We start from the raw sequence: 114,542 nt of genomic DNA, 5'->3' as shown, positions 1-114,542 counted from the left end.
GGAGTTATCTACCACCATCATTTATAACCCATTGAATTTACTAGATCCTTACTGTTCCCGTCAGACTTGAATTTGGACTGAGTCCAAGTTAGCTTGTGGGCTGTGAGCCAACGTCCCACCAAACCGCTCTACCCTCTTGAGCACGTGCAGGAACTTGTGCGGGCAGGCAACTTCCATTTTGAGCGGAAGCGTTGTGAGGAGACGGTCATTCCGGTCGTCGGCGATTACTCAAAAGCCCGTGAACTCATCCGGCGCGGGTTGCTGGAACTCACAGGGGACGATTTTGCGCACAAAGATGTACTGCCAGATGGTTTTGAGTACGACGTCTACGGGCTCACGGTCTCCAGTCCTCTCGCCAAGTCCATGGGACTCAGGCATCGAAGAACTTGGTACGCGAAACTCATGATCCGGGAAGAAGAGGATGGTCGCTTGGTCTTCTGCGTCTCGTTTCACCGCCTTGAGAAGGAACTTGAGCGCAATGGCGGACTGCTCAAACCTTGCTGGTAGGAGGATCCCATGAAAAACTTCAAGTGTGCACAGTGCGGGCGAGGGCAGGTCAAGCCGGTGGCAAAACCGGGCCGTCGTGCTGCGTTCAAGAACATTCCGGATCTTGAACTCCCCGCGACCCTGGAGATTCCGACGTGTGAAGCTTGTGGCGCAGAGTGGCTCGACGAGGAATCGACCCACACACTCGATGCCGCACTCGCAGAGGCGTACCGGCGTGAACTCTCTAAGAGGGCCAATTCTGCACTCCGGAAATTGAAGGCGGCAAAGCTGCGCCAGTGGGATTTGGAACCCCTGCTTGGACTCTCTGCTGGCTATTTATCAAAGATTAAGACCGGTAAGGATGTGAGCCCAATACTTACGGCCGCGCTCATTCTGCTCGCGGAAGCCCCCGAGCGAGTCGAAGAGTTGCGCAATGCATGGCGCTGCGTTGCTCCAGCAGAGGTCAAGACTTCAGCTTGTAGCCAAGTACACGTCGAACTATCCGAGCACTCATGGTCTTGGACTAGCCATACGCATTTGCAGCTGTTCCTTTCGGTTCCCAATACGAACGAGGCGCCGGCGCAAACCACCCACCTGACTCTCGATTCAAAGCTCGAGTACGCTCCCATTCCAGCATCTTTCTTGGAGGCTGCGGCATGAATCAAGTCCAGCGCGAAACCCTAGCGAGAATGGCGAATATTTTCGTCCTTCAAGAACTAAGACCGACTCACTTGGAGGCTGAGTTCGTACAGCCTCCTTCTGAAAACGGAGTAGAAATCACTCCAGAAATGGACGTGGTAGTCCAGCTCTCAAGGAACCCGTCGTCTGCTCAATCAGAGTTTGCTGCCATCTTTCGTTTCGACGTCAAGTTGCGTACCAAGGGAGATCCACCCGTCATCGCGGCGCGTATGCGCTATCACGCGATCGCGATGTACTCAATCGTTCAAGGTTCTGAATTTTCGGATGATGATCTTCAACTGTTTGCACAAACAAACGGAATGATCCATGTTTGGCCGTATCTCCGAACCTTTGTTCAGAACTCATGTGCGCAGCTTGGCGCTCCGGTTGTCACACTCCCTCCATTCCGCATTGGGCAAACACTCGCCCAGCCATGGCAACAAGTTAAAGCTCCCGAGGCGCCTGCCAATACATGAAAACACGGTCATAGATTAAGCAAGAATTGGTGCTCGGAGCGGCAGGCGCATTGGGCGCTGACTGGGTGTATGCGCGCATCAATGCTCAGTAATAGTGTGAAGGGAGCCGGTGGACTTCATGACTCTGGCGCTTGAATCTCGACTTCGAGCACTCGCAGCGCAGGAACTCGAGCAGCTCGGCCGTGAACCCTGGGCGCCCAGTGATCCAGTGGCGGAGCTGCAGCGGCTTGAATCGCAGGCCCGAGCGATGTTCCTCATGGAGGAGCGCGATCTCGCCGAGGTGCAACAGCTTCTCGCGAGCCACTTCCACGCGTGGCTCGCGCTCATTCGCTCCGATGCGCCAGCGGCTCTCTGGTCCGGCAGTGATCGCCCACAAGCCGGCGAATACCTCATGGTTCTCTGCGATCTCTTGCTGGGTGGCCTGCTGGAAGCGATCGTAGCCAACGACAATGCAGCAGTGGCCGAGTTCCGCTTGCGCTTCCTCGATCGCGAACCTCCAGGGATCGAACTCTCCGCCGCGACAATGATTCTTGCCCGGCATCTTTGCCTCTTGTACGGCCGAGAGTTCGAACGCGCGGCCGACGAACTAGAAGATTCGTGGGCCGAGTGGATCGAATGGGGTCTTGTTCATCCGAGGGATGATGTGTGGAACGGTGTGCGGGGGATCGCGAACAAAGACGCCGAGCTCGTTCATGCTTCGCTCCACGCTCTGTCGAGTAGACGGTTCGCTGCCTTGCGCCATGCGGTCGAGAGCGGACTGATGCTGCGAAGCACGCTGCCCGTGCGGTTGACGCTTCAAACGGACAGCAGTGCGCTATTGAGATTGGCTCGGATGAGGGGGATGGAGATCTCCCTCGAATCTGAAGAGATCCTGACGCGGCGAGCGGCATTGCTCTGGCGACCAAGCTAAGGAAGTCCCATGCCCGCGGAGGACGGCGGCCACGTGTCTGGGTCGATGGCGTCGCGCTCGACGTGCAAGCCAACGCAGGGCAAGGCCGCCGCCTGGAGGGTGGTCCGCGCCCGGAAGGTGTCAGACGACTCGTAGGTGCCCGTGGTCCGCTCCCGTCGGGCCCGTCAGCGCATCGAGCGGGAGCGCGACCGTGCGAAACCAGCCAGCGAGAGCAGCAACCACCCGAAGAGCGTCGCCCCACCAGTCGGGAGATCGCTCTGGCATCCACACCCGGTCGGGGGGTCCACGACGGGTCCGCTTCCCGCGTCCGGCGCTCCCGCGTCCGGCACTCCCGCGTCCGGAATGGCGGTGCCGATACCGCTCAGCGCCACCTGGGACGGCTCGGGGGAGACACTGCCGCGCACCTCGAGGAGCCCGGAAGGTGCGTGTGGCACCTGCATGCGTGGCGGGGGCGCAACGTGGTGTCCAACCCGTGTGCCGCAAGTGCCGCTATGCCACCTCGTGTGGCGAAGGCTGCGCGGTGCTGGCCGAAGGGGCCACCGGCACGCTCTACAAGAACTTCTGTGATGGCTATGCCCAGCGCTTCCAGGCGAAGATGGCCCAGGCCTACCAGGAGCACGTGAGTGGCTCCGGGCCGGGCCTCGCGGTCTCTCGCCTGTGCGAGACCCGAGCGGCACCTCGGTGGGTCACGCGCCCGCGCTCCCGGCGTCCTCTACGAATTGCCTGACACCTTCGCCGCCTGACACCTTCGCCGCCGGCCGTGTGGGCCGCACTGCGCCTCTCCACGCAGGCGGTCACTGTCCCGGCAGGCGAGCGGCCCTGTCGCTAGTCGTCGTAAAAATACCCTCCGCGGCCACCCCGGCCACCTCGTCCACCCGGCCACCTCGTCCACCCGGCCACCTCGTCCACCCCGGCCACCTCGTCCACCCCCCCAAGAGCCGCCGACGACTTGTTTCAGGGCCTCATCCGAAAGGCTCTGGATGGTCTCCTTGTTCGGGTCTAGCTTCTTCGGGTCCATCTCGTTCTCGTTCATGATCCTGCTCCTTCTTTCCGAGGACGCAGCCGAAATTGGCTGCACTTCAGATCTAGAAACTGCGAACAAGACAATCCAGTGAGGGGCCAACTGGTAAGGGCTTGTTCGAGGGGGAAACCGGGATGGGTGCGAGGAGGGGGAAGGGGTGAAGCGCGCAGGGGGAAGGGGTGAAGCGGGGCAAGAACGCCTACGAGTTGTCTGACACTTCTCCCGCCAGGAGCGGTCCGACGAGCAACCCCTCCGCTGTCTGGGGTTCGCCGAAGCTCCGGCTCCGCCCGGTTCCGATGCTGCCCGCGCCAATGCGGCGCTCGAGATGCGCGAGGGGGGGCGTCGAGCAGCTCGTCCCAGGAGGCGCGGGGCGGGTGGTCCCGGGGAAAATAGGTTCTTGGATGGTCGCCCGTCGGGTCGAGGGGCAGCCCGAACGGGAGCACGGAGCCATGCTTGCGAAGCAGGAACAGTCCCGCTTCCCTGGCCACGTGCAGTGCCTTCTCCATCAAGTGGAACGGAAGTGGAGGTGCAACCGATGAACCCAAGGGAAGAGTTCAACAAGCACGCAGAAGAATTGAAGTTCAATTGGGAACGGCTTCGGGGCAGGGTCCTGATGAAGGAGGAATCCGGCCCCTACCTTGAGCTGTTCATGGCACGGCCGTGGCACCGGGTGGCGAGAGTTCCTCCAGGGCCGCGCGCCCGCCGCGGAACACCGGCCAACCATCGCCCACCAGCACCGCGTCGATGCGCGGCCCTCGTGCGAGCAGCTCGCGCACCGAAGCGCGGGCCTGGACGGGGTCCTTCAGCTTCGCCTCCGGCAGGAGGTTGAGCCGTCCGCCCACGTGGCCACGAATCAGGTCCCCCGTCACCAGCGTCGTGTCCTCGAGGAGCAGGGCCAGCTCGCCGGGCGTCTTGGAGCCGTGCAGCTCCACCGCCACCAGCCCGGGAACGAGCTCCTCGCCCGTGGAGAGCCACTGGTCGCATCGGAGAGGAAAGCTCTCCGCCTCGGCGCGGGGGCCGGCCACTTTCGCGCCGAAGGCGGAGACCAGCTCGCGGGTGGTGCGGACATGGTCCGAGTTGGTCACCACCACCCAGGCCACGCCTCCGAGCGAGCGCAGGTGCGCGGCATCGTGCGTGGACAGCGGGAGCGGATCGATGACCACGTTGCCCTCGGGGCGCACCCACAGGACGCTGTGGAAGTCCAGGTTGCGCGCCTCGTCGAAGACGGACCAGCCGTAGAGCTCTTTGCGGTGCAGGGCTTTCATGGCGCTCGACTCTACTCGGATGCGAGCCCTCCGCTGGACTATAACGATGAATTCAAGCAAAACAAGTATAAAATGATTTACATGCTGGAGCGTCGGTTGTAAGGGAGTGCTTTGCCTTGGGAGGCCCGGTATGCATCACTCGCGACTTCTTCGTGGCGGTTGGAGCTTGAGCCCCTGGATGGCGGCGGCCCTGTGTCTCGTCACGAGCGGAGGTTGTGGTGGGTCTCCACGGCCCGAGACCGAGGCCCACCCCGGCGGCGCTTCGCTCCTGATGGCCGATGGAGAGCCGCCGGTGCTCGGCTCGGCTGATGCGCCCCCCGGCTACAGCCTGGTGTGGGGTGATGAGTTTGAAAACAGCACGGTGGACTCGTCCAAGTGGAACACGTTCGAGAACTCCAACTACGGCAGCGGCAACAACGAAGATCAGTGCTACTTCGCTCGCAACGTGAGCGTCGGGGGTGGCACCCTGAAGATCACCGCGCGCCGCGAGACGGTGACCTGCGGCGCGGCCAACCCCGATACGGGGACCCGGACCTACTACTTCACGTCCGGCTTCCTCACGACCCGCAACCAGGGCGGACCGCTGAAGTTCAAGTTCCGGTATGGGTACACCGAGGCGCGCATCAAGATGCCCAAGGGAAACCCCTACTGGGGGGCTTTCTGGCTGGTCGGACCCGGCGATGGCTCCACACCGGGGACCTGGCCCGCCTACGGTGAGTTCGACGTCACCGAGCTGCTCGGCGCGCGCCCCGACCTGACACATGGGACCTTCCACTACGCGTGCACCGGTCGAGCGTCATGCAACACCTCGTCCGCCGCGATGTACAACGTGCGGACGGGAGACTCCTACCAGGGCTCGAGCAACTTCGGCCCTCAGCTGACTCCGAGCAACTTCGTGGACGGTGAGACCAGCACGCGGTTCGTGCGCTACGGCTTCCTCTGGCAGCCCGAGCGAATCACCTGGTACGTCGATGGAAAGCCCATGCGCTACCTGGATGCCGACGGGAATCTCTATCGCTACCGCCCGGATGGCTCCAAGGTGTTCGATCGGAGCTTGACCAGCATCTTCCCGAACAACCCGCCCACGAGCCCGCTCTCGACTGTCTTCGCCTACGAGCACTCGATTCATCTCAACCTGGCCTTCGGCGGTGGTTTCCCTCGCTACTCCACGTATGGGTACACGGGCCTTGAGACGGCGACCGGCTACAGCGATGGCAACCTGGCCGCGACGATTCCCGCGGCCATGGAGGTGGACTACGTACGTGTGTTCCGGCTCCCAGGGCAGTGACGCGCGGCCCGGCCCCCAGGGTTTCAGCGAGCTCCAGCATCCGCCGAGACGCGCTTCCACAGGCCGATGAATTGGAACGTGTTGAACACCCGCAGCACGCCCCGCTCGCAGGCGGCGGGATGGATGAACTTCTGGAGCGCGAACCCCGCCCGGGCCAGGACGGGTATCCAGTCCCACTCGCGCTGGTAGCGGTAGCGCGAGGGCACCGCGAAGCGCCGGTTGCCCAGTTCATCCAGCAGGCACAGCGTCAGGTAGCCGGCCTGGCTCCGGTAGGTGTGGTCCTTGAGCAGGAAGTATTCGCCCGTGCAGCGCAGCACCTCCTCGAGCGTCCCGAGAGGGTCAGGTGCGTGGTGGAGTACGTCGATGCTGTAGACCAGGGGGAAGGCGCGGTCCGCGAAGGGGAGTGTCCGTCCATCGTAGAGCATGGGCTCGACGAGCACCCGCTCGCGGCGCTGGACGTCCACGGGCACCACCTCCCGGGCCCATCCCCGCTCCGAGACGGCATGGGCGAACCAGCCATCGCCGGAGCCGAAGTCGAGCGCGCGCTCGAACCGGGGCAATCCGGAGAGGGTCTGCTCCATCAATTCGAGAACGTTCTGGCGGTAGCGACTCATGTGTTGTCCGACGCCTTCCGGGCTCGCCCTCCAACCCGCCGTAGAGCACTTCGCGGTGCGGGGCTTTCATGGCGCCCCAGTCTACTCTCATGTCAGCACTACGTCGCTGGCCGGGGAAGGGGCGCCGGTGTGGCCGTCGCCGCGTGCGCCGCGGGCCGCAGGCGCTCCCACGCGAAGGCGAGCAGCAGGAACATCGCCCCCACCGCGCAGACGCCGCGCCACGCGAAGTGCTCCCATGCGGCCGTGCCGAGCCAGGAGCCGCACGCGCCGCCGGCGAAATAATAGCCTTTGTAGATGGTATTGAGCCGTGTCTGCGCTTCCGGGTGGATGCGGTAGAGGTCGGTCTGGTTCGAGACCGTCGCCGCCTGCGCGCCGAGATCCAACAGGAGCACGCCGGTGATGAGCCCTGCCCACGTGGCGCCCAGGCCCGCGAACACCATCCAGGCCAACAGCATCAGCAGGATGCATCCCTGCACGATCCGCCGGGCACCGATGCGCTCCACGTTGCGGCCGGTCAGGTTGGCGGCGAGCGCCCCGGCCGCGCCGATCAGTCCGAACATGCCCGCCGTCTCCGGGCCCATCCGGAAGGCATCGCTTTCCAGATAGAAGGCGAGCGAGGCCCAGAAGGCCGAGAGCGCCGCGTAGATCAGCGCGCCGGTCAGGGCGATCGCACGCAGCTCGGGCAGGCCGCGAAACAGCTCCCACACCGAGTGGAGCAGCCGCGGATACGACAGGCGCGTGGGTGACTCGTAGCGTGGCAGTGCGAGCCGCAGCAGCACCGCGAGCGCGAACATGGCACTGGAGGCCACGAAGAACACGCCGCGCCAACCCAGATGCGCGCCCACGAAGCCCGAGAGGGTGCGCGAAACGAGCAGGCCGATCAGCAAGGCGTCACTCGGGCCGCCACGGTACGAGCCCGAGACCTGACCGTCCGGTGGCGTTCCTCACCCTCTATGGGGCCAGGAGCGGTTCAACGAGCAACCCCTCCGCCGTCTGGGGCTCCCCGAGACTCCGGTTCTGCCCGGTTCCGGTGTAGGGGTACACGAGGAACAGCGCGGAGGCGCGTGTCTCGACCTGGACGCCCATGCCGGACTGGCTTCCGGATTCGAGCGTGGTGACGAGCGCGATCGCCCCGATGCCGCCCGCGCCGATGCTGCGCTCGAGATGCGCGAGGGTGGCCTCGAGCAGCTCGTCCCAGGAGGCGCGTGGCAGTTGGTCCCGGGGAAAATAGGTCCGTGGGTTGTCGCCCGCCGGGTCGAGGGTCAGTCCGAACGGGAGCACCGAGCCCTGCTTGCGAAGCAGGAGCATCCCCGCTTCCCTGGCCACGTACAGCGTCTTCTCCAGCAACTCGTCGTCGTTCATCTTCCAGGAAGCATGCCTTCGGGCCGCGCCGGAGCGCCATCCAGAAACACCCCCGTTACGGCTTCTGACGTGTCAGCCCGTGTCAACTGTCGTGTCAGGTGACATGTCAGTCGCGCGGCGTGGGGGACGCTGGCGCCGTGGTGCTCGTGATGAGGCGGTGCGGACACCGGCATGGGGCCTGCACCAGGGCGGACGCCATGAGCGTGGAATACAAGATCAAGGTGCGGACGGGCGCTCGTCTGGGGTCAGGGACGGATGCCGACATCAGTGTTGTCCTGGTGGGCTCGTTGGGAGAGAGCGAGCCGCATGTCCTGGACAAGCGCTTCCACAACGACTTCGAGGCGGGAGCGGAGGATGTCTATACGCTCGAGACCCGGGATGTCGGTGAGCTGCTCCTGCTGCGCTTCACCAACTCCGCGGCGCTGGCGGGTGACTGGCTCCTCGACTTCGCCCATGTCACCTCGGGTGATGGAAGCTGGCACTTCCCGTACTACCGCTGGATCCTGGGCAACTCGACGGCCGAGGTCCTCGAGGGTTCGGCCGGGCTGCAGCGGAACGTGCGTCACGCGCGCGCGCTGGAAGCCCGCCGCGCGCAGCTCGAGAACCGCAAGAAGATGTACCCCTGGCGCCCCGCCGAGGCGACCGCCCAGCTGCCCGGCGCGCTCGACATCAGCGAGGAGCGTCCGCTGCCCAAGGACGAGCTCTACCGGGGTCTGACCGAGGGCAGCTACGAGGGCGTCATCGCCAAGACGATGGCCACCATCCGGCTGCACCTGCCCCTGCTGGTCAACGCCTGGAATGGGTTGGTGGATACGCTCGGCATTCTCAGATACGTGGAGCTGCCCAAGCTCGCCGAGCGGTGGCAGGACGACCACGAGTTCGCGCGGCAGGCCGTCCAGGGCGTCAATCCGCTCTACATCACCAGCATCACCGCCCTGCCCGAGGGCATGCCGCTCACGGATCACGAGGTCCGGGGGCTCCTGTCGCCGGGGACCTCGCTGGCGGGGGCGCTCGAGGCCCGGCGGGTGTTCTTGATCGACTTCGAGGTGCTCGAGGGCATTCCCATGTTCCGCAAGGTGGACAAGCACGGGGTCGAGGAGCGGCGCTGGGCGCCCCCGTCCCGGTGCCTGCTCTACCTCGAGGATTCCCAACGGCTGCGTCCGCTCGCGATCCAACTGGGCCGGGATCCGGCGAAGGATCCCGTGTTCACCCCGAACGATTCCGAGGCGGATTGGCTCGCCGCGAAGATCTACCTGCGCTGCAGCGAGGGCAATGCCCACCAGATGGTCGTGCACGCGTTGCGCACGCACTTCGTGGTGGAGCCGTTCGTCATGGCGACGATGCGCAACCTGCCGGATCCCCACCCCGTCTACAAGCTGATGCGCCGCCACTTCCGCTACACCCTCGCCATCAACAATGGAGCGCGCAAGGGTCTGCTCGACGAGGGCGGCGTGTTCGACGACATCATCGCCACCGGTGGTCCGGACAAGGGACACATCAAGCTGGGCCAGAAGGGCTTCCAGCGCTGGAAGCTGACGGACAACAAGCCGCGCCTGGACTTCGAGCGCCGGGGCGTGCTCGACCCGGCGGTCCTGCCCGACTACCCGTACCGGGACGATGCCCTGCCGCTGTGGGACGCGCTCGAGGAGTACGTGGGCGGCGTGCTCGCCCCCTTCTACCCGTCCGACGCCGACCTCGTGAACGATACCGAGATGCAGGCCTGGTGGGCCGATCTCATCGAGCACGGCATCCCCGTCGACAAGCTGCCCTGTGCGAGGCTCGAGCGTGTCGCGGACCTCGTCGACATCCTGACCATCGTGCTCTACACGGGCAGTGTCCACCACGCGGCGGTGAACTACCTCCAGTACGAGCACTACGCCTTCGTCCCCAACGCGCCGCTGTGCATGCGCAGGCCTCCCCCGGCACAGAAGGGGGAACTGCGCATGGAAGACATCCCCGAGATGATTCCGACCCAATCCCAGACGCTCTGGCAGATCGCCATCGGACGCGCGCTCGCCAGCTTCGGCGAGGACGAGGAGTTCCTGCTCAACGAGGGAGGGTGGCGCGAGACCTACTTCCAGGAGCCCGGGTTCCTCGCCGTCCGGGAGCGGCTCTACGAGCGGTTGCGTGCCCAGCTCGACGCGGTGAAGGCCCGCAACGCAAAGCGCGACGTGCCCTACACCGTTCTTCAAGCCGACAAGATTCCTTGCGGCATCACTGTCTGAGAAAGGAGCCCACCCGTGCCCAACGTCTTGTCGCGAGGCCTCTTCAATCTGTTCTTTGGTGCCCGGCGCAAGGGCCTGGAGTCCCTGCCCGGCCCTCAGCCTGGAATCATCGGCACGGCGGGAGACTTCCTCGGCTCCATGCCCTGGAATGTCTGCGCCCGGTATGGCCGTGAATATGGCGGTGTCACCCTGATCTGGCTGGGCGGCACTCCGGCCCTGGTGCTCAACGATCCCGAGCTCATCGAGCAGGTGCTCGGCTCGCGCCAGACGGAGTTCGAGAAGGGCTCGCTTCGCCAGGAGCTCACGCCGACCACGACGGAGCACTCGGTCTTCATCGCGGAGCATCGGGGGGACTGGGCCCTCAAACGACGGCAGGATCCCTTCGTCCAGGGCTGGTCTCCGGACTGGCTGGCCGCCCAGGTCGCCCCCATGCAGGCGGCGGTCGCGCGGGCCGTGGATGCGCTCATCGCCAGGGGGGAGACGGTCGATCTCGCGCCCGTGCTGCGCCGGCTGACGTTCGACGTCTTCGCCGTCGCCGGCATGGGCGAGGTGCCACCGGACTCGGTGTACGAGGACTTCATGATGCTCGCCAGGGGAGCGGACGCTCGCATCCAGGCCAAGATTCCCTTGCGGTTCGTCTCGCTGCCCAAGGGCTTCGAGCAGGCCCAGGAGCGATTCTACCGGTTCTTCGAGGAGCGCCTCACCGCCTTACGCGAGTCACCCAGGCCGGGTGCCGTGGATTTGATGTCGTGGATGCTGCGAGAGATGCCCGGCTTCGACGACAAGTGGCTGTCGCGTCACGTCGCGCTGATGTTCTACGGCGGGGTCTTCTCGTCGAGCACCAGTCTGGTGGGCGTGTTCCACCAGCTCCAGAAGCACCCCGAGGCCGAGGCGCGTCTGGCGGCCGAGGCGGCCGACTTCGCCTCGGGGCCGCCCACGCTGGAGCGTTTGAACGCCGCGCGCTGGGTCGAGGCCGTCACCCTCGAGGCGCTGCGGCTGCTGCCCGCCGTGCGTGTCTTCACCCGCAGCCCGGCCGCGGAGATGAAGTTCGCCGGCGCCACGCTGCCCGCGGGGACGACGATCATGATCTCCAACCAGTACCTGCATCGGGATCCCCGGCACTGGTCCAACCCGGACAGCTTCGAACCCACGCGATGGCTGGACGGGGGCCTGGCGCGTGACCCCATTGGCAGCGGCCACTTCTTTCCGTTCGGCAGAGGCCCTCGTATGTGCGTGGCCACCGACTTCGCCATGGTGTTCCTGCGCACGGCCGTGGCGACGATCGCGGCGCGCGCCAGGGTCCAGGTCCAGTCGACGGAGCCCTTCGAGGAAGGCTTCTTCTTCGGCGTGGTGCTGCCCAAGGGTGTCCAGACGCGGTTCGTCGCGCGCTGAAGGATCGACATGAGCTCCACCCCTCGTGACCCCCTGCGCCGCCTGCTGTCCTTCCTGGGCCTCGGGAAGCGGGCCAGCGAATCAGAGCTCCTCGCGCCCGCCGAGCTGGCCCGGTGGTACGCGGGCCTGGGCCCCGAGGAGCGCGCCGCGGTCAGCCGCGAGCTGGCCCCGCGCGTTCGCCCCCGGGCCGTCCGCGACCCCGCCACGCTGCCCGCCGTCGCCACCGGACGCCTCGTCTTCGAGCAGGACGGCCCCCAGGGCCCCATTCCCTTGCACCACCTGAAGGTCGAGCTGTGGGACCGGGATCCGGGCGCTCCGGATGACTTCCTGGGCGAGGGGTTCACGGACGCCGAGGGGTACTTCTCGATCCGCTACGATCCCGCCGACGCGGGGGCAGGGGACCTGCCGGATCTGGAACTGCGCTTCTTCGAGCCCCAGCACACCTTCCGCAAGGACGGGCGGGTGGTGGAGAGCTGGCGGCGCATCGGCTCGGAGCGAGGCCCCGACAACCACGGCGGGCTGCACCACGACTTCGGCACGCTCCGGTTGCCCTACTGGGAATACGATCCGATGACGCCCCTGGCCCGGCTGCTCATCAACGAGGAGGGCACTCCTCCGACGGCCTACGCCCCGGGGCGTGCCCTGGCGATGCTCAAGGCCGTCAATCCCATCGAGCTCATCAAGCGCCAGCACCTGCTTCAGATCCGCCTGGGGCGGGTTCCCAGCCTGGAGTCGCTGCAGGCCGACTACCCCGAGTCGATGACCGTCCGCATGGAGCGCCAGGCTCCGGGCTCCTCGCGCGGGGATGCCTTCTTCGGCGAACGCCTGCTCAATGGCATGTTCGCGACGATCCTGGACCGGGATCCCGAGCTCCCCGACGATCCTCATTCCTTCCGGATCTACTTCCCCTGGAATGCCTACGAGCAGGACGGCGTCCACTGCCTGCCCGACGTCGACGTGCGGTTGCGGCTGGAGGAGGGCAGGGTGCTGCCCGTGCGCATCCTCCTGGGGCTGCGGGAGCCGGGAGCGACGGCGCCCGGGTCGCCGCTCACACGCCGTGTCTTCACGCCCGCGGATGGCGCGGACTGGGAGGCCGCCAAGCGCATCGCACGGGTGAGCGCGACGCTGGACACCGAGCTGGGCAACCACCTCGGGCAGTGCCACTTCAACGTCGAGCAGTACGCCATCGCCGCGCACCGCAACCTCAGGCGCAATCCCTTGCGTTGGTTGCTCCTGCCCCACCTGCGGGAGGTGGTGCTGATCAACCAGTCCGCCAACAGCTTCCTGGTCGGGCCGAGTGGCTACGTGACCCGTGCCAGCGCGTTGACGGAGAAGGGCATCGAGACGCGGCTGCTGCACCTGATGGGCAGCTACGACTGGCGGGGCTTCGCGCCCGCGACGCCGGTGTGCGAGGGGCACCGCTACGCCCACGCGGCGCAACTCTTCTGGAAGCTGCTCGGCGAGCACGTCGACGCCTTCTTCGCCGAGCACGGTGACGCGGTCGTGGCGCAGTGGAGGGAGGTACGCCGCTTCTCGGACGAGCTCGTGGCCCACGCGGTGCCGGCCTTCGTGTGCCGCTACCTGCGAGCGCGGGTGGTGGGGAAGGACGCTCCATGGTTCGTGCGCTCCGAGCGCATGGACCTGGAGGACAAGGCCGCCCAGCCGCCGCCCCGGGCCGTGAGCGCGGTGACGCATACCGATACCCCTCAGCCTGGAGAGGTGGAGGCGCTCAAGCAGCTCTGCCGCTACGTCATCTACTTCGCGACCTTCCGGCATGCCTGGGCCAACAACCTCCAGTGGGACGACGCCGGCGAGGTCCAGTACTCCTGCCTGGGGCTGCGCTGGGGGAAGAACGGGAGCCTGCCGGCCGTGGACGACCCGGACACGGCCCCACCTCCGGACGAGGCCACCGAGATGCTGTGGATCTCCTGGATGCTGTCGAAGACGAACTACGGCTTGCTCCTGGCCAACGAGGAGGACGACGTGCACCCGCGGCTGGTGCAATTGCTGCGCGCCCACTCCTCCGAGTTCTCCGCGCTGGGCCTGGACATCCGGACGGTCAGCTCCCGTATCAACATCTAGGCCCGGCCTGGAGGAACGTACTTCCGTGGAATCTCTCGACACCCTTCGTCTGCTTCTCTCCGTCCCGCTGTTCGGGCTGGGCCTGCTGGGACTCTTCAAGGCCCCCGTGGCGGCCCTCTGGAAGCCCGCCGTGGCCGCGACCGAGTGGGGCCATGTGCTGGCCGTCCTTCCACTCGCCTTGTTGCTGCTGCCGGGCGGCGCGGGCCTCGGCGCGCGGATCGCATGGGGCCTGGCCGCGCTCGCCGCGCTCCTGCTGCTCTCCTCCCTGGGCCGGGCGCTCGGGTACGTGAAGGGACTGGAGGCGCGCTTCGCGCGGTCCTTCGGCTCAGTCCAACCCCCCGCGTTCCCCGGGGCTCCGGCCCGGACCGCGCCCCTCGTCCTGAGGGATCTGCTCTCGGTCTCCACGCCCAAGGTGGTGCCCACCCGGCACACCTACCGGGAAGTCGAGGGCCATGTGCTGCAACTGGACCTGTACCGAGGCCCCGGCATGCCCCAGCCCCAGCCGCTCGTGGTGGTGGTCCACGGCGGCTCCTGGAACAGCGGTGACAGCACCCAGCTCGACTGGCTGAACAGCTATCTCGCCGCCCGGGGCATCGCCGTCGCGGCGATCAACTACCGGCTCGCGCCCCGGCACACCTTCCCGACCCAGCGGGATGACGTGCTCGCGGCCCTGGCGTGGCTGCGGGAGAACGCCTCCCGGCTGGGGCTCGATGCCTCTCGCATCGCCTTGCTCGGGCGCTCCGCTGGCGGTCAGCTCGCCCTGCTGGCTGCCTATACCGCTCAGGAGCCCGCGATCCGCGCGGTCGTCGCGCTGTATGCGCCCTCGGACCTCAACTGGGGCTGGGCTCATCCCACCAACCCGCTGGTGATGGACAGCCCCAAGACATTGAGTGACTACCTCGGGGGAACGCCCGCCCAGGTGCAGGAGCGCTTCGACGCGGCTTCGCCCATTGGCTTCGTGCTCCCCAACTCGCCGCCCACGCTGTTGGTCCATGGGACCCGGGACGAGCTGGTCTTCGCCGAGCAGAGCCGGCGCCTCGCCCGGCGCCTGACGGAGGCCCGGGTGCCCCACCTCGAGTTGGAGCTGCCCTGGGCCACCCACGGCTGCGATGCGAACCCCGCGGGCCCGGGAGGACAGATCACCACCTGGGCCGTGGAGCGCTTCCTCGCCGCCGCCTTTCAGGAGCGCACCCTCGAGTCCTCATGACCCCCAGAAGTGGACGAGGACGTGAGCGGCTCCGGGCCGGAGTTACGGAAAGCCCCATCTGCGATCACGCGGACGGACGCGCGAGTTCGCCCGGGAGCACGATGGTGAATTCCGCGTACTGTCCCTCCTCGGATTCCATCCTCAGTTTTCCACCGAGTGTGACGACGATGATGTCATGGCTGAGTGACAGGCCCAGTCCCGTTCCCTCACCGGTGGGCTTGGTGGTGAAGAAGGGCGTGAAAAGCTTGTCGCGCACCGCCGCGGGGACGCCATTGCCATTGTCGCGCACCCGGATCTCTACCTCGCTCCCGCTCCAGTGCGTGGACACCTTCAGCCGGGGTGGCTCGAGCGCCTCGGGCCGCTGGGCCTTCTCATGGGCCGCGTAGCAGGCGTTATCCAACAGGTTGAGGATGACGCGGCGGAAGTCCTCGGGCACCAGGCGCAGTTGAGGCAGGGCCTCATCGAATGAGATGTCCACGGACAGGTGGCGCGAAGGACTCCTGGCGCGCAGTCCCTGCTGAACGAGCCGGATGGCCTCCTCCACCAATGCGTTGATGGAGGTGGGTTGCGGTTCTCCCCGGTTGTTGCGCGCGTGCCGCAACATCCCATTGATGATGCGGCTGGCTCGTTGCTCGTGCTCGCGCACCTTCGAGATGTTCTGCTTCAATTCGTTGAACAGGGTGTCGATTTCCTCCCGCTTCGTGGTGGCCTGGGCTCGCTGCACCACCTCGGACAGCTCGGGTAACAACTCGAGCGAGAGTTCGGAGAAGTTCTTCACGAAGTTCAGGGGATTCTTCAACTCGTGGGCGATGCCGGCGGTGAGCGAGCCCAGGGAGGCGAGCTTCTCCTGGGTGATGATCTGCGCCTGCATGGTCTTGAGGCGCTCCAGGGCGCGCTGGAGTTCGGCGTTCTTGTGGTGCAACTCCTCCGTGCGCTCCTGGACTCGGTGCTCGAGCGTGCGGTTGGACTCCTCGAGCTTGCGGTAGAGCCCGGCGTTCTCCAGGGAAATGGCGGCCTGGGCCGAGAGCATGCCGAGCACCCGGAGGCGGTTGGCGTTGAAGGCGCCCGTGATGAGGTTGTTCTCCAGGTAGAAGAGGCCGAGGATCTGCTTGCGGTGGAGGATGGGTGCGCAGAGCACCGAGCGGACGTTGCGCCGTACGATGTAGGGATCGTCGCGGTAGGGCTCCTGGGCGGAGGCATCGTCGACGAGGAGGGGGCTGCCGGTGTGCAGCACCAGCTCGGCGATGCTCTGGCTGAGCATGTCACTGTGCGCCAGGCGCTGCACGGGAGCGAGGGGACCGCTGCCGATGCCGAGCTCGCCTGAGGCCTCGACGAAGAAGTCTTCCTCCCGCTGGAGCACCAGCACGCCGCGCTGGGCCCCCGTGCTTTCCATGAGGATGTCGATGAGATTGGCGGCGAGCTGCGGAAAGTGCAGCTCGCTGGAGATGGCCTGGGCGGCCTTCATCATCGAGGACACGTCGAGCGCCTCGGGGAGCGACTCGGTGCTGGACAGGTCGGAGGAGGAGGGGCCCTCCGGGTACTCGCCACCCAGGGGGTGCGCCACCGAGAGGCCTGGTCGCTGGAGCTTGTGATCCCAAGCCCCAAGACCACCGCTGTAGGAGCGCAGGAGCTGAGCCTGTTCGGCCACCAGGAGATGGACCTTGCCCGCGGCGCCCCAGCGCTCGTAGGCGTTGAGGGATTCGATCAGATAGGCGATGGCCAGGGGCTGACGATTCAGGTCCGCCTGGAACCGGAAGGCCTGTTCGCACGCGATGGCCTCCACGCTGGTGAAGCCACTGGAGCGGGCGGTGGCGATGGCCTCCTCGTACAGGGTGTGCGCCTCGATGTGTTGTCCCCTCATGCGGGCGAGTTCCGCGCGGACCAGCAGATGGTAGTGCGAGAAGTTCTCCGGCGCGCGGTGGGCGCACTTCTCCAGATACGCACGCTGCTGCTCCATGAGTGCGAGCAACTCCTGCTTCCGACTCTCGCTGGCCGACGGGTACACCGCAGCCGCGCTCAGTGCATAATAGAAGGCGTGCGTGGTCAGCTGGAAGAACCCGGGGATGGCGCTCCTCAGTGCGGCAACCTCCTCCGCCATGGTCAACGCCAGCTCGGGTTGCTGGAGCAGGTAGTGCTGTTCGAGCTGCCCCAGTGCGACGTAGGCCTTGGTTGCTGGTGTCAGGAGAGGGGGGGGCTGGATTGTCTGTCGCGGCTCTTCCGGGGCGCCCGTCAGCCGCAACAACACTTGCTGGAGCGCCCATTGCGTATAGAGGGTGCCGGGACCCTTGTGGACCCCAAGAGAGTCGATGAACTGCTGGTTATCTGCCAGGAGTTCCTGCAGGGGCTCTCCCAGGGCGAGGCGTCGCGCGGCGAAGAAGGTGAAGCAGATTCCCGCGTGTTGCCAGTTCCCACACTCCAGCATGAGCTTGTAGGCCTCGGCGAACTGGGAGAGGCCGGCACGTGCGCTCTGTGTCCAATGATCGATGAAGCTCGCATGGGCGAAGAGCGCTCGTGCGTGCCGCATCGGGTCCCGGGTGCGTATGGCGAGTTCGATGGCGAGCTGGCTGAACCGTCGGCCAGCGGCGGGGTCGTCGAGAACGGTCGAGAGGACGAGGCCATAGTGGGCGTAGCCGGAGGGGGAGAAGGGGCTGTTTCCGTGTTGCAGACTCAGCCGGACGTGCCGGAGCGCCAGGAGGACGAAGACCTTCAGAGACACCAGGTAGGCGGAGGTCACGATGGTGCTGAGCATCTCTGAGGCGAGGCGTGCGTTCGGCTCGCTCATCAGGGGCAGGTCGAGCAGCTCCGTGGGGTCGCGGCCTTCCAGCGCGGACGCCACCTCCCGCAGCTCAAAGGCGACGGTGGTGTCATCGGGTGTGTCGGGAATGTCGATTCCGAGCAGGCGCAGTCCCTCGAGACCGAGCACCAGCGATTCGGCGTACCGGGCGCCGAGATTCCCCAGGATGACCTGCAGGACGAGGACGCTGGCGCGCTGTATCGGGGTGCGAGCGTAGGCGCACAGGGCGGAGAAGCCTGAAGTCGCCGCCTCGATATCGCCGGCCAGATAGAGGGATTCCGTGAGCTCCTTCTGGAGCGCGAAGGTCCGCTCGTGCTCCTGGTCCCGGATGGTTGGAGGGATGAGCACACCGCCCGTTTGGAAGAGCGCACAGGCGGTGCGGTACGCGCCCGAACTCTTCGCCCGGCGTCCCGCTGCGAGGTGGAGGTCTGCCAGTTCGAGCCGCAGCGAGTCCGGGCCGATGCGCTCCGGTGCGTGGCCCAGGTGCGGCAGGATGGCGAACACCCGCTCATCGAGCGTCTTCGTGGCGCGGGCATCCTCGTACAGGCGCAGGCCCACCTCCAGATGCCGCGCGGCGCGCTCGTCCTCGGGAAGGAGCGAATAGGAGACCTGCTGGACGCGGTCATGCACGAAGCGGAAGGAGACATCCAGGTCCGTGGGCTCCGCCGCGCCGCCCTGGGGGTCGAGCAGCACGTAGTCCCTGTCGAGTGGCAGCACGAGCTTCAGCTCGATGGCGGTCCACAGGGCGCGCGCCGTCTCCCCGGCCGTGGCCCCATGCGCCACCATGAGGTCGCGGAAGCCAAACGTCACGCCCAGGCAGGCCGCGCGCTGGAGCAGGTCGCGGGTCTCCGGAGGTAGCCGGCGGCTATCGGCCTCCATCAGCGTGACGATGTCGTCGGGAAGCGCCTGGGACTCCAGGCGGGCGAGTTCCCACTCCCACTGATGGTTCCGCATGTCGAAGCGGAGCAGTCCCTGCCCATGGAGGATGCGGAGGAACGCCTTGACGGCGAAGGGGTTACCTCCCGTTCTCGAGAGGATGAAGCGGGCAAGCTCCAGCTCGCGTCCGGCGTCCGCGGCGATGGCCTCGTGCACCATCCGGGCGACATCCTCGAGGCCCAGGGGGACCAGGTGGAGCTGCGTCCAGGAGGTGCCGGTGGCACGCAGCTCGTCGAGTGTCAGGGGGAGGGGGTGGGTCGAGGAGACTTCCGTATCGCGGTAGGCGCCGACGAGCAGCAGGTGCCGGGTGGAGGGATCCCGGGCGAGTGCCTGGAGCAGCAGGAGCGTGGCGCTGTCGGTCCACTGCAGGTCATCCAGGAAGAGGACGAGCGGACGCTCGGGGGTCGCGAAGGCCTGGATCGTGCGTGTGAGCACCAGGGTGAGGCGGTTCCTGGACTCGGAGGCGGGGAGCGGGGCGGGCGGAGGTTGCTCGTCCACCAGCGCGCGGGTGTCGGGGACGGCCTCGACGAGGACGGCGGTGTTCGTCCCGAGTTCGCCCTGGAGGCGCTCGCGCATATCGGCCATCTCCGCCTCGCCCTCCTCGAGCGTGCGCCGCACCAGATGTCGCAGCGCCTGGCGGACGGCATCGAAGGGCTCGCTGTTGAGGAACTGGTCACACTTGCCGATAGCCACTCTCCCCCGGCTGGCGGCCGTCACCCGGTACAGCTCGTTGACGAGCGAGGACTTACCTATGCCCGCTGGGCCGCGGATGAGCAGGAGCTGGCCGCGATCGGCCGCGGCGCGCGCATACGTCCCGGTCAGCAGGGCGATGTCCGCGTCGCGTCCGTAGAGTCCCTGGGGGGCGTGGAACTGGTGGGTATGGTCCTCGGTGCCGAGGGGGAAGGATCCGGCCGTGCCCCCTTCGCGCAGCTGGCGCTGGCACTCCCGCAGGTCGGCGATGAGCCCCCAGGCGCTCTGGTAGCGCTCCTCCGGGGCCTTGGCCAGCAGCTTGAGGATGATGGCCGCGAGGCACTCCGGCACCTCGGGGACGAGGGTTCTCGGTGAGCGCGGTGGCTGAGCCACGTGCGCGTGGAGCAGCTCCAGCGGCGCGTTCGTGGTGAAGACGTGGCGATCGGTGAGCAGCTCGAAGAAGGTGGCGCCCAGGGCGTAGAAGTCCGCGCGGTAGTCCACTCCCCGGTTCATGCGGCCGGTCTGCTCGGGCGCCATGTAGGCCAGCGTGCCCGTCAGGTGCGTGGGGAGTTCGGGGGGGACGACCTCCAGCGACAGTCCCACCGAGAGGGAGAAGTCCGTGATCTTCAGCACCCCGGTGGCGGGATTGACGATGATGTTCTGGGGCTTGATGTCCTTGTGGATGACGCCGTGGTGATGGATGTGCCCCAGCGCCGCGCTGATGCGCACGGCGAAGTCGAGGAAGGTGCTCACGTCCAGGGGCCCGCGCTCGTTGAGCAGATGGCGCAGGGACGTGCCACCGAAGTCCTCCAGGACGAGCGCCATCCGGTCGGGGAACTCCTCCAGACCGAGGACTTGGACGATCCCCTCGCCCTGGACGCGGCGGGCGATGGCGTGCTCCCGGCGGATCTCGAGGGTGCGGCGCCGGTCGAGGTAATCGCTGGCGGTCAGCTTGAGGATGACCGGGCACTGGTCGCGCAGCCGGGTGGCCCGGAAGATCGTCGAACGCGCGCTGGCATGGAGCTGCTGGTGAAGGGTGTACCCCGCCCGATGTGCCACGGCTCCTCCTCGGTGCACCAGCCTCTACCCATTCGCTGGACGGCCAGTCCAATGTTGCATGACCCAAACTTCGCGGCACAGCCTCGCATGACACTTGCTGGGCTGCTGTGACTCACCTCACACCCCGGGCGGGGAGATGCGTCACGGGTCATGATGGGAGCGGGGCACACGCGGGAGTTGGGCTCCCGCGGCTCCGTGCGGCGCGCACTAGCCCTTGTGCCTGGTGCTCTTGGCGGCGTGGTGAGCGGGCGGGGGGGTGGTGCCCGCCTCGGTGCCCTCCGCCGGCTTGGTCTCGCTCTTGGGGGCCTTCTTGGCATGCTCGGCGTGCTTGGCTGGCTGCGCGGCGGGAGCATCCGCGGCCATCACCGCGCTGCCCATCATCAACGTCCCCACCACCATCAGCTTCGAGATCGCGTTCTTCATGGCTGCTTCCTCCGTCCCAGCGAAGTTGCCGGGGTGATGCCCGGAGACAGAGCATCGGACATGCCAACGCTCTTCTCTCGGAGGAGGATGGGGCGGGAGGCGCGGAGGGGGGGCGAGATGCCCTATCGCGGGGCGGAATGCCTCCATCCTCCCGGCGTGCTATGCCTATCCGAATGGCCCAGGGGTCCGACACCTTCTCCGAGCTCTCGCAGTACACCCTCGACCGCCACTCCATGCGGCTGCTCCCGGAGCCGTTCTGCCGCCGCCATTCCGTGGTGGTGTTGGGGAAGATCGACGCGCAGGCGTCCGACACGCCCGTCACCATCGGCATGACGGATCCGGACAACCAGTCCCTGCGCTTCCGGATCTCCGACTTCCTGCAGCGGGCCATCCAGCCGGTGAAGCTCAACCGCTACGAGATCGACACGGCCCTCCGCACGGGCTTCGGTGCCGGGCCCCAGACGAAGTCGGATCTCGTCATCCGCCAGCGCCCGCCCTCGCGGCAGCCGCCCTCGTCCGTCGAGCTGGTGGATGACATCCTCGCCGGGGCCATCGAGCGTGGGGCCTCGGACATCCACATCGAGAGCTACCGCGACGACGTGGACCTGCGCTACCGCATCGACGGCATCCTGCATCAGGCCTACACGGACATGGATCCGGAGTCCGTGCAGGAGGTGATCAGCCGCATCAAGATCCTCGCCGGAATGGACATCACCGAGCGCCGCCGGCCCCAGGACGGCCGCATCCGCGCCGTCATCATTCAGGGCGAGGAGCACAAGGTCGTCGACTACCGCGTGAGCGTGGTGCCGAGTCCGGGCGGTGAGGACGTGGTCATCCGCGTGCTCGACTCGAGCGAGGGGCTCGTCCCCGTGAGCAAGCTGGGGATGAGCCCGGACACGGAGCGGGTCTTCCTCAACCTGCTCTCCAACCCCGAGGGCCTCATCCTCGTCACCGGCCCCACGGGCAGCGGGAAGACGACCACCCTCTATGGGGCGCTCGCGCAGCTCAACGATGGGCGCAAGAAGATCATCACCGCCGAGGACCCCATCGAGTACTACGTCCCCAAGGTGAACCAGAAGGAGGTCACCCCGCAGATGTCGCACGCGCAGCTGCTGCGCGCGCTGCTGCGGCAGGACCCCAACGTGATGCTCGTGGGGGAGATCCGCGACCTGGAGACGGGCAGCATGGCGCTCAACGCCGCGGCCACCGGGCACGTGGTGCTCGGCACGCTCCACACCGCCGATGCGGTGGGCGCCGTGGGCCGGCTGCGCGGCCTGGAGCTGGATGACGCCGACATCGCGGACTCGCTGCTCGCGGTGCTGGCCCAGCGGCTCGTGCGCCGCATCTGCCCCAGATGTGTGGCACCCGCCGAACCCACCCGGAAGCAGAAGGAGCTGCTCGGTCCGCTGCTGGACGGCATCCAGCCCCAGACGGGCGTCGGGTGCGAGGAGTGCCGCCACACCGGCTACCGCGGGCGCACCGGCATCTACGAGCTCCTGGTGGTGGACTCGGGGCTGCAGGAGCTGATCGCCCAGGGGGCCCACAGCGCCCAGCTCCGCCGCCACGCGCGGGCGCACGGCTTCCGCACGCTCGTGGAGAACGCGCTGGAGAAGCTCGCCTCCGGGCAGACCACGCTCGCGGAGCTGGTGCGCGTCATTCCCTACCGGCAGCTCATGATCGCCCGCGAGGAGCATCCGAAAAAGGTGTCGGACGAATCGTAGGGAGCGACATGGAGGCGCGGTGCGCGGAATCCTCGCACGCGCTCTACGCTCTCGACCCCTTGCTCTTCGGCACCGAGTGCGTGGTGTTGTAATCCACCGCCGCGCGCAGCAACGCCTTGAGTGCTGTCGTGTCGAGCTTGTCTCCCTCGCGAAGGTCGATCGCCCGCCACTTGCCCCCCTTGAGATCCGCGTTGAAGAGCTTCTTGGGGTCAGGGAGCTGGGCTCCGTGGAAGAACGTCATCTTCACCTTGTCCTTGAAGGGGTTGGCGAGAACGTACATCCCGTCGTGCGACCACACGGGAGTACCCATCCATTTCCAGTCTTCGACCACCTCGGGATCGACCTCGTGGATGAGCTTGCGAATCTCGGCCAACCGCTCTCCTCGCCAATCGCCCAGGCTCGCGAGCTTCTGGTCGATCCGCTCGGATGCGCTACTCGGGTCCGATGACCTGGCGGCGGCCTTGCCCGGCCTGGCCGCCTTCGTGGCGACACGCCTGGCGGCGGGCTTCTTCGCGACCGTCGCGGTCTTCTCTTTCGCGGTCGTCTTCCTCGCCGCGGCTTTCGTCGTCGTCTTGCCAGGCATCGCCTTCATTCCAGGTGTGCTCGTGGGTGCTAATCGTTCCTGGCCGCCGGTGCGTTGGCCCTGCGCCACCTGGTCACATACGGCAGCGCGAACAAATACAGACCGGTGAACAGGAGCACGATGAGTGGGAACAGCGCCAGCAGGCCCACCAGCATGGCGGACTGGGTTTGTCCCGCCGCCTCCGAGCCGGGCTTCTGGGTGAACAGGGCGACGATGTTGGCAATGACCGCCACCGTGAAGGCAATGGACAGCCAACGATGAGTTTCTCGAATCAATTTGTTCCAGTTCATGAGAGCCTCGCGAGCAGGTCGACGAGCTTCCCGCCCATCATCTTCCAGCCGTAGCGCGCACCGCCGAAGTTCTGCTTCTGGTCAGGCCTGAAGCCCGACTGCTCCAGGAACAACCGGGTGCCCGACGCCGTTGGCGTCAGGGTGAAGGTCACGACGGTGTCGATGAAGTCGCCGACGACCCACGCGTAGCTGAGTTTCTTGTGCTTTTCGATCTCGAGGAACCGGCAGTTCACGGTCCCGTCCCAGCCGGGTTGCGGCTGCGCCTTGAAGGCGAATGCGGCCCCTGGTTCGAGCTTGAGTTCGACGATGGGGAGAAGCCACTCGTTGAGCAACTCGGGGATGGTCAGCGCTCGCCACACCTTCTCCGGCGGGTGATGCAAATCGAACTCGAATGAGATGGACGCGGTTTGTGATGGGCTGGTCTTGTCGGTGGGATTCATTGGTCCATTTTGTCGAGCAGTTGTTCGAGGCGATCCACGCGCTCCGTCCAGAAGGCGCGGTAGTGTGAAATCCAGTCGATGAGTGGCTTCATCCCGTGCGGCTCCACCCGGTAGTAGACGCAGCGCCCCTCGCGTCGGCCGTTCACCAGACCGGCGTCTTTCAGAGTGGCGAGGTGCTGTGAGACCGCCGGCTGCGAGATGTCGAAACGCGCCTTGAGGTCCTTCACCGTGGCTTCGCCACGCGTGAGCGACTCGAAGATCGCCCGGCGGCTGGGGTCCGCCAACGCATGGAAGATCTTGTTCTCGAGTTCGGCCGCGCTCTGCATGCCCAACAAATAAGCCAACGCTTATGGGTCGTCAAGTCCCAGGTGGGACCCAGGGGGCTCCTGGCTCGTGCCGGAGGAGGGCGGAATGCGCTTCGAGGCGTTGGCCGTTGCCCACGCAAGGAGAGGTGGAGCGACTGCCGAGGACCTGAGGACGCGCGGCAAGCCTGGCTGGCGCACTCACTACGGCCGCGGCTACGTGTCCCGAATCCAGGCTGGCCTACGTTGAATGTCCCGCAAGCCACAGACAGGGCAGGGCGATCAGTTACTTTCAGCCTCGAGCCGCTTCAGTAGCTTGCGCACCTGATTGAGGGAGAAGTGATGTGCCCCGCGCGCCTCGCCCAGCTTGTCCCCGAGGGTGAAGGAGAAGCCCCGCGCGTGAAACAGCCCCCGTCGGATCTCTTTGACCTCGTCGAGGCGTAAGGGGAGGGAGAACAGGAGCGGGAGCTTCGCGGCGAGCGCGTCGAGGTCACGCGCGTCCAGCTCGTTCTCGCTGGCATCGCGGATGACGCGCCAGCCATCTTCGAGCGATGGGCAGATCTCCACCTGAGTCCATGCGGGTGGTGGCGTGCCCGCTTCCTCTATCCGTGCTCGCACCCAGGCCGGGTCGTCGTCTTCGTCGGCTGGCACGCGCACGAGTGCCCACTCAATGCCGGCCCGCGCGAGCGCTTGGCGCCAGGTCTGTGGCACCTCTGTCCCCCATGGGACCTGCACCACCTGGACGCCCATCCTCCGCGCCGCCTGGGGCTCCAGCAGCGAAGCCTCGCCGAGCAACTCCACGCACAGCCGAGTTCGCTTGAGGCATGCCGCGATCGCGTGTGCGTCGTCCCTAGCGATGACCCTACCCGTCGCGCGCTCGCCCACGACGACCCCTATCAGGTCTACACCGAGCGACTCGAGCTGCTCCGCCTCCTCGGGCGAGGCGACGCCGTGTACATGAATAACGAGCCCGCGCTTCATCTAACGTCCACCTCCTCCGCTGCCAGCACGGAGTTCCTCGAGGGTGTTCTCCCTCTGTGTTGTCGCCCACGGCTTCCTCGCGCTCCGCCGGGCGCTTTTCCCCCTGAGCCGAACGCGGTGGACGTTGCCTCAGGTGCGTATGCGCTTGCAGCACCTGCTGCTGTGTCGCATCGGCCACTGCCCCCTCTGCATGCTCCCTATCTCCGCTCGCGCTCCCCCCTCTCGGCCTATCCCGCATCTGACCGGGTAGTACTAGGGCGAAGCCACGGCGTAGGGCTTCGCACTACAAGATGACTTGCGTGCCAAGTCGCTCATGGGTGAGCGCCACAAGTTCAGAGACGGCATCCAAGGTATTTATGGACCAGCGATCGAAGTCTGCCTTGGTCCTAGCACTATCCTCGAATTGATGGTTTGAGCTGGCGAGCCGCCGCAAGGTACGAGCGAAGCGGGAGAGACTTGGGTCGGCGCTAACAACCGCTACCTCCAGATACGCGGCGAGCATGTTCAGACCTTCGATCGCTATCGGAAGCCCATCAGGGTTGTATTCCTTTGCCGTCGCCTCCAGGTCTGCGAGGGTTTGCGCCCAGCCGCGAACAGCCTCTCGCTGCAACTCGCTCTCCAGTTGCTTGTTCACGAGAGCATTCGCGAGGAGATGCAGGCGCTCCGGAGCCTGGTCTAACCACCGGTCGATAATGGGCATAGCGACCTGAGTTGGGGTGCGGGAGTGCGTTCGCGCATCTGCCGCGATGGTGGTGATACGACCTGGTGTAAAGCTGAGCTCTTCACAGATCTTCCATTGCAGAAATCGTAGCTCAGCGATGTTTATCGGCCACCAGCGCGCGAATTCCTGGGCCCTATAGAACGCGATCGCGTCAACTGCACGACGTGAGCCGCCGAGTTCACGTCGCTTGAACTCCACGAGGCAGAAGGATGCAAACTCTTCGTCTGTTCCGTCTTGCGTGAAATCGCGAAATGGATCGATGAGCACAGCCAGCGCCCGCGTGCTCGCTTTTTCCCTCAGGAGACTGATGATGCGTTTGATCTGATCGATCTTGCCGCCATATCGGCGCAACCTGCTCCCATGTACGAACGGCATGCGATGCTCAAGCCCTGAGGTCTCGAGTTGCCACCACTGGACGAGCTCCTTGAGCCAGCGTTGCCGCTCGTCAGCCTTCATCGGCTTGGGCAACGGGTAACTGGAAGGCAGCGGCAGTTCACCCTTCACCTCGGACGTGAGATCGAGGTGAACAATCAGGGTGCCGTTCTCCGCGTCTGCGCCCGCGACTTCACAGGCGCGCTCGTAGACCGCGTCCAAGTCCGACCCTTGGATGACGACCGGACCTCCCGGGACGTCGTCACTTGCCCACAGCCTTCGATTGAGTGTCGGAGCCCCACGGACGTCCACTCCGCCGCGCGCGACGGCGATCGGTTCGATGTGAACGGACGGGCTGTTCGGCATGCCCTTGATTGTCAGGAGCCGAACGCCGTCCGCCTCATGACCAGGCTCGAAGGTTGCTCCTGATAAGACCAAGGTTCGGTGAGCGCGCTCACCGTCATGATCATAGATGTGTTCGAACTGAGCTGCGTGCTCATGCTTGTGCCCATGCACCAGCATCGCGATGTCCCGCTCGCGGAGGAAGGCGCGCAGCTGGGCTAAGTTGGAATAATCCGCAAAAGGCTTCAGCTCTTCACGAAGGCTCGGCGCCCGAAGGTGGTGGTGAACGACAGCAATCCGGAGCTGACGCCCCGACCTTGGCTGACGCGTTGCTTCGATCAGGCCCCGCAGGATCTCAAGTTGGGCGCCTGAAATGCGCGCCATATCGTAGCGGGCTAAACCATCGAGCTGACTACGCAGCTTCTCTGCAACCTTGCTGTCGCCTGCGGCGGCGAGCTCGTGGAGGTTCGCCCAAACATCCGCCAGAGGCTGAGGTAGAGTAATGGAGACATGGGACCAGTTGCACGAGTTGAGCGGGAAGATCGCCCAGGTCCCATCGTCTGCTGCCAATCTATGAGCACCGCCGTCGGCGGGCTTGGCATCCAAGCCATCGAGCCAGGGTGTCACGCAACCTGCGGTGCGCCAAACCTTGGCGAACGGATCATAGCGCGCTGGCGAGCTCGGTGGGCTTGCCCGGGGCACGTCATGATTTCCGGGAACAGCGACGATGTTGGCCGGTGACACCCCGAAATTGCTGAGATGCTTCAAGAGGAGCTTAAGCAGAAGCTCGTGTCCTCCTGGGCGGCCGCGATCTTGCGCGTCTCCAGAGAAGATTACGCCATCGAGAGTTCGCTTCTCCTGTCGAAGCCGCTCCGCCACGCGGCCAAGCGTCAGGTCAAGAACTTCCTCTCGCGTTTCCTGCCGGATCTCTGGGATGTCGACTTTGTGATCAGCGCGGGCGAACTCCACGCCGTCCGAGGCCAAGTGAACGTCGGTGAGATGTAGAAAGGTTGCGGAACTGGGCATGTGTAGGTTCGGAAGATGCTCGGGTAGCGATCCGTCACTCCGAGCCGCCCCGTAGCCGGATTATTCCCAAGTCCGCCCGCCGGATCAATTCGGGCGGTTAAACGCTCCTAGCTCAACCACTGTGGTATCAGTGATCGTTTGGATCGACGGTGGCCAACAACCTCCGTACCCGGTGGCGCTGGCGAAGTCCCGCTCCACATACCGGGGCATGCCGCGCCCCACCTCGCTCGCCTCCGCAAGCAGCGTGGAGCGGTTGTCCCTCACCGCCTCGTTATAGTGCCGCCCCCTCCGGTTGCCTCCGCCGTACGCCCCCCCGCGCTCCTCCACCTGCCCCTCCCCGGCCATACTGTCGCCAGGGCACATGCTACCGTCAGCCTGCCACGGGCCTCCGTGGAGCCCCTGCCTGCTTGTGGGGTTCGGGGCCTACGAGAGCAGGATGGCGTAACGGCCGGACTCGGCTACACCCACATGTAAGGGGGAGTGGTCGACTGATCCAGTACCGCAAGTGCCGATCACAGGTACTACCTGTGCTCTGCGGGTAGTGCCGTGACTCGGGGAGGCTCCGCGGGGCTTGATGAAGAAGGGGCCTTGCGCCGCCGGCTCCGTACGATTATCTTACGACCCGTAAGCACGGGCCAGCACGGCCTGTTCTGTACGATTACCTTACCATAGGTAAGGGGGGAGGTTCGGCACATGGACATCACCGACATCGAGAATACGCTGATCCAGGTCCATCAGGAGATTCAGGACAAGAAACCTGACTCCACGAAGGTCCAGGCCAGCACATGCCCACTGCGAGACCTGCCCGGCTTCGACAGCCTACTCGTCCCGGTGGCGTTTCGTCGGCTGGCGCTCAAGCTTGGAATCCAGCTCCCGCCCGACTACCGAGTCCCGAACCTCTATGTTAACCCGACCACTCACCAGCGGCTCACGATCGCGGAGATCGCCGGCGAGTTCTATCAGCGCTTCGGCGCCAAGGCGGCATAGACATGAGCGCAAATGACAGCAAGAAGATGATCATCGCCAGCCGTATCCGCGCAGCTCGTGAGATGGCCGGTCTCTCTCAGGGGCAGGTCGCCAAGATGCTCGGCCTTCATCGCCCGTCGATCTCAGAGGCGGAAGCGGGGAATCGCAACGTGTCGGCCGAGGAAATCGGGCGCATGGCTGAAATCTACGAGGTGTCTGTTGCTTGGCTCATGGGTGAAGGGGCGGAGCGACTCGACCCCCACCAGGACAAAATCCAACTTGCGGCGCGCGAGCTGAGTAAGCTGAAGCCCGAGGACCAGGACCGACTGTTCACACTGCTGGCCGCCACGCGCCAGCCGGAGAAGAAGAGATGAGCGCGCAGCGTGGCGAACTCGTGAGGAGGGCACTTAACAAGGCGTTGGAGATTCGGGAGGTAGGGGGGCTCGACGACGAGAGCCCAATCTGCGTCTACAAGCTGTGTGAGAAGCTGAGTCTGCGAGTGCAGTTCAAGGCGATCGCGAGCATGGAGGGAATGTACGTAGCGGGTGAGCCACCCCAAATCTACCTATCGTCTCTGCGGCCGCTCGGAAGGCGCGCGTTCACCTGCGGGCACGAACTGGGCCACCACGTCTTCGGACATGGGTCCGCGATTGACGAACTACGCAAGGAAGATGAGACCCACCCGGTCTTCAAGCCGGATGAATTCCTGGTGAACGCCTTCTCGGGATTTCTTCTGATGCCGCAACTGGGCGTGCGCAATGCGTTTCGTGTACGCGGTTGGGACCTGGGGTCCGCGTCACCGGAGCAGGTCTTCACGGTGGCCTGCCACTTCGGCGTGGGCTACGAGACGCTCGCGAACCACCTGGGTTACAGCATCAAAGAAATCTCCCCCACCCGGGTCAAGGAGCTGGAAAGGACGAAGCTTCCGGCCATCCGCCGGTCGCTCCTTGGTCATCCATCGGATAATCCACTCATCGTCGTGGACAGGCACTACCAGCATCCGACGCTGGACGTAGAAGTCGGGACACAGATCCTCATGCCAGCGGGAGTAGTCCCAGACAAGTCGAACTTGAGCTTCGTTGAAGACCTTCCCGGGGGAAGCCTCTATCAGGCCGAGAAGCCTGGCTTGGTCCAAGTTCATGACCCGAAGAGCGCATGGGCTATCATCGTCAGGATCGCGCGCTTTCAGTACGAAGGACTCGCCAAGTACCGACACGTCGAAGAGGAGGATGAGGATGAGTAAGATACCTGTCATCGAGGAGGATAATCTCTCGCTCGTGTGGGCCCGCATGTTCCTGTGCCTCGCCACGCGCTCGGACGAGGAGCTCGCACCGCTCGTAGTGAGCGTCACCGGGTTCAAGGACGGCGAGGCGATAGAGGACGAGACGGTCCGAAACGCGCTTGACGCTTGTCTGGAAGCGACCAATCGCCAGTGCGTTAACACCGTCGCGAACACCATCTTCCCGCAGTCTTTGTGGCTGATGACCAAGGGCGACCGGAAGGCGTTCTACGCAACGTACCTCGAGAACCTGCCTAGTTACGTTGACATGGCATTGAGCAAAAACCGTCTCGGGCTCTACTTCGCACGGCTCATTGCCTTCTACACCAATCCCAAGACCGGGGAGAGGAGTTCCTATATCCCACCGGACAGCGAGGTTGCTGACGGGAACCAACTTGAATTTATCATCGAGAACTGTCGTCCCAAAACGCGGCGGACGATGTTCCAGGCCTCCATCTTTGATCCCCTGCGCGACCACACTCGCGCCAACCAGCTTGGCTTTCCGTGCCTCCAGCACGTGAGTTTCGTTCCGGACTTCGCAGCGAAGACGCTCAAGCTGAACGCGTTCTACGCCAGCCAGCAGGGTCTTGATCGCGCATACGGCAATTTCCTCGGGCTCTGCCGCCTTGGAGCCTTCGTCGCACATGAGACCGGCCTGACTTTCGAGCGAATGACCTGCTTTGCTGGGGTCGAGAAAATGGACAAGCGGCCCAATCAGAACGTACCAGAGTGGGTGGCTCTCAAGGCCGCCGCAAAAAACCTCGTCGACGCTGCGAAATCGCAGACCGCGACCTAGCGACCAGAGCAGATACCCATCATGTCCAGGAACACGCCTACGGGTCGGCTCATTGTTTTCGAAGGGCCCGACGGAGTCGGCAAATCCACCATTTCCGTAGAACTCGTCCGTGAGCTCAGTGCCCAGGGCCAACGGGCAGAACTCCTGACGTTCCCCGGCAGAGAAGTCGGAACTCTCGGCCATCTGGTCTACGGAATCCATCACGAGGCCGAGCGATTTGGGGTGCGTAGCGTAACCGCTGCTGCCACGCAGACTCTGCACATTGCGGCGCACCTCGATGCGATTGAGCGCCGGATTATCCCGACTCTGCGCAAGGGGACGACCGTCGTTCTTGATCGCTTCTGGTGGTCGACTTTGGTGTACGGGCTCGTCGGCGGCGTGGACCGGAAGGTCCTGGAGGCGCTCATTGGCGTTGAGCGGCTCCTCTGGGGCCCTGTCCTCGCTGATGTGGTGTTCTTGCTGCGCCGCGATGCCCCCATCGAGCGCGACGAGCCACTGCCTCGGTGGCTGCGCTTACGAGACGAGTACGACGGTCTCGCGAAGCAGGAGCGGCGTGGCTACCCGGTTGCGGTGATCGAGAATGTTGGTTCGCTATCGGAGACTCTCGCCCAAGTCCGTCATGTCCTTGAGACGTCTAGCGGCCGTGCGGCTGTGTCGGCGGGAGCACGTACAGAGGCTCAGCTCAGCATCGGTTTCGCTGCTCCTCAACGCTCGTCGCAGGCTGTGCCGGCGACCTCCGTGCGACACCTTTACCCCGTAAAGCCGACTGCCGCGTATGACACTTACTGGCGCTTCGCCGTCGAGCGCCAGAACATATTCTTCAAGAGATTCCGCGGTGAGCCTCCCCCCTGGACCAGCGATAGGATTCTTACCGAGCACAAGTTCACGAACGCGTATCGCGCGTCCGACCGGGTGAGCCAGTACCTCATCCGCCACGTCATCTACCGTGATGACCTTCCGAAGACTGCCCCGGAGATATTCTTCCGGATCATCCTCTTCAAGATCTTCAATAAGATAGAAACGTGGGAACGGCTGGAGAAGGCTCTAGGGACGATCACGCTCGAGGACTACTCGTTCGCCCGCTTCGACAAGATACTCACAGCCGCCCAAGCAGAGGGCGCGAGGATCTATTCTGCCGCCTACATCATGCCGTCGGGTAGCAGCTCGCTCGGTCACGCGAAGAAGCATCGCAACCACCTGCAACTCATCGAGCGCATGATCGCGGACGATCTGCCCCAACGGCTGACCGACGCGCGAACCATGCAGGTAGGATTCGAGCTGTTGAGAGCGTATCCGACCATTGGCAACTTCCTGGCCTATCAGTACATCACGGACATCAACTACAGCGAGTTGACCGCCTTCAGCGAAATGGAGTTCGTGGTTCCAGGTCCCGGTGCGCTCGATGGCATTCGCAAGTGCTTTGCAGATCTCGGTGGTCTGAATGAGTCCGAGATCATCAAGTTCATCGCGGAGCGGCAGGAGCAGGAGTTCAAGCGACTGGATCTTAAGTTCGAGTCCCTCTGGGGACGACGCCTCCAGCTCATCGACTGCCAGAACCTCTTCTGTGAAGTCGACAAGTACGCCCGTGTGCACCACCCGGAGTTAGTGGGCCTCACGGGGCGAACCCGAATCAAGCAGCGATTCACCGCGAACCAGGCACCTCTCGAGCTTTGGTACCCCCCCAAGTGGAAGATCAACGAGTTACTCACCCGAGACGCAAAGGCAGACAGGCCCAACCACCTACAGGCGGCGATTCGGCGCAGCAAGTAGTGAGGAGCTAACAATGGAGTTTCGTGAGTACCAACTGTCCGCATTGCGCACTGACCAGATGCCGGCCGAGAGGACGGTCGGCGATCCACCCACTGGGCCTGAGATTATGATGTCACTGCTCGGGCTCGCCGGAGAGGCCGGCGAATTGCTCAGCGAATTCAAGAAGTGCTTGCGCGACGGCCCATCCTACAAGCTGTTCAACGAGCGCATCGGAGAGGAACTGGGAGACCTGCTCTGGTACCTCTCGAATGTCGCTAGCAAGCTCGGCCTCGATTTGGACAAGATCGCCAGCGACAACTTGGCGAAGTGCCGTAGCCGGTGGGATGAGCACGGCGGAAGGCAACTGGCCCTCCTGAACGGCGGCCACTCCTTCGACGAGGGATACCCGCCCGAGCAGCGGCTACCGCGGAAGATGGAACTCGTGATTCGTCCTCTTGAGGGACAGGGCAGGCCGAAGATCCAGGTGCTCATCGAAGGGAATCAGGTCGGTGACGGGCTAACGGACAATGCGTACACGGATGATGGCTATCGTTTCCACGATATCTTCCACTTTGTCTATGCAGCCGTCCTTGGCTGGTCGCCCGTTCTTAGAAGCGGGAAGCTTCTCGACCGAAAGCGCAAGCGCAAGGCTGACCCGTTAGTCGATGAGGTAGAGGATGGCGCGCGGGCCGCTGCGCTGGAGGAGGGAATCTCGGCGATGATCTTCGGCTACGCGGAGGAGAACGACTTCTTGAAGGGCGCCAAGGGAGTCCGATCCGATCTTCTTCGCACGATCAAGATGATGACGGCCCACCTCGAGGTCAGCAGGTGCTCCGCTGGAGACTGGGAGAAAGCGATCCTGATGGGGTTCGACGTGTGGAATCAGATTCGGGACCAGAACGGTGGCACGGTCTTGGTCGATCTGGATGCGAGAACCGTCACAGTCAAGCCTGAAGTGGCGGGGTGAGAACCCCTTCAACTGTCGTCCTGGAGGGCGAGTGCAGACGCGATGGCGAGATGCTCCGTGTCGCTGATGCTGAGCAACCAGCGCCTGATGCCGAGTTGCTTCGCGACGGCCAACGCACCACCAGAGAGTACGACGACGGGTGCTCCTGACTCCTGGGCCTGAATCTCAACGTCAATCGGGGCAATGTCCTGTGTCAGCCCCGTTCCAAGTGCCTTGAGCACAGCCTCCTTCGCCGCATGACGCCTCGCATAGAAAGCGGCGGGATCCGGGTGCTGACGGGCGGCTTCCTGTTCGACAGAGGTGAACCAGGCCGGTTCGAAGTCTTCTCTGGAGGTGGCGAGTAGATCGCGGATCCTCCCGACCTCGACGATATCAATGCCATGGCCAACAAGTCTCATGGTGACCTCGGCGCGGGGCTGTGTGGTCCGCGCTGTGCGTGTGAGCATAGAGGAAAAGGTCGTCCGCAGGCCGGGAACGAAGGCAGCGGTTGTCGCTGATGTTCAGTCGTTCATGAGGGAGTCGGCTGCGGCCTCCAGGTACTGCGTACGTCCTCGCCGCGCCCCATCTTACGCTGAGCTCCGGACTGTGAGACGGTGGGGAGCAGAGCCGAAGCCGGAAGATGCGAGCGGGCCAGTTTGCGGCGCACCTGGGACTGTCCACCTCGAAGGGCGAGAGTGGCTAAAGCGCAGGGGCTAGCCCAGCGCGCGCGGTGTTGAGCCCCAAGCCGTAACGGTGCCAAAGAAGCCCGCTCCCCTTGCCGCCCCTCTGCTGGGTGGGCCGCTCGGGCCGACGTGTGCCCGAAGAGGGCTGTACCGCCTCTCCATCGGCCCGGCGCACAGCCCTGGCGGCAGCCATCAAGCGGTCTTGCTCGCCTCCTCCGCTCCAGCCCTCACCCTCAACAGGGTCTCCATCCCGCCTATTACGCCTCCGGATTTGGTCCAAATTTTGTCCGATAAGAACCAATTTGGTCCCCTGATGCGAGCCGCGCCTCCTTGTTAGGAGTGGGTTTAACTCAAGGCGGCGGGCAACCTCTACTGGGAGCGGCGGGAATTGAACCCGCCGCTCGGGAGCCTCCGGCAAAAAGGTACGGCACTTCCAGCGCGGGCCTGGTGCGCTTGCCCTCCCTTCCCCGGCGCCTACAACAGCTTGTCGATCGTGATGGGCAGGTCCCGCACGCGCTTGCCCGTGGCGTGGAAGATGGCGTTGGCGATCGCCGCCGCTACTCCGACGATGCCAATCTCTCCCAGACCCTTGGCGCCCAGGGGGTTGACGATGGTGTCCTCCTCGTCGACGAAGATGACGTCGATGTCGTGCACATCGGCGTTCACCGGCACATGGTACTCGGCGAGGTCGTGGTTCATGAAGCGGCCGAGCTTCTGGTCCAGAAGCGTCTCCTCCTCCAGCGCCATGCCGATGCCCCAGACGATGCCGCCGATGATCTGACTGCGCGCCGTCTTGGGGTTGAGCACGCGCCCACCGGCGATCGCGCTCACCACGCGGGTGACCTTCACCACGCCCAGCTCCTCGTCCACCTTCACCTCGGCGAACACGGCCGAGTGCGAGGCGCGCGTGTATTGCATCTGCTTGGGATTGGGCAGCCCCATGGCCTGCTCCTCCACGTGGAGCACCCCCGCGTGGCGCATGGCCTCGGTGAGCGACACCGCGCGCGAGGCATCGGACTTGAGCCGGATGTGGCCCCCGCTGAACGTCACCTCGTCCAGCTCCGCCTTGGCCAGGGGCGAGTGGTGCACCTTGCGCGCGAACGCGAACACCTGCTCGCGCACCTTCTCGCAGACCTCCTTCACCGCCGTGCCCACCGAGGACACCGTCCACGAGCCGCCCTCGATGGGAGACTTGGGCAGCGAGGAGTCACCCAGCTTGAAGGTCACCTTGTCCAGGGGCAGGCCGAGAGTCTCCGCGGCGATCTGCGTCATCACCGTATAGGTGCCGGTGCCGATGTCCGCGGTGGCGCTGCTCACGGTGAGCGTGCCATCGATGCTCAGCACCGCCTTGGCGGCGGCCTGCTGCTGCATCGCCTCCCAGATGCCCGTGGCCACGCCCCAGCCGATGAGCTGCTTGCCCTCGCGCATCGAGCGCGGCGCGGGGCTCCTCTTGCCCCAGCCGAAGCGCTCGGCGCCCTGGTAGTAGCACGCCTTGAGCTCCTTGCTGGAGAAGGGCTTGTCCTGGTTCTGGTCGCGCTCCGCGTAGTTCTTGAAGCGCAACTCGAGCGGATCCACCCCCGCCTTGTACGCGAGCTCGTCCATCGCGCACTCCAGCGCGTAGACGCCGAGCACCGCGCCGGGGGCGCGCATGTCGATGGGTGTGTACTGGTCCACCGGGGCCACCTTGTAGTCGAGCCGCACGTTGTCGCACTGGTAGAGCAGGCCCGACCAGTTGACGACGACCTCGCAGTAGTCCTCGAAGCGCGACGTCTCGCTGAGCGTCTCGTGGATGACGGACAGGAGCGTGCCGTCCGGGGCCGCGCCGAGCGCCACGTGTTGGTGCGTCTCGGGGCGGTGGCCGAAGGTGAACATCTGCTGGCGCGTGAGCGTCACGCGCACCGAGCGCTTGAGCTCGCGCGCCGCCATGACGGCGAGGAACAACTGGTATTGTGGCCGAAGCCCCGAGCCGAACGCGCCGCCGACGAAGGGCGAGCGCACGCGCACCTGCTCCTTGTCGAGCTTGAAGACGCGCGAGACGTAGTCGTAGCTGTTCTGCACGCCTTGAATCTTGTCGTAGATGCTGAGCGTGCCGTCGTCCTCGTAGACGACGGTGGAGACGTGGGTCTCCATGGGGTTGTGGTGCTCGACGGGCGTGGAGTACTCGGCGTCCACCTGGATGGGCGCGCTCTTGAACGCCTTGTCCGGGTTTCCTCGGGGCTTGGGAGGGGGCTCATAGCCGCCCTTTCCGGGGGCGGGCGAGTGGGCCTTGTGGCGCTGCTCGGCGAGGTCCGTCTCGTGCTCCTTTGTCTTGTACTCCACGCGGATGAGGGAAGCGGCGTGGCGGGCGAGCTCGAAGGTCTCGGCGACGACGAGCGCGATGGGCTGGCCGCTGTAGACGATGTCCGCGCCATCCAGCGGCCGGAAGGGAGAGCCGGCGGGGGCGTCCTCGTCCTTGTAGTTGCGGTCGAACCAGGCGGTGCCCGGCCGGTTCTCGTGCGTGAAGACGTGCAGCACGCCCGGCAGCGCGAGCGCCGCGCTGGTGTCGATCTTCTTGATGTGGCCCCGGGCGATGGTGCTCGACAGGACATGGCCGTAGGTGAGGCCCGGGACGTTGAACTCCCCGGCGTACTTCGCCTGGCCGGTCACCTTGAGGGGCCCGTCCACGCGGCTGATGGGTTGTCCGAGCAGAGAGGAGGGCGTCGTCATGAGGAGTGCTCCAGTCCGGCGGCCTGCGAGAGGGCACGCACGATGGCGCGCCGGGCCAGTTCGATCTTGAAGGTGTTGTGACCAAAGCCTCGCGCGCCCTGGAGCAGCGCGTCCGCCACGGGCTGGAAGTTCTCCCTCGTGGCGGGCTTGCCCTGGAGCAGGGCCTCGGCGCTGGGGACTCGCCAGGGTTTGTGGGCCACGCCGCCGAGCGCGACGCGGGCCTCGCGGATGGTGCCGCCGTCCAGCTCGAGCGCGGCGGCGACGGACACGAGCGCGAAGGCATAGGACTGGCGATCGCGCAGCTTCAGGTAGGTGCAGTGCGAGGCGAAGCCCTGGGGAGGCAGCTCCACGGCGGTGATGAGCTCACCGGGCTCAAGGTTGGAGTCGCGCTCGGGCGTGTCGCCGGGCAGCCGGTGGAAGTCGGCGAAGGCGATGGCGCGCTCGCCCCGGGGCCCGGTGACGTGCACGGTGGCGGCGAGCGCCGCGAGCGCCACGCACATGTCCGAGGGGTGGGTGGCGATGCACTGGTCGCTGGTGCCGAGGATGGCGTGGATGCGGTTGATGCCCTCGCGCGCGCCGCAGCCGCTGCCGGGCTCGCGTTTGTTGCAGGGCGTGCCCGGGTCGTAGAAGTAGTAGCAGCGCGTGCGTTGCAGGAGGTTGCCGCCCGTGGTGGCCATGTTGCGCAGCTGCGCCGAGGCGCCCGCGAGGATGGCCCGGGCGAGCAGCGGATAGCGCCGTTCCACCAGCGGGTGGTAGGCGGTGTCCGCGTTGGTCACGAGCGCGCCGATGCGCAGGCCGCCCTCCTTCGTCTCCTCGAGGGTGTCGAGCGGCAGGCGCGACAGGCCGATGAGCCGCTCGGGGCGCACGACGTTGGCCTTGAGCAGGTCCACGAGGTTGGTGCCGCCGGCGATGAACTGGGACGAGGGCGTCTGGCTCGCCGCGCTCACGGCCCCGGCGACGGTGTCCGCGCGTTCGTAGGAGAAGCGGTTCATGGCGTCTGGCCTCCGTTGCCCTGGCGCCGCGCCTGATCGATGGCGGCGAGGATGTTGGGATAGGCGCCGCAGCGGCAGAGGTTGCCGCTCATGAGCTCGCGGATGTCGTCCAGGCTCTGGGCGCGGCCCTCGCGCAGCAGCCCCACCGCGGAGCAGATCTGCCCCGGGGTGCAGTAGCCGCACTGGAAGGCGTCCTTCTCGACGAAGGCGGCCTGCACGGGGTGCAGCGTCTCGCCCGAGGCGAGCCCCTCGATGGTGGTGACCTCCGCGCCATCCTGGGTGACGGCGAGGGAGAGGCAGGAGTTGATGCGCTTGCCATTGACGAGCACGGTGCAGGCGCCGCACTGGCCGTGGTCACAGCCCTTCTTGGTGCCGGTCAGGTCGAGCGTGTCGCGCAGCAGATCGAGCAGGGTGGTCCACGGGGCGATGTCCAGTTGCTTGGGCGCGCCGTTGACCCGGAGGGTGATGGGATGGGTGGAGGGGGCTGCCGGGGGCGGCCGGCTGGCGCCCGGATCTCCAGCGGAGGAACTCATGTCGAACACGCTCCTGGGTTGAGCACAGCGGGCGTGCAATCTCCGTCCGGCCCCGCGGGCGGGCGCGGGTTTCCCCCGGGAATGAGTGGCTCTATCGGGTAGTCGATAAGAGGCGCGGCACGCGGGACCGCGATGTGTGGACTAGCGAAAAACCAGCCGCTCGAGACGCCTCGTTGGAGGGCGGCCGGACGTGCCTTGCCCTCGTGGGGTGCCTTGGCGAGCCCTCATGCGATGAACGGGCGGCGTTCCTAGTTTGAGGGTATGCGCCGCCGGACGAGCCTCGTGCTCCTCAACACCTTCTCCCTGTCCCGTCTGCCGCTGGCCGCCGCCTTCGTGCTGTGGGAGGCGTCGCTCGTGCGCGTGGGGCTGGTGGTGGCCGCGGCCCTGACGGACTTCCTGGATGGGTGGATCGCCCGGCGCAAGCACCTGGAGTCGTATTGGGGCGCGCTCATCGATCCACTCGCGGACCGCGGCTTCGTGATGGTGGCGCTGCTGACGTACGTGCTGGAGGGCAAGCTGTCGTTGGCGGCGTTCTGCGTGCTCGTGGTGCGCGACCTGGCGACGGGGCTGGGCTTCCTCGTGGCCCGGGTGGTGCCGAGGCTCCGGCCGGTGAAGTTCCAGGCGCGGATGCTGGGCAAGGTGGTGACGACGCTCCAGCTCGGGGCGCTGCTCGCCGTGCTGGTGGTGCCGGTGCTCGTGCCGCTGCTGGTGGCGGCGGTGGGCCTGACGGCGCTCGCCTCGGTGGTGGACTACACGGTGTTCATGTGGCGGTCGGCGGCTCGTCATGCCGCCGGGGTGGAGCACCTGCCCGAGTCCTCGCGCCAGCGCGTGGCCTAGGGCAGGCGGGCCTCAGTCGAACGCCGAGGGACGGCAGCCCCACTGGGTCAGGTCCTCGGAGACGGTGGCGCACATCCAGCCCTCGCCGCACGAGTCGAGCTGCTTGGGATCGCACTGACGGAAGCAGGCGCTGGTGGTGCCGCCCGCCCAGCCGCAGACGTGTCCCGCGCCACAGCTTCCGGGACGGAAGGGCTCACACTCGCGGGCACACCAGAACGAGCCCCGGCCGCGTCCCCCGTCCATGAGACAGCGCTCGCCTTGCGCGCAGGGCGTCTCCGGACAGGAGCCCGTCACCCGGGCCAGACACCGGTTGCCGCCGTTCGGCAGGCGTTTGCATTGCTCACCCGGGGCACAGCCGAGCTGTTCGCAGTCGGGCACGCAGCCCGCGCCATCCGAGTCGTCCGTGCAGGTGTGGCCCCGGGGGCAGCTCGTGGGCTCTCCGGGCTGACAGGGCTGGGTACAGACCTGGTTGAGACACCGCAGGCCCTCGCGGCAGGCCCCGGAGCGGGAGATGTAGTCGGGATCGCAGCTCTCGCCCACGTCGCGCTCGCCCACGGGCATGCACCGGCGGATGGCGGCGTTGCTGGTGCCCGTCTTGAGCTCACGGCAGGTGGTGCCGGGAAAGCAGTGCTCGTCTTGCTCGCACTCGGACGCCATGCATTCCAGGCGGCGCGTCTCGCGGTTGATGAGGCAGCCCTGGTCCTGGGGGCAGTCCGCGCTGCTCTGGCAGCTTCCGCACTTGAGCACGTCGCCTTCCCAATGGCAGCGCGTGGCGGCGGCGGGCAGTCCATCGGACGAGATGTCCTTGGAGGCCAGGGGCAGGAGCGAGGCGTCCATCGAGGCGCTCGGGGTGGTACGGGTGAGCAGTTGTTCGGGGGCGGGTGGAGCGGTGGACCAGGAGGTGGAAGGGGGAGCCGTGGACCGCGGCGCCACCGCTTCCCGGGAAGTGTCCTGGGGAAGCGGTGGAGCGGGCGGGAGGACGTGACGGGCGGAAGGCATGCCCGTGACGGCCGACTCGCAGGGCTCATCGAGGAACTCACCGATTGCATCCGGGATGGAGGGGGAGAGCCAGAGCAGGAGCCCCAGCCCGAGTATCATCACCGCCGATACCCTCCAGCCCGCATGGGAATGGTCACGCCACATGCGCACGTTCTCCCGGCGTTGGGCTCAGCAGTACTCGGAGCAATAGACGTAGCTGCCGTCCATGTCACATCCACATGCGAAGACCCGGATGCATCTGGGTTCGGCGGATGCCACTTCGCCCATGAGTAGAGTCGTGGTCCCCGCGAGGCTCAACCACCGCAGCCATCTCTTCTGACCAATGCTCATGATATCCCCCCCTTGCGTGTCGTGAATCGTCAGGGAGGATGGACCTACTCAGGGAGTTCGGTCTACTGTCCACGGGAACAGACGGGGGCGCTTGTCGGCTCTCAAACGAGCCGCTCCCGTGGAGTGTCCGCCCGTCATGACGCATCGAGATATGCGCGATAGGCGTCGAAGCCGTGGGGCCGTCCGAGGAAGTCTTCCACCAACTGTGCGGCGGGCTTGGAGCCACCGGGCTCGAGCACCGTGCGGCGGTACTTCATCGTCGTGGCCGGGTCGAGGTAGCCCTGCTTCTGGAACTCGGTCTCCAGGTCCTTGGCGATGACGAGTGACCAGAGATACGTGTAGTACGCGGCCGAGTAGCCCTCCAGGTGGCCGAAGGACAGTTGGAAGTGCGTTCCCTCGCGGTACTCGTGGCGGAAGGGGCTGTATTGCTCTTGCAGCCGCGCGAACTCCTGGGTGGTGTCGAAGCCCGGCGGCCGTGAGTAGTACTCGAGCGACACCGCGGACAGGAAGAGCTGGCGGCGCGTCCACAAGCCCTTGCCGGACTCCCGCGCCGCGCGGAGCTTCTCCACGAGCGCGGTGGGGATGGGCTCTCCCGTCTGGTGATGGCGGGCGAACTCCTGGAGGATGGCGGGCTGGCTGGCCCACTGCTGCAACAGCATGGAGGGCGTCTCCACGAAGTCCCACTCGGTGGAGATGCCGCTGATGCCCTTCCACTTCTGCCGGCCCGCGAAGACGTGGTGCAGCAGGTGGCCGAACTCGTGGAAGAACGTCTCCACCTCGTCCGGGGTCATCAGCTCGCCGGGGCGCGGGAAGTTGCACACGAGCGCGCCCTCCGCAAGGCGCTTGCCGGCCTGGCCCGTGACGACGTCGAACTGGGCGGCGTGTTTGTATTTGTCCTCGCGTGGGTGCATGTCGAGGAAGATGCGGCCGAGCCGCTCGCCATGGTCGGTGACGTCATAGGCTTCCACGTCGGCATGCCACACGGCGGCGTCCTTCACGGGCTCGAAGGCGATGCCCCACATGCGCGAGGTGATGTCCATCACCCCCTTCTTCACGCGCGCGTACTCGAGGTAGGGCCGCAGGGCTTGCGAGTCGAAGCCGAAGCGCTCCGTGCGCAGCTGGTCCTCGTAGTAGTCCTGATCCCAGGGCTCCATGCGGGGAGCCGCCGGTTCATCCCGCCGCTTGCGCGCGAGCAGCCGCTCCGCTTCCTCCTGGGCGCGCGCCTTGGACGTGCCCTCCACCCGGGCGAGGAAGTCCGCCGCCGCCTGGGGGGTGCGCGTCATCTTGGTCTCGGTGACGTAGGCGGCCCAGGAGGCATAGCCGAGCAGCGTGGCCAGCTCGTGACGCCGGGCGATGAGCTGGGCGAGCACCTGCTCGTTCTGCGGGAAGGCGCGCTGGTGGTAGACGCGCCAGAGCTTCTCGCGCGCCTTCGCGTCGCGCGCGTACGTCATGAAGGGGAAGTAGTCCGGGTAGTTGGTGGTGAGCACCACGCGGCCGTTGGCTCCCGGCGGGTGGGCGCGCACGAAATCCTCGGGCAGGCCCGCCAGCTCCCGCGGCTCCAGCTCCACCCGGCGCACGTCCTCGGCGATGTTCTGGTTGAACGTCTGGCCGAGCTTGAGGATGGCCTCGTTGAGCGCCTTCACCCGCTCGCGCGTGGGGCCGTCCCGGTCCACGCCGGCGCGGCGGAAGTCGAGCAGCGTGCGCTTCATCCAGTAGTGCGTGGCGGCATCCGCCTGGGCCAGGTCCACCGCGCTCAGCGCGTCGTACACGGCCCGGTCCTGGGAGATGGAGACCTGGAGCGCATCGGCCCGCTGCTCGCTCTCGCGCGCGGCGTCGCGGAAGGCGGCCTGGGGATGGACCTCGCGCGCCAGCCCCGCCAGGCTGGTGCAGCCCCCGAGCGCCGCCATGGCCTCGTCATAGGCCTCGAGCACCGCGGGGCCCTCGCGCGAGGGCGAGAGTGTCTTGAGGTGGGCGATCCGCTCGCGCGCCCGGTCGAGCCCGGTGGTGCACGCCCGGGTGAAGTCCTCGAGCGAGCCGGCCAGGGGCCGGGCGCCCTCGGGCGGGGCCACGGGCGCGGAGGCGAGGGGGGTGGGTGCGGACTTCCACGAGGGGGAGTGGGCGCAGCCCACCGAGGCGAGCACGGCCGCGAGGCCACATGCCGCGAGATTGAGGACAACCGCCGGCCTGGGATTCATGGCGCCGGACTCTAGCGCGCACCCCGCGAGCGCGGTCTCTCTCCTGCTCGGCCAGGTACCGTCACTTTTTTGACGTTTTCCGTGGTTCCCGGAGAACACCGTTCATTCTAGAGTACAGGGTGCTTACGTTCAGCAACAGGGAGGGGCTTGAACGGCTGGCGAATCGGGGGGACGACCACTCCAGCCTACGTGTGGGTTGTTCGTGCGCTACCGTTGAAGAATTCTCTCCAGGGTCTTCAAGGGAAGGCATGGGCTCCTCGTGGGGGCGCCATGCGAGGTGCCTCGATGCAACAACGCACCCGCAAGTCCGGTCCTGGCGTGGCGCTCCCTCAGGAGGCCGCGTGCGTGGAGGGGCCGAGTTTGTCTCTGCTGCGCATTCCCGCGGCGCTGCCGTGCGAGCCGAGTCTGTACACGGCGATGATGGAGCGTGGCACCCGGGGGCGGGTGTTGGATCTGGAGCTGCTGCGGCGCGAGCCGGCGCGGGTGCGGCGCTACGACGCGAGCCAGTTCGGCCTGCTCACGGCGCACGTCTACCCGCGGGGCACGAGGGAGCGGCTGGAGCTGTGCAATGACTGGCACGTGTGGTTGTTCCTCTTCGACGACGAGGTCGACGAGCTGGCGGAGGTGGGCCAGCGGCCGGCGTACTTGAAGGCGTACGTGGACGCGTGCCTCGAGGTGTTGCGCGGTGGCGCGTTGAGGGCCCGGGCCACGCCGCTCGAGCGCTTCACGTGGGATTGGCGTCAGCGCATGAGCCGCCTGGCGAGCGAGCTGTGGATGGAGCGCTTCGTGCGCGACGTGGAGGACTACCTCCACCGGGGCACGCTCCCGGCGGCGCGCCACTGGACGGAGGGCACGGTGCCGGACCTCGAGTCCTATATCGAGCAGCGTGCCCTGGACTCGGGGGTGTACACGGCGCAGGACCTGGTGGAGTTCGCCGAGCCGGGACAGGAGCTGCCCGAGGAGCTGCTCCGCCTGCCGCTGGTGCGGCGGCTGCGGCTGCTGTGCACGCGGGTGGTGGCGTTGACCAACGATCTCTTCTCCTTCGAGAAGGAGGTCCTCTGGCACCGCAACCCGAACAACTTCATCCACGTCCTGCGGGTGAACCGGGGGCTGGAGCTGCGCGAGGCCATTTCCACGGCGATCGACATCATCAACGCGGACACGGACGCGTTCGTCGCGTGCGAGGAGCTGCTCCAGGCGTCCCGGTTGGCGGACCCTCGGCTTCTCGGGTACGTGGAGGGCCTGAAGGCGTGGATCCGCGGCAACATGCACTGGTCGCTGGTGACGGGGCGCTACAGCTCGCCCACCTCACCCTTTCCGGAGCTGCGCCGCCAGGCGTCCCCGTGAGCCGGGGGAGGCTCAGGCCGGGGGCAGGTGGTCGCGGATGACGCCGAGCCAGTACTCGCGCCCGTAGTACTGGCTCATCTTTCCGATCCGCTCGCCGTCGCGGAACAGGAGGAAGGTGGGGATGCCATACAGGCCGAAGCGCCGCGCGAGCTCCTCGTGCTCGTACGCGTTCACCTTGACCACGCGCATACGTGCGCCCTCCAGCTCGGACAGGAGCGAGGGCTCGGCGGCGGCGTAGATGTCGCAGTTGGGGCAGCCGGGCCCCCAGAAGTCCACCACGACCAGCTCGTCCCGGGGCTCCAGCACCAGGGCATCGAAGGTCTGCGGCGTCGCGTCGTAGCTCACGGGATGTGCCATGCCGGCTCCGTCTAACGGCACCGGGCCGGTGATTCAACCGCGCGCGGGGGGGAAGCCGGGGGGGCCCACGCGGAAAGGCTGTCCGTTGGGAAGCGGGGCCGTGCACAATACGGGGCGAGGCGTACTGCATCGCGAGACTGGGCGCCATAAGTTGGGTCCATCGACGTGGAGGGCACATGCACGAGTGGCTGGAGGGACTTCAGAAGTCGGCGGTACGGACGTCGGCGGGAGTGGGGCAGGAGGACGTCCAGCGGGCCGAGACCGAGTACGGGGTTCCCTTCCCCGAGGATCTCGCCACGCTGTTCCGCGCGTTCAACGGAGGGGAGTTCCAGGGGGACGTCACCATCTTCGCGCTGCACGGTCCCGAGGGTGCTCCGAGCGTGCTGGAGAAGACGCGGCTGATGGTGGAGGGGCTGCCGGCCGCGGGGCTCTGGCGCATCGGCCACAAGGGCGCGCACCGTCATCTGTTCACCGCACGTAAGTCGGCGCTGCAGGAGCAGGCCGAGAGCCCCTTGCCGGGCTGGGCGGAGTCGCTGTCGGGCGACGACTGGGTCTACGGCACCTGGGACACGGAGGCGCGCGAGCTGCGGCTGTACCGCTCGCTCCAGTCCATGCTCGAGGTGCTCGTTCCCCCCAAGGAGGTGGAGGAGTTCGGCGACCGGACCTACGCCCGTGCGCTCTCCGCGGTGCAGGGTGCCTTGAGCGACCTCTCGGTGGAGTACGAGGAGGGCGAGGTGCCCAAGGCCCAGGCCGAGGAGGAAGAGGGCGAGGAAGAAGAGGCCGAGGAGGAAGAAGCCGCGGCCGAGGAGGGCGACGAGGAGGAGGCGGAAGAAGCCGAGGAGGGTGCGGCCGAGGAGGAAGAAGCCGCGGCCGAGGAGGGCGAGGAGGAGGAAGAGGCCGAGGAGGAGGCGGAAGAAGCCGCGGCCGAGGAGGGCGAGGAGGAGGAAGAGGCCGAAACGGCCGAGGAGAAGGCCGTCGAGGAGGAAGCCGAGCCCACCGGCGCGGACGAGTCCGACGAGGAGTTGCAGCAGCCCGTGGTGGCCGCCGCCCGGCGTCGCATGGGGAAGATCCGGAAGGAGGCTGCCCAGGAACGCTCCGCGCCCGTGACGCCTCTGCGTGAAGTGGAGCCGAAGGCGCCGTCCAGGCCGAGCGCCAGGCGCGAAGCGACGCGTCCCGCGAAGGCGGACACCGCGGCTCCGGCGCGGACGTCGGCCGCGAAGAAGGCAGCAGTCGAGACCAAGGCCCCGGTGAACAAGGCTCCGGTGAAGAAGACGGCCGAGACGAAGGCCGCCGCGAAGAAGGCCCCGGTGAGCAAGGCTCCGGCGAAGAAGGCCGCCGCGAAGAAGGCCCCGGCGAGCAAGGCTCCGGCGAAGAAGGCCGCCGCGAAGAAGGCCCCGGCGAGCAAGGCTCCGGCGAAGAAGGCCGCCGCGAAGAAGGCGGCTGGGACGAAGACCGCCGCGAAGAAGGCTCCGGCGAAGAAGGCCGCCGCGAAGAAGGCCCCGGCGAGCAAGGCTCCGGCGAAGAAGGCCGCCGCGAAGAAGGCCCCGGCGAGCAAGGCTCCGGCGAAGAAGGCCGCCGCGAAGAAGGCTCCGGCGAAGAAGGCTCCGGCGAAGAAGTCCGCGGGTGGGCGTGGCCGGCGCTGAGCCACGGCCTCTCGTTCCGGCTTCCTAGTGGTTCATGGGAGTCGGCGCTGGACGGGGGCCTTCACGAGGCCCTGGCGGCGGGGAGGGGAGGATGAGGCGGCTCTTGCCGTCTTCCTCCCGCTGGTGGCGCCACTGCTCGTTGAGCCGCGTCAGCCGGTCCTGCAACCACACCTGGATCGCGCCCGCGATGGGCAGACTCAACAGGGCTCCGATGAGGCCCGCCAGGCCCGTGCCCACCAACATCACCAGGGCGATGATGAGGGGGTTCATCTTGAGCGTGCGGCGCTGGACGAGTGGCTGGAGCAGGTTGCCCTCCACCTGCTGGTAGACGAGGAAGAGGCCCAGGGCGATGAGTCCCTGGCGTCCTCCCACCGAGGCGGCCGTGGTCCCGGCCACCAACAGTCCTCCGAGGAAGGAGCCCACGAACGGGACGAGTCCCAGCACCGCCATGGCCAGGCCCAGGGGCAGGAAGTAGGGCACGCCGAGCAGCAGGGTCATCACCGACGTGAAGACGCCTCCGATGAGGGCCACGAGGAACGAGCCGGCCACATAGCCGCCCACCGCCTGGTTCATCCTCCGTCCCATGCGCCAGTAGTGCTCGCGCCGGGAGGGCTCCACCCACTGGAGCGCGGTGTTGAACAGATCCGAGCCGAACAGCAGGAAGAAGATGGTCAGGACGAAGATCGTCACCCCGGCCAGCACGTGGCGCAGCACGTCCGTCACCACGCCGAGCAGGGGCCCCGGGGCCATCGAGATGTGGCGGCGAAGCTCCTCGGACGCCTGGGAGATGAGATCGTAGCGTTCGTCCATCCGCTCGACCCAGGGGTGGTGGCGCAGCCGGGCGATGAAGTCCGGAGCCGCCTGCGCCAGGCCTCGTCCCTGGTCCAGGAGCATGGGCACCAGCGTCACCACCAACGACGCCAGCAGGCCGAGTCCGAGCAGGCCCACGCCCATCACCGCCACGCCCCGGCGCATCCCCCGCTTCTCCAGCGCGCTCACCAGCGGGTGTACCGCCAGCGCGAGGAAGATCGCCACCAGGGCCCAGGACAGCACGGTCCAACTCCTGACCAGCATCCACAACACGGCGAGGATCGCCAGGGAGTGCAGGCCCACCGTCCACACCGTGCGAGGCGTCACCTGCGAGGGGGAACGGGGGCGCTGGGTCATGAGCGGGCCTGTCGGCTAGCCTTCGGGAAGCTCATCCGGCGCGTACGGACGCACCGGCTGGCTCGGCCGCGCGGTCACCGTATCCTCGGCGTCCTCGTCGATTTCCCCGAACGCTTGGATCTGGTCCGGAAGGATGTCCCGGAAGTCGGGCTCGTCCTCCAGGGGCGGACTCGCGCTGAGCTCCGCATCGGTGAAGTTGATCTCCTCGCGGCCGGTGACCGGGTCCCGGTGGCGCAGGGACTCGGACTCACCCACGTCTTCGGCTCCGAGCTTCTTGAATCGCATGACGCTCTCTCCAGGCAAGCACGCCGGGATGGCTGCTCTGGCCCAACGGTGCGGACCCGGGGGATTGCTCGCAACGCGGCCGTGCCTGCCCGCCTGCCGGGTCGCTCAGCGCGAGGGAGCCGGGGCTTGTCCGGAGGGGTAGCGGGGGGGCGCATCCGCCCACACCATGCCGAGCGCCAGCACCCGCGAGAGCGTCTCGCGCAGGGCGTAGCGGCGCGTCCGGGGGCTGCTCTCGTCCGCCGCCACGCCCCAGGCGTCGATGCCCACCGAGTTGGCGATGTAGAGCGCGCGCGTCAGGTGGAAGCGTTGGGTGACGAGCAGTGCCCGCCGCACGCCGAAGATGCTCCGGGCCCGCACGGAGCTGTCGTAGGTGGACAGGCCCGCGGTGTCCTCCTGGACGGCGGAGTCCGGCACGCCCCGGTCGCGCACGTACTGGGCCATGGCGTGCGTCTCGACATGGAAGCGGTCCGAGTTGTCCCCACTGAGCAGCAGCACTTCCACCTTGCCCCCATGGTAGAGGGCCAGGGCGGCGTCCAGCCGCTGGGCGAGCACGGGGGAGGGGACACCTCCTGGCGCGAGCCCCGCTCCATAGACGAGCGCCACCGGGGCATGGGGCGCCTGGGCCCGGGGGACGATCCGGTCCATGTACCGGTGTTCCACGTACAGCGAGGCGGCCGCCACGCCCAGGGCGGCACCCAGCCCCAGTACGAGCAACGCCCTCAGCCACCGGCGTGCCCGGCGCATCGTTTGACGGCCCCTTCGCATGCGATTCCGGCTCAACCGCCGGGGGAGCCATTCTCGTCCCTCGCGAGGGCGTGGGGAAGCGGCTTGCTCGCTCCGGAGTGATCCGCCGGGTGTGGAAGGCCAAGGTTGACCGGCCACCACACCAGCCTATATAGGGGGCCGCGTCCGGGTTCCGCTGTCATACCCGAGTTTCCAGAGGAGCTGCTGGCCCCATGGCGTCCCTTCGCGACATCCGCAAGCGCATCCGCTCGGTGAAGAACACGCGGCAGATCACCAAGGCGATGAAGATGGTCGCCGCCGCCAAGCTCCGCAAGGCGCAGGACGCGATCACCGCGGCGCGCCCCTACGCGCAGATGCTCGATCAGATCATCTCCGACCTGGTGGCGCGCTCCCAGGGCGAGGAGCTGGCGCATCCGCTGCTCAGCTCGCGTCCCGAGCGCCGGGTGGAGGTGCTGCTGCTCACCTCGGATCGCGGCCTCGCCGGCGGCTTCAACTCCAACGTCATCCGGCGCGCCAGCCGCTTCCTGTACGAGAAGGGCACGGGCGTGGAGATCGAGGTCTCCACCGTGGGCCGCAAGGGCAACGACTTCTTCCGCCAGCGCGGCCAGAAGATGCGCAAGGACTTCGGCCACCTGTCCCAGAAGCCCGACTACGCCCAGGCCGCCCAGGTCGCCGAGGAGATGAGCGCGCGCTTCCTCCGGGGCGAGGTGGATGCCGTCTACGTCATCTACAACGAGTTCCTCTCCGCCATTAACCAGAAGGTGACGGTCTCCCAGCTCCTGCCCCTGCAGACGCTGACGGCCGGTGCCGCCACCACGGCCGCCGAGGCCCCCGCGGCCACGACCGCCCTGGTGGACTTCAAGTACGAGCCGGGCCGCCAGGAGGTGTTGGATCGCCTGGTGCCCCAGGCCGTGGCGATCAAGCTCTACCGCTCGCTCTTGGAGAGCATCGCCAGCGAGCACGGCGCGCGCATGTCGGCGATGGAGAACGCCACCAGCAACGCCACGGACATGATCGCCAGCCTCTCGCTGACCTACAACCGCACCCGCCAGGCCGTCATCACCAACGAGCTGATGGAGATCGTGTCGGGCGCGGAGGCGTTGAAGTAGAAGCAGTCCTTCTGGCCAGACGGCCTCCAGGCTTGACCCCCGGGGGCGCCCGCTTGTAGAGGGGGCGCGTTCATCCCCGGGCAACCCTTTCGACGACACGGTAGAGACAGTCCATGAGCGCTCAAGTTCCGACGGTAGGCAAGGTGACCCAGGTCCTCGGTCCTGTGGTCGACGTGGAGTTCCCGCCCGGTGGGCTTCCCGAGGTGTTCACCGCCCTCAAGCTGACCAATCCCAACATCAGCGCGGAGCAGAACAACCTCACGCTCGAGGTCGCCCAGCACCTGGGTGAGAACACCGTGCGCTGCATCTCCATGGACTCCACCGAGGGTCTGGGCCGCGGCCAGCCCGTCACCAACACGGGCGCGCCCATCCAGGCCCCCGTGGGCAAGGCGACGCTGGGCCGCATCCTGAACGTCACCGGCGAGCCGGTGGACGAGAAGGGCCCCGTGGCCGCCAAGGAGAGCTGGTCCATCCACCGCGCGCCGCCCCCGTTCACCGAGCAGGACGTGCGCGTGCAGATGTTCGAGACGGGCATCAAGGTCATCGACCTGCTCGCTCCCTACACCCGTGGCGGGAAGATCGGCCTGTTCGGCGGCGCCGGCGTGGGCAAGACGGTGCTCCTGCAGGAGCTCATCCGCAACGTGGCGGTGGAGCGCGGCGGCTTCTCCGTGTTCGCCGGCGTGGGCGAGCGCACCCGCGAGGGCAACGACCTGTATCACGAGATGCAGGAGAGCAACGTCATCAAGGTCGACAACCTGGAGGAGAGCCAGGTGGTGCTGGTGTACGGCCAGATGAACGAGCCGCCCGGCGCCCGCGCCCGCGTGGCCCTCACCGCGCTCACCATCGCGGAGTACTTCCGCGACGTGGAGGGCCGTGACGTGCTGCTCTTCGTGGACAACATCTTCCGCTTCACCCAGGCGGGCTCCGAGGTGTCGGCGCTCCTCGGCCGCATCCCGAGCGCCGTGGGTTACCAGCCCACGCTGGCCACGGAGATGGGTGGCCTCCAGGAGCGCATCACCTCCACCACCAAGGGCTCGGTCACCTCCGTGCAGGCCATCTACGTGCCCGCCGACGACCTGACGGACCCGGCGCCGGCCACCACGTTCGCCCACCTGGACGCGACCACGGTGCTCAACCGCGCCATCTCCGAACTGGGCATCTACCCCGCGGTGGATCCGCTCGACTCGACGAGCCGCATCCTGTCGCCGGACGTCGTGGGCCAGGAGCACTACGCCGTGGCCCGCCGCGTCCAGGGCATCCTCCAGCGCTACAAGGAGCTGCAGGACATCATCGCCATCCTCGGCATGGACGAGCTGTCCGAGGACGACAAGATGCTCGTGGCGCGCGCCCGGAAGATCCAGCGCTTCCTGTCGCAGCCCTTCCACGTGGCGGAGATCTTCACCGGCGCCAAGGGCAAGTACGTGAAGCTCCAGGACACCATCCAGGGCTTCAAGGAGATCGCCGAGGGCAAGCACGACGACCTGCCCGAGTCCGCCTTCTACATGGTGGGCGGCATCGACGAGGCGGTCGAGAAGGCGCGCAAGCTCGCGGCGAGCTGAGTTCTTCCGCCGCTTCCTCGTCCGGGCCAGGAGGTTCCACATGCTGCGTTCCATCTGCTTGGGAATGGTGTTGTGGGCTCTTCCTGGTCTGGCCGACGAGCGCGCCAGCCGCCCCCGGGTGAGCGCCAACGGAGACTTCTCCGTGCGCATGGTGGAGCGGGGCCCGGGCCGGTGCTCCCTGGAAGTCTCCCAGGACAGTGGCCCGGTGTGGACGCTCGAGCAGTGCGTGGGCGGGGCGGACGACCTCTACTTCGTCTCCAACGACGGCAAGCGGGTCTGGGTGCTGTTCCCGCTCGCGCCCAAGGGCCAGAAGAAGCTCGCGGGCAAGAAGTACAAGAAGGTGCCCGCGTGGGCCAACACCCAGGTGGCGGTGGAGGTGGACCGCCAGGGCACGCGGTTGCAGGAGCGGCGCCTGCTGGAGTTCGTGCCGACGCGCGCCCTGCCCCAGGTGCGGCAGATGTCGCAGCACATCAAGTGGTTGGAAGGCATGGTCGGCGTGCCGGGCAGGAGCCCGCGCCTGACGGATGCCGGAAACATCGAGTTCGAGGTGGTGGGCGGCGACAAGACCCACCGACTGACCTTCTGACACAAGCAGTCCCCACGGAGTGGCGAGCCCCATGGCCAAGCTGACGGTCGAGATCGTGACCCCCGAGAAGCGCATCCTGTCGGTGCAGGCGGACGAGGCGATCGTCCCGGGCGCCAAGGGCCTGTTCGGCGTGAGGCCGGGCCACACCCCCTTCCTGTCCCTCATGGACGCGGGCACGCTCACGCTCAAGGGCGAGGGCGGCCACACCGACACCTACTTCGTGGCCGGTGGCTTCGTCGAAGTGACCAACGACAAGGTGCTCGTGCTCGCGGACGTGGCCGAGCCCGTCTCGGGCATCGACGTGGAGGGCGCGCGCCGCCGTCTGACCGAGTCGATGGACCGCCTGCGCGGCCTGTCCTCGGATGACGCGCGCTTCGCCGTCGAGCAGGCCGCCGTGCGCCGCGAGACGGCCCGCATCGCCGCCTTCTCCCGCTGAGCGCTGTTCCTCCGCCCCTCGCCGGGGCTCTCAAAGTCTGTCTTTGGGATTCACGTCTGCCTCCGCCCTCGTTCCCTGTCTGGTTGATGGGGCCGGGGGCGGTGCTCGTTGGAGCCTCTGGTGACTTCACCCGTGTTGGTGCTCTTCCATCGCATCGCGGATCCCCCCTCGGCGGTGGCTCGCCGCTACGTGGTGGACTACGCGCTGGAGGATCGCGTGCTCTTTCGCAACGTCGCCTTCGCCGAGGCGGAGACAGCATGGCGAGAACTGGGTGGACAACTCACGCCCGCGCTCTGGGATGGTGTGCACCTGCATCAAGGTGCCGAGGCGGTCGTGGCCCGGCTGCAGGCCGTTGTCAACCTGGGCCGCGACGCTTGATGGCTTGTGGTGGGAGCACCCCCTTCACCCAATCCCTACGGGAATCGTGACGAAGTCGCGAGAGATGAAAGTCGGGGCTGGTCATGCCTCGCGTTTTGGTTATCTTGCCCCTCCCCATGTCGATGACTCCCGCCGAGCGCCAGGACAGGTTTCAAGCGGCGTTCCTGGGACTCGCCATCGGAGATGCCCTGGGTTTTCCCCTGCGTGGCGTCCCGCCGTCGAATCTCCTGCGCCTGTCGGGACTCGCGGATGACTTCGCGCCCCGTCCTCGCGGGGGCAAGTACGCCAAGGGCCAGTTCTCCGACGACACGCAGCTCATGCTCGCCACCGCCGAGAGCGTCATCCGCGAGGGCAAGGTGGATGGGCGCAGCGCCGCGGCGCACCTGGCGTGGCTGTGGCAGGAGGGCATCATCCTCCAGCCTCCCAAGCCGCTCGCCGAGGCGCTGCAGAAGCTCGCGCAGGGCACGCCGTGGATGAGCGCGGGCGCGCCCCTGGGCGTCAAGTGCCACTCGGTGCTCAGCCGCGCGCTCGTGGTGGGCCTCTTCGAGAGCAAGAGCCGCGTGCGCATCCGTCACGACGCGGGCGTGCTGTCCGTCCTCACGCACAAGGATCCGACGTGCGCCGCGGCCGCGGCCGCCTTCGCGCAGGCGGTGGCCCTGGGGCTCACCACCAAGGAGCCGCCCACGCCCGCCGCGTTCTGCGAGGAGCTGGCCCTGGCGGCCGCCGCGCATGATCAGGAGCTGGCCGAGGAACTGCGCCACCTGCCCCGCCTGCTCACGTGGGATCCCGCGCGCGCCATGGCCCAGCTGCGCAAGGTGAGCGTGCCGCCCAGCCAGCTCAAGGGCGTGGACGGCCTGCCCCCGCACGTGGTGCCCGTGCTGCTCATGGCGCTCTACGCCACCCTCAAGGCCCCCAACGACTTCCGCCAGGCCGTGGAGCTCACCCTGCGCTGCGGTGGCGAGGCCGACGCCGCCGCCGCCTGCACCGGCGCCCTGATGGGCTGTCACCTGGGCACCGCCGCCATCCCCGCCCGGCTGCGCAAGAACGTGCTGTACGCGGAGACCCTCGTGGATGCCGCGGAGCGCCTCTTCCAGGCCCGCCAGGTGCGCGAGACCCTCGCCACCGCCCTGGCACAGCAGCGCCGCCGCCGCTGAAGGCTCGGCGAGCGTGCGGGCAAGCCCCCCTTCGCCCTGTCTGACTTCCGCCCACGCCTCCCCGCTTCCAGCTTCCTGGGAGAGAGCGGGACACACCTGGCACCACCTGGTGCGGTCCTGAACGCTTCGGGAGGCAGTGGCGTGGAAATCGAATCGGAACAGCTGGAGCGCAGGCAGCTGGAGTCGTTGTCCACGGCGGAACTCATCCGCCATGCCATCGACGAGGCACGGCTGCTCGCGCGGGCCGAGATCCTGCACGCGAAGAAGGAGCTCAAGGAGGAAGTGAAGGCGGCCCGTTCGGCGGGAATCCTCCTGGGCGCGGGGGCGGTGCTGGGTCTCGTGGGTCTGGCGGCGATGCTGGTGGCCGTGGGCCTCGCGCTTCCCCTGGCTCAATGGTTGGGCGTGCTCCTGGTGGGCGTCTTCCTGCTGCTGGTGGCCGGAGGGCTCGCCCTCGCCGGCAAGAAACGCCTGCCGACCCAGCCCCTGCCGCACACCCAGCAGCGGTTGAAGACCGATGTCGTGCGCACCCGGGAGACACTGCAATGAGCGACCAGAACAAACCCAGCGGCTCCATCACCTCGAGCATGAGCGATCGTGAGCAGGTGGAGCGCACCGCGGATCGTCTGCGCGACGAGCTGCTGCTCACCCTCGAGGAGCTGGACCGGCGCCGCGAGCGGGCGCTCGACGTGAAGTACCAGCTGCGCCAGCTCCTCGCGCGCAACCGCGAGACGCTCCTCGCGGCGGGCGGCGTCGCGGTGGCGATGGTCGTCGTGGGGGCGGGCTTCTCCTGGTGGAACGAGCGCCGTCAGGCGCGCATCGTGTGGGAGCGGCGCGGCCGGGCCCTGCGCCGCGCCTGGGAGCATCCGGATCAGGTGGCCTCCGCCTCCAGGAAACAGCCGCTCGCCCTGGAACTGGGCCGCAAGCTCGTGTTCATCTTCGGCTCTGCGCTCGCCTCGGCGCTGGCGAAGAACGCCGTGGCGACACTGGTGCCCTCGTCCGAGGCTCAGCCTGGCAAGCAGGGGAACAAGCGCCTGGGTCTGCACCTCATGCAGCAAGAAGCCCGCGCCTGAAAGTCCGTCACATCCCGAGGCGGCGCTCTCCACTCAGGGGGGCGCCGTTTCCCATTTCCCGTCTGACGCCCTGCGTCACCTTCCGGGACCCATCCAGTAGGGCTGGGTTTTGAGATAGTTTGTGGCCACGGAGATTCAAGGGGGGGCGTCTCGTGACACCGCCCATTCCAGGAGCCCACACCTCATGACGAGTCCTCGGTTCGAGACGCTGGTCGACATCTATCTCAAGAGCATCGCCACCTTCGGTCCGCGTCCGCTCTTCCTCGAGAAGAAGAACGGCCAGTGGATGGAGATGACGTACATCCAGTTCGGTCAGAAGGTGGACGACCTGCGCGGTGGGCTCGTGCAGCTCGGCGTGAAGCCGGGGGATCGCGTGGCGGTCATCTCCAACAACCGTCACGAGTGGGCGGTGGGCGCCTACGCGGCCTACACGCTCGGGGCCGCCTACGTGCCCATGTACGAGCAACAGCAGGAGAAGGAGTGGCAGTACATCCTCAAGGACTGTGGCGCCACCCTGGTGTTCGCCGCCACGGACGCCATCGCCAAGAAGCTCGCGGCGGCCAAGGCGGAGCTGCCCGCGCTCCAGCACATCATCCGCTTCTCCGGCACCGAGCAGGAGCCCGACACCTTCGCGTCCCTGCTGCGCCGCGGCGCCGAGGCCCCCGCGCCCAGCGCCTCGCCCAGGTCCGAGGAGCTCTCCGGCCTCATCTACACCTCGGGCACCACGGGCAACCCCAAGGGCGTGATGCTCAGCCACGGCAACATCGCCAACAACGTGAGCGCCATCCACCAGATCTTCCCCATGTCGCAGGCGGATCGCTCGTTGTGCTTCCTGCCCTGGGCGCACGTCTTCGGCCAGACGGTGGAGCTGCACGCCCTGTTCTCCATGGGCGCCTGCATGGGCCTGGCCGAGTCGACCGAGAAGATCATCGAGAACCTGAGCGAGGTGCAGCCCACGCTCATCTTCTCCGTGCCGCGCATCTTCAACCGCATCTATGACTCGCTGCAGAAGCGCATGGCCACCGAATCTCCCCTCAAGCGCACGCTCTTCATGCGCGGCCTGGAGGTCGCGCGCCAGCGCAAGGCGCTCGCCGAGCAGAAGCGCTCCAGCGTGCTGTTGGACCTGCAGCACGCCTTCTTCGACAAGGTCGTCTTCTCCAAGGTGCGCGCGCGCTTCGGCGGCCGGATGAAGTACGCCTTCAGCGGCGGCGCGGCCATCTCGCGCGAGGTGGCCGAGTTCATCGACAACCTCGGCATCACCGTCTACGAGGGCTACGGCCTCACCGAGACGTCCCCCATCGCCACCGCCAACTTCCCCAACCGCCGGAAGATCGGCTCGGTGGGCACCGCCCTGCCCGGCATCCGCGTGGAGATCGATCGCACCGAGACGGGGGACCCCAAGCAGGGGGAGATCGTCGTCTTCGGCCACAACGTGATGCTCGGCTACTACAACCTGCCCGAGGAGAACGAGAAGGTCTTCACCGGCGAGCGCGGCTTCCGCACCGGCGACATGGGCTACCTGGACGACGACGGCTTCCTGTGGATCACCGGCCGCATCAAGGAACAGTACAAGCTGGAGAACGGCAAGTACGTGTCGCCCGCGCCCATCGAGCAGGCGCTGCAGCTCTCGCCCTTCATCACCAACGTCATGCTCCACGGGCAGAACAAGCCCTTCAACACCGCCATCATCGTCCCGGACATGGCCGCGCTCACCCAGTGGGCCAAGGACAAGGGCCTGGACGCTTCCATGCCCGCGCTGCTCAAGCTGCCCGAGGTGCAGCAGCTCTACCGCGAGCAGATCATCGAGTTCACCCCCGGCATCAAGAACTACGAGAAGCCCCAGCACTTCCTGCTCGTCGCCGACGACTTCACCACCGCCAACGACATGCTCACGCCCTCGCTCAAGCTCAAGCGGCGCAGCGTGCTCAAGAAGTACGGCGAGGACGTGGAGAAGCTCTACGTCGAGGCGGAGAAGAAGGGCGCGACGCGCGCCGCTTGACGGGCGGCGCCCGCTGGGCGGCCTCCACGGCCCGGCGGGCCCAGGGCAGGAGCGCCAGGGCGTCGTCCGCCGCGTCCGGCGGCGGCGTCCAGTAGGACATGGTCACGGGCTTGCGTCCCTTGCCCGCGTCGTACACGAAGGGCTCGCCCCCGGCTGCCTCGAAGTGGGGGCGCGTGAGCTCATCCGTCTTGAGGTACAGCCGTTCCTCGATGACGAGCCCGAACATCCTCCCCCCCAGGTACACGCCCCAGCCGCCGAACATGGCCCGGGCCTGCACGGGCCCGAGTGGCTCGAGCAGCTCCAGCGTGTACTCCACGTAACTGTTCTGTCGTGCCATGGGGCTCTGCCTCCGTCTGCTCCCTTCATACGACATGATGCCTGGCCGCCTACTCCCTTGGCTGGCTCGGGGGGGTGGGGAGACGAGGGGGGTTGCGGAATAGTAAAAAGGGAGCAGGCCGTTCTCGCGCGGCTCCCCCATGCTCATCTCCACGATCTTCCTGCTCGCTTCCGCCCCGGCAGTTAATCCCACCCGCAACACGGTGGTCCCCGAGGTGGGTGTCCCCTTCGCTTGTGGTCGCGTGTTCCCGGTGAGTCAGGGGCACGACACGGGGAGCCACCTGCAGAACGACACCTACGCCTGGGACTTCCGCATGCCCATCGGCACGCCCATCGTGGCGGCCCAGGATGGCAAGGTGCGCATGGCGCGCGGAGACAGCACCCAGGGCGCGTGTGATCCCAAGATGGCGCCGTACGCCAACTACGTCGTCATCAATCACGACGGTGGCATGGAGACGCAGTACCTGCACTTCAGCGCCGTGGTGGTGAAGCCCGGCGATACGGTGCGCAAGGGGCAGCTCATCGGCTACTCGGGCAACACCGGCTGGTCCTGCGGCCCCCACCTGCACTTCAAGGTGGCCAACACGGTGAGCCCCGGGTGGAACAACCCCTCCGTGCCCGCGCGCATCGCCGGTTACGGAGATCCGGTGCGCGACACCCTCATCGCCGCTCCCGGGTGTGGCAATACGTCGGACCTGTCGGTGATGGCCGCCAACGACGCGACGCGCGCCCAGCAGCCGCTGGCGCCCGAGACCCCCGCGCGTGATGGCGAGCAGGCCGCGGGCGGTATCCCCACGGGCGCCAAGGCCATCATGGACCGCGTGTCCAAGTCGGCCTTCGACTCCTCGCGCCTTCCTCCCCAGGCCCAGGCGTCCGACGACGGCTCGGGCGGCTCGCGCTAGCCCCGCGCGCCTGCCTTCAGCGCCCCTTCCCCCGTTGCACGAGGGGCGCCGCGCGCGCCTGCTCCTGACGGAGCAGCGCGTCGAGCTTCCTCCCCGCGCGCACGGCCTCCCGCCGTGCCTCGCGCACACGCGCCGAGCCGCGAGGACCGCGCAGCCGCTCGACGAGCGCGAGCGCCGTCCGCTCCCGCCGTACCGCTTCCACCCACTCCTCATGTTCGAGGCGCAGCGCCTCGTGGGTGAGCACCATCCTCCGGTGGGCTTCCTCCTGGGCGGACTGCTCCTTGTTCCGCTCCAGCTCCCGGGCCTGGCGCTCGGCGAGCTCGCTCAGCGCCCGTTTCTCCGCCGCGTGGGCCTGGGACTGCGCATCCCGCGCCAGCGTCTCCGCGCCGTGCGCCAGCTCCTCGGCCGCCCGTGCCGCCGCGGCCTGGTACTCGGCCTCCGTCCTCGCCTCGCGCAGCAGCACCAGCGCCAGCGCCAGGAGCACCAGCCCCAGCACCGTCACGCCTCCCACCAGCAGCGCCCGTTCGCGGCGCAGGCGACGCTGCTCGTGGGTGAAGATGGCCTCCAGGAAGTCGCGCTGGAGCGCCGACAGCGCCTCGTGCGCGTGCCGCTGGAAGCGCCGGGCCTCCTCCACCCACTCGCCGCGCCACAACAGACGCCGATCGCGGCCACTCTCCTGCCACTGCCGGGCCGCCTGGCCCAGGAGCTTCAGGAACGCCGCGTCCTCCTGGCCCTCGTTCAACCAGTGCCGGAGCGTGGGCCAGTCGTGGATGAGCGACTCGTGCACCAGCTCCACCACCGTGTCCGGCTCGTCCCCTCCACTGTGCAGCACGAGCAGCCGCGCGCGCACCAGGTGCTCGATGAGCCGCCGCAGCTCCGCCGCGTCGTCCGTCAGCTCGCACAGCTCCTGCATCATCACCAGGGCCCGCGTGCGTTCGGGTGTCACCAGGCGCGTGCTCAACAGCCGCGTCAGCGTCCGCTCCCGGGTGGACAGGCCCGCGAGCACCCGGTCCGCATGGTTCGCGAGCGCATGGGGGATGCCGCCCATCGCCTCGTGGGCATCCCGCGTGAGCAGCTTGTCGCGCGTGTCCCGGGACTCCCACAGCCAGGTGGCGGCGAACTGCAACAGCGGGAGCGCGCTCGGGCAGGTTTCCAGGTGCGCCAGCATGTCGTCCACCAGCGAGGGCGTCTCGAACCGGTAGCCCGCCAGCTCCGCGGGCCGCACCAGCGCGTCACTCAGGCCGTCACGCGTCGGCGCGCCGAGGAAGAAGATGCCCTGGGCGAGCTCCGCCATGAAGCGCTCGTCCTCGGGCACCCGGTCCAGGAAGCTCGAGCGCACGCAGAGCACCACGCGGATGGGCGAGGTGGCATCGTCCGCGAGGTCCGCCAGGCACGCGGTGAAGGCCGCGCGCTCGCGTGCGTCCGGCACCCGCGTGTACAGCTCCTCGAATTGATCGACGAAGAGCAGGATCTTCCGGCGTTGGCGCCGGGCCCTGTCGCGCAGCACGCTGCCCACGTAGCCGGGCTCGGCGCGCAGGCGCTCCACGCGCTGGAACTGCTCCTGGATGTCCTGCTCGATGGACTGGGACGAGCCCACCAGGGGCTCCACCACCTGGGCCAGGGCGGCGAGCGGCGCCGCGCCCGGGCGGAGGGTGAACGTCTCCCACGGGGTGCCCGAGCGCTCGAGTGTGGGGATGAGGCCCGCGCGCACCAGGGACGTCTTTCCCGCGCCGGCGGGGCCCGCCACCGTCACCAGCGGCTGGTAGTGGAGCCGGTGGACGAGCGTGGCGACCTCCCGCGTGCGGCCGAAGAAGCGGTCCGCGTCGGTCTCCTGGAAGGGGGCGAGGCCCACGTAGGGGGCCATGTCCGGACGCGGCTCGGGATTGAAGCGCTTGGGGAGGAAGGGCTCCAGGGCGCGCAGCAGGGTCGACGCGTCGGGGCAGCGCTGGTCCCTGGACTTGAGCAGACAGCGATCCACGGCCGCGGCCAGCTCGCGCGGCAGCCCCGGGGCGAGCGTGCGCAGTGAGGGCAGGCGGAGATCAAGCCGGGCCGTCACCGCCAGCTCCGGACCCCGGAGCGGGCCCAGGGGGTGCTGGCCGGCGAGCAGCTCGAAGAGGATGATGCCCACGGCCCAGATGTCCGTGAGGTGATCCACCGGGCCGCCCTGGCCCCACTGCTCCGGGGACAGGTACTCCAGGGTGCCGGGCAGCGTGCCCCGGCACGTGAGATCCTTCCCGTCGTCATCGAGCAGCCCTCCGGGGAGCGCCTCCTGGGACGTATCCGCCCAGGGCTCGCCCGCCTGGAACACCCGGGCGATGCCGAAGTCGAGCACCTTGATGCCGCCCGAGTCCGTGACGACGATGTTGTCCGGGGTGAGCGCGTGGTGGACGAGGCCCTGCTCGTGCGCGTACGCCAGGGCCCTGATCACCGGCACCATCAGCTCGACGGCGCGCACCGAGGGCAGCCGTTGCTCGTGGGTGTGCTCCCGCAGGGACTGGCCCTGGAGGTGCTCCAACACCAGGAAGGGGCCGTCCTCGCACTGGCCGGCCTCGTGGAGGGTGGCGATGTTCTCGTGGGCGCAGCGCGCGATGGCGCGGGCCTCGGCGAGGACGCGTTGGATGAAGCCGTCGTCCCGGGTGGGCAGCAGCTTGAGGGTCACGCGGCGCCCCAGCCGTGTGTCGCGTGCGAGGAAGCTCTGGCCCAGGCCATGGCCGCTCAGCTCGCGGATGAGTTCGTAGTGCTGGAGGCGTAGCCCGGGTTGGACGGACGAGGGGATCGTCGAGGGGGCCGATGTCATCGGCCACCAGGATGCGCACGAGCAACCGCCACGCCCATGGGTACCGGGGTACAGGGTGGGTGTCGAGCAGTCAGCGTCCCTGGAGCAGGGCCCGGGCGGCCTCGCGTCCGGGGCGCAGGCTGTCCTGGACCGCCTCTCCGAGCCGGACGCCCAGTGCGTCCAGGAGCACGCTGAAGCGCTCCTGGCCCGCGCGGCGCACGGCGCGGGTGGTGCCCGCCAGGCTCGCCGAGGACAAGAGCGCGCCGGCTCCCGCAAGCAGCGCGAGCAGGGCCCCCGCGTTGAGGAAGTAGTCCACGCCCAGCAGGGGGCCCTCGATATAGGCGCGCACCACGCGGTAGCCCACATGGCCGAGGAGCGCGAGCAGGGGCAGGTTGATGAGGGGCAGCACCAACCAGCGCGCGGTGCGCCACCAGCCGGCCACGGCCTCGGCCACCGCGGTGGTGACGGTGTAGCGCCAGGCGCTCGCGCGCGCGGACTTCAGCTCCGCGAGCAGCGTCTCCACCTCGGGCAGGCCCAGGGACTCGGGAGGCAGTCCGCCCGCGTGCGCGAGGGCGCGGGCCTGGGTCAGCGCGGCGCGGGCTGCGGCCTCCACGGCGAAGTCGTCCTCGAAGGGCTCCACCACCGCCGTCTCCGCCGCGCGCGCGCGCGTGCGCTCCCGGACCGCGTCCAGCACGGTGGAGGTGGCCGCCACCGCCAGGCCCACGGGCAGGCTGCGCCGCGCCACCAGCGTCGCCGCGCCGAGGCCTCCCACACCCACGGACGACAGCCGCATGCCCCAGGCCGCCGGGCCCCAGAAGCGTCCCGCCGCCTGGCCCCGCACCTCCGTGGCGAGGTGGCCTTGCGCGAGCAGCAGCCGCGCGCCGAAGTCCTCCTTCAACCCCGTGGCGGCCCGGCCGAGCCCCTCCTGGAGCGCCGCGCGTGCCTTGGCGAGCGTGTCCTCCGTCTCCTTCAGCGCGCCCTCCACCCGCGAGGTGAGCTCCGCCAGGGCGCCCTCGGCGTTGGTGCGCCGCACCCGCTCGGCCACCGCCCGCGTGGCGAGCGACTGGAGGTGGAAGAGCAGGGCGCCGAACTCGCCGGACGGGTCCTCCCCCCGCTGCGCGGCGCGGCCGCTGATGGCGAAGACGGGCACGGCCTCGGCCTCCATGCCATAGCGCTCCACGGCGAGCCGGCGCGCCTGGGACTTGAGCGCCTCGCGCGACTCGGCCGACAGCTCATCCGCGAAGTTGACGAGGAACACGAGCGCGCGGCGCCGGGCGAACTCCGCGAGGAACTCGGCCTGGGTGGCCTCGGCCACGCTGCCCCGGTGCATCACCACCAGCGCCACGTCCGCGCGCTCCAGGGCGGCGCGTGCCACCTCGCGGTGCACGGTGGCCACGCTGTTGAGGTCCGGCGTGTCGATGAACACCTGGCCGCTCCACAACCCACGGGGGCCCGGGGTGTAGCGCACCACCCGCGCGCCCACCCCGGCGAGCTCCTCCAGGGCGAGCGACTCGGGGGCGAACACGGTGGCGGCGGTGCTCGTGGGCCGGTCCTCCCCCTCGCGGGCGAGGGCCTGTCCGGCCAGGGCGTTGAGCAGGGTGGACTTGCCCGCGCCAGTTGCGCCCACCAGGGCCACGGTGAGGGGGGCGTCGCGCCGCTCGAGGCCGCGCGCGTAGTCCTGGCGCAGCCGCTCCAGACGGGCGGCATGCGGGGCGAGGGCGGGCAGGGTGCTTGCGGCGGAGAGCAGGCGCTCGAGGTGCTCGGGGTCGGGCAGGGAGGTGTCCACGTGCCCAGCCTCTCCAAGGCGGGCGTCCCTGCCCAGCCCGGAGTGAGGCGGGGGGCGTGCTGACGTTGCGCGTCATGCACTCCGTGCTCCAAGGAACTCCGAAACCCGTCTGTCCGGTGGCGGGGGCCGGACACGGACCCTAGGCTGCGCGCCTCGTCTCGGTCCCCCCAGGGGGTGCACGCACCATGGATGTTCAGGACATCAAGAAGGACGCCGCTCCCCGGAAGGTTCACCAGCACCTGTATGTGCAGGTCCTGGTGGCCATCTCGATCGGAGCGCTGCTCGGCCACTTCTACCCGTCGCTCGGCGCGTCCATGAAGCCGTTGGGGGATGGCTTCATCAACCTCGTGAAGATGGTCATCTCCCCCATCATCTTCCTCACGGTGACCACGGGCATCGCGGGCTCGCACGACCTGAGCAAGGTGGGCCGCATCGCCCTCAAGGCGTTCGCGTACTTCCTCACCTTCTCCACGCTCGCGCTGGTGGTGGGCATGGTCATCGCCCATGTGGTGCAGCCGGGCGCGGGGATGAACATCGATCCGGCCTCGCTCAACGTGGGCCAGGTGTCCACCTACACCGCCAAGGCCCATGAGCAGAGCGTCACCGGCTTCCTGCTCAACATCATCCCCAAGACGGTGGTGAGCGCCTTCGCCGAGGGGGAGATCCTCCAGGTGTTGTTCGTCGCCATCCTCTTCGGCGTCTCGCTGGCGATGGTGGGGGAGCGGGGCCGGCTGGTGCTGGAGCTGCTCCAGTCGCTCAGCAGCGTGTTCTTCCGGCTGGTGAGCATCCTCATGAAGGCCGCGCCCATCGGAGCCTTCGGCGCGTTCGCCTTCACCATCGGCAAGTATGGGATTGCCTCCATCTACAACCTGGCGAAGCTGGTGCTCACCTTCTACATCACCTCGCTCGTCTTCGTGCTCGGGGTGCTGGGGCTGGTGGCGTTCTTCAACGGCTTCAACATCCTGAAGCTCATCCGCTACCTCAAGGCGGAGCTGTTGCTCGTGCTCGGCACCAGCTCGTCCGAGTCCGCCCTGCCCAACCTCATCGACAAGATGGAGCGCGCGGGGTGCGCCAAGCCCGTCGTGGGCCTGGTGGTGCCCACGGGCTACTCCTTCAACCTCGACGGGACGAACATCTACATGACGCTGGCGGCGCTGTTCATCGCCCAGGCGACCAACACGCACCTGTCCCTGTCCCAGCAGGTGCTGCTGCTGCTGGTGGCGATGCTCAGCTCCAAGGGCGCGGCGGGCGTCACCGGCGCGGGCTTCATCACGCTCGCGGCGACGCTGTCCGTGGTGCCCGACGTGCCCGTGGCGGGCATGACGCTCATCCTCGGCGTGGACCGCTTCATGTCCGAGTGCCGCTCGCTGACCAACTTCATCGGCAACGCGGTGGCCACGGTGGTGGTGTCGCGCTGGGAGGGGGCGCTCGACCGCGAGGCCTTCCAGGCGGCGATGAACACCCCGCCCAAGGACTGAGCCGGCTTCAGACGGGCTTTTCCTGCTCGTCCTTGGCGAAGAGCTGCTCCAGTTCCTTGCGCGCCTGGGCCGCCATGGCGGCCATCTTCTTGTCGTCGCCCTGGTGCTCGTACGTCGAGCGCAACAGCGCATCGTCATGCGCGCGGAAGCGCTCCACGGTGTCCTTGCTCTGGGAGAAGGACAGCCCGAGCGCCTGGAGCACGTCCTCCGTCATCTCGAGGCTGCCCGCGAAGGTCTCGCGCATGATGTGGGTGACGCCCGCGCCGAGCAGCCGGTAGGCATGCTGGCGGTTGCGGGCGCGAGCGAAGAGGGTGAGGTGGGGGAAGTGCTGGCGCACCGTCTCCGCCGTGCGCACCGAGGCCTCCACGTCATCGATGGCCAGCACGAAGACGCGTGCCTTGTCCGCGCGCGCGGCCCGGAGCAGGTCCAACCGCGAGGCATCGCCATAGTGGATGAATGTGTTGCCGAACTTCTTGAGGAAGTCGATGTGCTGGGCGTCGATGTCCAGGGCGGTGAAGCCGATGCGCCGGGCCCGCAGCACACGCGCCACCACCTGTCCCACGCGTCCGAGCCCCGCGATGATGACGGGCTGGTCCTGCTCGGGTGACACGTCGAAGGCGCGCGTGTTCGCGCGGCGCAGGCGCGGGCGCAGGACCTTGTCGTAGAGCATGAGCAGCACGGGGGTGACGGCCATGGACAGACTCACCACCACCACGAGCAGGTCCGCCAGCTCGCGCTCCATCACCTGGAAGCCCTCCGCCAGGCCGAACAGGACGAAGGCGAACTCGCCGCCCTGGGAAATGTAGAGGGCCAGGCTCAGCGCGGGCGCGGTGTCGTGGAAGACGCGCCGGCCCAGCACGAAGAGCACCAGGGCCTTGAGCAGCACCAGCCCGAGCACCAGCCCTCCCACGAGCAGGGGCGAGCGCACCAGCAGCCCCAGGTTCACCGACATGCCCACGGCCATGAAGAAGAGCCCGAGCAGCAGGCCCTTGAAGGGCTCGATGTCCGCTTCCAGCTCGTGGCGGAACTCCGAGTCGGCCAGCAGCACGCCCGCGAGGAAGGCGCCGAGCGCCATGGACAGCCCCACCTGGCTCACCAGCAGCGCGGTGCCCACCACCACGAGCAGCGCCGTGGCGGTGAAGAGCTCCTGGGTGTGGGTGGCGGCCACGCGGCGCAGCACGGGCCTCAACACGTAGCGGCCCCCGAGGACGACCGTGGCCAGCACGCCCACCACCTGCACGGCATGCAGCCACCCGGAGGCGCCCTGGGACCGGGGCTCCGGGGACTCGCCAAGGAAGGGCAAGAGCGCCAGCAGCGGGATGACGGCCAGGTCCTGGAACAGCAGGATGCCGAAGGCGGCCTGTCCATGGTCCGTGGTCAGCTCGTTCTTCTCCGCCAGCAATTGCAGGGCGAAGGCGGTGGAGGACAGGCTCAGCCCGAGCCCGGCGATGAGCGCGGTGGGCAGCGGCAGCCCGAGCCCCCAGCCCACCGCCGCGAGCAGCGCGCCCGTGCCCACCACCTGCGCTCCACCCAGGCCAAACACCGAGCGGCGCAACTCCCACAGGCGAGCGGGGCGCAATTCCAATCCGATAAGAAAGAGCAACAGCACCACGCCCAGCTCCGAGAAGTGGAGAATGCTCTCCACGTCGGAGACGAGCTTGATGCCCCAGGGGCCGATGACCAGTCCCGCCGCCAGGTAGCCCAGCACCGAGCCCAATCCGAGCCGCTTGAAGAGAGGGACGGACACGACCGCGGCGGTCAGGAAGATCAAGGCCTGATGCAGGAAGGACATTGCCTCGCTTCATGTCACGCGGCAGGGAAACCGGGCAATGGTGGGTATTCGCGGCCCCACTCTTGTTTTCGTCTGGATTTCCCATTAGGTGACGACGCACCGCGGCACCGGCGGGCATGGAGCGCGCTGGCGTCGCACGGAGAGGCTAGCTCTTTGAACCTTCATCTCGAGTCCAAACAGGCGCGTGTCCTCGTGACGGCGCTGCTGCTGGGCGTGTGCACGTGGATGCCGCGCGCCGAGGCACAGCAAAACACATCCGTGCTGACGGGCACGGTGGTGGATGCCAGCACCAAGCAACCCGTTGCGGACGTGGTGGTCACCGCGACCTCTCCCAGCCTCCAGGGAGAGCAGGTCGTCGTCACCGACAAGACGGGGCTCTACCTCATCCCGCAACTGCCTCCGGGTGTCTACACCCTGCGCTTCGACAGCGAGGGCTTCCAGCCCTACTCGCGCACGGACATCACCCTGCGCCTCAACCGCACCATCCGTCTCAACGCGGAGCTGCTGCCGGATACCTTCTCCACGACGGTGGAGGTGTCGGGCACGCCGCCCTCGGTGGACGTGGGCTCGGCGCGCACGGGCGTGAACGTGGACTCGGAGCTCATCAACCGGCTGGCCACGGTGCGCCCTGGCAGCAAGGGCTCCGCGTCGCGCTCCTTCGAGAGCCTCGCCGAGTTCGCCCCGGGCTCCAGCTCGGACGCCTATGGTGTGTCGCTCAATGGCACCAGCTCGCCGGAGAACGGCTTCCAGGTGGATGGCCTGTCCACGAACAACCCCGCGCTCGGCACGCTGGGCTCGCCCCTGTCGGTCGAGTTCATCCAGGAGGTAAACGTCATCACCGGTGGCTTCATGCCGGAGTTCGGCCGCTCCACGGGTGGCGTGATGACGGCCGTCACCAAGTCCGGCTCCAATGAATTCCATGGCTCGGTGTTTGGCAACCTCACCCCGGGCGTTTTCGAGGGCACGCCCACGCCCGTGGCGGCCGAGGGCAGCGTCATCACCACGACGCAGCGGTTGTGGAACCTGGGAGACTTTGGCGCCACCCTGGGCGGCCCCATCGTCCAGGACAAGCTGTGGTTCTTCGCGGGCGTGGCGCCGTCCTTCACCCGCCGCGCGCTCAATCGCAATCTCAACGTCTTCGTGCTCGGCGAGGATGGCAAGCCGGTGAAGAACGCCGAGGGCTTCTCCCAGACTCAGCCCATTCCCGGCACCTTCCAGCGCTACTTCGCCGATCAGCGCTCGGTGCAGTACATCGGCAAGCTCACCTGGCAGGTGCATCCCGACCACGGCCTCACCCTGTCGGTGACGGGGACGCCGAGCGGCTCGGGCGGCAACGGCCGCTTCGGCTACAACCTCGACAGCGGGCTCGTCGAGACGGAGACCACCTCCGGCAACATCATCAACGGCAGCTACGACACGCTCGCGCACATCTACACGCAGGACACGCGCGACATCGCGCTCAAGCTGTCCTCGTCCTTCCTGGACAAGCGCGTGCTCCTGGATGCCAACCTGGGCTGGCACCACCAGCGAGACACCACGCTGCCGGTGGATGGCAGTGGCATTGGCAATTCCACGGGCCTGTCGGGCATCCCCCAGTTCGACATGCGCCGCACCGGCACCAGCACCGCGCCGAGCTACCACTCCATCAACGACTTCGAGACGCTGCCGGACCCCTCCGTGTGTGATCCAGCGGGCACGACCAACGCCGTGCGCTGCCCCGTGTCGCGCTACTTCCTGGGCGGCCCCGGCTTCCTGCTGGACCGCTCGGTGGAGCGCTATCAGGCCAACGCCGTGGGCACCCTGCTGCTCACCGCGCTCGGCCACCACGTCATCAAGGCGGGCGCCGACGTGGAGCTGATGACGAACCAGGACGAGCGCGCCTACTCGGGCGGCGTGCTCTACAACGAGTCGACCAGCGGCACGAGCTTCGCGGACTTCCGCTCCTTCGGCTACCTCAAGGGCCCGGACCAGCCGGTCGTCCAGCCGAGCGTGCCCACCTTCACGCGCGCCGACGCCCTGGGCGTCTTCCTGCAGGACAGCTGGAGCATCCTGGACCGGGTCACCCTCAACGCGGGCCTGCGCTACGACACCCAGACCATCTATGGCAACGGGGGCAACGTGGCCTTCTCGCTGCCCAACCAGGTCTCTCCGCGCGTGGGGCTCATCTATGACTTCACCCGCACGGGCCGCTCCAAGCTGTTCGCCACCTACGCGCGCTACTACCAGAACGGGGTGCTGGCGATGATCAACTCCCAGTTCTCCAACGTCACCCGCCTGACCGCCACGCGCAACCGCGATGCCTCGGCGGCGACGGGAGGCCCCGGGTGCAATCCGCTCACCCAGGCCGCGCCGTACACGGAGTGCCGCGACTCGCGCAACCTGTCGGAGGTGTCGGGCGCCCCGCCCACCGCGGTGACGCGCTACAACGGGCAGACCTTCGCCATCAACAGCCCGGTGGACCCCGAGCTGCGGCCCCAGTCCTCGGACGAAATCACCCTGGGCGGCGAGTACGAGGTGCTCCCGCGCGCCACGCTGGGCGTCAGCTACGTGCGGCGCACGATGAACGACGTCATCGAGGACATGTCCATCAACGAGGCGACCAACTACTTCATTGGCAACCCGGGCCGGGGCATCGGCGCCGCGTTCCCCAAGGCCATTCGCGACTACGACGCGGTGTCCGTCTACCTCACCAAGGCGTTCGCGGACCTGTGGCTCGCGCAGGCCAGCTACACCTGGTCCTACCTGCGCGGCAACTACCCGGGCCTCTACCGCCCGGACAACGGCCAGCTCGCGCCCAACGTCACCTCGGAGTTCGACCTGGTCTCCATGACGCAGAACAAGGTGGGCCCGCTCGCGTCCGACCGCACCCACAACATCAAGCTGTTCGGCTCGCGCGAGTTCCTCCTGTCCAACGTGGCGAGCCTGGACGTGGGCCTGTCGTACCGCGCCCAGTCGGGCACGCCGCTCAACGTGACGGGCTCGCAGTACATCTACGGCGCGGGTTTCACGTACATCCTGCCGCGCGGCAGCGGGGGCCGGCTGCCCTGGGTGCACAACGTGGATGCGCACGTGGGCTTCAACCACAAGCTCGGCCGGGGCATGACCGGCACCATCACCCTGGATGCCTTCAACCTGTTCAACTTCCAGGCCGTCACCGGCGCGGACCAGAACTACACCTTCGACAACGTCGAGGCGATCACGAATGGCACGCCCCTGGCGGAGCTGAAGAACCGCGCGGGCCAGCCGGCGACCCTCAATCCCAACTACGGCAAGCCCATTTCCTACCAGGCACCGCGCAGCGTCCGCATCGGCGCGCGCGTGGCGTTCTGAGTCCGGAGCCACACACCATGAAGACACAACGACTCCTCGCCACCTGGACGTTCTCCGTTGGATGCCTGGCCCTGTTGGGCGCCTGTGACACCGGACAGCCCGCGCCCCAGTGCACCGTGGGCCGTGGCGACCACGCCGTGCGCTACGTCTTGAAGACGGGCTCGGGCATCTGCGCCCAGAAGAAGGCGGAGATCGTGGGGGCGCAGGCCTTCCGCGTCCCCAACTCCGGCACCCCGCCCACCGTCTACTTCAACGCCGCTTCCCTGGCGCCGGGCACCCCCGGTACGCCGGTGACGACGTCGGCCTCGGGGCCGTTCACCACCGAGTACCCGTCCGACGACAACGTCTGCACCGTGCAGGCGATGAGCGAGGCGCGGCAGGTGGTGGACGGGGTGGAGCGCGTCTACCGGTGGAGCAACGTGCGCGTTCAGGGCCGGGCGGCCATTCCGGGCACGCAGTGGGTGGCGGACCTGACCTACTCGGAAGGGGACTGCACGGCCACGTACGAGGCGGTGGGCGTGTTCCCCGCCATCAAGTGCGAAGCCGGCACGCCCGCCGTGCGCGATGAGAGCCTCTGCCGGGCGGTGCGGCAGGGCTCGACGTTGGATCCGGCGTTCCCCATCTCCTGCGAGGAGACCACCAACCTGTGCGTGTTGGACGGTCTGCCGCCGGCGCTGACGCCGACGCCTTGAGTCGGGCGCCTTGAGTTGAAGGGGAGGCCCGCGGGGTGGCTCGCGGGCCTTCTCGCTTTTCAGGCTCCGGCGGGGGCGGGGAAGTCGGAGTCCTCGCTCAGGGCCTGGCGCAGCGCGGCCGCTCCGTCGTGGAGGATGGGGCGGCCGTGGGCGAAGCAGACGACCTCCACCGGCAGGTGCTCGAGGATGCGCCGCACGCTCGCGCGGGTGCGCGCCGGGTCGTCCTGGTACTGGCTGTCGACGAAGCGAGGCGTGCCCTGCTCGTCATGGGTGAGCAGGTCGGAGAGGAAGACGACGCTCCGGGGCCGCTCCTTCCAGAGGGTGAACATGACCTCGGCGGGGCCGGGCGTGTGGTAGGCCACGAGTCCTCCGGGAAGGTTGTCCCCGTTGGTGTAGGTGGCATCGGGCGAGTCCTCCAGGCCATGGGCGTTCACCGGGGCCCAGACCGGAGCGCCGAACGTCTTGCGCAGGGACCACGCCGCGCGCTGGTGGTTGCCCGCGGTGAGCACGATGGCCTCCACCCGGCCCAGGGCGTTCAGGGCGTCCGCGGCGATGGGGAGGGGATCGATGAGGGTGACGGCGCCGTCGTCGGACACCACGGCGTAGGCCTCGCTGTGCACGCCGCCGATCCGGTCATCCTCGACACTCCAACGGTGGATTCCGGGAACCACCTGCTCGGTCCGCCTGGCTCGTTTCTTGGGCTGGCTCATGGGGAAAAGCTAGGCACCCGCGCGCGGAGTGGAGTCCGGCTCGGCCGCCTGGGCCCTTCGGGAGCGGGGGACTCGCGAGGGTGGCACCGGAGAGCGCCGCTCCCAGGTTTGGTGGAGGACGGAGGAGGCCCCCATGCGTGCTGTCAGTCCCCGTGGTGCCCAGGTGTTCTTCCGGATGCTCGGCTCCCTGCCCCTCTGGGAGGAGCGGCGGCGCCCGCGGGCCCGTGGGGGCGGGTGGCTGGCGCGGTTCGTCGAGCGCTCCGTGGCGCCGCCCCAGCACCGCCGCGTGAGGCAGACGTTCCTGGTGGCCCTGGGAGGCATCTACTTCATCGCCTTCACTTCCCTGGGCCGGCAGGTGTTGGGGCTGCATGGCTCGCGGGGCATCCTGCCCGTGAAGGATCTGCTCGGCTCGCCCCGGCTGGCCGCGTTGGGCCGTGAGCGCTACCTGAAGCTGCCCACGGTGTTCTGGCGGGACGCGTCCGACGCGGCCCTGGTGCGGGGCATTCGCGCCGGGCAGGCCCTGTCGCTGGCGGTGATGCTGGGCGTGGCGCCCCAGGCGTCCCTGGCGGGGCTGTGGGCGCTCTACCTGTCCTACGTGTCCGTGGGGCGGGAGTTCCTCTCCTTCCAGTGGGACGCGCTGTTGCTGGAGATGGGGCTGCTCGCGGTGCTCACCGCCCCGGCGGGGTTGCGGCCGGGAGCGGGGCGCCGGGAGCCCACCGCCCTGGAGGTGTTCGCGTGGCGGATGCTCGTCTTCCGCCTCTACCTGGGCTCGGGGCTATCCAAGATTCAGTCGGGCGACCGGACATGGCGGGAGCTCACCGCGTGCGACGTCTATTACGAGACGGCGCCGCTGCCCACGCGGGGCGGATGGGCCGCGCACCAGTTGCCCCGCCGGGCCCAGCGCTATTCCACCCTGTCCGTGCTGGCGTTGGAGACGGTGTTTCCCTTCCTCGTCTTCGCCCCGAGGCCGCTGCGGCTGCTGACCTTCTGGCTCCTGTCGGGGTTGCAGGGCGTCATCCTGGTGACGGGCAACTACGGCTTCTTCAACGTGCAGTCGTTGGCCCTGGGCCTGTGGCTGCTGGACGACGCGGCCCTGGGGCGGGTGCTGCCCGAGCCCCCGCCCGCCCGGCCTCGGGCCCTCTGGCGCACGGCGGTGGGGGCGCTGTCCGTGGCGCCGCCGCTCGCCCTGGGCGCGCTGGAGCTGCTGGGCCGCTTCGACCGCCCGCGCCGGGTGCCGGACTGGCTCGCGTGGCTGGAGCGGCGGGCGCGTCCCCTGCGCGCGGTGAATGGGTATGGGCTCTTCGCGGTGATGACGGTGCGGCGGCCGGAGATCTCCCTGGAAGGCTCCGAGGATGGGCACACGTGGCGCGAGTACCCCTTCCGCTACAAGGTGGGCGCGCTGGAGACGGCGCCCCGGTGGGTGGCACCGCATCAGCCCCGCCTGGACTGGCAGATGTGGTTCGCGGCGCTGGGTTCACCGCCTGCCTGGTTGCTCGCACTGACAGTGAGGCTTCTGGAGGGCTCCCCCGAGGTGGAGGGGCTCTTCGCGGGCAATCCCTTCCCGGGGAAGCCCCCGCGCTTCATTCGAGCGGTGCTTTACGATTATCGGATGACGGACCGGGAGACCCGGCGGCGCACGGGCGCGTGGTGGACGCGGGAGCGGACGGGCCTCTATCTGCCTCCGGTGAGCCGGGCTCCGCCCGGGGCCACGCACCGCCTGGAGTGGGCCGCGGAGGCGTGAACCGCGGAACTTTCCTCCGCGCATGAAGGGAGGCTCGGACGAGGGAGCGGAGCGAGGGGGGGAGGGCTTGCAAAGAATGGCGTGATGGGCGTAACGAAATACAATCCCTTTCGCCGCCGTTCGACACGTCGTCTTGACGCCCGCCCGCCCCCCTGCCCCCGTGAATCGCTCGATGTCCGCTCGCTCCCTGCTCCTGCTGTCTTCTCTCGTGTTGGGGGGCTGCCGCTCCGCTCCGGCGACCCTGTCCCTCGCCATGCCGGAGAGCCGCCCGCTCCACAAGCAGGGCGAGTCCGTCGTGCTCGAGGCCATCGCGCTCGATGCGGCGGGCAAGCCGGTGGAGGACGCGGACCTGCGCTGGGTGAGCTCGGCGCCGGAGGTGGCCTCGGTGGTGGACGGGGTGGTGGTGGCGCGCAAGTCCGGCCGGGCGACCATCGCCGCGGCGGCTGGCAAGGTGCGCGCCTCGGTGGAGGTGCAGGTGTCCATTCCCAGCCAGCTCGACATCCGGGTGGCGGGAGCGGACTTCCTCACGGCGGGCAACTCCATCGCCATCTCCGCCGTGGTGAAGAACGAGCTGGGCAAGCCCCTGGTGGACGTGCCGCCCCAGTGGGAGTCGAGTGACGAGACGGTGGCGCGGGTGGAGAACGGCCGGCTCATCGGCGTGTCTCCGGGCCAGGCCACCATCACCGTGACGGTGCCGCCGCTCAGCCGCCGGCTGCCGGTGCAGGTGGTGCGCTCGGACTTCGCGCGCATGGAGGTGGAGCCCACCCACGTCATCTTCGCCAAGCCCGGGCAGACGCAGCAGCTGCGCGCCCGGACGTTCAACAACCGGAGCATCGCGCTGAGCGACGTGCCCGTCACCTGGTACAGCTCGGACTGGTCGGTGGCGACGGTGTCCCCCACGGGGCAGGTGACGGCGGTGGGGCCCGGGCGCACGGTGGTGACGGCCACCGCCGGCCGGCGCAAGGCCGCGGCCGAGGTCGTCTTCGAGGTCAAGACGGCCAGCCGCTAGTCGTCTCCCGGTGAGGCGCCCGCCCTGGGGCGGGCCGTCCCGGGCGGAGTCCCCGGGGAGTCCATCTCCCCTCGAGCGTTCCTTCCCGGCTTCCTCGACGTGGCCCGTGCGTGGCGCCCCTCGGTCACCGGGGCGGGTGCTCCGGGCCCCGAGGGGCCTGCTTCCTCCCCCTCAACGCGTGCCCTGGGGCGCGGGGCGCTTGCCGCCCTTCTTCGTCGGAGGCACCTGCCAGCCCGCGGCGGGGTCTGGCGGGCAGGGGGGGAGGGCGGCTCCCTCCGCGGGCGGGAGGATGGTGAATTCCACCCGGCGGTTGAGGGCCATGTTGGCCTCGGAGTCATTGGCGGTGAGGGGGCGGCTGCGGCCGAAGCCCGCCGAGCACAGCCGCTCCACGGCGATGCCGCTGTCGAGCAGGAAGTTCTGCACGCTCACGGCGCGGCGGCGCGACAGGTCGAAGTTGTAGGCGTCGTTGGCGCGGGCGTCGGTGTGGGCCTCGACGAGCACGCGCTGGATTTCCTCGTGCGCGAGCAGCTCCTGGGCCACCTCCTCGAGGATGGGGAAGGACTCGGGGAGGATGACGTCCTGGTCGGTGGCGAAGTGGACCTGGTCGAGGATGACGATCTTGTTGCCCTCGATGCGCGCGAGCGGGCAGCCGTTGCGGCCCCGAGGGCCGGCGGCGAGCACGGGGCAGGGGTCGAGCCGGTCCACGATGGAGTCGCCATCGCGGTCGGTGTCGGGGCAGCCGCCGTTCTCCACGGGGCCGGGGGCGTTGGGGCAGCGGTCGCCCTCGCCGATGACGGAGTCGCCGTCGGGATCCACGGGGGGAGGCGGAGGAAGGGGCGGCTCCGGGGGCTCCTTGAAGCGCTGGATGGCCTCCCACTCGCGGGTCTTCGCGGGCACCCAGATGATGGAGGTGAAGAGGCGGAGGGAGGGGGAGGTGGGCGAGCAGCCGCAGCCGCCGCCTCCACCGACGGTGAAGGTGAGGCCGAGGCCGGTGTACCAGCGCAGGCCGAAGAGGAGCTCGGTGGGCAATGCCTGGGGCTGGTTGAGCAGCTTCTCCAGGGGGGTGCTGCCGGTGAGCATGCCCATGGCGGTGATGCCGTTGGCGCGCAGGATGGGCACCTCGGCGCCGAGCCCGAAGGTGAGCGAGTTGCCCCAGAGGGTGTTGAGGAACTGGCGGGCGGGCCGCAGCCAGAACCCGGCGTTGAAGGCCAGGAGGACGCCCGACTCGAAGCGGTAGTCCGTCACGAGGCCAGGAGACCAGGTGACGGAGCCATCACTGGCGAAGGCGTCCTGGAGGCCGGTGGGCAGGCTCATGCCGAGGGTGAGGGCGCCTCCGAAGCCATTGCCCTCGGCGGAGCGGCGCAGGCCGGGGATGGCGGCCTTGGCGGTGAGGCGCAGGTCCGCGGGGGTGAAGGACTGGATGAAGCCCTCGGTGCCGATGGCCTCCAGGTTGTCCGAGCCCTGGAAGAGGACGAGGGGCATGTCCACGCCGACCTCCACCCAGTTGTACAGGCCCACGGAGGCCATGACATCCAGTTGGAGGCGGTTGCCCACGAGGCTGACGGACTTGGAGTTTGTGCCCGCGGCGACGAGCACCAGCGGATCCAACATGAAGTTGAGGTAGGCGCCGCCGGAGATGGAGAGGTGGGAGAGGGGTCTCGACTGGCCGACGCCGACCAGGTCCTGGGGAGCGCCCGAGGGGCGGAAGGCCTGGACGTCGAAGCGCACGTCCTGGGCCGAGGCGGCGCGGGTGAGCAGGAGGACGAGCAGGAGGGGCGCGAGACGGCTCATGCGACTCCTCGGGAGCGCCGCAGGAGGAAGGAGGCCGCGATGAGCAGCAGGGCGAGGCCACTGGGGGCGGTTTCGCCGGTGGCGCCGCAGCAGGGAGCGCCGCCCTGGCTCTCGGTGCCGGGCTTGCGCCGGCCGCGCTCGCACTCGAGGGTGACGGCCGAGCAGTACTCGACCCCGAGGCAGTCGTTGCTGGTCCTGCAGGAACTGGTGCACTGATTGGTGGCGGTGTCGCAGGTGCCGCCACAGGGGCAGTGGGCGTCGACGAAGCACTCGACGCAGGAGTCGCCATTGCAGAGGGCACCCTCGGCGCAGGTCACCGAGCACGAGGGAGTGGAGCAGGTGCGCGAGACGGGGTCGCAGGTGCCGCCGGGGCCGCAGTGGGAGTCCTCGGTGCAGCCGACGCACGAGCTGCCGGCGGAGGTGCCGTCGGTGAGGCAGATGGGGGTTTCGGTGGGGCAGGCCTCGCAGCGCGAGCCGCAGCGGTTGTTGGTGGTGCAGGAGGCGCACTCGCCGCTGAGGCAGAACTTGCCGTCACCGCACTCGAGGTCCGTGCGGCAGGAGACGCAGACCTGTCCGTCCAGACAGTAGGGGCGGTCCGTGGGGCACTTGGCGCACTGGGCGCCGCAGCGCTCCGAGGTGTTGCACTCGGGGACCTGCGCGACGCAGCGGCCATTGGCGGTGTCGCAGCGCTTGCCGTCGGAGCACTGGGTGTCGTTGGTGCACTCGACGCAGGAGGGGGGCGCGCCCGGGGTAGGCGACGCGCACTGGAGACCGTCCGGGCAGCAGTTGCAGGAGGTGCCCGCGCAGCTGTCGTTGGTGGAGCAGGACTGGCAGGTGTTGTTGGTGCAGGACTGGCCGCGGCCACAGTGCTCGTCGGTGATGCACTCGCGGCACTCGTGCTGCTCGGTGTCACAGTGCTGGCCGTTGGGGCACTGCGCGTCGGTGTTGCAGCCACCGCACTGGTTGGTGAGCGGGTCACACCGGCCACCGGGGCACTGGGAGTCTTCCGTGCACTCGACGCAGGTGAAGGTCCCGTTGCGGGGGTGGCACAGGGGCGTGGAGCCGCCACAGCGAGAGCAGCTCGGACCACAGAAGGTGGCCGAGTCACAGGGGGCGCAGAGCGCCGCTCCGTTGCAGTAGTAGCTGGGGTCGCAGCCGTTGTTGCCGGTGGTGTTGGCTGCCCGGCGATCGCACTGCTGGCACTGATTGAGGTCCGGGAACGACGGCCGCCCACTCTCTGTCTGATGGAACGAGGCGGGAGAGACCAGGGTGAAGCCCGCGTCCTTCAGCTTGAGGGCATTGGCCTCATTCGCCTTCTGCTCGAAGTCGGAGAAGGATCCCACCAGCACCGACATTTCCAATGCGGCGTGTTCCGTGATCTCCGCGTAGAGGACCTCGACGGGATAGAGGCCCGGCGTCAGGAAGGTGACGCTGTTGGTGGTTCGCCAGGTGGCTGCTCCAAGCTCAGGGGGCCTGTTGATGACCTGATAGAGCCGGGACAGGTTGTCGTAGATGGTGAAGACGACCGCGTCATCGGAGTAGAAGCCAAAATGAACCGGCAGACCCACCATGTCCGCGGTGACCTGGAGATAGCCGCGGAACCGGGTCGCGAACGCGGTGGAGGTGTCGTTGACGATGAAGTCACAGCCGCCGACTTGGCATCCGGGGGCGCTGTTCTCGTAGTCGCCGTAGCTCAGCCTCTGAGAGGTAGCGGTGTTGTTGTTCGACAGGTCGAACAAGGTTCGGAGCACCGAGCTGACGCGCGCGTTCGGATTGGAGGCGTCTGGCGTGGCGTCCAGGAAGGTGTTCACGTTGAAGCCGGCGCCACCCGGGAAGAACTCCGAGGTCGGATTCTTCGCCACCCGTGACACGGTGCACAAACCGGTTCCTGGCTGAGCGGGCAATGGGGCAACGGGCCCGCCCTGGATGAACACTGGCGCGAGCCGCGCGGCGTGGGCCTCGGAGCCCACTGCCACCAGCAACATCACCGCCAGGGCGGCCATTCTTCGTACGGGGTCCACGGGCACGGGGCGCAGGATTCCCCGGCCAACCTCCCCGGTCAAGCAATGCCCCGGGTTACACTGTAGGAGGGGGGACGGAAGCCTGCCCGGCATGCGATCCCACCAGTCACTCGTGGACGTCCTACTCCTTCTTGAGTGCCACCGCGAGCCGTCCCAGCAGCTTGATCTGCCCCGAGTCCAGCTGGCGCAACACCCTGAGCACCGCCCGTACCTCGGGCTTCTCGCCCTGCTCATTGGGTGGCTCGCTCAGCTTGAGCGCTCCGTCGGGACCCGACAGCCCCAGCAACTCGTCCGCGGAGATCCGCAGCGCCCGGCACAGCCTCAACAACGTCGGCACGCTCGGCACCATGCCGCCGCGCTCGATGCGTCCGTACACCTCCGTCACCAGGTCCACCATCTCCGCTACATCCGCCTGGGTGAGTTGCGCACGCAGACGGGCCGAACGCGCGGCCTCTCCAATCGTCTTCGCCAGTTTCTTATCCATACCTGAACCCACCCTACAGTGTAGGCACGGCGGAATACGACGCATCAGGTTGTTGGAACAGGACTGCAAAGGTCACTTCCGCGACCCTATCTCCGAAGTCACCCCGAACCCCCTCGCCCACCCCCGCTTCGCTGTCCCAAACCCTCGTTCCCACTCCGCACCGAGCCAGATTCTAACCGATGTACGACGAAATCCTACCCACCTCGTGGTCCGCGTGTCGCGGTGAACTACATCATGCGGGAGGGGTCTGACACGACTGCTCTTGTGGAGGAGATTCGCGAGGTTGTCTCGGCCAGGGTTTTCGCCGTGCGCTCCCACCCGGCCACCTGGGTGTCCAGGGAGCCCAGGAGTGGCGCGAAGAAGCGCTGTTCCAGCGCCTGGGCGAGGAGGGCGCCATGGGAGTCGGCCCAGCGCTGGGTGACGCGCTCGCGCAGGTCCGCGCCCAGCAGGTCCACGAAACGCTCCAGCAGCGGGGTGGACAGGAGCGTGCCGGCCCAGATGACCGCATCGTGGCCGAGCCCCCCCGTGGCCACCGTCACCGCAGCGGCGGCGCCCGAGGGCACCGAGTAGACGAGGGTGGCGAGTGTCTGCAGCAGCTCCTCGCGCGCCCCGCCGTGGAGCTCCTGGGCCACCAGTCCACGGCAGAAGCCGTACAGGCCCTCGCGCTCCTCGGGCCGCGAGTGGAGCCCCTCGATGTCCAGCGGCTCCTCCAGGCGCGCGAGCGTCGTGGGGCCAAGGGCCTGGGCGAGCAGCTCGCGCGTGGCGGCCTCTCCCCGCCAGGCGGCCACCTCCGGGGCGAAGCCCTCCACCAGTCTGCGCACGCCATCGCGCAGGGTGTCCTCAGTCACCTGGGGCACCGGGGCGGCGGTGGGCTCGGGGCCGGTGAACGAGCGGCGCACCTGGCGCGAGAGGAAGGTGAGGGCCGTGGCCAGCCCCCGGAAGGGCAGGCGCACGTAGCGGTGGAAGGCACTGCGCGCGTCGAGCTCGTCGCGGAAGGCCTCCACCAGCACATCCGCCGGCACCGCCTTGAGCGCCGCGGCCCGGCCCACCCCCAGCAGTTCGTGGCGCAGCCGCTGCCGCAGCCGTTCGGGCTCCCGCGCGGCCCGGGTGGCGGCCTCGGCCAGCCGGGCCATGTCCGCGCGCGCGTCCCGGAGCGAGGCCTCCAGGGCCCGGGCCTTGAGGGCGCGGGTGTGCTCGGGCTCTCCCAGGAGCGCGGACAGCGGGGGGCCGCCCTCGAGCGGGTGCGTCGCGAGCGGCTTCTCACCGGCCTCCACCTCGGGTTGGTGGGGCGCGAGGTAGCGCGCCAGGGCGGGGTGGCCCACGTCCGCGGCCAGCTTCTCCAGGTGGCCTCGGGCCGTCTCCTCGCGGGTGGCCTCGTTGTAGACGAGGAGATAGGGGTGCCCGTGGCCCACCGCCGTGCGCAGGAAGTCCACCAGGGCGGCGTTCTGGTACGTCTGCCGGCTGACGACGAAGACGAGCACGTCCACGGTGACCAGCAGCGCCTCGGCGCGCTCGCGGTTGTCGCGGTAGACGCTGTCGAAGTCCGGCGTGTCCATCACCACGAGGCCCCGGGGCACGGCGTCGGCGAGGACGAGGTAGAGCCGCCCCGCTGGCCCGGGTTGATCCACCGGAGCCGCCTCGCCCGGCACCACGAGGACGATGTCGTAGCGGCGCGTGAGGAAGTCCCGGAGCGAGCCCGTCCAGGTGTCCGGGTGGGCGGCGGCGAGGCACTGCTTGGTGAGGCCGCCCTCGGGCCGGGCCGGAGACAGGGGCGTGCCCACCAGCGCGTTGAAGAGCGTGGACTTGCCCACGTTGTTCGGTCCGGCGATGGCCACGAGCAACAGGGGCGCATCCGTGCCTCCCAGCCGGGGCAGCAGATCCCTCCTCAGGCGCTCATGGAGCCGGCGGGCGGTGTCCGCGTCGCCTTCCTCGACGAAGCGCTCGGGGGAGGGGAGCAGGGCAAGGGCGGACTCGAGCGCGGTGCGCAGGGAAGCGAGGTCGTTCATCCAATTCCCGGAGGACAGCACGCGCCGGGCGGGATGCCCATGGAAAGCGGTGCGGGACTACTCTCCCGTACCCTCCTTGAAACGGTCGAGCTTGCGATAGAGCGTCTTGCGGTCCAGGCCGAGAATCTGTGCCGCGAGTGACTTGTTGCCCTTCACCTCCTCCATGACGCGCAGGATGTAGCGCCGCTCGACCTCCTCCAGCGTGGTCAGCTCGGAGGGGTCCAGGCTCGCCACCACCACCTGCGAGGCGCGGTAGGCGCGGATCTTCTCCGGCAGATCGTCCACGGCGAGGCGCTCGGTGAGGGTGACGGCCACCGCGCGCTCGATGCAGTTGCGCAGCTCGCGCACGTTGCCGGGCCAGCTGTAGCTCATCAACCGCTCGGCCACGGCCTCGCTCAGGCCCGTCACGCGCTTGTTCGCGCGCGTGGCGAAGTGCTCGATGAAGTGCTGGGCCAGCAGCAGGCAGTCGCCGCCGCGCGCGCGCAAGGGCGGCAGCTCCAGCTGCACGACGTTGAGGCGGTAGTAGAGGTCCTCGCGGAAGCGCTGCTCCTCCACCATGCCCTCGAGGTCCCGGTGGGTGGCGGCCACCACGCGCACGTCGAAGGGCACCTCGTGGTTGCCGCCCACCGGGCGCACCCGGCGCTCCTGGAGGGCGCGCAGCAGCTTGGGCTGGAGCCCCAGGGGCATCTCCCCCACCTCGTCGAGCAGGAGCGTGCCCCCGTGCGCCTGGGCGAACAGGCCCGTGCGCGCCGTCTTGGCGTCGGTGAAGGCACCCTTGGCGTGACCGAACAGCTCGCTCTCCAGCAGCGCCTCGGGCATGGCCGCGCAGTTGACGGCCACGAAGGGTCCCGAGGCCCGCCGGCTCTTGTCGTGCAGTGCCCGCGCCACCAGCTCCTTGCCCGTGCCGCTCTCGCCGTGAAGGATGATGGTGGCGTCCGAGTCCGCCACGCGGGTGATGAGATCGTACACCTTGAGCATCGGCGGGCTGGAGCCGAGCAGGCCGCCCAGGCTCTGCGACTCGGTGACCATCTTCTTCAGCCGGACCACCTCGCCCTTGAGCTGGGAGTGCTGCACCGCGCGCGTGAGGGTGTGGACCAGCGCGTCCATCTCCACCGGCTTGGTGATGAAGTCGTAGGCGCCGGCGCGGATGGCGGCCACGGCCGTCTCCATGCTGCCAAAGGCCGTCACCACCACCACGGGCAGGTCTGGCAGGTTGGCCACCACGCGCTCGCACAACTGCGTGCCGCTCATGCCCTGCATGTTCAGGTCCGTGAGCACCACGTCGAAGGGCTGCTCCAGCACCAGGGGCACGGCCGCTTCCGGCTGGGTCACGGAGGTGACGGAGAAGCCGCGGCGGGTGAGGCGTGCCTGCAGCAGCTCCACCATGCTCGGGTCGTCATCGACAAGGAGGACTCGGCCGCTCATAGGTCCCTCATGGGGGCGGGAAGAGAGTGAAGAGGGTCCCCTCGCCGGGTGGGTTGCGTACATCCAGCCTACCACCGGGCTCGCGGGGGATGGTCACGTGATGCCTTCCAAGGTGAGCACGGGGAGCGGCGGGTGAGCGGGACGTGGACCCGCTGCTTTCTCCCTCGCTCGGCTCCAGGCTAGGGTGCCGGGCCCATGAGACTGCCCATCTTCTGTCTGCTCGCCGTGGGAGTGTGGGGGTGCGCCACGGAGCGAAGCGCATCCGTGTCCGAGCCGCCAGCCGTGCACGCCTCGGGTGCCCTGCCGTTCATCGAGAACGATTATCCACGTGCTCTCGCGGAAGCCAGGGCGCGGGGCCTGCCCCTGTTCGTCGATACCTGGGCTCCGTGGTGTCACACCTGCCGCTCGATGCGCGCCTACGTCTTCACGGACGCGGCGCTCGCGCGGCACGCGGGCCGCTTCGTCTGGCTCGAGATGGACACGGATCTGCCCTCCAGCGCGCCCTTCCTGGAGAAGTACCCCGTAGAGTTCTGGCCCACCTTCTTCATCCTCGATCCCAAGGAGGAGAAGGCGCTCGTGCGCTTCGCGGGCAGCGCCACCGTGGCGCAGTTGGAGAAGCTCTTCGAGGACGGGGAGCGCGCGTACCGGGGCGCGGCCCAGGGGCCCGAGGCCCTGCTCGCTCGAGGGGACGCGCTCTATGGCGAGGGCAAGTCGGCCGAGGCGGCGGACGTGCTCGCCCAGGCGCTCGCCGAGGCCCCCGCGGACTGGTCCCGTCGTGGGCGCGCGTTGGAGTCGCTCCTCGTGGCGCAGCAAGGCGCGAAACGTCATGAGGCGTGCGCGCGCGCGGCGCTGGCGGAATTGCCCCGGGTGCCCCCGTCGGCCTCATGGGCGAACGCCGCGGGCCTGGGCCTGTCGTGTGCCCTCCAGGTGCCACGGGAGACTCCGGGAGCCAAGGAGCTGCTCGCCGCGCTGGAGGAGAAGGGGCGGCAGGCGCTGTCGCCGGACATCGTGATGCCGGGGGATGACCGCTCGGCGGTGTACGAGCTGCTCGTCGAGGCGCGCACGCACGTGGGGGATGAGCTCGGGGCGAGGGCGCTCGCCGGACAGTGGCTGTCGTTCCTCGAGGGCGAGGCCGCCCGCGCGCCCACGCCCGAGGCGCGCACCGTGTTCGACTCGCACCGCATGTCGGCGGCGTTGGTGCTGGGCGATCCGATGCGCGCGGTGCCGGCCATCGAGCAGAGCGAGCGGGAGCTCCCCAACGACTACAACCCGCCCGCGCGCCTGGCCAATCTCTACCGGCGGCTGAACCGGCTGGACGATGCGCTGGCCGCGAGCACCCGGGCCCTGGCGAAGGTGCAGGGAGGCCGGCGGCTGCGGGTGCTCTCGGAGCGGGCGGAGATCCACCTCGCCCGGGGAGAGCGCGACCAGGCCGCCCGGACGCTGGAGGACGCGCTCGCCTATGCGAAGTCGCTCTCCGCGGTGCAGGCCTCGCCGCGCATGGTGGCCTCGCTGGAGAAGAAGCTGGCGGAGGTGAAGGGGCAGCGCGCGCCGTAGACGCCGCCCTCGCGCCGTCAGCGCTCGTTCTCGTCGAAGAGGTCGCCCGGGTCAGCGCGCCACCGGGCGAGTTGTTCGTCGGAGGGGAAGTCGCGGACGCGGTAGCGCTCTGGATAGAGCCCCTCGGCCGGGGCGCCCAGTGCGCCGGTCACCTTCGCCACGTCTTCCCACCGCGCGACCCCCACGGGCGGGGCTCGCTCTCCCTGGGCGGGGTCCACGAAGAAGATCAAATCGGCGCGGGGCAGCAGGGTGGTCATGTCCTTCTGCCAGACGGCGTAGCTGAGGCTCCGCCCGTGCTCATCCTGATAGGGCGTGAAGGCGGCCACGAAGACGTCCTCGCCCGTGTCCTGGTAGTGCTTGTCGAGTTGCTGGGTCTGCTCGTCGTAGTCCCGGGCCCGGGTGAAGAGCTCGAGCTGGCGGAAGTCCTTCCAGGCATTGCTGAGCCGCTCGGGCATGAAGGGCACCCACGTGCCGGACTTCAGGCGCAGGGCGCGTCCATCCAGGGCGCGGGGGGCCAGCAGGGCGTCCAGGGACAGGCTCGCCACCCGGCTCAGTCCATCCTCGTCGTCGGAGCCCGTGATGAGCAGCAGGTCGCGGTGCGGCACGAGCACCACCGGTTCTCCGCGCACCGGGCAGCGGCGCACCACCTCCTCGAGCAGCAGGCGCGAGGACGCGTACGTGTCCCGCCAGGGCGCCTGGCAGGTGCCGGGGGCGAGTTGTTCGAGGGACTCGGAGCTGCGCCGGCGCAGATTCTCCAGGGCGAGCGCGAGTGCCTCCTCGAAGGAGACGCCCCAGCGCCGCAGCTCGTCCGTGCCGATGTAGCGCAAGGTGTCCGGGCCATCGAAGGCGATGCCCACGCCGAGAAATCCGCCCAAGGGCTTCCAGGACAGGAGGGTGGCGAGATCCTTGTGCCCCTTCACCTCCAGCCGGAGCCGCTCGAAGAAGGTTCGCCCGCGCACCACGGGCATCAGGTGGGGCCTGACGTCGGCGAAGGCTTCCGGCATCGTGGGCGCCGAGCGCACGTGGGTGAGGCGGCGGAGCACCTCGTGGCGCTGCTCGGGGGGCGTGGCGCGGTACTCGTCGAAGAAGTTGCCGAGGAACACCGTGTTCGGGTCCTTGTCCCCAATCTCCAGCAGGAAGTTCTCGGCGTCGTAGCGGATGGGCCGTGTCTCGCCCTCGTCGCGCAGGACCGCGATGGCCTTTCGGGCGAAGGCCTCGCGCTCCATCCGCTCGTCACTGTCGGACGAGGACTCCTGGAGCTCCACATGCTCCGCGAGACGTTCCTCGGCGCGCTGGGCTTCCTCGAGGGCCGCGGACTGCTGTGTCCGGGAGGGTCCCGCGCATCCGCCGAGGCCCAGCAGTCCCAGAATCACCAGCATCGATCGCCGCCAGGCCCTCGTCATGGGGCTTCTCCCGGCTCGGTGGCCTGCAGGGGCCGCGCTGGACCGCGGGTGTCGAGGTCGAGCATCTGGAACGCCTCCAGCGGTGACTCCCGCATCCCGCCATCGGTGAAGAGGAGCACGGCCTCGCCCGGGTGGGAGGCGCGCGGTGTGCCGGGTCGGTAGTCGATGGTGGTGCCATCGGTGACGAGGTAGCGCAGCACGCCGTCCTGAGTGTCGTGAGGCAGCACGAGCAACTCCCGGCAGCGCTTGTCCCGGGTGTGGCCCACGACCTGGGTGAGGCCGAGGGGCAGCCGGCGAGGGTCGAAGCGTCGGCGCGGGGTGGCGTCGCGGTGGAGGGTGTCCTCGGGGCTCAGACTCGGCCGGTGGTAGAAGATGCCCCGGCCCTCGCCGTACGTGGCGTCGCCGGGCCGGTACAGCCCGGGGATGTGCAAGGGTCCCCGTGTCCAGGCGGCCACGGCGGAGTCGAGTGCCTGGTTGAGGGTCTCCACCACGGTGGGGGCGTGCGAGTGGAGTGCTTCGGACAGCCCCACCGCTTGGAGATCCTCGCGGGTCACGCCCGCGTGCAGAACGATCATCCGCTCCGCCGCGGCATGGGCCACGCGGAAGCGCCGGGCGCGCAGCAGGTAGTCGACCCAGCGGCGTTGCTCCTCGCGGAAGGTGCCGAAGTCGCGTGCCACCAGCTCCACGTTGGGGAGTTCGGGATGGCGGGCGAGGAAGTCGCGCTCTCGCGCCTCGTCGACGTCACCCCCCCGGTAGATGCCGTCCGCTTCCACCTGGGCGGTGGCGAAGCGCGCGTCGGTGAAGCCGGCCAGCTCGCCCACGCGGCCCAGGTCGTGGTTGCCCAGCAGCAGCACCGCCTGATCCGCCGGGTGCGCGGCCATCCACGCGATCAGCCGGAGGGCGCTCGTGGCCACGGCGTCACGCTCGGTGGACCTGCCCCAGTCGAAGTGGTCTCCCACCGAGATGAGCTGGACGTCGGGGAGCAGGCGGCCGTCCGCGCCGAGCAGTCCATGGCGATCCAGCACGGCGAGGAAGCGGGTGAGGTCCGCCTGGGGATCGCCGATGGCGAAGCGATGGCGGCGGGGTCGCCCGTCGGGCGGCGTCGAGTGGGGGCCCTGATGGGCGGCGGAAGTGGCGAGGGCGAGGGCGGCCTCGATGCGGGGTGTGCTCACAGGCGCATCCTAGAACCCGCGCGAGGGCGGGTGCTGCGGCGATTCCGGGCCAGGTGTCATTCGCCACCCGAGCAGCGGCACCCACGGCCGGGCGCGGGTGCCGCGAGGGAGGCTATTCGGGGAGTTCCTGCCGCAGACCGCCGCTGCGCTCCACCAGGGGGCACGAGTACACGCCGATGGCCGTGCCGATGAACAGGCTGACGATGTGGAGGATCGTCCAGTTCACCATCCCGATGCCATACAGGTCGTGGAGCCCCTGCACGGGCCGCATGATGTCGAGGAAGCGGAGCGTCAGGGGGACCACCACCGAGGCGATGGCCGCGGCGATGAAGGAGCGCTTCCAGCGCTTGGCGAAGAAGCCCCCGAAGAAGCCGGCCATGAGCGAGCCGAGTCCGGGGATCCAGAAGGTGATGAGGCTGACGGACACCATGGTGAGCGTGCCGATGGTGAGGCCCCGGTGCTTCAGGGAGGGATCGCTGGAGCGCACCAGCACGGGTCCATCGTCGAGGGAGTAGGCGGCGGCCCGTACCTGGCTTCCTTCCAACTCTTGCCCGCGCGTCTGGTCCACGAAGACGTCGGGACTTCGGTTCACGGGGACGGAGCCCTTGGGATCGATGATGTCGGACATGCGTTTCCTCCCGAGGCCGATGGGGGCGGAGTCCCCCGACGTGCGACCTGCCCTGTTGAAGATGGGACAGCATCCCGGGAGGGGCAGCGGCTGGAGCCCTGCTGGAGGCCCTGCTTGCGCTCCAGCCGGCCCATGTCCGCCTGGCTGGAACCCGTGTCCCGTGGGCCGCTCAGCCCAGGTGGGCGCGGAGGAATTCCACGGACCGCTTCCAGGCCAGCTCGGCGTTATGGGGCGAGTACACCTCGGGCCGCTGCTCGTTGGCGAAGGCGTGGCTCGCGTCGTAGCGGTGGAGTTCGGCGGGGACGCCCGCGCCCTTCAACGTCTTCTCCAGCGCGTTCACCCGGTCCGGCGAGCACCAGTCATCGTGGTTGGCGAAGTGCCCCAGCACCGGGCAGCGGATCTTCTTCACGTCGGCGACCGACTCGGGGGGAATCCCATAGAAGGGCACGGCGGCGGAGAGCTGCCCATCCGCCGCCGCGGCCGCGAGCGTCAGGGCGCCGCCCATGCAGAAGCCGAGCACCGCCAACTTGGTGCCGGGAGCATGATGGCGCAGGGCCTCCGCCGCGCGGGAGATCTCCTGGACGGCCCGCTTCATGTCCAGGGCGTTCATCAGCTTCATGGCCTCGGCGGAATCCTTCGTCACCTTGCCGCCGTAGAGGTCCTGGGCGAACACGGTGAAGCCCTCGCGCGCCAGACGATCCGCCACGCCGCGCACCTGGTCCGTGAGGCCCCAGAACTCGTGGATGAGGATGACCGCTCCCCGGCTGGCATTTCCCTCGGCCGCCTTCAAGTAGCCCGCGACTTCCGCGCCCTCCGCCGTGGTCAGCTTCGCTTGCTTCGCCATCTGTCCGCTCCTGTGGTCCGTGGAGGAGGCGGAGAATAGAGCCGGCGCGCACGCCCGCCGGGCGCCTGAGCCTGCTCCACCCGGGACTGTCAACGAGCGAACCCGGAAGGGCCGGGCGGGAGGGGGAACGTCGAGGGAAACGCACCGGATTTGAATCAAAGGGAGGGGTCCCCGTCAGAAGGGGCAAGAACGATTTGGGAGGACACGACGATGGCTCTTCAGCACGGACTCTTCACCCTGGCTCTCTCCGCTCTCCTGTTCACCCCCGTGGCCGCCACGGCCGCTGACAACGCCCGGCACGCGGCGTCTCCCGTGGCCAGCAACTGGGCGCCCAGCCGCGATTCGCACCGGGCGCCGCCGCCTCCTCCCGCGCATTCGCGGGGCCGTGATGGCCGCTACGAGTTGCAGACGGTGCGCACGGAGGTGCCGGGGCACTACGAGCGCGTCTGGGTCGAGGAGCAGTGCGTGAGGACCCGCCGCTACGTGCGCGCGTGCGAGCCGGGTCACTACGAGCGGCGCTGGGTGCCGGGTTACACCGAGACCTCGCAGCAGTGGGTCTGGGTCCCCCGCGGCCGGGGCCCCTACGGCCGCGGGTAGGCGCTCGCCGCATCGCCACGCTTCACCGGGAACGCCTCGGCCTTCGGGCCGGGGCGTTCGTGTTTCCGGAGACTTCCTCGCCGCGAAGAGGCACGGTGCGTGCCCGGTATCGGCGCTCGCGCCACGAGGAGGAAGGTCATGCCGGTCACGCTCGCCAGGAGTTTCGACTATGTGATCGTCGGTGGGGGAACGGCGGGCTGTGTCCTCGCGCGCCGCCTGGTGGACGGCACCGACGCGACCGTGCTCCTGCTCGAGGCGGGCGGGTTGGACGAAGGTGTCGCGAGCCTCTCGGATCCCCTGCGGTGGATCGAGAACATCGGCTCGCCCTACGCCCAGAACTACTTCTACGAGCCGAGTCCGCACGTCGCTCATCGCTCCATCCTCTTGTCGCGCGGCAGGGTGCTGGGCGGTTCGGGCAGCACCAATGCGTTGATCTGGGCCCGTGGGAACAGGGCCGACTACGATGGCTGGGCGGAGGCTGGGAACGTCGGCTGGGACTACGACTCCGTTCTGCCCCTGTTCAAGAAGTCGGAGGACTGGGAGGACGGGGCCAGCGACCTGCGCGGCGCGGGCGGTCCGATCCGGGTCGAGCGCGCCAGGAATCTCCACCCGGTGGCCGCCGCGCTCATCGATGCCGGTGGCTCCTATGGGATGCCGTATCTCGATGACGTGAACGTGCCCCACCCCGAGGGCGTGGGTCCCATCAACATGAATGTTCGCGCGGGCGAGCGCTGCGGCACGTCGCGCGCCTATCTGCGGCCGGTGATGCACGACGAGCAGCTGACGGTGCTGACCGGAGCGCAGGTGCTCTCGCTGACCTTCTCCGGCACGCGCTGCACCGGGCTCGAGTTCCTGCGGGACGGCGAGCGGCGGTCCGCCAGTGCCTCCCGGGAAGTCATTCTTTGTGCCGGAGCGATCGACACCCCACGCCTCCTCATGCTGTCGGGAATCGGCCCCGCGGAGGACCTCGAGCGGCTCGGCATCCCGGTCGTGGCCGGGCTGCGGGGAGTGGGGCGGAACCTCCAGGAACACATCATCCTGGCCGGGCTCGCCTTCGAGGCGAAGCACTCGCTGCTGCCGCTGAACAACAACCTCGTGGGCAGCACCTTTCATTGGAAGAGCCGCTCCGAGCTGCGCGTGCCGGACCTGATGTTCGTGTCCGTTCAGATTCCCTATGTCTCGGCCGAGATCGGTGCGCGGTATCCGATCCCCGCGAACACCTTCTGCATCGCGCCGGGCCTGGTCCGGGTCCAGAGCCGGGGCTACGTGCGCATGAAGACCGCACGGCACGATGGCCCGCTCGAGATCCAACCCAACCTCCTGTCGGAACAGGCCGATGTCGATGCCCTGCTGACGGGACTCGAGCTCGGGCTCGACATCGCGTCGCAGCCGGCGTTCCGTGAGTTGACCAGGAGCTGGGTCGCCCCGACGAAGCGGATGAGCCGGGAGGAGTCGGTGGCCTTCCTTCGCCAGGCGTGCTCACCCTATTTCCATCCCGTGGGCACCTGCGCCATGGGCTCGGGCGAGGACGCGGTGGTGGATGCCCGACTGCGCGTCCATGGCATCGAGGGTCTGCGCATTTCGGACGCGTCGATCATGCCGACGATTCCCTCGGCGGGGACTCACGCGCCGTCCGTGATGATCGGCGAGTTCGCGTCACGACTGCTGGTGGGGGGCTGAACCGGAGCGCTCCCCCACGCCCGTGAGGAGGTTCTACCGGGAGTGGGGGCTCGTCTCCTGCTCGTGTGGGCCCGCCTGCGACCTGAATGGCCGGGGTAGGGGAGGCGCGCCTTTCCTGGCAGGTCATCAACCCCTTGAATTCATTGCCCTTGCCCCTCTGCTCCGCGAACGGACGAGCGGTGTGAGGAGCGGGTGGGGGAATGCCGGGAAGCGGCGGCCTGTCCGGCGCGGGTCTTCCGGGTCCCCGTTGGGATCGCGGCTCACACAAGGAGTGTGGATGCGCGTCCGCTGGCTGAAGTCCGTCGTCTCTTCCGTGGTGCTGGTGGGGGTTGCCGCTTGTGGCTCACGAGAACCCGCTCCGGTCACGGAACCTTCCGCTCCGGAGCTGCCCTCCTCGACGACGTCCTCTCCATCCCCCTCCGGGGACGTCTCCACGCCGCTTCCCACCGCTCCGGCATCGCCCGACGCGCCGGCATCTCCCTCCGCTCCTCCCGCGCCCACGACGGATTCGGCCCCATCCCCGCCGCCTCCCCCGGAGTTCTCCCGCATCCTGTGGGTGTCCCCCAGTGGCAAGGATTCCGCCGTGGGCACGGAGTCGGCGCCCTTGCGCACGGTGGAGAAGGCACAGTCGCTGCTCCAGCCGGGTGAGGCCATCTTCCTCAAGTCCGGCACGTACACGGAGCGGCTGGTGCTCGATGCCCGGGATGGTTCCTCCGGGCGCTATCTCACGCTCAAGGCCGCGCCCGGCGCGAAGCCCGTCTTCAAGGGGGGCTCGGGGAGCCGCACGCCGATGTTGGAGGTGCTCCGGGCCTACTGGCGCGTCGAGGGCATTACCTTCGACGCGGCGGGGGACAAGGCCTTCGCGGCGTACTGGCACGGCGAGGGCGCGCACCACGGCATTCTTCGTGGCTGCACGCTCAAGAACGGGACGGATGGGGCGGGCGTCTTCGTCGCCGGCAAGGCCCGGGACGTGCTCATCGAGGGCAACTCCATCTCCAACTTCCAGCGCTCCGGAGCGGACAGCCACGGCGTGTGCGTGCAGACCAACTCCAAGAACGTGACCGTGCGCGCCAACGACATCCACCACAACTCCGGCGATGGTGTGCAGTGCCTGAGCTCCGAGGGCGGCTCCACCGAGGAGGGCACCCCGTTCGACAACCTGCTCGTCGAGGACAATGACCTGCACGAGAACCGGGAGAATGGCGCGGACATCAAGACGTGCACCCGCGTGACGCTCCGGGGCAACCGCATCTGGGGCCATCGCCGCTCCTCCACCTCGGGGGGCGAGGGCGTGGTGGTGCACATGTCCGCGCGCGACGTCACGCTCGAGGACAACGAGGTGCGCGACAACGGCCGGGGCATCCAGATTGGCGGTGTCCGGCAGGGCGCTCCGCCCACCCACATCGTGCTGCGGCGCAACCGCGTGTTCGACGGGGTCGACTCGGACGGCAGCGAGGGCTCGGGCATCCGCATCGACACCGCCGTCGACGTGAAGGTGCTGCACAACACCGTGTGGAACATGCCCACCTATGGCCTGGTCGTGGGCAAGGGGGAGTCGGGCGCGAGCGAGGACGTGGAGGTGCGCAACAACATCCTCGGGGGCTGCGCGGCCCTGGCGGTGCGGGTCGGCACGGAGTGGCAGGGCCTGTCCTTCGACGGCAACCTCTACTCCCCGCTCGGGGACGCGCCCACCTTCCGCAAGGACTCCCGCGACCAGGATCTCTCCACCTGGCAGGAGAGCACGGGCTGGGACGCCCATTCCGTGGAGAAGGCTCCGGGGTTCGTGGACGCCGAGGCGGGGGACTTCGGGTTGGCTTCTTCCTCGCCCGCCCGTGACGCTGGCCTGTCGGTGGGCGAGGACTGGTGCGGCCAGGCTCCGGACATCGGCGCGCGGGAGTCGGACTGCCCCTGAGCCGTGAGCCGGGGTAGAGTCGGGGGCGTGTCCGTCTCCGAGTCCTGTCCTGGCGTCATCCTGGTGCCCGCGACCCTGGCCACGCGCGAGCCGCTGAGGCAAGCGGTGGCCCGGGCGGGTTTCCAGTGCGTGGAGGCTCCCGAGCAGGCCTCGCTCGTCCTGGCGGATCTCACCCTGCCCGAGGCGCACGCCGCCCTCACCGCGCTGATCGCCACGCCCGTGGGCGCCGCGCTCTCCGTCGTGGTGTGGGTGGCGCCGGGCGAGGAGGCCTTCTCCTCCGTGGATTCGTTCCACCCCGAGGAGGTGATGACCTCCGGGGCGGGCTGCCATGAGGTCGCCTGGCGCTTGCGGCGCGCGATGAAGCACCAATACAAGCGCGAGGAGGTGCGGCGCAGGCAGCAGGATCTGGCGCTCCTGGTGGAGCTCACCGCGGACTACGCCGAGAGCCTCGATGTGGAGGCCCTGCTGCACGACGTCACCCGCCGGATCGCCGAGCGGCTCGGCGTGGGGCGGGCCACGCTGGTGATGTTGGACCGGGAGGGCGAGGGCGCGCGGGTGGTGGCCGCCAGCGACGCCTCGGGCCCGCAGGACGTTCGCATCGATCTGGAGCGCTACCCCGAGGTGCGCGAGGCGGCGCGCACGGGCAAGCCCGTCGTCGTGGAGGACGCGCCGCACCATCCCCTGTTCGAGGGCGTGCAGGAGGAACTGGCCGCGCGCAACATCCACACGCTCGTGGCGCTGCCGCTCATCATCACGGGCGAGGTGCGCGGGGTGTTGCTGCTGCGCGCCCGGGGGAGCGACCGGCGCACCTTCGCTCCCCACGACATGGACTTCCTCAACACGGTGGCCCACTCCACGGCGGTCGCCCTGCGCAACGCCTCGCTGCTCTTGTCGGTGCGCGGCAAGACGGAGCGCGAGATGTCCGCGCGCATCGCCGCCGAGGCCAAGGCCGCCTCGCTGGAGACCTACCACCTCTTCTTCGCCAACGTGCGCGAGGGCGTGGCCATCCTCGATGACCGGGCGTGCGTGCTCAGCCTCAACCCCGCGGGCGAGACCATCCTGGAGACGTCCTCGGAGGCCGCCATGGGCCGTCACCTGGTGGACATCACCCAGCCTCTGGACGAGACGGTGCTGATGGAGCTGGTGACGGCGGCCCGGCGGGGCGAGTCCCGCTCGGACGTGGACATGATGGTGCGCCTGCCCGGGGGCCGTCGCCTCACCCTGTGCTTCTCCGCGGGGCCGCTGGAGGATGGCAGAAGGGCCATCATCCTCTCCTTCCGGGACGTCACCCAGGCGCGCCTGCTGGCCGACGAGCTGCACCACACCAAGGACTTCCTGGAGCGGCTCATCGACTCGTCGGTGGACGCCATCGTCGCCGCGGACATGCAGGGCCGCATCATCCTCTTCAACAAGGGGGCCGAGGCCATCTTCGGCTACACCGCCGCGCAGGCGCTGGGAGGACTGCACGTGGACCAGCTCTATCCGCAGGGGGCGTCGCGGCGCATCATGCGCCAGTTGCGCGGCCCGGACTACGGTGGGCGGGGCCGGCTGGAGGTGTGCCGCCAGGAGGTCGTCAGCCGCACCGGGCAGCTCGTGCCGGTGAACATGACGGCCTCCATCGTCCACGAGGGCGGCCGCGAGGTGGCCAGCGTGGGCATCTTCACGGACCTGCGCGACCGCATGGCGCTCGAGCGCAAGCTGTCGGACGTGGAGACGCGCCTGGAGGAGAGCGAGAAGAACGCCGTCATCGTCGCGCTGGCGGGCACCACGGCGCACGAGCTCAACCAGCCCCTCACCTCGGTGATGGGTTACGCGGAGCTGCTCAAGCGCAAGCTCAAGGAGGACGACGCCGCGTACAAGCCGGTGGACATCATCTATCGCGAGGCGGAACGCATGGCGGAGATCGTCCGCAAGATAGGCCGCATCACCCGCTTCGAGACGAAAGCCTACATAGGGTCGCAGCAGATCCTGGACCTCGACAAGGCCAGCTCCAATGACGACTGAGTCGCGCCGTGTACCCGGGCTGGAGGAGCCTTCCGCCGAGGCCTTCCGGGCATTCTTCGAGGCGGTGGAGGTGCCCGCGGCGCTCTGCGACCTGTCGCTGCGGCTGCTTCGGGGCAACGCCGCCTTCAAGCGCTTCTGCTTCGACCATGGCCTCACGGTGGACCAGATGATGGAGGCGCTCGCGGAAACGCCCGTGCCCGAGGACTGGGGCTCGAGCGAGGTGAAGGTGGCGCTGCCCCAGGGCGGCGCGGTGATGATGGAGCTGACGCGGCGGGGCGACTCGGTGTCGGTGGTGGGGCGGCGCGAGTCGGAGCACATGCGCGGCCATCTGGTGGTGGTGGAGCAGGCGCTGCTCGAGCAGGCGCGCACCGAGGGCGTGCTCCTGGACCTGGGGCGCAGCGTGGCGGAGGCGGGCAGCGAGGAGGAGCTGGTGGCGGCGGTGGCGCGCGGCGTCAAGGAGCTGTTTCCCGGGCGCTCCTTCTGCATCCGCATCACCGACGCGCGCACCGGCACGCTCACCAGCCTCTACGCCGAGGGCCGCCTCAAGGAGGGCTCGCGCGAGCCGCTGGTGCTCAAGCGCAGCGCGGCGGAGAAGATGCACCTGGTGGAGTCGGCGCTGCCCGCGGGCAAGGTGGTGGTGGCCGGCCGCGTGCCGCTGCTCTTCGAGGGCAGTGTCGCGGGCGTGAGCGCGCCGCTGGTGGCCAGTGGCCAGCTCTATGGCGCCATCAACCTGGAGTACCCCGCCTCGCGCGCGGAGATGAACACCTACCAGGACGAGCGGGTGCTCGTGCAGCTGGCCAACCAGGTCGCCGTGGCGGTGAAGAACGCCAAGCTCATCGACGAGCTGACGTTCGTGCGCAAGTACCTCGAGGATCTGCTGGAGAAGGCCAACGCCCTCATCGTCGTGGCCAACCGCGAGGGGAAGATCGTCGTCTTCAACCAGGCGATGAGCCGCCTCACGGGCTTCAGCAAGGAAGAGGTGCTGGGGCGGGACGTGGCGTGGCTGGTGCATCGCGACGAGCACCTGCGGCTGATGCCCGTGCTGCTCGCGGCCCTCCGGGGCGAGGACCTGCCCAACTTCGAGCTGCGGCTGCGCACGCGCACGGGCGAGGCGCGCGCCTCGTTCGCCACCTCCACGTCGCTCTCCTCCCAGGGCGAGGTGGAGGGCGTCATGGCCATCGGGCAGGACGTCACGGTGGTGGCGCAGCTCGAGCAGCGCATCATCCACGCGGAGAAGCTCGCCTCGCTGGGGCAGCTCGCCGCGAGCGTGGCGCACGAAATCAACAACCCGATGACGGCGGTGGTGACGTACGCCGACGCGCTCCTGCAGCGCGTGCCCGTGGGGGCCTCGGGGGGACCGGACGCGGAGAAGCTGCGCAAGATATTGGAGAACGGCCAGCGCATCCTGCGCTTCACGCGGGATTTGACGTCCTACGCGCGGCCGTCGAAGAACAAGCCGGAGCCGGTGCGGCTCAACGCGCTGCTGGACAAGGCGCTCGGCTACTGCGAGCACGTGGTGGTCAAGGCGCAGGTGGAGGTGGAGCGCGACTTCGGCGAGGTGCCGCAGCTCACCGGGGTCCCCTCCAACCTGGAGCAGGTGTTCGTCAACCTCATCACCAACGCCTGCCACGCGATGCGTCCCGGAGGGCGGCTGTCCGTGCGCTCGCGGTGCGAGGGGCGCGAGGCGGTGGTGTGGGTGAAGGACACCGGCTGCGGCATCGAGCCCGCGCACCTCTCGCGCATCTTCGAGCCCTTCTTCACCACCAAGACGGAGGGGCACGGCACGGGGCTGGGGCTGTCCATCGTGCAGCGCATCGTGGAGAAGCACGGCGGCCGGCTGGACGTGGAGAGCGTGCTGGGACAGGGCACCACCTTCTCGGTGCGCCTGCCCCTGCCGGACTGAACGCCCGGGCTCAGCCCTCGGGCTCGTCGTCCAGCTCGCGGGTGAACTCCTCGTTCGTGAGCAGCCCCTTGCGCGCCATGATGCGCATGAGGGCCCAGAACTTGCGCTCCAGCTCCTCCACCGGATCCACCGCCGAGCCCTGCGACTGGGGCTCTCCGAAGAGCGAGTCCAGCGCGGCGCTCACGTCCCCCGAGGGCGCGCGCCGGGCCGCGCCTCGCCGGGTGACGCGCCGCTTCTGCTCGCGCTCCTGGATGAGCTGCTCGAGCGAGACGCGGCGCGTCATCTCCCCGGGGGGCAGCTCCTCGCCGAGGATGATCTCGCCGCCTTCCCCCGCGAGCTCCTCCTGGCCGAGGATGATCTCCTCCACGTCGTCCTCGCTCGCCAGGGGCAGGCCGGTGGAGGACGGGGTGCGAGCGGGGACGTCCGGGTGGTAGTAGCGCTGGATGGAGGCGCGCACGGCCGACAGGGGCGCCACGCGCGGGCTCACCTTCATCCCCGTGGTGAACTCCATTTCTTGCAGGGCCGCGGAGTCGAGCGGATCCGCCATGGCCACCATCAGCACGCGCCGCCCGCCCACGTTTTCCAGGGAGATGGGAAACAGGTCGTGCTGCTCGCAGAAGCGCGCGCGCAGCAGGTGGAGGGCGCTCCAGTCCGGGGCGCGGCCCGTCAGATCCACCACCGGCACGCCCAGGGCCTCGCTCAGCGCGTGCGCCAGGGTCTTCTCGGTGATCGCGCCCTGGGCCACCAACGTGGCGCCCAACCGCTGCCGGGTCCGCTGTTGGGCCAGGAGCGCCGCGTCCAGTTGGGCCGTGCTGATCGCCCCCCTCTCCAGGAGCAACTCACCGATCCGCTTTCGGGCCATGCGCGGCGCCTTAGTCGTACCTCGCCCGCCCCGTCAAGGGGACGACGCGGTGCATCAAACACCGTCCGTCCGCCATGTGACCAGCCATCCAGGCGAAGTTCCCAGCCAAAATTCCCGTGAGATTTCAGCAACTAAGGGAGCAGGCCGTGTCTTGACACACTTGAGGAGGCGTTCTTAAAGTCGGCCCCCAATTGATGCCAATGGCGGGCCAATGATCCACGCGGAAGTAGAGGTGGGGATCAAGGGCTCGGGATGGCAAGGCCCGTCACGCCGGGTCCGCATGTTTTTTGGAGGCAACAAGCAACTATGAACCTGGGCTTTGTGACGAATCTGACCATTCTTGCCAACGCCGGCGGCCATGGCGCTGAGCGCTCCTTCTTCGAGGAGGTCGCCAAGCGCTGGGAGGCCGGTCAGTGGGGTATGTACCCCATCGCCGTCTGCCTGGTGTTCGCTCTGGCCATCATGGTCGAGCGCAGCTTCGTGCTGTTCGGTAAGGCGTCCATCAACAAGGAGGCCTTCCTGCGCGGCCTCAAGAAGCACATCTACGCGGGTGACCTGGACAAGGCCATCAACTACGTGTCCGGTCAGAAGCAGACGCCGCTCACGCAGGTCATCAAGGCCGGCCTGATGAACGTTCCCAAGGGCGAGGAGGAGGTCCAGGCGGCGCTCGACGAGGCCAGCCTGCGCGAGACGCCCCGCATCGAGGCGCGCACCGGCTACCTGGCCATGCTCGGCAACGCGGCGATGCTCGCCGGTCTGCTCGGAACGGTGTCCGGTCTGATCGCCTGCTTCGAGGCGGTGGCCAACGTGAACCCGGCCGACAAGGCGACCATTCTCGCCAACGGCATCTCGGAAGCCATGAACTGCACGGGCTTCGGGCTGCTCACGGCCATCCCCGCCGTCGTCGCCTTCTCCATCCTCTCGGGCCGCGCCACGTCGATCGTCAACGACATCAACGAGACGAGCGTCGCGGTGCTCAACCTGATCGTCAACAACCGCGACAAGTTCAAGAACGCCACCGTCTCGGCGTCCGCGGGCCACGACGAGGAGTAGTTCCTCGTCCTCTGACGAAACCTGAACTCCGGGCGCGTTGTCTGTAGCACCGAGACGCGCTCCGGAAAGGAAAGGAGAGCCCCATGGCCGGCGGAATGGACCTGGGGGGAGGCAAAGGCAAGAAGTCGCTCGACGTTGCCATCAACCTCACCCCCTTTATCGACCTGATGGCGGTGACCATCAGCTTCCTCATCATGACGGCGGTCTGGACCCAGATCGGCCGTCTCCAGGTGGCACAGGCCGGAGGGCCTTCCACCGACGAGGAACAGAAGCAGGAAGAGCAGACCAAGACGGTCCAGCTCACGCTGTTCGTCACGCCCACCGAGCTGAAGCTGGTGGCGGACCAGAGTGAGTTCCCGTCGATCGAGGCCAAGCGCGGGGCCAACGGCAAGTTGGACCTGGCGCCGCTGCTGGCGCGCTTCAAGGAGCTCAAGTCGCAGTTCCCGGATCAGTCCTCGATCACGCTGCAGACCGAGGACAAGGTCCACTACGAAGACCTGGTGCGGATCATCGACCAGTGCATCGGCGCCGGCCTGCCCCAGGTCTCGGTGTCCGCCATCATGGGTTAGGAAGGCATCCACACCATGGCCATCAAGGCTCCCGGCAAGCGCTACTGCAAACGGCTGCAACACTCCAAGGTGTTCGGCCACGGCACGCACGGCCACAAGAGTGGCAACGCCGACGTGCTCATCACGCCCCTGGTCGACATGTTCGTGATCATCGTGCTCTTCCTCATCGCCAACTTCTCGGCGACGGGCGAGGTGCTGATGATGACCAAGGACATCCAGCTGCCCGAGGCGGTCAACGTCAAGGAAATCGAGATGAACCCGGTGGTGATGGTGTCCGGAGAGGAAGTCACCATCTCCGGCAACGTCGTGGGCCGCGTTCAGGATCTGGTCAAGGAGGAGTACCTCAACATTCCCGCCCTGGAGGAGAAGCTGCGGGACATGAAGAAGCAGTTCGAGGACCTCCACGCCATGGCCGAGGGCAACACCAACGCCTTCAAGGGTGACGTGAACATCCAGGCCCACAAGGAAGTGGAGTTCGCCATCATCAAGCGGGTGATGTTCAGCTGCGCCAGCGCCGGCTACAACAACATCAACTTCGCCACCCTCCAGAAGGGCGAGGCGGGCGCCCCCGGCGAGACCACCGCCGCCGCCACGCCGTAATCATCGTCACTTCCAGGCTCCCCAGCCTGGAAACCACCCGCGCCCCGCGTCTCGGACTTGTCCGGACCGGGGCGTTGGTGTTTGCGGGAAACCATGTCCCACTCCCTTCGCGCCGCGCTCTTCGATCTGGACGGAACCCTGGTGGATTCGCTGCACGACATTGGCGCGGCGATGAACCATGCCCTGAGCACCCACGGCCTGTCCCCCCATCCACTGGCGGCCTACCGGCACTTCGTGGGCGAGGGGGCCCAGGTGCTCGTGGCCCGGGCCGTCCCCGAGGCACATGCGCACGCGCGGGAGCCCGTGCTCGTCACCTACCGCGCCTTCTACGCCGAGCACATGTTGGATCATACCCGGCCGTTCCCTGGCATCCTCCCCCTGCTCGAGCGCCTGGCGGGTGAGGGGGTGAAGCTGGCGGTGCTCAGCAACAAGCCCGACGCGGCCACCCGCCGGCTGGTGACGGAGCTGCTGCCCGGGGTGCGCTTCGCGGCCGTCTACGGCGAGCGCGCCGGGGTTCCCCGCAAGCCGGACCCCACGGCCGCGCTCGGCGTGGCGGCGGAGCTGGGCGTGGAGCCGGGCGGGTGCGCCTTCATCGGCGACACGTCCGTGGACATGGACACCGCCCGGGCCGCGGGCATGTACGGCGTGGGCGTGACGTGGGGCTTCCGCGATGAGCAGGAACTGCGGACCCATCAGGCCCGGGTGATCGCCCGCTCGGTGGAGGAGCTGCTTCAGTACCTGCTGGCCCTGCCTCGGGCCCTCGCTTCTTGAGAGCGCACACGCGAGGATGTCTGTTCGGTAGGAGAACAGCCAGGATGGTGGACGTTTCCGCTGCACGGCGGGCCGGTTAACATGGTTCCTCCACGCCGCTGAGAGCCGGGACGTGTGTGGGGGGCACCGCCATTCCGACGCAATCACAGCGCCTCGAGCATGTCCGTATGGAGGGCTCGAGAGGATTCGCCGAAACGCTCGCGCTGGCGGTCGTGCATCTCGCGTCTTCCTGGCTCGGGATGACCCAGGCGTCGCTCGTGGGCATCACCCACCCGGTGTGGCCTTCCCTGGGCGTGGCCCTCGCGGGCTTGTATCTGTTGGGCCGCTCACGCTGGCCCGCCGTCTTCCTGGCCTCGCTGGGTGTCCACCTGCTCTCGGGCTCCGCCACCCCCGGCATGGCGCTGACGCTCGCGGCGGGTCACACCCTGGAGGCGGTGTTGGGGGTGTGGCTGCTGCGGCGCCTCGGCTTCTCCGCCGGGCAGGCACGCCTCCAGGACGTGGGAGTGCTCGCCTGCTCCGCGACCGTGGGCTCCCTGGTGGGCCTCCCGTCGGGCGTGCTGTCGCTCGCATCCCGGAACATGCTGTCCTGGGAGGCCGTGGGAGGGCTCGCCTGGCGGGGTTGGGCGGAGAGCCTGCTGGGGATGTTGGGGGCCGGAGTGGCCTTGATGCTGCTCGCGCGGCGCAAGCCGGAGACGCTCTGGCGTGAGGGGCTGGCGCTCATGGGGCTCTTGCTGGGCGTGTGTCTGTGGTCCTTCAGCGTGGGCCTGCGGGGCTCCTCGCTCGTCTTCGCGCAGGTGCTCGTGCTCTTTCCCCTCGGGGTGTGGGCGGCCCTGCGCTTCGGCTCACCGGGGGCGGCGCTCAGTCTGGTGTTGCTCGTGGCGGTGTCCATGGGCAGCACGCTCGTGGCCTCGGGTGTCTTCGTGCCGGGAGAGAGCGCTCTCTCGGCGGGCCTGCCCGGGTTGAAGCTCTTCCTGGCGCTCGCCACCGGCGCCGGGCTGCTGTGCCGGGCGGTGTGCCGCGAACAGGGCGCGGCCCGGATTCAGCTCGAGGCGTTGACCACCGCCGTGCGCAACGTGCGCGAGGGGGTGGTCATCTGCGAGAAGCGCCCGGGCGAGGGGCCGAGGATCGTGTTCCTCAACCCCTTCTTCCAGGAGATGAGCGGTTGGACGCAGGAGGAACTGGCGGGCCGCTCCCCGTGGGAGTTCTGTGATCCCGTGTCGTCGCGGGACGTCCAGCAGCGGGTGGAAGACACCCTGCGTGAGAAGGGTGAGTTCCGGGGTGAAGTGATGCTGATGCACAAGGACGGCTCGCGGCTGTTCAGCCAGATGCACCTGGCGCGCATCGCGGGCGGGGGCGGGGGCGGAGATGTCTCGTACGTCGTGGGCACCCACCATGATCTCACCGTGCAACGGCAGTTGCAGGAGAAGCTCGTCTCGGCGGGGCGGATCGCCGCGGTCGGCACCCTGGCGGCGGGTGTGGGCCATGAAATCAACAACCCACTGGCTTACCTTCTGTTGAACCTGGAAGGCGTGGCGCGCAGCCTGCGGCAGGGCCCCGAGCACCTGGCCGAGGCACGCACCCGGCTGGACTCCGTGCGCGAGGGCGCCGAGCGCATTCGCGTCATCGTGAGGGACCTGAAGGTCTTCAGTCGGCAGGAAGGAGAGGAGCGGGAGATGTTGGACGTCAACGCGGTAGTGGTTCCCGCGATGCGCATGGCGGCTCATGCGGTGCGTGCCCGGGCGCGGTTGGTGGAAGACTTTGGTTCACCTCCTCCGGTGCTCGGCTGCGAGGCCCGGCTCGGGCAGGTGTTGCTCAACCTGCTCATCAACGCGCTGCAGGCCATCCCCGAGGGCAATCCCGAGCGGCACGAGGTGCGCGTGCGCACGGGCGGTGACGGCTTCGGCCGTGCCCTGGTGGAGGTGTCCGATACGGGCTGTGGGATGTCTCCCAGCGTGCTGGCGCGCATCTTCGAGCCGTTCTTCACCACCAAGCCCTCCGACGAGGGCACGGGCCTGGGGCTCGCCATCTGTCAGCAGATCGTCCAGTCCCATGGCGGCGAGCTGCGGGTGCGCAGCGAGCCGGGCAAGGGCAGTGTCTTCACGCTCGTGCTGCCCGCCGCGGCGCAGACCTCCGCCACGCCCTCCGAGCCCGAGCCGGCCGGTGCCTTGGCCGAGTCCACTCCGCGCCGGCGCATCCTCATCATCGACGACGAGCCGCGCCTGGCCCAGTCCATGCGCATGCTCATCGAGCCCTCGCATGACGTGGTCATCACCACGCGTGGCGCCGAGGCCCTGGCGTGGGTGAGCGCGGGGCAGCGTTTCGACCTGGTGTTGTGTGACTTGCAGATGCCGGGGACGACCGGGATGGACGTCTACTCGCACCTGCGCGCGCACGCGCCGGAGTTGCTCGAGCGGCTCGTCTTCATCTCCGGCGGGGCCTACACCCAGGCCATGCGTGACTTCGTGCGCACGGTGCGCAACCGCGTCCTGGAGAAGCCCGTGCGGCCCAATGAGTTGCTGGCCACCATCGACGAGGCGCTTGCCACCTCGTCGGCGGCCTAGCGCGGCTCAGCTCACACGCGCAGCCACTTGCGCGCCGTGGGTCCGAAGAAGCGCATCACCCCGGACACGGCGAAGAAGCGCGCCGAGCGGCCGATGAGCGCCGCGAGGAAGAAGCGATCCAACGGCACGCTCACCATGCCGCTGCCGATGGCGACGATCTTGAAGGGCGTGGGCAGCACCGAGCACAGGAGCGCCAACACCCAGAAGTTCTGGCCGAGCAGCTCGCCCACGGTGGCGTTGATGCCGAAGCGCTCGATGCGCGCGTCCAGGTTGATGTTCAGCGCGCTCAAGGCTCCCTGGTGCACGAGCACCCCCAGGTAGTAGCCGATGAAGCCCCCGAGGAGGCTGGCCACGGTGCCGAGCAGCGCGTAGCGCACCCACTTGCGCGGCTGGGCGAGCACCATGGGCACGAGCAGCGCGAAGGGCGGAATGGGGAACACCGAGGCGTCCACGACGGACACCAGCATCATGGCGGCCAGGGCATGGGGGGTGGACGAGAGGGACTCCACGCGCAGGTAGAGCCGGCGGTACCAGGAAGGCTTCTCGGAAGGGGTGGCCACGGGAGCGGGTTCGGTCATCGAGGGCGCGCACGCTAGCGGAAAGTGGACGCGTTATCAGCCTTCCGTCCCCCGGACGACGCCCGCCTGCCGGCTGGCGACACCCCATCATTCACCCGGGCCGGGGGACCGGGCTACGGTGCTCCCATGACGACGGCCCTCGAACGCATCGAGCGAACCACCCAGGCTCTCAAGGTCTTTCCGCTGCCTTCCGCGGTCCTCCTGCCGCACGCCGTTCTGCCCCTGCACATCTTCGAGCCGCGCTACCGGGCCCTGGTGCGCGACGCGCTCGCCGGGGACAAGGTGATGGCGCTCGCCCAGTTGGAACCGGGCTGGGAAGGGCAGTATGGGGAGCGGCCCCCCCTGCAGCCCATGATGTGCGCCGGGCTCATCATCTGGCACGAGGAGTTGCCGGACGGGCGCTACAACATCCTCCTGCAGGGCGTCTGCCGGGCCCGGATGCTCGCGGAGCTTCCTCCCGACAAGCCCTACCGGGAGGTGCGGGTGCACCCGCTGCCGGACCCGGTCTACCAGGGCCCCGAGGAGGAGCGGCTGCGGCAGGCGGTGCTCGACCTGGCCGGACGCGTGCCGGTGTCCTTCGCGGAGAACCTCCTGCCGCTCGCGGCGCGCTCCCAGGGGGGCATGCTGGCGGACGTGGTGGCCGCCGCCATCGTGCCGGAGCCCGAGCGGCGCCAGGAGCTGTTGTGCGAGCTGGACGTGCGCACGCGGCTCCTGGAGGTGGTGGACGAGGTGGCGGAGCTCGTCGCCCGTTTGAGTCCGGTCAAGCCGACGGGTCCCCTGAATTAGGCGCTTGCATGGCGTGCCGTCCGGGCGTCTGCTCGCGCGCCTCATCCCGTTCTGAGTTCGAGGAGGCACTCTTTCCATGCGGCTCGTGAAGATTGGGCTCGCCAGCGTCAACGTCACCGTGGGTGCCTTCGCCCGCAACGTGGACGCGGCGCTGGACCTGGCACGCCAGATGGCGGCCGACGACGTCACCGTGGGCGTCTTCCAGGAATCACTCGTCGGCGGCTATCCCCCCGAGGACCTGGTACAGTGGCAGGGGTTCGTCGACAACCAGTGGCCCCAGCTCGAGCGCTTCGCTCGGGAGACGGCCTCGCTGCCGTGCGTGTTCCTCATCGGCGTGGCGGTGGCGCACCAGGGCCTGCGCTACAACTGCGCCGCGGTCGTGGCGGGCGGCAAGGTGGTGGGGCTCGTCCCCAAGGAGAAGCTGCCCACCTACAGCATCTTCTACGAGGGCCGCACCTTCGCCCGCGGCGTGCCCGGCATGCACGAGCAGTTGCGCGGCATTCCGCTCGGCGACTACCTCTTCCGCTTCGACTTCGGCATCCTCTCCCCCGAGGTGTGCGAGGACATCTGGAGCCCCGAGGGGCCCATCCGCCGGCGCACCTACTCGGGCGGAGAGCTGGTGGTGAACCTGTCCGCCTCGCCCTTCCGGCTGGGCCACGTGGACACCCGGCGCGAGCAACTCGCCACGCGCGCCGCGGACTTCCAGTGCACCATCGCCTACTCCAACGCGCTGGGCAGCAACGACGGCCTCATCTTCGATGGGGGCGGCTTCATCAACCAGAACGGCAAGCCCATCATCGAGGAGCCCCGCTTCCGCCAGGGCTTCGCCTCGGCGGTGGTGGACCTGGACCGCACGCTGCGCCTGCGCACGGAGAACACCACCTGGCGCAGTGACCGGGAGACGTGGCTGCGCGAGGGCGGCAAGCTGGTGCCCACCATCGACTGCACGCAGGCCGTCACCACCCGGCGCGACACGCTGCGCTACCCCGTGCCCGCCCACCGCAGCTTCTTCCTGCCCGGGCCCGACACCCGCCGCTCGGGGCGCGAGGCGCTGTGCGAGGACATCCTCGATGCGCTGTCGCTCGGCGTGGGCGACTACTTCGAGAAGACGCGGGCCTTCAAGGTGCTCGGCATCGCCCTGTCCGGCGGGCGCGACTCGCTGCTCACCCTGCTCATCGCCCACCGCTACGCCAAACGCGTGCGGCCCGACAACCCGGGCAGCCTCATCCGCGCCTTCTACATGCCCAGCCGCTACTCGAGCGACGCCACGCGCGACGCGGCGGAGACGATCGCCCGCGAGCTGGGCGTGCCCTTCGAGGTGGTCCCCATCGAGGAGGCGTTCGACCGGGAGCTGGAAGTCACCCGCACGATGCTCGGCGGTGGCCAGCCCACGGCCCTCACCGAGCAGAACATCCAGGCGCGCCTGCGTGCCCAGCGCATGTGGAACTGGTCCAACTCCAGCGGGGGCCTGTTCCTGCAGACGGGCAACATGAGCGAGCGCGCGGTGGGCTACACCACCGTGGGTGGAGACTTGATGGGCGCGCTCGCCGTCATCGCCAACGTGCCCAAGACGGTCGTCATGTACCTGCTGGACTACCTGCTGGAGCAGACGAACTACGAGGGCATCCGCAAGGTGCTCTCCAAGCCGGCCGGGCCGGAGCTGGCGCACAACCAGGTGGGCGAGGAGGAGCTGATGCCCTTTCCCATCCTCGACGCGTGCTTCTACCTGTTCGCCGGCGAGAAGCTGGTGCCCGCCGAGATGATGCTGGCGCTCGAGTCGATGTTCCCCGAGGTCGAGGCGGAGCGGCTGCGCGGCTACGTGGACAAGTTCATCCGGCTCTTCCTCCAGTCCATCTACAAGTGGGTGCAGGCGCCGCTGTCGCTGCACATCGGCAACCTGGACCTGGATCGCGAGCGCGCCCTGCAACTGCCCGTCGTGACGAGCAGTGATTGGACGCGTGGCTGACCCGAGCCGTCCGGGGCCGTCTGCTCGAGTGCCCCCGAGGCAGGAGGGCGGCCCGGCCCCGGGGGCCGCTCCTTGCCGATCGTCACACCGGTAACGAACTTCCTGTCACCCACACGACGGTTGGAGGTTCGGATGAACACGAAGATTTTGGCGGGTCTTGTGACGGCGGTGCTCACGAGCGGCGCCGCGGTGGCCCAGGAAGCTGACATGGATGTGAACCAGGGGCATGAGCAGGGAGCCCCGGCCAACATGGGCATCGGCGGCGCCGGAGATACGAACCTCCAGGAGCAGGGACTCGGGGGCTCGGGCCAGGTGGCGGCGCCTTCCGCGATCCAACCCTCGGCTCCGAACTCGCAGATCATCCAGGGCCAGGGCGGGGTGACGCTCTACTGCACGCCGTTGCAGCAGGGCACGGGTGGCGCGGGAGCGCCGGTGCACGATCCGCACGCGGGCCTGCTGCCCGGGGAGCAGCCCTCGTCGCTGCAGCGCGACTACGACGTGCATGACTCCGAGGCCATTGGCGGCTCTGGCTATGACGTGAAGGAGGCCGAGGCGCTGAGGGCGCTGGACGAGAAGCCCAAGAAGGAAGCGGACATGCGCGGCCTGACGGTGATGGTCGGCGGCGGTGTGGAAGGCTACACCGGCGGACTGGCTCCCGAGGTGCGGCCCGGCGCGGCCGTGGGCGTTACGGCGGCCATCAAGCCCAGCAAGGTGTTCGGCATCGAGCTCGGCTATTCCGGCGCGGCGAACGATCTGCGGGACAACGCGGGCAGTGGTCCGGACATCATCCGCAACGGCGGCCAGGCGGCGCTGACCTTCGGCCTCGCGGCGACGCCCGTGCAGCCCTACGTGCTCGGCGGCCTCGGTCTCAACCGCTACAACGTCCGCAACAGCGGGGATACCGGCTTCCGCGACGACACCAACGCCAACATCCCGGTGGGCGCGGGTCTGCGCACGCACATCGGTGATTTCACCGCCGACGCGCGCATCAACTACAACTTCCTGCTCAACAACGACTTCTCCCCGGGCGTGGACGCCGACACCTGGACGGGCCGCTACACCGGCACCATCAACCTGGGTGGCACGTTCTAATCCCTCCATGTGACAAAGGCAGGACAGTCATGGCGCGGCGCCCTGCGATTCCGGGTGCCGCGCCGTTCTTTTTCCGCCCTTCCGGGTGCGGCACACGGAAGGGGGACGTTAAGGTGGGATTCTTTCCAATGGGAGGTGACGCATGAGTTTGAAGGTGGAGGACACGAAGGTCGGCACGGGCACCGAGGCCGTGGCGGGCAAGACGGTGACGGTGCATTACGTGGGGACGCTCACCAACGGCTCGAAGTTCGACAGCAGCCGGGACCGCAAGGAAGGCTTCACCTTCCGCCTGGGCGCGGGGCAGGTCATCCAGGGCTGGGACAAGGGCGTGGCGGGCATGAAGGTCGGGGGCATCCGCAAGCTCACCATCCCGCCGGAGATGGGCTACGGCGCCCGGGGCTTCCCGCCGGTCATCCCCCCCAACTCCACGTTGCTTTTCGAGGTGGAATTGCTGGAAGTCCGTTAGGAGCTTTTCCATGGCCACACTCGAAATCACCAAGGACAATTTCAAGGACACGGTCTCCAAGCCGGGCATCGTCATGCTCGACTGGTGGGCCTCGTGGTGCGGTCCCTGCCGCGCCTTCGCGCCCATCTACGACAAGACCGCCGAGAAGCATGAGGACATCATCTTCGGGAAGATCGACACGGACGCGCAGCCGGAGCTCTCCGGCAGCTTCCAGATCCGCTCCATCCCCACGCTGATGGTGTTCCGGGATGGGGTGTTGCTCTTCGAGCAGCCCGGTGCCCTGCCCGCGGCGGCCCTGGAGGACCTCATCCGGCAGGTGCGTGCGCTCGACATGGACGAGGTGCACCGGCAGATCGAGGCGAGCAAGAAGGCCAAGGAGCCGCAAGCCTGAGCGCTCGGGCGCGGGGGAGACCCCGCGGCCCGTGAGAGGGGGGTGGGGGTTCCCGGGGCAGGCGTTCTGGGGCAGGCTCGGGGCCTATGTCCTGGGCGTGGGTGCGCAACTGGTGGCGGGGCAGGACGGCGCAACCGCTGCGTCCCCTCCTGGAGTGGTGGAGCCGCAGCCCCGTGCTGCTCGTGCTCCAGGCGCTCGTCGTGTCCATGGTGTGGGGCGCCTTCGACGCGCTGGGACTGTCGAATCTCTTCTTCCATGACGTGCCCCGGGTGACGTTCATCGCGGGCTTCATCGCGGCGATGTTGCTCGGGCAGCTGTGTTTCATCGGCTACCTGTTGGACGCGGACGAGCGGTGGGCCCTGGCGCCCCGGCCCGGCAAGCGCGGCGGGGTGCCGCCTTCGCTCGGCTGGTACCTGTTCCGCACCGGCACCTATCCGCTGCTGCTGGGCGTGCTCAGCGTGCCGAGCCTCACCCGCCGGCACTTCGCCTTCCTCTTCGGCGAGCTGGCCGCGCTGGGGGTCATGGTGCTGCTCACCCGGGGCACCGAGTGGTTGCGGCGCTGGAGCGAGTCGGACTGGCGCCGGCACCGCCTGCTGCGGCGCATCGGGGCGACGTTCTTCCGCCGGCGCTCGACCCACCTGCTGGTGCTGCACGTGCTGCAGGCCTGGTTGTTGTTGCTCTTCGTGCTGGGCTACCTGCTCGTGGCGGTGAACGTGGCGCTCACGGGGGTGCACAACTGGGTGTCTCCCGCGGTGGTCATCTGCGTGGCGGTGGGCCTGAGCGGGGCCTTCTATGGCGCGGTCCGCTTCTTCTTCCCCTCGCGCCACATGGGCACCTTCCTGCTCGCGGGCGCCCTGGTGTTGTTCGGCGGGCGCGGGTGCGCGGACGACTCCGTCTACGCCGAGCTGTCCCTGCCCCAGCCGCCCGCGTACACGGGCACGCGTCCGGGCCCCGCCCGGGACACGGGTCTGCTCGGCGACGAGGAGGCGCTCCAGGCATGGCTCGCGCGGATGCGGGCGGATCCCCCGCCGGGGGCCTCGTGGCTCGCGCCTGGGGACACGCCGCCCGTGTCCGAGGAGGCGCCGGGTCCCTGTGCGCCGGGTCCCAAGCCCCGCATGGCGCTGGTGGCGACGAGCGGCGGCGGCATCCGCGCGGCGGCCTGGACGGCGCATGTGCTCTCCAAGCTCCAGGGGCCCGAGGGGGTGCCGGGCTTCCACCGCTATGTGCGTCTGGTCACCGGCGCCTCGGGCGGCATGGTGGCGGCGGGCACCTGGGTGGTGGCGCTGGGGGCCGAGGGCCTGCCACCGGGGTTCTCCCTGCCGGCGGTGATGCAGCAGGACAGCCTCTCCTCTCCGGCCATCACGCTGCTGCTGCCCGGAGGCGAGGACCGGGGGCGCTCGCTGGAGCACACCTGGGTGCGCAACACGGAGGGCCTCTTGGGGCGCTCCTTCGAGGCGCTGCGCCTGGGCGAGGCCTCCGGGTGGCTGCCCTCGCTCGTGTATTCGCCCATGCTGGTGGAGGACGGGCGGCGGCTGCTGGTGAGCAACCTGGACCTGTCGGCGCTCACCTCGTCCGAGTCGAGCATCCTGGTGGCGGATCCGAATGGAGACTCGCGCGAGGAGGCCTCCCGGGCCCTGCTGTCGCTGTCGGGCGTGCAGCTCTTCCAGCTCTTCCCCCACAAGCAATCCGTCTTCTCGGTGGCCACGGCGGCGCGCATGAGCGCCTCGTTCCCCTACATGAGCCCGGCGAGCGCGCTGCCCACCGCGCCGCGCGTGCGGGTGGTGGACGCCGGCTACTACGACAACTACGGGGTGGACCTGGCGCTCATGTGGTTGCACGCGCATCGCGAGTGGATCCGCGCGTGCACGTCGGGCGTGGTGCTGCTGCAGATTCGCGATCACCTGCGCAACGGCCGGCTCTCCAAGCTGAGCGAGAGCGGGGCGGGCGCGATAATGGGCGGGCTCACCTCCCCCATCGAGGCGGTGCTCCAGGCGCGCGAGTCGAGCATGTCGTTTCGCAACGACGAGCTGCTGAGCCTCGTGCAGGACGAGCTGAACGCCGGGCAGCCGTGCTTCTTCACCACCCAGCCCTTCGAGTTCAGCCAGACGGCGCCCTTGAGCTGGGCGCTGTCGGCGTACGATGTGGCGCAGCTGCAGCGCGCCGCGGACAGCGCCACGATGACCTACCAGGTGGCCGCGGTGCGCGAGTGGCTCACCGCGAGCCCCGAGGCCCAGGCGCGTGCCCGGCAGCTTCTGCTCTGCCCGGGCCAACGCGACGTGCCGCCGTGAGCCGGGGCCTCAGACGCCGGCGATGACGAAGCGGAGCGCGGCGGCGAACTCCTCCTCGCCCTCGTAGACGGGATGGCGCACCCACGTGCGCGCCTCCACGCCACCGCGCAGCAACTGGGTGCCGCTGTCTGGCTCGAACGTCCACTCCGGCACGTCCCCCACCAGATGGTCCACCCCCCACGGCGAGGCGCACTCCTCCCAGTCCTCCTGGGGCATGTTGCCCCACGGGTAGCGCCGTCCATCCGTGCCGCGCGCCGCCATCTCCCACTCGTCCGCCGTGGGCAGCCGCAGGGTGACACCTTCCAGCTCCGACAGCTGGGCGCACAGCTTTTCCGCCTCCTTGCACGAGCCCAACCACACCTGCTCGTGGTCAGAGACGACACGGACGGGTTGCGGATGACCCACCCACTTGGCGAGGGGGCGATCCATGGGGACGCGGGCCACGAAGAAGCCCTGGGAGCGCACGCGGCGCACGGGGGGAGCCCCCAGCCAGTGCTCGATGGGGGCCACCCACTGCAGGGGCACGCCCGAGCGGCGCAGGAAGTACAGGCCACCTTCCTCCACCACGCCCGGGGGCAGGGCGGTGGGCCCGGGTCCCGTCTCCAGGGGGGTGCTCAGCGAGTGCAGCAGCAGCGAGGCCGAGTCCGTCACCTCGAGCTCCCCGGCCAGCAGCTGCCACAGCGGCCGGAGGGGATCCCTCCCGGGCACCGTGTCCCCTGGGTTGCGGCGCTCCTGGAGGTAGCGGATGACCCCGTACCAGAGCTGCTCGAGGAAGCGGCGCTCGCGCGGCTCGTCCACCTCCTGCAGCAGCGTGGGCGTGTCCGAGGACTGCAACAGGGGCAGCATCTCCCGGGCGCGCAGCCGCGCCGCCGTCAGCGCGCCCGTCAGACGCACCTCCAGGTCGGCATCCCTCAGCGCCGCGCGCAGCAGCCCATCCACCCGCGGGTGGGCGGCCGGCTCGCGCATGAGCCAGCGCAGCTCCTGCCGCCGGGTCTCCAGGGACGACAGCCCCCGGATCAGCGCCGTCTGCCCCGGGGTGGAGGCGGAGGTGTGCCCGAGGCGTGGGTTCAAAACGACCCCCCCGGGGATGTCCTGAGCGGTGCCTTGTCCCACGAGGGACTGGACGCGCAGGGAGTAGGGTCCGATGACCAGTTCGTCCTCGAATTTGAGCACGGAGGGGTGGTCCACGGGCTTGCCGTTGAGCCAGGTTCCGTTCTTCGAGTTCTCGTCCAACACGATGGTGGCTCCTTCAATGGCAACCAGTCGACAGTGGGTGCGTGAGACGCTGCCGTTATCGAGGACGAGATCGTTCGCGGGATCCCTCCCGATGGCGATCTCCCGCCGCTTGAGGATCCCGGTCTGGGTGCTGTTCTCACCAATGAACCCGACAGTGATGTTGAACACGCGTGCTCCTGGGAGGAGGGCCCGTACGGCCGGTTGCCGGCACCACTTCCAAGCACACTGCGTGCCAGCGCACCCTCCCTCATTTATTACCGTGTTGCCAGAGACTTTTAATCCCATCGCTCCCGTGGTGCCCGCTCCGGGCGCCTTCCAGACGTCAAAACTGCTATCAGTCCTGACGGCAGTCGCGTACCCGGAGTGAGAATGGCAGGCGGGCACAAGGACGCAGCAGGCGGGGCCGAGAGCGCCGCGGGGCGGGGAGGCCGGGAGAATGAGCCAGACACGTCCTCGGGGTGGAACCCGCCCTACCGCGAGCCCAAGGCGCTGCGCGTGCAGCGCGAGGGCATCGAGGATCTGGTCTCCCCGCTGTATCCAGACCGGGCCTACATCTTCGGGCGGTCGCCGGAGTCCACCGTGGTTTTCTCCCACGAGGCGGTGAGCCGGCAGCACGGGCGCCTGTCGCTGCGCGAGGATCGCCGCTGGGTGTACCGGGATCTCGACTCGAAGAATGGCAGCTACGTGGGCCGTCCGGAAGCGCCCGGCAAGGAGTCCCGGGTGCGCTTCCAGCGCCTCGCCCCGTCGAAGGATCGGGTGCTCGAGGCGGGGGACATGGTGCTGCTGGGCAACGGCAGGAGCCGCCTCACCCTGCTGGCCGAGATGCCCCAGGAGGGTGGGGCCCGTCCCCACACCACACCGCGTGTCTCCTCGGCCACGGTGCAGCTCGAGCGCTCCATCGACCGGTGCGCCCGTCACCCGCTGCCGGTGTTCCTCCGGGGTGACTCGGGCACGGGCAAGACGTTCATCGCGCGGGAAATCCACCGCCGCGGTGGCCTGGAGGGCAGCTTCGTCATCCTCAACTGCGGGCGCCTGCCGCAGGATCCCGCCTCGCTCACGAGTGAATTGCTCGGGCACCTCAAGGGCGCGTACACGGGCGCCTCGCTCGCGCGCGTGGGCAAGCTCTACGGCGCCAACGGCGGCACGCTCTTCCTGGACGAGGTGGAGTTCCTGCCGCGCATCGCCCAGGACTTCCTCGTGGACGTGCTGGAGGGCACCGGGAGCCTCGCGCCGCTGGGCGCTCCGGCGGACTTCCGCGAGCCCCCGCCCCGCTTCCGCCTCATCTCCGCCTCCAAGGTGCCCCTGCGGCAGACGGACCTGCGGCCGGACCTGGCGCAGCGGCTCGCCGCGGGCGACTTCATCATCCTGCCCACGCTCGAGGAGCGGCGCGAGGACATCCCCCACCTCGTCGCCACCTTCCTGCACCGGCTCAAGGTCGAGCAGCAGTACGACGCCCAGCTCACCCCCGAGGCGCTCGACTTCCTCGCGCGGGCGAACTGGCCCGGGCAGATCCGCGAGCTGGAGTCCACCGTGCGCACCGTGGTGGCGCGCGAGGCGGCCCAGCAGTCCCTGGAAGGCAACGCGAGCGCGCCGGCCCTCATCTCGCTCGAGGCGGTGCGCTCCTATCTGGAGCAGCGCGCGTTGGGCTTCGGAGGCGCGCTGGGGCCGCTGCTCATGCCGAGGACGGGCTCGCCCTCGGTGGATACCCTGGCGCCCGTGCGCAAGCGGCCCCGTGCCCTGACGGTCCAGGACATCCAGGAGGCCCTGGCCCGGCAGGGCGGCAACAAGACCCGGACCGCGGCGGACCTGGGCATCGCGCTCAACACGCTCAAGGCGCGGATGAAGGCGCTGGGGATGTCGTGAGCGCGCGGGGGCCTAGCGCCGCACCACCCGGTCCCGCCCCGCCTGCTTCGCCTGGAGACAGGACGCCTCGGCCGCGTCCATCAGGTTGCCATACGGCTCCTGGGGCCGCAGCGTCGCGACGCCCACCGACACCGTGAGGTGGAAGCCGCCCGGCTCCGGGCCGAACCGCCTCGCCGCGAACCGGCGGCGCATCCGCTCCGCGAGCCGCTCGCCCATGTCCGGGGTCACCGCGTAGAGCAGGGCCGCGAAGGCATCCCCCTCCATGCGCCCGATGGGCCCGCGCCCGTCCAGCTCCGCGGCGAGCTCGTCCACCAGCGCGCTCAACGCCGTGTCCATGGCCTCGCGGCCGTGCGCGTCGTTGCCCTCCTGGGTCTCATCCACGTCCACCCACAGCAGCGTGAGCGGCAGCCGGGCCTGGTGCGCGTCCGACACGGCGCGCGCCAGCAGCTCCTCGAAGTGGGGCCGCAGGTAGGCGCCCGTCCGGGGACACACCTGGGGGGCGCGTTCGCTCATCGGGGGCTCTCACTTGTGCGAGGCGGCGCGCGTTTTCGCGTGCGCCTTGTTGAAGCCCTCATAGAAGCGCACCGCGTTGTCGCCCACCTTCTGGATGTGCTGGTTGTTGAGGTAGGCCGTCACCGGCGCGGCGACCAGGGGCATCGCCCGTCCGAGCGTCTGCATGCCGCCCTTCTTGAGCAGCACCTCGGCCACCTTGCCCAGCACCCGCGGCCCCGAGCGCTGGATGGTCCCCACGCCCGTCGTGTAGCCGTACAGGTCCAACAGCTCGTTGAGCGCGTGCGTGCCCTTGAGGTTCACCTTGTACAGCGTGGCCACGTCCACGAGCAGCGTGAGCTGCAGCCACGCCATCACCGTCAAGTCCATGGGCAGCCCCACGAGCCCGAAGGCGCCAAAGACACCTCCGGTCATGCTCGCCACGTGCTTCTTCTCGTCGATGAGCCGCTGGGCCCGCTCGCGCAAGCCCGCGGACGGGTAGCGCTGCTCCAGCTCCAGCACCCGCTTGCGCGCGCGCGGCACCTCCTGCTGCACCAGATCCGTGAGCTTCGTGTCCGCCAGCTTCTTCAGCTCCGCGGGGGTGAGCTTCTTCACCGTGTCGGCGATGGGATCATAGAACGCCATGCTGCCCTCCTCCCCTCAGTAACCCTGCTCCTCGAGGTACAGGTCCACCAGCGCCCCTTCCTCGTACCAGGCGTGCCGCATCTCCGCCTGGAACCAGCGCGAGTCCGGCTTCGTCGAGCGCACCTCGAGCTTCACCTGGTCGGGCGCCGTGTCGATGACCACCGCCCGGGCCTTGCACACCGGCCCCGGCTCCTCGCCATAGCCGTCCTCCAGGCACACCTCGTCGCCCACGGACAGCCGCCGCGTGTACTCGGTCGCCACGTAGCGGGCCTCGTCACACGGGCCGCGCACCGATGAGCGCCCATGCTGCTCGCAGCGATCCTTCAGCGGCGCGCGCACCACCCGCACCGAGCCCACCAGCGGATCATCGTCGTTGGGGTTGGGACGGAACGCCTCTCGGCTCGCCCCGCAGCCGGTGAGCATCCCCATCAGGACCGCGCCTGCCCACGTCCACTTCATCTCGTCCCTCGCCTCTCGAAGCGCATCCGCGCGCCCCTCGCGCGCGAGCATGGCAAGCCCGCGCGGGAGCGTAAAGCGGAGCGGGGCGGTTGGGACGTGCCTCAGGCGATGCGCCGCGCCGGGCCCGGAATCTCCTCCGTCACCCCAGGCACGATGCGGTTGGCGGCGTCCACGAACACCACCGTCGGCTTCCAGTTCCTCGCCTCGTTCTCCTCCACCTCGGCGAACGTGGCGATGATGACCAGGTCTCCCGGCTTGTTCAGGTGCGCCGCCGCGCCATTGATGCAGATGACGCCGCTGCCCGCCTCACCCTCCAGGGCGTACGTCTCCAGCCGGGTGCCCTGCGTCACGTTCCACACCGCCACCTTTTCGAAGGGAAGGATGTCGGCGGCGCGCAGCAGGTTCCGGTCGATCGTGACCGAGCCCTCGTAATCCAGATCGGCCTGGGTCACGGTCGCGCGGTGGATTTTGGACTTGAAGAGGATTCGGCGCATGGCGGATGTCGGGGTCCGTTGGGAATTTCCGGCGCAACCGTAACGGGGGATGCGCCGGGGAACAACCGACAACACCTCGTCCGCCCGCCTGCCCTGCTCTCCGCCGCGAACTACTTCCGGAAATTCAGGAGTTGGGAGATGTCCATCGGCACGTTCTGGGAGCCGGACTGCAACTGGCCGTCGAGCATCACCTGGGCGTTGCCCCCCGAGCGCAGGGCGTTGGCTGCGGACAGGGCGCTCGCGAAGTTGATCTTCAGGGGCAGGGTGAGCTCCTTGGTGCCACCGGGCTCCAGCAGGCCGAGGTTGCCCGTGGCGAGGTTGCCCACGTTGGCGCCCGCCACCTTGAGCGCGCCGCCAATGCCCGCCACCGGCAGGGCGAAGCTGTTGCGGTTCTTCACCACCAGGGGGAACTCCACCGTGGCGCCCTGCACGGTGACGTTGGTGATGCGCGGCGACTGGAACTGCACCTGGGGAATCTTGGGGACCTCGAAGGTGCCCTCGTGCTCGAGGGGGAAGCTCAACACGCCCAGCGGCGTCTTCACGCCGAGGCTGCCCTGGGCCTTGTAGCGGGCGCTGTCCTTGGTGAGGAACGTCGTCACCACCGGCGCGATGTCCGCGAAGCGCACGTTGGCGGGGAAGACGAGCTCCGACTTGCCGTTGGCCGCGATGTTCAGGCCCTTGGCCGGCGTGCCCGCCACCACCTGCTTGTCCTCGACGAAGAAGGCGTAGTTGATGGACGCGAGGCTGAGGCCCAGCGGGTTGGGGTTGTTGAGCTGGTAGACGAGGTCGACGGTGGCGTCGGAGAGCGAGGCCTGGGACAGGCGCGCCGTCTTGAAGGTGAGGGTGGGCTTCTTGAAGGCGTTCTT

General features: G+C 68.4%; 97 protein-coding genes (1 of these 97 only partly in view). 53 read left to right on the top strand and 44 right to left on the bottom strand.

Annotated elements, in window-relative coordinates:
• Positions 1–102: 102 nt before the first annotated feature.
• The 5 genes from F0U63_RS46475 (at position 103) to F0U63_RS46455 (ending at position 3,277) form a co-directional block, all read left to right on the top strand.
• Complete coding sequence (locus tag F0U63_RS46475) at positions 103–507, top strand: hypothetical protein (protein WP_395841532.1); 405 nt, start codon at positions 103–105, stop codon at positions 505–507.
• A gap of 9 nt (positions 508–516) precedes the next feature.
• Positions 517–1,146: a hypothetical protein gene (locus F0U63_RS46470; protein ID WP_395841530.1), complete on the top strand. Its 630-nt coding sequence runs from the start codon at positions 517–519 to the stop codon at positions 1,144–1,146.
• Positions 1,143–1,640, top strand: coding sequence for a hypothetical protein (locus tag F0U63_RS46465; protein ID WP_395841528.1), 498 nt, complete (start codon positions 1,143–1,145; stop codon positions 1,638–1,640). Before F0U63_RS46470 ends, F0U63_RS46465 begins: the two co-directional genes overlap by 4 nt.
• A 118-nt stretch (positions 1,641–1,758) precedes the next feature.
• Positions 1,759–2,550 carry a hypothetical protein gene (locus F0U63_RS46460; RefSeq protein ID WP_395841526.1) on the top strand — a complete coding sequence of 264 codons (792 nt, stop codon included), beginning with the start codon at positions 1,759–1,761 and terminating at the stop codon, positions 2,548–2,550.
• Positions 2,551–2,971: 421 nt separating this feature from the next.
• Entirely contained in the window at positions 2,972–3,277 is a 306-nt protein-coding gene (locus F0U63_RS46455; RefSeq protein ID WP_395841524.1) for a hypothetical protein, read from the top strand.
• A 941-nt stretch (positions 3,278–4,218) separates the two neighbouring features.
• On the opposite strand, the gene F0U63_RS46450 is transcribed toward F0U63_RS46455, so the two are convergent.
• A complete protein-coding gene (locus F0U63_RS46450) occupies positions 4,219–4,836 on the bottom strand; it encodes an MBL fold metallo-hydrolase (protein ID WP_395841522.1) in 618 nt (205 codons plus the stop codon).
• 166 nt (positions 4,837–5,002) lie between these two features.
• Between F0U63_RS46450 and F0U63_RS46445 the strand changes: the two genes are divergently transcribed.
• Complete coding sequence (locus tag F0U63_RS46445; RefSeq protein WP_395841520.1) at positions 5,003–6,124, top strand: family 16 glycosylhydrolase; 1,122 nt, start codon at positions 5,003–5,005, stop codon at positions 6,122–6,124.
• 23 nt (positions 6,125–6,147) lie between these two features.
• On the opposite strand, the gene F0U63_RS46440 is transcribed toward F0U63_RS46445, so the two are convergent.
• The 3 genes from F0U63_RS46440 to F0U63_RS46430 form a co-directional block, all read right to left on the bottom strand.
• Positions 6,148–6,738 carry a class I SAM-dependent methyltransferase gene (locus F0U63_RS46440; RefSeq protein WP_395841518.1) on the bottom strand — a complete coding sequence of 197 codons (591 nt, stop codon included), beginning with the start codon at positions 6,736–6,738 and terminating at the stop codon, positions 6,148–6,150.
• 98 nt (positions 6,739–6,836) lie between these two features.
• Complete coding sequence (locus F0U63_RS46435) at positions 6,837–7,625, bottom strand: MFS transporter (protein WP_395841516.1); 789 nt, start codon at positions 7,623–7,625, stop codon at positions 6,837–6,839.
• A 64-nt stretch (positions 7,626–7,689) separates the two neighbouring features.
• On the bottom strand, positions 7,690–8,100 hold the full coding sequence (locus F0U63_RS46430; protein ID WP_395841514.1) for a hypothetical protein: 411 nt from the start codon (positions 8,098–8,100) through the stop codon (positions 7,690–7,692).
• A 197-nt stretch (positions 8,101–8,297) separates the two neighbouring features.
• Here F0U63_RS46430 and F0U63_RS46425 point away from each other — a divergent pair, with 197 nt between their 5' ends.
• The 4 genes from F0U63_RS46425 to F0U63_RS46410 are packed head-to-tail and all read left to right on the top strand — an operon-like array spanning position 8,298 to position 15,006.
• Positions 8,298–10,325, top strand: coding sequence for a lipoxygenase family protein (locus F0U63_RS46425; RefSeq protein ID WP_395841512.1), 2,028 nt, complete (start codon positions 8,298–8,300; stop codon positions 10,323–10,325).
• Between the two features lie 15 nt (positions 10,326–10,340).
• On the top strand, positions 10,341–11,717 hold the full coding sequence (locus tag F0U63_RS46420; protein WP_395841510.1) for a cytochrome P450: 1,377 nt from the start codon (positions 10,341–10,343) through the stop codon (positions 11,715–11,717).
• A 9-nt stretch (positions 11,718–11,726) separates the two neighbouring features.
• Positions 11,727–13,799: a lipoxygenase family protein gene (locus F0U63_RS46415; RefSeq protein WP_395841508.1), complete on the top strand. Its 2,073-nt coding sequence runs from the start codon at positions 11,727–11,729 to the stop codon at positions 13,797–13,799.
• Between the two features lie 25 nt (positions 13,800–13,824).
• Entirely contained in the window at positions 13,825–15,006 is a 1,182-nt protein-coding gene (locus F0U63_RS46410) for an alpha/beta hydrolase (protein WP_395841506.1), read from the top strand.
• A 64-nt stretch (positions 15,007–15,070) separates the two neighbouring features.
• Here F0U63_RS46410 and F0U63_RS46405 read toward each other — a convergent pair whose 3' ends face one another.
• Positions 15,071–20,485, bottom strand: a complete 5,415-nt coding sequence (locus F0U63_RS46405) for an AAA family ATPase (RefSeq protein WP_395841504.1) — start codon at positions 20,483–20,485, stop codon at positions 15,071–15,073.
• A 207-nt stretch (positions 20,486–20,692) separates the two neighbouring features.
• A complete protein-coding gene (locus F0U63_RS46400; RefSeq protein WP_395841502.1) occupies positions 20,693–20,908 on the bottom strand; it encodes a hypothetical protein in 216 nt (71 codons plus the stop codon).
• A 173-nt stretch (positions 20,909–21,081) separates the two neighbouring features.
• Here F0U63_RS46400 and F0U63_RS46395 point away from each other — a divergent pair, with 173 nt between their 5' ends.
• Positions 21,082–22,629: a GspE/PulE family protein gene (locus F0U63_RS46395; protein WP_395841500.1), complete on the top strand. Its 1,548-nt coding sequence runs from the start codon at positions 21,082–21,084 to the stop codon at positions 22,627–22,629.
• Between the two features lie 43 nt (positions 22,630–22,672).
• Here F0U63_RS46395 and F0U63_RS46390 read toward each other — a convergent pair whose 3' ends face one another.
• From F0U63_RS46390 to F0U63_RS46365, 6 genes are all read right to left on the bottom strand, one after another.
• Positions 22,673–23,221: a DUF1801 domain-containing protein gene (locus tag F0U63_RS46390; protein WP_395841498.1), complete on the bottom strand. Its 549-nt coding sequence runs from the start codon at positions 23,219–23,221 to the stop codon at positions 22,673–22,675.
• Between the two features lie 20 nt (positions 23,222–23,241).
• Positions 23,242–23,502 (bottom strand): hypothetical protein, encoded by a 261-nt coding sequence (locus F0U63_RS46385; RefSeq protein ID WP_395841496.1) that lies wholly within the window; start codon positions 23,500–23,502, stop codon positions 23,242–23,244.
• Positions 23,499–23,942 carry an SRPBCC domain-containing protein gene (locus F0U63_RS46380; protein WP_395841494.1) on the bottom strand — a complete coding sequence of 148 codons (444 nt, stop codon included), beginning with the start codon at positions 23,940–23,942 and terminating at the stop codon, positions 23,499–23,501. The genes F0U63_RS46385 and F0U63_RS46380 overlap by 4 nt, the downstream gene beginning before the upstream one ends.
• Positions 23,939–24,268 (bottom strand): ArsR/SmtB family transcription factor, encoded by a 330-nt coding sequence (locus tag F0U63_RS46375; protein WP_395841492.1) that lies wholly within the window; start codon positions 24,266–24,268, stop codon positions 23,939–23,941. The genes F0U63_RS46380 and F0U63_RS46375 overlap by 4 nt, the downstream gene beginning before the upstream one ends.
• 258 nt (positions 24,269–24,526) lie before the next feature.
• Entirely contained in the window at positions 24,527–25,225 is a 699-nt protein-coding gene (locus F0U63_RS46370) for a hypothetical protein (protein ID WP_395841490.1), read from the bottom strand.
• Between the two features lie 283 nt (positions 25,226–25,508).
• Complete coding sequence (locus tag F0U63_RS46365; RefSeq protein WP_395841488.1) at positions 25,509–27,686, bottom strand: metallophosphoesterase; 2,178 nt, start codon at positions 27,684–27,686, stop codon at positions 25,509–25,511.
• Positions 27,687–28,379: 693 nt separating this feature from the next.
• Between F0U63_RS46365 and F0U63_RS46360 the strand changes: the two genes are divergently transcribed.
• Genes F0U63_RS46360 through F0U63_RS46335 form a run of 6 tightly spaced genes read left to right on the top strand, consistent with a single transcriptional unit; the run spans position 28,380 to position 33,443 of the window.
• Entirely contained in the window at positions 28,380–28,673 is a 294-nt protein-coding gene (locus F0U63_RS46360) for a hypothetical protein (RefSeq protein WP_395841486.1), read from the top strand.
• A 2-nt stretch (positions 28,674–28,675) separates the two neighbouring features.
• Positions 28,676–29,026, top strand: coding sequence for a helix-turn-helix domain-containing protein (locus tag F0U63_RS46355; RefSeq protein ID WP_395841484.1), 351 nt, complete (start codon positions 28,676–28,678; stop codon positions 29,024–29,026).
• Positions 29,023–29,895, top strand: coding sequence for an ImmA/IrrE family metallo-endopeptidase (locus tag F0U63_RS46350; protein ID WP_395841482.1), 873 nt, complete (start codon positions 29,023–29,025; stop codon positions 29,893–29,895). Before F0U63_RS46355 ends, F0U63_RS46350 begins: the two co-directional genes overlap by 4 nt.
• Positions 29,888–30,727 carry a hypothetical protein gene (locus F0U63_RS46345; protein ID WP_395841480.1) on the top strand — a complete coding sequence of 280 codons (840 nt, stop codon included), beginning with the start codon at positions 29,888–29,890 and terminating at the stop codon, positions 30,725–30,727. Before F0U63_RS46350 ends, F0U63_RS46345 begins: the two co-directional genes overlap by 8 nt.
• A 21-nt stretch (positions 30,728–30,748) precedes the next feature.
• Positions 30,749–32,497, top strand: coding sequence for a nucleotide kinase domain-containing protein (locus F0U63_RS46340; RefSeq protein WP_395841478.1), 1,749 nt, complete (start codon positions 30,749–30,751; stop codon positions 32,495–32,497).
• Positions 32,498–32,510: 13 nt separating this feature from the next.
• Positions 32,511–33,443 (top strand): nucleoside triphosphate pyrophosphohydrolase family protein, encoded by a 933-nt coding sequence (locus F0U63_RS46335; RefSeq protein ID WP_395841476.1) that lies wholly within the window; start codon positions 32,511–32,513, stop codon positions 33,441–33,443.
• 8 nt (positions 33,444–33,451) lie between these two features.
• Here F0U63_RS46335 and acpS read toward each other — a convergent pair whose 3' ends face one another.
• From acpS to F0U63_RS46315, 4 genes are all read right to left on the bottom strand, one after another.
• Positions 33,452–33,841, bottom strand: a complete 390-nt coding sequence (gene acpS / locus F0U63_RS46330; RefSeq protein WP_395841474.1) for a holo-ACP synthase — start codon at positions 33,839–33,841, stop codon at positions 33,452–33,454.
• Between the two features lie 738 nt (positions 33,842–34,579).
• A complete protein-coding gene (locus tag F0U63_RS46325; RefSeq protein WP_395841472.1) occupies positions 34,580–36,811 on the bottom strand; it encodes a xanthine dehydrogenase family protein molybdopterin-binding subunit in 2,232 nt (743 codons plus the stop codon).
• Positions 36,808–37,803, bottom strand: a complete 996-nt coding sequence (locus F0U63_RS46320; protein WP_395841470.1) for an FAD binding domain-containing protein — start codon at positions 37,801–37,803, stop codon at positions 36,808–36,810. The genes F0U63_RS46325 and F0U63_RS46320 overlap by 4 nt, the downstream gene beginning before the upstream one ends.
• Positions 37,800–38,336, bottom strand: coding sequence for a (2Fe-2S)-binding protein (locus F0U63_RS46315; protein ID WP_395841468.1), 537 nt, complete (start codon positions 38,334–38,336; stop codon positions 37,800–37,802). The genes F0U63_RS46320 and F0U63_RS46315 overlap by 4 nt, the downstream gene beginning before the upstream one ends.
• A gap of 261 nt (positions 38,337–38,597) precedes the next feature.
• Here F0U63_RS46315 and F0U63_RS46310 point away from each other — a divergent pair, with 261 nt between their 5' ends.
• Entirely contained in the window at positions 38,598–39,173 is a 576-nt protein-coding gene (locus tag F0U63_RS46310; protein WP_395841466.1) for a CDP-alcohol phosphatidyltransferase family protein, read from the top strand.
• Between the two features lie 12 nt (positions 39,174–39,185).
• Here the strand turns inward: F0U63_RS46310 and F0U63_RS46305 are convergent, their stop codons facing one another.
• Positions 39,186–40,271 (bottom strand): hypothetical protein, encoded by a 1,086-nt coding sequence (locus tag F0U63_RS46305; RefSeq protein ID WP_395841464.1) that lies wholly within the window; start codon positions 40,269–40,271, stop codon positions 39,186–39,188.
• 365 nt (positions 40,272–40,636) lie between these two features.
• Positions 40,637–42,697: a M3 family metallopeptidase gene (locus F0U63_RS46300; RefSeq protein WP_395841462.1), complete on the bottom strand. Its 2,061-nt coding sequence runs from the start codon at positions 42,695–42,697 to the stop codon at positions 40,637–40,639.
• A gap of 285 nt (positions 42,698–42,982) precedes the next feature.
• Here F0U63_RS46300 and F0U63_RS46295 point away from each other — a divergent pair, with 285 nt between their 5' ends.
• Positions 42,983–44,044 carry a hypothetical protein gene (locus F0U63_RS46295; protein ID WP_395841460.1) on the top strand — a complete coding sequence of 354 codons (1,062 nt, stop codon included), beginning with the start codon at positions 42,983–42,985 and terminating at the stop codon, positions 44,042–44,044.
• A gap of 12 nt (positions 44,045–44,056) precedes the next feature.
• Here F0U63_RS46295 and F0U63_RS46290 read toward each other — a convergent pair whose 3' ends face one another.
• Complete coding sequence (locus F0U63_RS46290; RefSeq protein ID WP_002621873.1) at positions 44,057–44,401, bottom strand: co-chaperone YbbN; 345 nt, start codon at positions 44,399–44,401, stop codon at positions 44,057–44,059.
• 176 nt (positions 44,402–44,577) lie between these two features.
• Here F0U63_RS46290 and F0U63_RS46285 point away from each other — a divergent pair, with 176 nt between their 5' ends.
• Positions 44,578–46,044, top strand: a complete 1,467-nt coding sequence (locus F0U63_RS46285) for an SMI1/KNR4 family protein (RefSeq protein ID WP_395841458.1) — start codon at positions 44,578–44,580, stop codon at positions 46,042–46,044.
• Between the two features lie 24 nt (positions 46,045–46,068).
• Here the strand turns inward: F0U63_RS46285 and F0U63_RS46280 are convergent, their stop codons facing one another.
• The 3 genes from F0U63_RS46280 to F0U63_RS46270 form a co-directional block, all read right to left on the bottom strand.
• Entirely contained in the window at positions 46,069–47,211 is a 1,143-nt protein-coding gene (locus F0U63_RS46280) for an AI-2E family transporter (RefSeq protein ID WP_395841456.1), read from the bottom strand.
• A gap of 15 nt (positions 47,212–47,226) precedes the next feature.
• Positions 47,227–47,496: a hypothetical protein gene (locus F0U63_RS46275; RefSeq protein ID WP_395841454.1), complete on the bottom strand. Its 270-nt coding sequence runs from the start codon at positions 47,494–47,496 to the stop codon at positions 47,227–47,229.
• 105 nt (positions 47,497–47,601) lie between these two features.
• Positions 47,602–48,240, bottom strand: a complete 639-nt coding sequence (locus F0U63_RS46270) for a vancomycin high temperature exclusion protein (RefSeq protein WP_395841452.1) — start codon at positions 48,238–48,240, stop codon at positions 47,602–47,604.
• Positions 48,241–48,452: 212 nt separating this feature from the next.
• Between F0U63_RS46270 and atpG the strand changes: the two genes are divergently transcribed.
• From atpG to F0U63_RS46225, 9 genes are all read left to right on the top strand, one after another.
• Positions 48,453–49,349, top strand: a complete 897-nt coding sequence (atpG, locus tag F0U63_RS46265; protein ID WP_395841450.1) for an ATP synthase F1 subunit gamma — start codon at positions 48,453–48,455, stop codon at positions 49,347–49,349.
• Positions 49,350–49,462: 113 nt separating this feature from the next.
• Complete coding sequence (gene atpD, locus F0U63_RS46260; protein ID WP_395841448.1) at positions 49,463–50,908, top strand: F0F1 ATP synthase subunit beta; 1,446 nt, start codon at positions 49,463–49,465, stop codon at positions 50,906–50,908.
• A gap of 40 nt (positions 50,909–50,948) precedes the next feature.
• Positions 50,949–51,494 (top strand): hypothetical protein, encoded by a 546-nt coding sequence (locus F0U63_RS46255; RefSeq protein ID WP_395841446.1) that lies wholly within the window; start codon positions 50,949–50,951, stop codon positions 51,492–51,494.
• A 31-nt stretch (positions 51,495–51,525) separates the two neighbouring features.
• Positions 51,526–51,930: a F0F1 ATP synthase subunit epsilon gene (locus F0U63_RS46250; protein WP_395841444.1), complete on the top strand. Its 405-nt coding sequence runs from the start codon at positions 51,526–51,528 to the stop codon at positions 51,928–51,930.
• A 120-nt stretch (positions 51,931–52,050) separates the two neighbouring features.
• Positions 52,051–52,308 carry a hypothetical protein gene (locus tag F0U63_RS46245; RefSeq protein WP_395841442.1) on the top strand — a complete coding sequence of 86 codons (258 nt, stop codon included), beginning with the start codon at positions 52,051–52,053 and terminating at the stop codon, positions 52,306–52,308.
• A 116-nt stretch (positions 52,309–52,424) separates the two neighbouring features.
• Positions 52,425–53,462: an ADP-ribosylglycohydrolase family protein gene (locus tag F0U63_RS46240; RefSeq protein ID WP_395841440.1), complete on the top strand. Its 1,038-nt coding sequence runs from the start codon at positions 52,425–52,427 to the stop codon at positions 53,460–53,462.
• A gap of 141 nt (positions 53,463–53,603) precedes the next feature.
• Complete coding sequence (locus F0U63_RS46235; protein WP_395841438.1) at positions 53,604–54,008, top strand: phage holin family protein; 405 nt, start codon at positions 53,604–53,606, stop codon at positions 54,006–54,008.
• Positions 54,005–54,532 (top strand): hypothetical protein, encoded by a 528-nt coding sequence (locus F0U63_RS46230; protein ID WP_395841436.1) that lies wholly within the window; start codon positions 54,005–54,007, stop codon positions 54,530–54,532. Before F0U63_RS46235 ends, F0U63_RS46230 begins: the two co-directional genes overlap by 4 nt.
• A 184-nt stretch (positions 54,533–54,716) precedes the next feature.
• Entirely contained in the window at positions 54,717–56,531 is a 1,815-nt protein-coding gene (locus tag F0U63_RS46225; RefSeq protein WP_395841434.1) for an AMP-dependent synthetase/ligase, read from the top strand.
• Here the strand turns inward: F0U63_RS46225 and F0U63_RS46220 are convergent.
• Positions 56,458–56,868 carry a TfoX/Sxy family protein gene (locus F0U63_RS46220; protein ID WP_395841432.1) on the bottom strand — a complete coding sequence of 137 codons (411 nt, stop codon included), beginning with the start codon at positions 56,866–56,868 and terminating at the stop codon, positions 56,458–56,460. The two genes, F0U63_RS46225 and F0U63_RS46220, sit on opposite strands and share 74 nt — an antisense overlap.
• Before the next feature lie 241 nt (positions 56,869–57,109).
• Here F0U63_RS46220 and F0U63_RS46215 point away from each other — a divergent pair, with 241 nt between their 5' ends.
• Positions 57,110–57,769, top strand: coding sequence for a M23 family metallopeptidase (locus F0U63_RS46215; RefSeq protein WP_395841430.1), 660 nt, complete (start codon positions 57,110–57,112; stop codon positions 57,767–57,769).
• Positions 57,770–57,785: 16 nt separating this feature from the next.
• Here F0U63_RS46215 and F0U63_RS46210 read toward each other — a convergent pair whose 3' ends face one another.
• Together F0U63_RS46210 and F0U63_RS46205 are read right to left on the bottom strand one after the other, a co-directional pair.
• The gene (locus F0U63_RS46210; RefSeq protein ID WP_395841428.1) at positions 57,786–60,566 is read right to left on the bottom strand and encodes a protein kinase; all 2,781 of its coding nucleotides are present in this window, start codon (positions 60,564–60,566) and stop codon (positions 57,786–57,788) included.
• Between the two features lie 70 nt (positions 60,567–60,636).
• Positions 60,637–62,331 (bottom strand): GTPase, encoded by a 1,695-nt coding sequence (locus F0U63_RS46205; protein ID WP_395841426.1) that lies wholly within the window; start codon positions 62,329–62,331, stop codon positions 60,637–60,639.
• A gap of 185 nt (positions 62,332–62,516) precedes the next feature.
• Here F0U63_RS46205 and F0U63_RS46200 point away from each other — a divergent pair, with 185 nt between their 5' ends.
• Positions 62,517–63,809 (top strand): dicarboxylate/amino acid:cation symporter, encoded by a 1,293-nt coding sequence (locus tag F0U63_RS46200; RefSeq protein ID WP_395841424.1) that lies wholly within the window; start codon positions 62,517–62,519, stop codon positions 63,807–63,809.
• 7 nt (positions 63,810–63,816) lie between these two features.
• On the opposite strand, the gene F0U63_RS46195 is transcribed toward F0U63_RS46200, so the two are convergent.
• A complete protein-coding gene (locus tag F0U63_RS46195; protein ID WP_395841422.1) occupies positions 63,817–65,601 on the bottom strand; it encodes a monovalent cation:proton antiporter-2 (CPA2) family protein in 1,785 nt (594 codons plus the stop codon).
• A 153-nt stretch (positions 65,602–65,754) separates the two neighbouring features.
• Here F0U63_RS46195 and F0U63_RS46190 point away from each other — a divergent pair, with 153 nt between their 5' ends.
• Together F0U63_RS46190 and F0U63_RS46185 are read left to right on the top strand one after the other, a co-directional pair.
• Complete coding sequence (locus F0U63_RS46190) at positions 65,755–68,931, top strand: TonB-dependent receptor domain-containing protein (protein WP_395841420.1); 3,177 nt, start codon at positions 65,755–65,757, stop codon at positions 68,929–68,931.
• A gap of 17 nt (positions 68,932–68,948) precedes the next feature.
• Entirely contained in the window at positions 68,949–69,623 is a 675-nt protein-coding gene (locus tag F0U63_RS46185) for a hypothetical protein (protein WP_395841418.1), read from the top strand.
• Between the two features lie 59 nt (positions 69,624–69,682).
• Here F0U63_RS46185 and F0U63_RS46180 read toward each other — a convergent pair whose 3' ends face one another.
• Positions 69,683–70,333 (bottom strand): MBL fold metallo-hydrolase, encoded by a 651-nt coding sequence (locus tag F0U63_RS46180; RefSeq protein WP_395841416.1) that lies wholly within the window; start codon positions 70,331–70,333, stop codon positions 69,683–69,685.
• Between the two features lie 133 nt (positions 70,334–70,466).
• On the opposite strand from F0U63_RS46180, the gene F0U63_RS46175 reads away from it, so the two are divergent.
• Together F0U63_RS46175 and F0U63_RS46170 are read left to right on the top strand one after the other, a co-directional pair.
• Positions 70,467–72,074: a lipase maturation factor family protein gene (locus F0U63_RS46175; protein ID WP_395841414.1), complete on the top strand. Its 1,608-nt coding sequence runs from the start codon at positions 70,467–70,469 to the stop codon at positions 72,072–72,074.
• 172 nt (positions 72,075–72,246) lie between these two features.
• Complete coding sequence (locus tag F0U63_RS46170; RefSeq protein WP_395841412.1) at positions 72,247–73,083, top strand: Ig-like domain-containing protein; 837 nt, start codon at positions 72,247–72,249, stop codon at positions 73,081–73,083.
• Positions 73,084–73,254: 171 nt separating this feature from the next.
• On the opposite strand, the gene traB is transcribed toward F0U63_RS46170, so the two are convergent.
• The 5 genes from traB to F0U63_RS46145 all read right to left on the bottom strand — a co-directional run bounded on the left by traB (position 73,255) and on the right by F0U63_RS46145 (position 80,810).
• Positions 73,255–74,874: an outer membrane exchange protein TraB gene (traB, locus tag F0U63_RS46165; RefSeq protein WP_395841410.1), complete on the bottom strand. Its 1,620-nt coding sequence runs from the start codon at positions 74,872–74,874 to the stop codon at positions 73,255–73,257.
• Entirely contained in the window at positions 74,871–76,877 is a 2,007-nt protein-coding gene (traA, locus tag F0U63_RS46160) for an outer membrane exchange protein TraA (RefSeq protein WP_395841408.1), read from the bottom strand. The genes traB and traA overlap by 4 nt, the downstream gene beginning before the upstream one ends.
• A 139-nt stretch (positions 76,878–77,016) precedes the next feature.
• The gene (locus F0U63_RS46155; protein WP_002621902.1) at positions 77,017–77,379 is read right to left on the bottom strand and encodes a helix-turn-helix domain-containing protein; all 363 of its coding nucleotides are present in this window, start codon (positions 77,377–77,379) and stop codon (positions 77,017–77,019) included.
• A gap of 227 nt (positions 77,380–77,606) precedes the next feature.
• Positions 77,607–79,385 carry a GTPase gene (locus F0U63_RS46150; RefSeq protein ID WP_395841406.1) on the bottom strand — a complete coding sequence of 593 codons (1,779 nt, stop codon included), beginning with the start codon at positions 79,383–79,385 and terminating at the stop codon, positions 77,607–77,609.
• Between the two features lie 57 nt (positions 79,386–79,442).
• A complete protein-coding gene (locus F0U63_RS46145) occupies positions 79,443–80,810 on the bottom strand; it encodes a sigma-54-dependent transcriptional regulator (protein WP_395841404.1) in 1,368 nt (455 codons plus the stop codon).
• Positions 80,811–81,005: 195 nt separating this feature from the next.
• Here F0U63_RS46145 and F0U63_RS46140 point away from each other — a divergent pair, with 195 nt between their 5' ends.
• Positions 81,006–82,364, top strand: a complete 1,359-nt coding sequence (locus F0U63_RS46140) for a thioredoxin family protein (protein WP_395841402.1) — start codon at positions 81,006–81,008, stop codon at positions 82,362–82,364.
• 17 nt (positions 82,365–82,381) lie between these two features.
• Here the strand turns inward: F0U63_RS46140 and F0U63_RS46135 are convergent, their stop codons facing one another.
• From F0U63_RS46135 to F0U63_RS46120, 4 genes are all read right to left on the bottom strand, one after another.
• On the bottom strand, positions 82,382–83,767 hold the full coding sequence (locus F0U63_RS46135) for a hypothetical protein (RefSeq protein WP_395841400.1): 1,386 nt from the start codon (positions 83,765–83,767) through the stop codon (positions 82,382–82,384).
• A complete protein-coding gene (locus F0U63_RS46130; protein ID WP_395841398.1) occupies positions 83,764–84,939 on the bottom strand; it encodes a metallophosphoesterase in 1,176 nt (391 codons plus the stop codon). The genes F0U63_RS46135 and F0U63_RS46130 overlap by 4 nt, the downstream gene beginning before the upstream one ends.
• Before the next feature lie 112 nt (positions 84,940–85,051).
• Positions 85,052–85,567 (bottom strand): hypothetical protein, encoded by a 516-nt coding sequence (locus F0U63_RS46125; protein WP_395841396.1) that lies wholly within the window; start codon positions 85,565–85,567, stop codon positions 85,052–85,054.
• Positions 85,568–85,736: 169 nt separating this feature from the next.
• Positions 85,737–86,411, bottom strand: a complete 675-nt coding sequence (locus F0U63_RS46120) for a dienelactone hydrolase family protein (protein ID WP_395841394.1) — start codon at positions 86,409–86,411, stop codon at positions 85,737–85,739.
• A gap of 210 nt (positions 86,412–86,621) precedes the next feature.
• Here F0U63_RS46120 and F0U63_RS46115 point away from each other — a divergent pair, with 210 nt between their 5' ends.
• The 5 genes from F0U63_RS46115 (at position 86,622) to F0U63_RS46095 (ending at position 94,507) form a co-directional block, all read left to right on the top strand.
• Positions 86,622–87,008, top strand: coding sequence for a hypothetical protein (locus F0U63_RS46115; RefSeq protein ID WP_395841392.1), 387 nt, complete (start codon positions 86,622–86,624; stop codon positions 87,006–87,008).
• A gap of 138 nt (positions 87,009–87,146) precedes the next feature.
• The gene (locus tag F0U63_RS46110; protein WP_395841390.1) at positions 87,147–88,688 is read left to right on the top strand and encodes a GMC family oxidoreductase; all 1,542 of its coding nucleotides are present in this window, start codon (positions 87,147–87,149) and stop codon (positions 88,686–88,688) included.
• A gap of 277 nt (positions 88,689–88,965) precedes the next feature.
• Positions 88,966–90,600, top strand: a complete 1,635-nt coding sequence (locus tag F0U63_RS46105; RefSeq protein WP_395841388.1) for a nitrous oxide reductase family maturation protein NosD — start codon at positions 88,966–88,968, stop codon at positions 90,598–90,600.
• Positions 90,601–90,627: 27 nt separating this feature from the next.
• Complete coding sequence (locus F0U63_RS46100; protein WP_395841386.1) at positions 90,628–92,604, top strand: PAS domain S-box protein; 1,977 nt, start codon at positions 90,628–90,630, stop codon at positions 92,602–92,604.
• The gene (locus F0U63_RS46095; RefSeq protein WP_395841384.1) at positions 92,594–94,507 is read left to right on the top strand and encodes an ATP-binding protein; all 1,914 of its coding nucleotides are present in this window, start codon (positions 92,594–92,596) and stop codon (positions 94,505–94,507) included. The genes F0U63_RS46100 and F0U63_RS46095 overlap by 11 nt, the downstream gene beginning before the upstream one ends.
• Before the next feature lie 10 nt (positions 94,508–94,517).
• On the opposite strand, the gene F0U63_RS46090 is transcribed toward F0U63_RS46095, so the two are convergent.
• Positions 94,518–95,369: a hypothetical protein gene (locus tag F0U63_RS46090; protein WP_395841382.1), complete on the bottom strand. Its 852-nt coding sequence runs from the start codon at positions 95,367–95,369 to the stop codon at positions 94,518–94,520.
• A 306-nt stretch (positions 95,370–95,675) separates the two neighbouring features.
• Here F0U63_RS46090 and F0U63_RS46085 point away from each other — a divergent pair, with 306 nt between their 5' ends.
• The 5 genes from F0U63_RS46085 (at position 95,676) to F0U63_RS46065 (ending at position 100,923) form a co-directional block, all read left to right on the top strand.
• On the top strand, positions 95,676–96,422 hold the full coding sequence (locus tag F0U63_RS46085; protein ID WP_395841380.1) for a MotA/TolQ/ExbB proton channel family protein: 747 nt from the start codon (positions 95,676–95,678) through the stop codon (positions 96,420–96,422).
• 83 nt (positions 96,423–96,505) lie between these two features.
• On the top strand, positions 96,506–96,991 hold the full coding sequence (locus F0U63_RS46080) for a biopolymer transporter ExbD (RefSeq protein WP_071897923.1): 486 nt from the start codon (positions 96,506–96,508) through the stop codon (positions 96,989–96,991).
• Positions 96,992–97,006: 15 nt separating this feature from the next.
• Entirely contained in the window at positions 97,007–97,591 is a 585-nt protein-coding gene (locus F0U63_RS46075; RefSeq protein ID WP_395841377.1) for an ExbD/TolR family protein, read from the top strand.
• Between the two features lie 93 nt (positions 97,592–97,684).
• Complete coding sequence (locus F0U63_RS46070; protein WP_395841375.1) at positions 97,685–98,362, top strand: HAD family hydrolase; 678 nt, start codon at positions 97,685–97,687, stop codon at positions 98,360–98,362.
• Positions 98,363–98,529: 167 nt separating this feature from the next.
• Positions 98,530–100,923, top strand: a complete 2,394-nt coding sequence (locus tag F0U63_RS46065; protein ID WP_395841373.1) for an ATP-binding protein — start codon at positions 98,530–98,532, stop codon at positions 100,921–100,923.
• Positions 100,924–100,934: 11 nt separating this feature from the next.
• Here F0U63_RS46065 and F0U63_RS46060 read toward each other — a convergent pair whose 3' ends face one another.
• On the bottom strand, positions 100,935–101,501 hold the full coding sequence (locus F0U63_RS46060; RefSeq protein WP_395841371.1) for a YqaA family protein: 567 nt from the start codon (positions 101,499–101,501) through the stop codon (positions 100,935–100,937).
• 126 nt (positions 101,502–101,627) lie between these two features.
• On the opposite strand from F0U63_RS46060, the gene F0U63_RS46055 reads away from it, so the two are divergent.
• The 6 genes from F0U63_RS46055 to F0U63_RS46030 all read left to right on the top strand — a co-directional run bounded on the left by F0U63_RS46055 (position 101,628) and on the right by F0U63_RS46030 (position 108,490).
• Positions 101,628–102,287, top strand: a complete 660-nt coding sequence (locus tag F0U63_RS46055) for an LON peptidase substrate-binding domain-containing protein (RefSeq protein ID WP_395841369.1) — start codon at positions 101,628–101,630, stop codon at positions 102,285–102,287.
• 76 nt (positions 102,288–102,363) lie between these two features.
• Entirely contained in the window at positions 102,364–104,253 is a 1,890-nt protein-coding gene (gene nadE, locus F0U63_RS46050; protein WP_395841367.1) for an NAD(+) synthase, read from the top strand.
• Between the two features lie 132 nt (positions 104,254–104,385).
• Positions 104,386–105,345 (top strand): outer membrane protein, encoded by a 960-nt coding sequence (locus tag F0U63_RS46045; RefSeq protein ID WP_395841365.1) that lies wholly within the window; start codon positions 104,386–104,388, stop codon positions 105,343–105,345.
• Positions 105,346–105,487: 142 nt separating this feature from the next.
• A complete protein-coding gene (locus F0U63_RS46040) occupies positions 105,488–105,811 on the top strand; it encodes an FKBP-type peptidyl-prolyl cis-trans isomerase (protein ID WP_395841363.1) in 324 nt (107 codons plus the stop codon).
• Between the two features lie 10 nt (positions 105,812–105,821).
• A complete protein-coding gene (gene trxA / locus F0U63_RS46035) occupies positions 105,822–106,202 on the top strand; it encodes a thioredoxin (RefSeq protein WP_395841361.1) in 381 nt (126 codons plus the stop codon).
• 173 nt (positions 106,203–106,375) lie between these two features.
• Complete coding sequence (locus tag F0U63_RS46030; RefSeq protein ID WP_395841359.1) at positions 106,376–108,490, top strand: patatin-like phospholipase family protein; 2,115 nt, start codon at positions 106,376–106,378, stop codon at positions 108,488–108,490.
• Between the two features lie 9 nt (positions 108,491–108,499).
• Here F0U63_RS46030 and F0U63_RS46025 read toward each other — a convergent pair whose 3' ends face one another.
• The gene (locus F0U63_RS46025) at positions 108,500–109,894 is read right to left on the bottom strand and encodes an FHA domain-containing protein (RefSeq protein WP_395841357.1); all 1,395 of its coding nucleotides are present in this window, start codon (positions 109,892–109,894) and stop codon (positions 108,500–108,502) included.
• Positions 109,895–110,095: 201 nt separating this feature from the next.
• Here F0U63_RS46025 and F0U63_RS46020 point away from each other — a divergent pair, with 201 nt between their 5' ends.
• Positions 110,096–111,589 (top strand): sigma-54-dependent Fis family transcriptional regulator, encoded by a 1,494-nt coding sequence (locus F0U63_RS46020; protein WP_395841355.1) that lies wholly within the window; start codon positions 110,096–110,098, stop codon positions 111,587–111,589.
• A 12-nt stretch (positions 111,590–111,601) separates the two neighbouring features.
• Here the strand turns inward: F0U63_RS46020 and F0U63_RS46015 are convergent, their stop codons facing one another.
• The 5 genes from F0U63_RS46015 to F0U63_RS45995 form a co-directional block, all read right to left on the bottom strand.
• Complete coding sequence (locus F0U63_RS46015; protein WP_395841353.1) at positions 111,602–112,102, bottom strand: GGDEF domain-containing protein; 501 nt, start codon at positions 112,100–112,102, stop codon at positions 111,602–111,604.
• Positions 112,103–112,111: 9 nt separating this feature from the next.
• Positions 112,112–112,723 (bottom strand): EcsC family protein, encoded by a 612-nt coding sequence (locus F0U63_RS46010; protein WP_395841351.1) that lies wholly within the window; start codon positions 112,721–112,723, stop codon positions 112,112–112,114.
• A gap of 15 nt (positions 112,724–112,738) precedes the next feature.
• Entirely contained in the window at positions 112,739–113,233 is a 495-nt protein-coding gene (locus tag F0U63_RS46005) for a hypothetical protein (RefSeq protein ID WP_395841350.1), read from the bottom strand.
• Between the two features lie 50 nt (positions 113,234–113,283).
• Complete coding sequence (panD, locus tag F0U63_RS46000) at positions 113,284–113,676, bottom strand: aspartate 1-decarboxylase (protein ID WP_002621948.1); 393 nt, start codon at positions 113,674–113,676, stop codon at positions 113,284–113,286.
• 110 nt (positions 113,677–113,786) lie between these two features.
• Positions 113,787–114,542: the 3' portion of an LEA type 2 family protein gene (locus F0U63_RS45995; protein WP_395841347.1), read on the bottom strand. The gene runs 84 nt beyond the window's last position; only the last 756 of its 840 coding nucleotides appear in the window; its start codon lies off the right edge, out of view — the gene reads right to left on this strand; it ends in the stop codon at positions 113,787–113,789.

Source organism: Cystobacter fuscus, from assembly GCF_044360685.1.
GTDB lineage: Bacteria > Myxococcota > Myxococcia > Myxococcales > Myxococcaceae > Cystobacter > Cystobacter fuscus_C.
This window is presented reverse-complemented; position numbering and strand designations above follow the sequence as displayed.

Excerpts from the sequence above, each read along its gene's own strand:
- F0U63_RS46470 (WP_395841530.1), top strand. The coding sequence starts at position 517 with ATGAAAAACTTCAAGTGTGCACAGTGCGGGCGAGGGCAGGTCAAGCCG.
- F0U63_RS46465 (WP_395841528.1), top strand. The coding sequence starts at position 1,143 with ATGAATCAAGTCCAGCGCGAAACCCTAGCGAGAATGGCGAATATTTTC.
- F0U63_RS46460 (WP_395841526.1), top strand. The coding sequence starts at position 1,759 with ATGACTCTGGCGCTTGAATCTCGACTTCGAGCACTCGCAGCGCAGGAA.
- F0U63_RS46450 (WP_395841522.1), bottom strand. The coding sequence starts at position 4,836 with ATGAAAGCCCTGCACCGCAAAGAGCTCTACGGCTGGTCCGTCTTCGAC.
- F0U63_RS46440 (WP_395841518.1), bottom strand. The coding sequence starts at position 6,738 with ATGAGTCGCTACCGCCAGAACGTTCTCGAATTGATGGAGCAGACCCTC.
- F0U63_RS46430 (WP_395841514.1), bottom strand. The coding sequence starts at position 8,100 with ATGAACGACGACGAGTTGCTGGAGAAGACGCTGTACGTGGCCAGGGAA.
- F0U63_RS46425 (WP_395841512.1), top strand. The coding sequence starts at position 8,298 with ATGAGCGTGGAATACAAGATCAAGGTGCGGACGGGCGCTCGTCTGGGG.
- F0U63_RS46415 (WP_395841508.1), top strand. The coding sequence starts at position 11,727 with ATGAGCTCCACCCCTCGTGACCCCCTGCGCCGCCTGCTGTCCTTCCTG.
- F0U63_RS46400 (WP_395841502.1), bottom strand. The coding sequence starts at position 20,908 with ATGAAGAACGCGATCTCGAAGCTGATGGTGGTGGGGACGTTGATGATG.
- F0U63_RS46395 (WP_395841500.1), top strand. The coding sequence starts at position 21,082 with ATGGCCCAGGGGTCCGACACCTTCTCCGAGCTCTCGCAGTACACCCTC.
- F0U63_RS46390 (WP_395841498.1), bottom strand. The coding sequence starts at position 23,221 with ATGAAGGCGATGCCTGGCAAGACGACGACGAAAGCCGCGGCGAGGAAG.
- F0U63_RS46385 (WP_395841496.1), bottom strand. The coding sequence starts at position 23,502 with ATGAACTGGAACAAATTGATTCGAGAAACTCATCGTTGGCTGTCCATT.
- F0U63_RS46380 (WP_395841494.1), bottom strand. The coding sequence starts at position 23,942 with ATGAATCCCACCGACAAGACCAGCCCATCACAAACCGCGTCCATCTCA.
- F0U63_RS46375 (WP_395841492.1), bottom strand. The coding sequence starts at position 24,268 with ATGCAGAGCGCGGCCGAACTCGAGAACAAGATCTTCCATGCGTTGGCG.
- F0U63_RS46370 (WP_395841490.1), bottom strand. The coding sequence starts at position 25,225 with ATGAAGCGCGGGCTCGTTATTCATGTACACGGCGTCGCCTCGCCCGAG.
- F0U63_RS46365 (WP_395841488.1), bottom strand. The coding sequence starts at position 27,686 with ATGCCCAGTTCCGCAACCTTTCTACATCTCACCGACGTTCACTTGGCC.
- F0U63_RS46360 (WP_395841486.1), top strand. The coding sequence starts at position 28,380 with ATGGACATCACCGACATCGAGAATACGCTGATCCAGGTCCATCAGGAG.
- F0U63_RS46355 (WP_395841484.1), top strand. The coding sequence starts at position 28,676 with ATGAGCGCAAATGACAGCAAGAAGATGATCATCGCCAGCCGTATCCGC.
- F0U63_RS46350 (WP_395841482.1), top strand. The coding sequence starts at position 29,023 with ATGAGCGCGCAGCGTGGCGAACTCGTGAGGAGGGCACTTAACAAGGCG.
- F0U63_RS46345 (WP_395841480.1), top strand. The coding sequence starts at position 29,888 with ATGAGTAAGATACCTGTCATCGAGGAGGATAATCTCTCGCTCGTGTGG.
- F0U63_RS46340 (WP_395841478.1), top strand. The coding sequence starts at position 30,749 with ATGTCCAGGAACACGCCTACGGGTCGGCTCATTGTTTTCGAAGGGCCC.
- F0U63_RS46335 (WP_395841476.1), top strand. The coding sequence starts at position 32,511 with ATGGAGTTTCGTGAGTACCAACTGTCCGCATTGCGCACTGACCAGATG.
- acpS (WP_395841474.1), bottom strand. The coding sequence starts at position 33,841 with ATGAGACTTGTTGGCCATGGCATTGATATCGTCGAGGTCGGGAGGATC.
- F0U63_RS46325 (WP_395841472.1), bottom strand. The coding sequence starts at position 36,811 with ATGACGACGCCCTCCTCTCTGCTCGGACAACCCATCAGCCGCGTGGAC.
- F0U63_RS46320 (WP_395841470.1), bottom strand. The coding sequence starts at position 37,803 with ATGAACCGCTTCTCCTACGAACGCGCGGACACCGTCGCCGGGGCCGTG.
- F0U63_RS46315 (WP_395841468.1), bottom strand. The coding sequence starts at position 38,336 with ATGAGTTCCTCCGCTGGAGATCCGGGCGCCAGCCGGCCGCCCCCGGCA.
- F0U63_RS46310 (WP_395841466.1), top strand. The coding sequence starts at position 38,598 with ATGCGCCGCCGGACGAGCCTCGTGCTCCTCAACACCTTCTCCCTGTCC.
- F0U63_RS46305 (WP_395841464.1), bottom strand. The coding sequence starts at position 40,271 with ATGATACTCGGGCTGGGGCTCCTGCTCTGGCTCTCCCCCTCCATCCCG.
- F0U63_RS46300 (WP_395841462.1), bottom strand. The coding sequence starts at position 42,697 with ATGAATCCCAGGCCGGCGGTTGTCCTCAATCTCGCGGCATGTGGCCTC.
- F0U63_RS46295 (WP_395841460.1), top strand. The coding sequence starts at position 42,983 with ATGCAACAACGCACCCGCAAGTCCGGTCCTGGCGTGGCGCTCCCTCAG.
- F0U63_RS46290 (WP_002621873.1), bottom strand. The coding sequence starts at position 44,401 with ATGGCACATCCCGTGAGCTACGACGCGACGCCGCAGACCTTCGATGCC.
- F0U63_RS46285 (WP_395841458.1), top strand. The coding sequence starts at position 44,578 with ATGCACGAGTGGCTGGAGGGACTTCAGAAGTCGGCGGTACGGACGTCG.
- F0U63_RS46280 (WP_395841456.1), bottom strand. The coding sequence starts at position 47,211 with ATGACCCAGCGCCCCCGTTCCCCCTCGCAGGTGACGCCTCGCACGGTG.
- F0U63_RS46275 (WP_395841454.1), bottom strand. The coding sequence starts at position 47,496 with ATGCGATTCAAGAAGCTCGGAGCCGAAGACGTGGGTGAGTCCGAGTCC.
- F0U63_RS46270 (WP_395841452.1), bottom strand. The coding sequence starts at position 48,240 with ATGCGCCGGGCACGCCGGTGGCTGAGGGCGTTGCTCGTACTGGGGCTG.
- atpG (WP_395841450.1), top strand. The coding sequence starts at position 48,453 with ATGGCGTCCCTTCGCGACATCCGCAAGCGCATCCGCTCGGTGAAGAAC.
- atpD (WP_395841448.1), top strand. The coding sequence starts at position 49,463 with ATGAGCGCTCAAGTTCCGACGGTAGGCAAGGTGACCCAGGTCCTCGGT.
- F0U63_RS46255 (WP_395841446.1), top strand. The coding sequence starts at position 50,949 with ATGCTGCGTTCCATCTGCTTGGGAATGGTGTTGTGGGCTCTTCCTGGT.
- F0U63_RS46250 (WP_395841444.1), top strand. The coding sequence starts at position 51,526 with ATGGCCAAGCTGACGGTCGAGATCGTGACCCCCGAGAAGCGCATCCTG.
- F0U63_RS46240 (WP_395841440.1), top strand. The coding sequence starts at position 52,425 with ATGTCGATGACTCCCGCCGAGCGCCAGGACAGGTTTCAAGCGGCGTTC.
- F0U63_RS46230 (WP_395841436.1), top strand. The coding sequence starts at position 54,005 with ATGAGCGACCAGAACAAACCCAGCGGCTCCATCACCTCGAGCATGAGC.
- F0U63_RS46225 (WP_395841434.1), top strand. The coding sequence starts at position 54,717 with ATGACGAGTCCTCGGTTCGAGACGCTGGTCGACATCTATCTCAAGAGC.
- F0U63_RS46220 (WP_395841432.1), bottom strand. The coding sequence starts at position 56,868 with ATGGCACGACAGAACAGTTACGTGGAGTACACGCTGGAGCTGCTCGAG.
- F0U63_RS46210 (WP_395841428.1), bottom strand. The coding sequence starts at position 60,566 with ATGACATCGGCCCCCTCGACGATCCCCTCGTCCGTCCAACCCGGGCTA.
- F0U63_RS46200 (WP_395841424.1), top strand. The coding sequence starts at position 62,517 with ATGGATGTTCAGGACATCAAGAAGGACGCCGCTCCCCGGAAGGTTCAC.
- F0U63_RS46195 (WP_395841422.1), bottom strand. The coding sequence starts at position 65,601 with ATGTCCTTCCTGCATCAGGCCTTGATCTTCCTGACCGCCGCGGTCGTG.
- F0U63_RS46185 (WP_395841418.1), top strand. The coding sequence starts at position 68,949 with ATGAAGACACAACGACTCCTCGCCACCTGGACGTTCTCCGTTGGATGC.
- F0U63_RS46180 (WP_395841416.1), bottom strand. The coding sequence starts at position 70,333 with ATGAGCCAGCCCAAGAAACGAGCCAGGCGGACCGAGCAGGTGGTTCCC.
- F0U63_RS46175 (WP_395841414.1), top strand. The coding sequence starts at position 70,467 with ATGCGTGCTGTCAGTCCCCGTGGTGCCCAGGTGTTCTTCCGGATGCTC.
- F0U63_RS46170 (WP_395841412.1), top strand. The coding sequence starts at position 72,247 with ATGTCCGCTCGCTCCCTGCTCCTGCTGTCTTCTCTCGTGTTGGGGGGC.
- traB (WP_395841410.1), bottom strand. The coding sequence starts at position 74,874 with ATGAGCCGTCTCGCGCCCCTCCTGCTCGTCCTCCTGCTCACCCGCGCC.
- traA (WP_395841408.1), bottom strand. The coding sequence starts at position 76,877 with ATGGCCGCCCTGGCGGTGATGTTGCTGGTGGCAGTGGGCTCCGAGGCC.
- F0U63_RS46155 (WP_002621902.1), bottom strand. The coding sequence starts at position 77,379 with ATGGATAAGAAACTGGCGAAGACGATTGGAGAGGCCGCGCGTTCGGCC.
- F0U63_RS46150 (WP_395841406.1), bottom strand. The coding sequence starts at position 79,385 with ATGAACGACCTCGCTTCCCTGCGCACCGCGCTCGAGTCCGCCCTTGCC.
- F0U63_RS46145 (WP_395841404.1), bottom strand. The coding sequence starts at position 80,810 with ATGAGCGGCCGAGTCCTCCTTGTCGATGACGACCCGAGCATGGTGGAG.
- F0U63_RS46140 (WP_395841402.1), top strand. The coding sequence starts at position 81,006 with ATGAGACTGCCCATCTTCTGTCTGCTCGCCGTGGGAGTGTGGGGGTGC.
- F0U63_RS46135 (WP_395841400.1), bottom strand. The coding sequence starts at position 83,767 with ATGACGAGGGCCTGGCGGCGATCGATGCTGGTGATTCTGGGACTGCTG.
- F0U63_RS46125 (WP_395841396.1), bottom strand. The coding sequence starts at position 85,567 with ATGTCCGACATCATCGATCCCAAGGGCTCCGTCCCCGTGAACCGAAGT.
- F0U63_RS46120 (WP_395841394.1), bottom strand. The coding sequence starts at position 86,411 with ATGGCGAAGCAAGCGAAGCTGACCACGGCGGAGGGCGCGGAAGTCGCG.
- F0U63_RS46115 (WP_395841392.1), top strand. The coding sequence starts at position 86,622 with ATGGCTCTTCAGCACGGACTCTTCACCCTGGCTCTCTCCGCTCTCCTG.
- F0U63_RS46110 (WP_395841390.1), top strand. The coding sequence starts at position 87,147 with ATGCCGGTCACGCTCGCCAGGAGTTTCGACTATGTGATCGTCGGTGGG.
- F0U63_RS46105 (WP_395841388.1), top strand. The coding sequence starts at position 88,966 with ATGCGCGTCCGCTGGCTGAAGTCCGTCGTCTCTTCCGTGGTGCTGGTG.
- F0U63_RS46095 (WP_395841384.1), top strand. The coding sequence starts at position 92,594 with ATGACGACTGAGTCGCGCCGTGTACCCGGGCTGGAGGAGCCTTCCGCC.
- F0U63_RS46090 (WP_395841382.1), bottom strand. The coding sequence starts at position 95,369 with ATGGCCCGAAAGCGGATCGGTGAGTTGCTCCTGGAGAGGGGGGCGATC.
- F0U63_RS46085 (WP_395841380.1), top strand. The coding sequence starts at position 95,676 with ATGAACCTGGGCTTTGTGACGAATCTGACCATTCTTGCCAACGCCGGC.
- F0U63_RS46080 (WP_071897923.1), top strand. The coding sequence starts at position 96,506 with ATGGCCGGCGGAATGGACCTGGGGGGAGGCAAAGGCAAGAAGTCGCTC.
- F0U63_RS46075 (WP_395841377.1), top strand. The coding sequence starts at position 97,007 with ATGGCCATCAAGGCTCCCGGCAAGCGCTACTGCAAACGGCTGCAACAC.
- F0U63_RS46070 (WP_395841375.1), top strand. The coding sequence starts at position 97,685 with ATGTCCCACTCCCTTCGCGCCGCGCTCTTCGATCTGGACGGAACCCTG.
- F0U63_RS46065 (WP_395841373.1), top strand. The coding sequence starts at position 98,530 with ATGGAGGGCTCGAGAGGATTCGCCGAAACGCTCGCGCTGGCGGTCGTG.
- F0U63_RS46060 (WP_395841371.1), bottom strand. The coding sequence starts at position 101,501 with ATGACCGAACCCGCTCCCGTGGCCACCCCTTCCGAGAAGCCTTCCTGG.
- F0U63_RS46055 (WP_395841369.1), top strand. The coding sequence starts at position 101,628 with ATGACGACGGCCCTCGAACGCATCGAGCGAACCACCCAGGCTCTCAAG.
- nadE (WP_395841367.1), top strand. The coding sequence starts at position 102,364 with ATGCGGCTCGTGAAGATTGGGCTCGCCAGCGTCAACGTCACCGTGGGT.
- F0U63_RS46045 (WP_395841365.1), top strand. The coding sequence starts at position 104,386 with ATGAACACGAAGATTTTGGCGGGTCTTGTGACGGCGGTGCTCACGAGC.
- F0U63_RS46040 (WP_395841363.1), top strand. The coding sequence starts at position 105,488 with ATGAGTTTGAAGGTGGAGGACACGAAGGTCGGCACGGGCACCGAGGCC.
- trxA (WP_395841361.1), top strand. The coding sequence starts at position 105,822 with ATGGCCACACTCGAAATCACCAAGGACAATTTCAAGGACACGGTCTCC.
- F0U63_RS46020 (WP_395841355.1), top strand. The coding sequence starts at position 110,096 with ATGGCAGGCGGGCACAAGGACGCAGCAGGCGGGGCCGAGAGCGCCGCG.
- F0U63_RS46015 (WP_395841353.1), bottom strand. The coding sequence starts at position 112,102 with ATGAGCGAACGCGCCCCCCAGGTGTGTCCCCGGACGGGCGCCTACCTG.
- F0U63_RS46010 (WP_395841351.1), bottom strand. The coding sequence starts at position 112,723 with ATGGCGTTCTATGATCCCATCGCCGACACGGTGAAGAAGCTCACCCCC.
- F0U63_RS46005 (WP_395841350.1), bottom strand. The coding sequence starts at position 113,233 with ATGCTCGCGCGCGAGGGGCGCGCGGATGCGCTTCGAGAGGCGAGGGAC.
- panD (WP_002621948.1), bottom strand. The coding sequence starts at position 113,676 with ATGCGCCGAATCCTCTTCAAGTCCAAAATCCACCGCGCGACCGTGACC.